96 protein-coding genes, 11 pseudogenes and 1 riboswitch are annotated in these 115,343 nt (G+C 70.4%); of the genes and pseudogenes, 61 read left to right on the top strand and 46 right to left on the bottom strand.

The genetic code is table 11. The annotated features are described in order from the left end of the window. Positions 1-137: 137 nt before the first annotated feature. Positions 138-1,013: an aminoglycoside phosphotransferase family protein gene (locus tag AXW62_RS00500; RefSeq protein ID WP_060942742.1), complete on the bottom strand. Its 876-nt coding sequence runs from the start codon at positions 1,011-1,013 to the stop codon at positions 138-140. A gap of 355 nt (positions 1,014-1,368) precedes the next feature. On the opposite strand from AXW62_RS00500, the gene AXW62_RS00495 reads away from it, so the two are divergent. Further along, positions 1,369-2,676, top strand: coding sequence for an alpha/beta hydrolase family protein (locus tag AXW62_RS00495; RefSeq protein WP_063817497.1), 1,308 nt, complete (start codon positions 1,369-1,371; stop codon positions 2,674-2,676). 228 nt (positions 2,677-2,904) lie between these two features. Here AXW62_RS00495 and AXW62_RS00490 read toward each other — a convergent pair whose 3' ends face one another. Beyond that, on the bottom strand, positions 2,905-3,708 hold the full coding sequence (locus AXW62_RS00490; protein ID WP_060942685.1) for a GntR family transcriptional regulator: 804 nt from the start codon (positions 3,706-3,708) through the stop codon (positions 2,905-2,907). Between the two features lie 121 nt (positions 3,709-3,829). Here AXW62_RS00490 and AXW62_RS00485 point away from each other — a divergent pair, with 121 nt between their 5' ends. From AXW62_RS00485 to AXW62_RS00460, 6 genes and pseudogenes are all read left to right on the top strand, one after another. Then, entirely contained in the window at positions 3,830-5,125 is a 1,296-nt protein-coding gene (locus AXW62_RS00485; RefSeq protein WP_060942684.1) for a D-tagatose-bisphosphate aldolase, class II, non-catalytic subunit, read from the top strand. Further along, positions 5,122-6,282: an SIS domain-containing protein gene (locus AXW62_RS00480; RefSeq protein ID WP_060942683.1), complete on the top strand. Its 1,161-nt coding sequence runs from the start codon at positions 5,122-5,124 to the stop codon at positions 6,280-6,282. Before AXW62_RS00485 ends, AXW62_RS00480 begins: the two co-directional genes overlap by 4 nt. Positions 6,283-6,331: 49 nt before the next feature. Further along, positions 6,332-7,324: a BadF/BadG/BcrA/BcrD ATPase family protein gene (locus AXW62_RS00475; protein WP_060942682.1), complete on the top strand. Its 993-nt coding sequence runs from the start codon at positions 6,332-6,334 to the stop codon at positions 7,322-7,324. Then, a complete protein-coding gene (locus tag AXW62_RS00470; protein ID WP_060942681.1) occupies positions 7,321-8,265 on the top strand; it encodes a DMT family transporter in 945 nt (314 codons plus the stop codon). Before AXW62_RS00475 ends, AXW62_RS00470 begins: the two co-directional genes overlap by 4 nt. A 101-nt stretch (positions 8,266-8,366) precedes the next feature. After that, positions 8,367-9,215 (top strand): class II fructose-bisphosphate aldolase, encoded by an 849-nt coding sequence (locus tag AXW62_RS00465; RefSeq protein WP_060942680.1) that lies wholly within the window; start codon positions 8,367-8,369, stop codon positions 9,213-9,215. 111 nt (positions 9,216-9,326) lie between these two features. Beyond that, positions 9,327-9,713, top strand: a pseudogene (locus tag AXW62_RS00460) (LysE family translocator); the annotation flags it as partial. 259 nt (positions 9,714-9,972) lie between these two features. On the opposite strand, the gene AXW62_RS00455 reads toward AXW62_RS00460, so the two are convergent. The 9 genes from AXW62_RS00455 to AXW62_RS00415 are packed head-to-tail and all read right to left on the bottom strand — an operon-like array spanning position 9,973 to position 20,391. Next, the gene (locus AXW62_RS00455) at positions 9,973-10,854 is read right to left on the bottom strand and encodes an aldehyde dehydrogenase family protein (protein WP_060942679.1); all 882 of its coding nucleotides are present in this window, start codon (positions 10,852-10,854) and stop codon (positions 9,973-9,975) included. Further along, a complete protein-coding gene (locus AXW62_RS00450) occupies positions 10,847-12,286 on the bottom strand; it encodes an aldehyde dehydrogenase family protein (protein ID WP_030830375.1) in 1,440 nt (479 codons plus the stop codon). Before AXW62_RS00450 ends, AXW62_RS00455 begins: the two co-directional genes overlap by 8 nt. A 6-nt stretch (positions 12,287-12,292) precedes the next feature. Next, positions 12,293-13,258, bottom strand: coding sequence for a deoxyribose-phosphate aldolase (gene deoC / locus AXW62_RS00445; RefSeq protein ID WP_060942678.1), 966 nt, complete (start codon positions 13,256-13,258; stop codon positions 12,293-12,295). Continuing rightward, a complete protein-coding gene (locus tag AXW62_RS00440) occupies positions 13,251-14,258 on the bottom strand; it encodes an ABC transporter permease (RefSeq protein WP_060942677.1) in 1,008 nt (335 codons plus the stop codon). The genes deoC and AXW62_RS00440 overlap by 8 nt, the downstream gene beginning before the upstream one ends. Continuing rightward, on the bottom strand, positions 14,255-15,793 hold the full coding sequence (locus AXW62_RS00435; protein ID WP_060942676.1) for a sugar ABC transporter ATP-binding protein: 1,539 nt from the start codon (positions 15,791-15,793) through the stop codon (positions 14,255-14,257). Before AXW62_RS00435 ends, AXW62_RS00440 begins: the two co-directional genes overlap by 4 nt. Next, positions 15,790-16,773, bottom strand: a complete 984-nt coding sequence (locus AXW62_RS00430) for a sugar-binding transcriptional regulator (protein WP_060942675.1) — start codon at positions 16,771-16,773, stop codon at positions 15,790-15,792. Before AXW62_RS00430 ends, AXW62_RS00435 begins: the two co-directional genes overlap by 4 nt. Further along, positions 16,770-18,287, bottom strand: a complete 1,518-nt coding sequence (locus tag AXW62_RS00425) for an FGGY-family carbohydrate kinase (RefSeq protein ID WP_063817496.1) — start codon at positions 18,285-18,287, stop codon at positions 16,770-16,772. The genes AXW62_RS00430 and AXW62_RS00425 overlap by 4 nt, the downstream gene beginning before the upstream one ends. Beyond that, positions 18,284-19,399 (bottom strand): galactitol-1-phosphate 5-dehydrogenase, encoded by a 1,116-nt coding sequence (locus AXW62_RS00420; RefSeq protein WP_214516829.1) that lies wholly within the window; start codon positions 19,397-19,399, stop codon positions 18,284-18,286. Before AXW62_RS00420 ends, AXW62_RS00425 begins: the two co-directional genes overlap by 4 nt. Then, positions 19,396-20,391, bottom strand: coding sequence for a substrate-binding domain-containing protein (locus AXW62_RS00415; protein ID WP_060942674.1), 996 nt, complete (start codon positions 20,389-20,391; stop codon positions 19,396-19,398). The genes AXW62_RS00420 and AXW62_RS00415 overlap by 4 nt, the downstream gene beginning before the upstream one ends. 625 nt (positions 20,392-21,016) lie before the next feature. Between AXW62_RS00415 and AXW62_RS00410 the strand changes: the two genes are divergently transcribed. Beyond that, positions 21,017-21,583, top strand: a complete 567-nt coding sequence (locus AXW62_RS00410; protein ID WP_079115396.1) for a GNAT family N-acetyltransferase — start codon at positions 21,017-21,019, stop codon at positions 21,581-21,583. A 300-nt stretch (positions 21,584-21,883) separates the two neighbouring features. Here AXW62_RS00410 and AXW62_RS47365 read toward each other — a convergent pair. Next, positions 21,884-22,024 (bottom strand): annotated as a pseudogene (locus tag AXW62_RS47365) (IS701 family transposase); the annotation flags it as partial. 349 nt (positions 22,025-22,373) lie between these two features. Here AXW62_RS47365 and AXW62_RS00405 point away from each other — a divergent pair. After that, entirely contained in the window at positions 22,374-25,289 is a 2,916-nt protein-coding gene (locus tag AXW62_RS00405; protein ID WP_214516828.1) for a Tn3 family transposase, read from the top strand. A 218-nt stretch (positions 25,290-25,507) separates the two neighbouring features. On the opposite strand, the gene AXW62_RS00400 is transcribed toward AXW62_RS00405, so the two are convergent. Continuing rightward, complete coding sequence (locus AXW62_RS00400; RefSeq protein ID WP_060942672.1) at positions 25,508-26,395, bottom strand: helix-turn-helix transcriptional regulator; 888 nt, start codon at positions 26,393-26,395, stop codon at positions 25,508-25,510. Between the two features lie 212 nt (positions 26,396-26,607). Here AXW62_RS00400 and AXW62_RS00395 point away from each other — a divergent pair, with 212 nt between their 5' ends. The 6 genes from AXW62_RS00395 to AXW62_RS00370 all read left to right on the top strand — a co-directional run bounded on the left by AXW62_RS00395 (position 26,608) and on the right by AXW62_RS00370 (position 32,012). Further along, positions 26,608-27,624: a zinc-dependent alcohol dehydrogenase family protein gene (locus AXW62_RS00395; protein ID WP_079115395.1), complete on the top strand. Its 1,017-nt coding sequence runs from the start codon at positions 26,608-26,610 to the stop codon at positions 27,622-27,624. 40 nt (positions 27,625-27,664) lie between these two features. Further along, on the top strand, positions 27,665-28,075 hold the full coding sequence (locus tag AXW62_RS00390; protein WP_060942670.1) for a (R)-mandelonitrile lyase: 411 nt from the start codon (positions 27,665-27,667) through the stop codon (positions 28,073-28,075). A 232-nt stretch (positions 28,076-28,307) separates the two neighbouring features. Continuing rightward, positions 28,308-28,655: a cyclophilin-like fold protein gene (locus AXW62_RS00385; RefSeq protein ID WP_060942669.1), complete on the top strand. Its 348-nt coding sequence runs from the start codon at positions 28,308-28,310 to the stop codon at positions 28,653-28,655. 81 nt (positions 28,656-28,736) lie between these two features. Further along, complete coding sequence (locus tag AXW62_RS00380) at positions 28,737-29,951, top strand: MFS transporter (protein ID WP_252368454.1); 1,215 nt, start codon at positions 28,737-28,739, stop codon at positions 29,949-29,951. 37 nt (positions 29,952-29,988) lie between these two features. Further along, on the top strand, positions 29,989-30,756 hold the full coding sequence (locus AXW62_RS00375) for a glucose 1-dehydrogenase (RefSeq protein WP_060942668.1): 768 nt from the start codon (positions 29,989-29,991) through the stop codon (positions 30,754-30,756). 290 nt (positions 30,757-31,046) lie between these two features. Next, entirely contained in the window at positions 31,047-32,012 is a 966-nt protein-coding gene (locus AXW62_RS00370; protein ID WP_060942667.1) for a recombinase family protein, read from the top strand. 425 nt (positions 32,013-32,437) lie between these two features. Here the strand turns inward: AXW62_RS00370 and AXW62_RS00365 are convergent, their stop codons facing one another. Next, complete coding sequence (locus AXW62_RS00365; protein WP_244502708.1) at positions 32,438-34,393, bottom strand: glycoside hydrolase family 5 protein; 1,956 nt, start codon at positions 34,391-34,393, stop codon at positions 32,438-32,440. Positions 34,394-35,243: 850 nt separating this feature from the next. On the opposite strand from AXW62_RS00365, the gene AXW62_RS00360 reads away from it, so the two are divergent. After that, positions 35,244-35,453, top strand: coding sequence for a hypothetical protein (locus AXW62_RS00360; RefSeq protein WP_060942666.1), 210 nt, complete (start codon positions 35,244-35,246; stop codon positions 35,451-35,453). 341 nt (positions 35,454-35,794) lie between these two features. Here AXW62_RS00360 and AXW62_RS45315 read toward each other — a convergent pair whose 3' ends face one another. From AXW62_RS45315 to AXW62_RS00350, 3 genes are all read right to left on the bottom strand, one after another. Next, positions 35,795-36,049 carry a hypothetical protein gene (locus AXW62_RS45315; protein ID WP_252368453.1) on the bottom strand — a complete coding sequence of 85 codons (255 nt, stop codon included), beginning with the start codon at positions 36,047-36,049 and terminating at the stop codon, positions 35,795-35,797. Positions 36,050-36,058: 9 nt separating this feature from the next. Beyond that, positions 36,059-36,781, bottom strand: coding sequence for a nitronate monooxygenase (locus tag AXW62_RS00355; RefSeq protein WP_252368452.1), 723 nt, complete (start codon positions 36,779-36,781; stop codon positions 36,059-36,061). Between the two features lie 153 nt (positions 36,782-36,934). Continuing rightward, positions 36,935-37,777 (bottom strand): LysR family transcriptional regulator, encoded by an 843-nt coding sequence (locus AXW62_RS00350; protein WP_060942665.1) that lies wholly within the window; start codon positions 37,775-37,777, stop codon positions 36,935-36,937. 133 nt (positions 37,778-37,910) lie between these two features. Between AXW62_RS00350 and AXW62_RS00345 the strand changes: the two genes are divergently transcribed. Together AXW62_RS00345 and AXW62_RS00340 are read left to right on the top strand one after the other, a co-directional pair. After that, the gene (locus tag AXW62_RS00345) at positions 37,911-39,098 is read left to right on the top strand and encodes a YbfB/YjiJ family MFS transporter (RefSeq protein WP_060942664.1); all 1,188 of its coding nucleotides are present in this window, start codon (positions 37,911-37,913) and stop codon (positions 39,096-39,098) included. A gap of 28 nt (positions 39,099-39,126) precedes the next feature. Continuing rightward, positions 39,127-40,155, top strand: a complete 1,029-nt coding sequence (locus tag AXW62_RS00340; protein ID WP_060942663.1) for a nitronate monooxygenase — start codon at positions 39,127-39,129, stop codon at positions 40,153-40,155. A 311-nt stretch (positions 40,156-40,466) separates the two neighbouring features. Here the strand turns inward: AXW62_RS00340 and metE are convergent. After that, positions 40,467-42,496: pseudogene (gene metE / locus AXW62_RS00335) on the bottom strand (5-methyltetrahydropteroyltriglutamate--homocysteine S-methyltransferase). Between the two features lie 166 nt (positions 42,497-42,662). Next, a riboswitch (cobalamin riboswitch) is annotated at positions 42,663-42,882 on the bottom strand. A gap of 428 nt (positions 42,883-43,310) precedes the next feature. Here metE and AXW62_RS40140 point away from each other — a divergent pair. After that, a pseudogene (locus AXW62_RS40140) lies at positions 43,311-43,445 on the top strand (IS110 family transposase); the annotation flags it as partial. Between the two features lie 62 nt (positions 43,446-43,507). On the opposite strand, the gene AXW62_RS00325 reads toward AXW62_RS40140, so the two are convergent. Continuing rightward, positions 43,508-44,047: a GNAT family N-acetyltransferase gene (locus AXW62_RS00325; RefSeq protein ID WP_060942737.1), complete on the bottom strand. Its 540-nt coding sequence runs from the start codon at positions 44,045-44,047 to the stop codon at positions 43,508-43,510. A 495-nt stretch (positions 44,048-44,542) separates the two neighbouring features. Here AXW62_RS00325 and AXW62_RS00320 point away from each other — a divergent pair, with 495 nt between their 5' ends. From AXW62_RS00320 to AXW62_RS45305, 6 genes are all read left to right on the top strand, one after another. Beyond that, entirely contained in the window at positions 44,543-47,569 is a 3,027-nt protein-coding gene (locus AXW62_RS00320; protein ID WP_060942661.1) for a Tn3 family transposase, read from the top strand. A gap of 224 nt (positions 47,570-47,793) precedes the next feature. Continuing rightward, a complete protein-coding gene (locus AXW62_RS00315; protein ID WP_060942660.1) occupies positions 47,794-48,153 on the top strand; it encodes a DUF6204 family protein in 360 nt (119 codons plus the stop codon). A 237-nt stretch (positions 48,154-48,390) separates the two neighbouring features. Beyond that, positions 48,391-48,846 carry a MarR family winged helix-turn-helix transcriptional regulator gene (locus AXW62_RS00310; RefSeq protein ID WP_060942659.1) on the top strand — a complete coding sequence of 152 codons (456 nt, stop codon included), beginning with the start codon at positions 48,391-48,393 and terminating at the stop codon, positions 48,844-48,846. A 49-nt stretch (positions 48,847-48,895) separates the two neighbouring features. After that, positions 48,896-49,906 carry an ABC transporter ATP-binding protein gene (locus AXW62_RS00305; RefSeq protein WP_060942658.1) on the top strand — a complete coding sequence of 337 codons (1,011 nt, stop codon included), beginning with the start codon at positions 48,896-48,898 and terminating at the stop codon, positions 49,904-49,906. Then, the gene (locus AXW62_RS00300) at positions 49,903-50,742 is read left to right on the top strand and encodes an ABC transporter permease (protein WP_060942657.1); all 840 of its coding nucleotides are present in this window, start codon (positions 49,903-49,905) and stop codon (positions 50,740-50,742) included. Before AXW62_RS00305 ends, AXW62_RS00300 begins: the two co-directional genes overlap by 4 nt. A 140-nt stretch (positions 50,743-50,882) precedes the next feature. Further along, a complete protein-coding gene (locus tag AXW62_RS45305; protein ID WP_252368451.1) occupies positions 50,883-51,950 on the top strand; it encodes a tyrosine-type recombinase/integrase in 1,068 nt (355 codons plus the stop codon). A gap of 75 nt (positions 51,951-52,025) precedes the next feature. Here AXW62_RS45305 and AXW62_RS44775 read toward each other — a convergent pair whose 3' ends face one another. The 4 genes from AXW62_RS44775 to AXW62_RS00280 all read right to left on the bottom strand — a co-directional run bounded on the left by AXW62_RS44775 (position 52,026) and on the right by AXW62_RS00280 (position 55,381). Further along, positions 52,026-52,364: a hypothetical protein gene (locus tag AXW62_RS44775; protein WP_174556333.1), complete on the bottom strand. Its 339-nt coding sequence runs from the start codon at positions 52,362-52,364 to the stop codon at positions 52,026-52,028. Between the two features lie 121 nt (positions 52,365-52,485). Continuing rightward, a complete protein-coding gene (locus AXW62_RS00290) occupies positions 52,486-53,382 on the bottom strand; it encodes an aminoglycoside phosphotransferase family protein (RefSeq protein ID WP_060942656.1) in 897 nt (298 codons plus the stop codon). A gap of 443 nt (positions 53,383-53,825) precedes the next feature. Further along, a complete protein-coding gene (locus tag AXW62_RS00285; RefSeq protein WP_060942655.1) occupies positions 53,826-54,809 on the bottom strand; it encodes a hypothetical protein in 984 nt (327 codons plus the stop codon). Between the two features lie 89 nt (positions 54,810-54,898). Next, positions 54,899-55,381 carry a MarR family winged helix-turn-helix transcriptional regulator gene (locus AXW62_RS00280; RefSeq protein WP_060942654.1) on the bottom strand — a complete coding sequence of 161 codons (483 nt, stop codon included), beginning with the start codon at positions 55,379-55,381 and terminating at the stop codon, positions 54,899-54,901. 106 nt (positions 55,382-55,487) lie between these two features. Here AXW62_RS00280 and AXW62_RS00275 point away from each other — a divergent pair, with 106 nt between their 5' ends. Beyond that, on the top strand, positions 55,488-55,844 hold the full coding sequence (locus AXW62_RS00275; RefSeq protein ID WP_060942653.1) for an antibiotic biosynthesis monooxygenase family protein: 357 nt from the start codon (positions 55,488-55,490) through the stop codon (positions 55,842-55,844). 34 nt (positions 55,845-55,878) lie between these two features. Further along, positions 55,879-56,242: pseudogene (locus tag AXW62_RS45300) on the top strand (Cmx/CmrA family chloramphenicol efflux MFS transporter); the annotation flags it as partial. A 2-nt stretch (positions 56,243-56,244) separates the two neighbouring features. On the opposite strand, the gene AXW62_RS00270 reads toward AXW62_RS45300, so the two are convergent. Further along, entirely contained in the window at positions 56,245-57,555 is a 1,311-nt protein-coding gene (locus tag AXW62_RS00270; protein WP_079115394.1) for a type III PLP-dependent enzyme domain-containing protein, read from the bottom strand. Positions 57,556-57,716: 161 nt separating this feature from the next. After that, on the bottom strand, positions 57,717-58,460 hold the full coding sequence (locus tag AXW62_RS00265) for a gamma-glutamyl-gamma-aminobutyrate hydrolase family protein (protein WP_079115393.1): 744 nt from the start codon (positions 58,458-58,460) through the stop codon (positions 57,717-57,719). Between the two features lie 593 nt (positions 58,461-59,053). Here AXW62_RS00265 and AXW62_RS00260 point away from each other — a divergent pair. The 7 genes and pseudogenes from AXW62_RS00260 (at position 59,054) to ctaF (ending at position 67,567) form a co-directional block, all read left to right on the top strand. Further along, the gene (locus tag AXW62_RS00260; RefSeq protein ID WP_060942651.1) at positions 59,054-60,688 is read left to right on the top strand and encodes a PucR family transcriptional regulator; all 1,635 of its coding nucleotides are present in this window, start codon (positions 59,054-59,056) and stop codon (positions 60,686-60,688) included. Between the two features lie 142 nt (positions 60,689-60,830). Further along, on the top strand, positions 60,831-62,438 hold the full coding sequence (locus AXW62_RS00255; protein ID WP_306305036.1) for an N-acyl-D-amino-acid deacylase family protein: 1,608 nt from the start codon (positions 60,831-60,833) through the stop codon (positions 62,436-62,438). Positions 62,439-62,664: 226 nt separating this feature from the next. Continuing rightward, positions 62,665-63,936: an MFS transporter gene (locus tag AXW62_RS00250; RefSeq protein ID WP_060942649.1), complete on the top strand. Its 1,272-nt coding sequence runs from the start codon at positions 62,665-62,667 to the stop codon at positions 63,934-63,936. Positions 63,937-64,023: 87 nt separating this feature from the next. Beyond that, positions 64,024-64,224, top strand: a pseudogene (locus AXW62_RS47360) (transposase); the annotation flags it as partial. A 507-nt stretch (positions 64,225-64,731) separates the two neighbouring features. Beyond that, the gene (locus tag AXW62_RS00245) at positions 64,732-65,031 is read left to right on the top strand and encodes a hypothetical protein (protein WP_370682883.1); all 300 of its coding nucleotides are present in this window, start codon (positions 64,732-64,734) and stop codon (positions 65,029-65,031) included. 428 nt (positions 65,032-65,459) lie between these two features. Further along, positions 65,460-67,178 (top strand): aa3-type cytochrome oxidase subunit I, encoded by a 1,719-nt coding sequence (ctaD, locus tag AXW62_RS00240; RefSeq protein WP_060942647.1) that lies wholly within the window; start codon positions 65,460-65,462, stop codon positions 67,176-67,178. Next, positions 67,175-67,567, top strand: a complete 393-nt coding sequence (gene ctaF, locus AXW62_RS00235; protein ID WP_060942646.1) for an aa3-type cytochrome oxidase subunit IV — start codon at positions 67,175-67,177, stop codon at positions 67,565-67,567. The genes ctaD and ctaF overlap by 4 nt, the downstream gene beginning before the upstream one ends. A gap of 110 nt (positions 67,568-67,677) precedes the next feature. Here ctaF and qcrB read toward each other — a convergent pair whose 3' ends face one another. After that, positions 67,678-69,318, bottom strand: a complete 1,641-nt coding sequence (gene qcrB, locus AXW62_RS00230) for a cytochrome bc1 complex cytochrome b subunit (protein ID WP_174556332.1) — start codon at positions 69,316-69,318, stop codon at positions 67,678-67,680. 227 nt (positions 69,319-69,545) lie between these two features. Between qcrB and AXW62_RS00225 the strand changes: the two genes are divergently transcribed. Then, the gene (locus AXW62_RS00225) at positions 69,546-70,106 is read left to right on the top strand and encodes a hemerythrin domain-containing protein (protein ID WP_060942645.1); all 561 of its coding nucleotides are present in this window, start codon (positions 69,546-69,548) and stop codon (positions 70,104-70,106) included. A 655-nt stretch (positions 70,107-70,761) separates the two neighbouring features. Here the strand turns inward: AXW62_RS00225 and AXW62_RS00220 are convergent. Then, entirely contained in the window at positions 70,762-71,682 is a 921-nt protein-coding gene (locus tag AXW62_RS00220) for an NADP-dependent oxidoreductase (protein ID WP_060942644.1), read from the bottom strand. Between the two features lie 83 nt (positions 71,683-71,765). Here AXW62_RS00220 and AXW62_RS00215 point away from each other — a divergent pair, with 83 nt between their 5' ends. Together AXW62_RS00215 and AXW62_RS46985 are read left to right on the top strand one after the other, a co-directional pair. Then, positions 71,766-72,335 (top strand): TetR/AcrR family transcriptional regulator, encoded by a 570-nt coding sequence (locus AXW62_RS00215; RefSeq protein ID WP_060942643.1) that lies wholly within the window; start codon positions 71,766-71,768, stop codon positions 72,333-72,335. A 24-nt stretch (positions 72,336-72,359) separates the two neighbouring features. After that, a complete protein-coding gene (locus AXW62_RS46985; RefSeq protein ID WP_360051388.1) occupies positions 72,360-72,647 on the top strand; it encodes a transposase in 288 nt (95 codons plus the stop codon). Positions 72,648-73,359: 712 nt separating this feature from the next. Here the strand turns inward: AXW62_RS46985 and AXW62_RS46550 are convergent. Continuing rightward, entirely contained in the window at positions 73,360-73,488 is a 129-nt protein-coding gene (locus AXW62_RS46550; protein ID WP_280142923.1) for a hypothetical protein, read from the bottom strand. Positions 73,489-73,514: 26 nt separating this feature from the next. On the opposite strand from AXW62_RS46550, the gene AXW62_RS00205 reads away from it, so the two are divergent. Beyond that, positions 73,515-74,432 (top strand): alpha/beta hydrolase, encoded by a 918-nt coding sequence (locus tag AXW62_RS00205; protein ID WP_060942641.1) that lies wholly within the window; start codon positions 73,515-73,517, stop codon positions 74,430-74,432. A gap of 214 nt (positions 74,433-74,646) precedes the next feature. On the opposite strand, the pseudogene AXW62_RS00200 reads toward AXW62_RS00205, so the two are convergent. Continuing rightward, a pseudogene (locus AXW62_RS00200) lies at positions 74,647-75,021 on the bottom strand (RNA polymerase sigma factor); the annotation flags it as partial. Between the two features lie 152 nt (positions 75,022-75,173). On the opposite strand from AXW62_RS00200, the gene AXW62_RS00195 reads away from it, so the two are divergent. From AXW62_RS00195 to AXW62_RS00175, 5 genes are all read left to right on the top strand, one after another. Next, positions 75,174-76,445, top strand: a complete 1,272-nt coding sequence (locus AXW62_RS00195; protein ID WP_060942640.1) for an alpha/beta hydrolase — start codon at positions 75,174-75,176, stop codon at positions 76,443-76,445. A 411-nt stretch (positions 76,446-76,856) separates the two neighbouring features. Beyond that, positions 76,857-77,240, top strand: a complete 384-nt coding sequence (locus AXW62_RS00190; RefSeq protein WP_060942639.1) for a hypothetical protein — start codon at positions 76,857-76,859, stop codon at positions 77,238-77,240. Positions 77,241-77,281: 41 nt separating this feature from the next. Then, positions 77,282-78,142 carry an LLM class flavin-dependent oxidoreductase gene (locus tag AXW62_RS00185; RefSeq protein ID WP_060942733.1) on the top strand — a complete coding sequence of 287 codons (861 nt, stop codon included), beginning with the start codon at positions 77,282-77,284 and terminating at the stop codon, positions 78,140-78,142. A gap of 15 nt (positions 78,143-78,157) precedes the next feature. After that, positions 78,158-79,126, top strand: a complete 969-nt coding sequence (locus tag AXW62_RS00180) for an alpha/beta hydrolase (RefSeq protein WP_060942638.1) — start codon at positions 78,158-78,160, stop codon at positions 79,124-79,126. Between the two features lie 213 nt (positions 79,127-79,339). Next, on the top strand, positions 79,340-80,236 hold the full coding sequence (locus tag AXW62_RS00175; RefSeq protein ID WP_060942637.1) for a cyclase family protein: 897 nt from the start codon (positions 79,340-79,342) through the stop codon (positions 80,234-80,236). Positions 80,237-80,256: 20 nt separating this feature from the next. On the opposite strand, the gene AXW62_RS43670 is transcribed toward AXW62_RS00175, so the two are convergent. Next, a complete protein-coding gene (locus tag AXW62_RS43670) occupies positions 80,257-80,409 on the bottom strand; it encodes a hypothetical protein (RefSeq protein WP_159060779.1) in 153 nt (50 codons plus the stop codon). Positions 80,410-80,820: 411 nt separating this feature from the next. Next, complete coding sequence (locus tag AXW62_RS00170) at positions 80,821-81,507, bottom strand: TetR/AcrR family transcriptional regulator (protein ID WP_060942636.1); 687 nt, start codon at positions 81,505-81,507, stop codon at positions 80,821-80,823. A gap of 124 nt (positions 81,508-81,631) precedes the next feature. Between AXW62_RS00170 and AXW62_RS42245 the strand changes: the two genes are divergently transcribed. From AXW62_RS42245 to AXW62_RS00145, 5 genes are all read left to right on the top strand, one after another. Further along, positions 81,632-82,123 carry an NAD(P)-binding protein gene (locus tag AXW62_RS42245; RefSeq protein ID WP_060942635.1) on the top strand — a complete coding sequence of 164 codons (492 nt, stop codon included), beginning with the start codon at positions 81,632-81,634 and terminating at the stop codon, positions 82,121-82,123. A gap of 329 nt (positions 82,124-82,452) precedes the next feature. Continuing rightward, complete coding sequence (locus AXW62_RS00160; protein WP_060942634.1) at positions 82,453-83,775, top strand: PucR family transcriptional regulator; 1,323 nt, start codon at positions 82,453-82,455, stop codon at positions 83,773-83,775. Positions 83,776-83,871: 96 nt separating this feature from the next. Next, on the top strand, positions 83,872-85,050 hold the full coding sequence (locus tag AXW62_RS00155) for an acyl-CoA dehydrogenase family protein (RefSeq protein ID WP_060942633.1): 1,179 nt from the start codon (positions 83,872-83,874) through the stop codon (positions 85,048-85,050). A 55-nt stretch (positions 85,051-85,105) separates the two neighbouring features. Further along, on the top strand, positions 85,106-85,597 hold the full coding sequence (locus AXW62_RS00150) for a flavin reductase (RefSeq protein WP_060942632.1): 492 nt from the start codon (positions 85,106-85,108) through the stop codon (positions 85,595-85,597). Between the two features lie 180 nt (positions 85,598-85,777). Beyond that, positions 85,778-86,089, top strand: coding sequence for a saccharopine dehydrogenase family protein (locus tag AXW62_RS00145; RefSeq protein ID WP_060942631.1), 312 nt, complete (start codon positions 85,778-85,780; stop codon positions 86,087-86,089). Between the two features lie 230 nt (positions 86,090-86,319). Here the strand turns inward: AXW62_RS00145 and AXW62_RS00140 are convergent, their stop codons facing one another. The 5 genes from AXW62_RS00140 to AXW62_RS00120 form a co-directional block, all read right to left on the bottom strand. Beyond that, on the bottom strand, positions 86,320-87,300 hold the full coding sequence (locus AXW62_RS00140) for an amidohydrolase family protein (protein ID WP_060942630.1): 981 nt from the start codon (positions 87,298-87,300) through the stop codon (positions 86,320-86,322). A 27-nt stretch (positions 87,301-87,327) separates the two neighbouring features. Beyond that, positions 87,328-88,431, bottom strand: a complete 1,104-nt coding sequence (locus AXW62_RS00135) for an amidohydrolase family protein (protein ID WP_060942629.1) — start codon at positions 88,429-88,431, stop codon at positions 87,328-87,330. Between the two features lie 376 nt (positions 88,432-88,807). After that, complete coding sequence (gene mhpA / locus AXW62_RS00130) at positions 88,808-90,436, bottom strand: bifunctional 3-(3-hydroxy-phenyl)propionate/3-hydroxycinnamic acid hydroxylase MhpA (RefSeq protein ID WP_060942628.1); 1,629 nt, start codon at positions 90,434-90,436, stop codon at positions 88,808-88,810. Positions 90,437-90,443: 7 nt separating this feature from the next. After that, positions 90,444-91,370 carry a VOC family protein gene (locus tag AXW62_RS00125; RefSeq protein ID WP_060942627.1) on the bottom strand — a complete coding sequence of 309 codons (927 nt, stop codon included), beginning with the start codon at positions 91,368-91,370 and terminating at the stop codon, positions 90,444-90,446. A gap of 41 nt (positions 91,371-91,411) precedes the next feature. After that, positions 91,412-92,254, bottom strand: coding sequence for a fumarylacetoacetate hydrolase family protein (locus AXW62_RS00120; protein WP_060942626.1), 843 nt, complete (start codon positions 92,252-92,254; stop codon positions 91,412-91,414). Between the two features lie 228 nt (positions 92,255-92,482). Between AXW62_RS00120 and AXW62_RS00115 the strand changes: the two genes are divergently transcribed. From AXW62_RS00115 to AXW62_RS00105, 3 genes are all read left to right on the top strand, one after another. After that, positions 92,483-93,310, top strand: coding sequence for a FadR/GntR family transcriptional regulator (locus AXW62_RS00115; protein ID WP_079115391.1), 828 nt, complete (start codon positions 92,483-92,485; stop codon positions 93,308-93,310). Positions 93,311-93,579: 269 nt separating this feature from the next. Next, positions 93,580-94,542: an Lrp/AsnC family transcriptional regulator gene (locus AXW62_RS46545; protein WP_079115390.1), complete on the top strand. Its 963-nt coding sequence runs from the start codon at positions 93,580-93,582 to the stop codon at positions 94,540-94,542. 122 nt (positions 94,543-94,664) lie between these two features. After that, the gene (locus AXW62_RS00105; RefSeq protein WP_060942625.1) at positions 94,665-95,762 is read left to right on the top strand and encodes an alkene reductase; all 1,098 of its coding nucleotides are present in this window, start codon (positions 94,665-94,667) and stop codon (positions 95,760-95,762) included. A 344-nt stretch (positions 95,763-96,106) separates the two neighbouring features. Here the strand turns inward: AXW62_RS00105 and AXW62_RS00100 are convergent, their stop codons facing one another. The 4 genes from AXW62_RS00100 to AXW62_RS00085 all read right to left on the bottom strand — a co-directional run bounded on the left by AXW62_RS00100 (position 96,107) and on the right by AXW62_RS00085 (position 101,485). Further along, complete coding sequence (locus AXW62_RS00100) at positions 96,107-98,179, bottom strand: HelD family protein (protein WP_370682884.1); 2,073 nt, start codon at positions 98,177-98,179, stop codon at positions 96,107-96,109. A gap of 130 nt (positions 98,180-98,309) precedes the next feature. After that, positions 98,310-98,768 (bottom strand): hypothetical protein, encoded by a 459-nt coding sequence (locus AXW62_RS00095; RefSeq protein WP_060942624.1) that lies wholly within the window; start codon positions 98,766-98,768, stop codon positions 98,310-98,312. A gap of 464 nt (positions 98,769-99,232) precedes the next feature. Then, positions 99,233-99,772, bottom strand: coding sequence for a hypothetical protein (locus AXW62_RS00090; protein WP_174556331.1), 540 nt, complete (start codon positions 99,770-99,772; stop codon positions 99,233-99,235). Between the two features lie 45 nt (positions 99,773-99,817). Continuing rightward, a complete protein-coding gene (locus tag AXW62_RS00085) occupies positions 99,818-101,485 on the bottom strand; it encodes an AbeC-like domain-containing protein (protein WP_107406187.1) in 1,668 nt (555 codons plus the stop codon). 147 nt (positions 101,486-101,632) lie between these two features. On the opposite strand from AXW62_RS00085, the gene AXW62_RS42240 reads away from it, so the two are divergent. Then, positions 101,633-102,214: a resolvase gene (locus tag AXW62_RS42240; RefSeq protein WP_252368450.1), complete on the top strand. Its 582-nt coding sequence runs from the start codon at positions 101,633-101,635 to the stop codon at positions 102,212-102,214. 23 nt (positions 102,215-102,237) lie between these two features. On the opposite strand, the pseudogene AXW62_RS47355 reads toward AXW62_RS42240, so the two are convergent. Next, positions 102,238-102,458, bottom strand: a pseudogene (locus tag AXW62_RS47355) (winged helix-turn-helix domain-containing protein); the annotation flags it as partial. A gap of 65 nt (positions 102,459-102,523) precedes the next feature. Between AXW62_RS47355 and AXW62_RS00075 the strand changes: the two are divergent. Together AXW62_RS00075 and AXW62_RS00070 are read left to right on the top strand one after the other, a co-directional pair. Then, complete coding sequence (locus AXW62_RS00075) at positions 102,524-103,219, top strand: flavin reductase family protein (protein ID WP_060942623.1); 696 nt, start codon at positions 102,524-102,526, stop codon at positions 103,217-103,219. A 46-nt stretch (positions 103,220-103,265) separates the two neighbouring features. Beyond that, positions 103,266-104,300: pseudogene (locus AXW62_RS00070) on the top strand (amidase); the annotation flags it as partial. A gap of 460 nt (positions 104,301-104,760) precedes the next feature. Here the strand turns inward: AXW62_RS00070 and AXW62_RS43665 are convergent. Further along, positions 104,761-105,015, bottom strand: coding sequence for a hypothetical protein (locus AXW62_RS43665; protein ID WP_159060778.1), 255 nt, complete (start codon positions 105,013-105,015; stop codon positions 104,761-104,763). A 212-nt stretch (positions 105,016-105,227) separates the two neighbouring features. Between AXW62_RS43665 and AXW62_RS00060 the strand changes: the two genes are divergently transcribed. Both AXW62_RS00060 and AXW62_RS00050 read left to right on the top strand, forming a co-directional pair. Then, positions 105,228-106,148, top strand: a complete 921-nt coding sequence (locus AXW62_RS00060; RefSeq protein WP_060942620.1) for an NADP-dependent oxidoreductase — start codon at positions 105,228-105,230, stop codon at positions 106,146-106,148. 520 nt (positions 106,149-106,668) lie between these two features. Continuing rightward, positions 106,669-107,160 carry a hypothetical protein gene (locus AXW62_RS00050; RefSeq protein WP_244502705.1) on the top strand — a complete coding sequence of 164 codons (492 nt, stop codon included), beginning with the start codon at positions 106,669-106,671 and terminating at the stop codon, positions 107,158-107,160. 103 nt (positions 107,161-107,263) lie between these two features. On the opposite strand, the gene AXW62_RS00045 is transcribed toward AXW62_RS00050, so the two are convergent. Together AXW62_RS00045 and AXW62_RS00040 are read right to left on the bottom strand one after the other, a co-directional pair. After that, on the bottom strand, positions 107,264-107,449 hold the full coding sequence (locus AXW62_RS00045) for a hypothetical protein (protein WP_060942617.1): 186 nt from the start codon (positions 107,447-107,449) through the stop codon (positions 107,264-107,266). A 185-nt stretch (positions 107,450-107,634) separates the two neighbouring features. Beyond that, positions 107,635-108,723: an alcohol dehydrogenase catalytic domain-containing protein gene (locus AXW62_RS00040; protein ID WP_174556330.1), complete on the bottom strand. Its 1,089-nt coding sequence runs from the start codon at positions 108,721-108,723 to the stop codon at positions 107,635-107,637. A 101-nt stretch (positions 108,724-108,824) separates the two neighbouring features. Here AXW62_RS00040 and AXW62_RS00035 point away from each other — a divergent pair, with 101 nt between their 5' ends. Next, a complete protein-coding gene (locus tag AXW62_RS00035; protein WP_060942616.1) occupies positions 108,825-109,718 on the top strand; it encodes a LysR family transcriptional regulator in 894 nt (297 codons plus the stop codon). Between the two features lie 369 nt (positions 109,719-110,087). Beyond that, positions 110,088-110,852, top strand: coding sequence for a GNAT family N-acetyltransferase (locus AXW62_RS00030; RefSeq protein ID WP_102884852.1), 765 nt, complete (start codon positions 110,088-110,090; stop codon positions 110,850-110,852). 151 nt (positions 110,853-111,003) lie between these two features. Here the strand turns inward: AXW62_RS00030 and AXW62_RS00025 are convergent. Both AXW62_RS00025 and AXW62_RS00020 read right to left on the bottom strand, forming a co-directional pair. Beyond that, a pseudogene (locus AXW62_RS00025) lies at positions 111,004-111,234 on the bottom strand (transposase family protein); the annotation flags it as partial. A gap of 183 nt (positions 111,235-111,417) precedes the next feature. Beyond that, positions 111,418-111,861, bottom strand: a complete 444-nt coding sequence (locus AXW62_RS00020) for an Lrp/AsnC family transcriptional regulator (protein ID WP_060942614.1) — start codon at positions 111,859-111,861, stop codon at positions 111,418-111,420. A 6-nt stretch (positions 111,862-111,867) separates the two neighbouring features. Between AXW62_RS00020 and AXW62_RS00015 the strand changes: the two are divergent. The 3 genes and pseudogenes from AXW62_RS00015 to tpg form a co-directional block, all read left to right on the top strand. Continuing rightward, positions 111,868-112,053 (top strand): annotated as a pseudogene (locus AXW62_RS00015) (rhodanese-like domain-containing protein); the annotation flags it as partial. A gap of 482 nt (positions 112,054-112,535) precedes the next feature. Continuing rightward, positions 112,536-114,770 carry a telomere-associated protein Tap gene (gene tap, locus AXW62_RS00010; protein WP_442267811.1) on the top strand — a complete coding sequence of 745 codons (2,235 nt, stop codon included), beginning with the start codon at positions 112,536-112,538 and terminating at the stop codon, positions 114,768-114,770. Between the two features lie 12 nt (positions 114,771-114,782). Then, positions 114,783-115,340 (top strand): telomere-protecting terminal protein Tpg, encoded by a 558-nt coding sequence (tpg, locus tag AXW62_RS00005; RefSeq protein ID WP_060942612.1) that lies wholly within the window; start codon positions 114,783-114,785, stop codon positions 115,338-115,340. Positions 115,341-115,343 lie beyond the last annotated feature (3 nt).

Genomic DNA, 115,343 nt, shown 5'->3' with positions numbered 1-115,343 from the left:
GCATGCGGCATCCATCATTGCCGAGGCCCTGTCGCGACAACAACCGTGCCCGGCGGGCCGGTTCCCATCATGACCGGGTGGGTGTTCCGTCCCCAGCGGAGGGCGGGGCACGAGGCGATCGGGGATACCGGGTGTGTTCACCGGGTCAGCGTGAGCAGTTCATCGATCACCGGGTTCTCCCCACCGTCACCGAGGTGGGCGATGGCCGCGAACGGGGCGATCACCTGGCTCCAGGCGTGGAGCCGGTCGCCATTGAGCCCGCACGCCGCCGCCACGCGGGCGCAGCGGGTCTCGACGCCCTCAAGCCCGGCGCCGGCCAGGACGTAGTCCACAGCGTCGAAGCACGGATCGCCGACACAGGCTTTCGGATCGATGGCCATCAGGCCGCGTTCCGCGCCGCCGTCGAGCACGTTGCCCAGGTGCAGGTCACCGTGGAGCAACACGGTTGTCGCTTCCGTGTCCAGCAGCCGCTCGCACCGCTGGATGGCCCTGTCCCACGCGGTGACGTCCATCCGTGCGCTGATCGCAGGCTCGGACAGCCGTCTGCCGACCCGGGCGAAGGCCTCCTCGCACCGGCCGCGCAGCGTACGCGTCGGCAGCGGAGGCGGAGCGACCCGGTGCAAGGCGGCGAGCAGATCCGACCACTGTCCCGGGAGCGAAGCAGCAGCCATGGCCTCCGCCGGCGTTCCGGGCACGAGCTCCTCCAAGGCCATTGCGCCCGCCTCCTCGTCGACAGCCAGCACAGAGGGCACCCGGCCCGAGGCGGCGAACCACCCCAGCATTCCGGCCTGCTCGGCCAGAAGGGCCCGCTCCGGACTGATTTTCAGCACCGCGGGCCTGCCGTCGGGCCAACGGCACCGCAACGCGATGGACGAAGCACCGTCCGGGAGGGGCTCACCGAGCGAAAGTCCCCACTGGGACGTCAGCCGCGCGACGAGATCCGGCGTGTCAGCGCACCATGCGGCAACCTGGGGACCGAACCGACGTACCAACCGCGTAGTGGCGCTCTCCACATCCACCATCGGTCGTTTCACACGGGTCAGTCTGCCGCTCGCGCGGCCTGTGTCCACCGGTTTTCCACCGCTCGCCGTGCACGCGAGCCGACGCACTGTTTTCTGGTCTGGGAGTGCGACTGGCCGCTCCCCGGCCCAGCGGGTCCGTACGTGGCGGCCACGGGGCGTGGCTCGTGGCGTGGTCAGGTGATGGCCGGACACAGGCGAACCGCATCCGGCCGCCGACTCCATGCCTGGCGTAGGCCCGTTGGGCGCCGGACACCATCCGGCCAGCCCTATGGATCCGGGCCCGGTGCGGATCCAGAATCGAGCCATGCGTTCCCTCAATGCTTCCGCTTCTTCAGGCCCTTCGGCCATGTCCGTGACGCGTCGGCGACTGCTGGCCCGCGCGGGCGGTCTCGTCGCATGGGGCGCTGCCTCGGCCCTGGGGCCGGCCGCTCGCGCGTCCGCCGCGCCGGCGGACCCCGCCGGGCCCGTACGGCTCGAACTACCCCATCCCACCGGCCCGTGTCCGCTTGGTGTCACCGAATTGCATCTGGTGGACCGGACGCGCCGGGGTCCCTGGTGGGCGGGGGACGCGGCCGGAGAGTTCCGGGAGCTCATGGTGAGCGTCTGGTACCCGGCCGACCGCGCCGCGGCGGAGGACGGGCCCCGGGCGCTCTATATGCGTCCGGGCGCGGCCGCGGTCTTCGGGGCGGGTGCGGCGAAGATCCTCGAGGTGGACCAGGGCGCCATCGACTGGGCCGGGTTCGGTACCCACGCCCGCGTCGCAGTGGCCGCGGCATCCGGAGCCGGGCGGCGGCCCGTGGTGCTGTACTCGCCGGGCATGTACAACGAGCGCACGCTGGACACCACCGCCGTGGAGGAGCTGGCCGGCCACGGCTATGTGGTGGTCACTGTCGACGCCGTCCACGAGGCGCACGCGGTCGAGTTCCCGGACGGCCGTGTCGTCGAGCCCGCGCCCGGGCTCGGCGCCATCGAGGCGGCCGCCGACCGGTCCAGGGCGGCGCTGGAGGTCAGGGTCGCCGATATCCTGTTCGTCCTCGACCAGCTCGCCGTGCTCGCCCGTGGCGGCAACCCCGACGCCGGGAAGCGGCCGCTGCCGCGGGGTCTCGGAGAGGCTCTGGACCTCGCGCGTACCGGCATGTTCGGGCATTCGCTCGGCGGGATGACGACCGCCGAGGCGATGCGCGTGGACCGCCGTATCCGCGCCGGGGTGAACCTCGACGGGCCGCTCGGCTACGACTGGGCCGACCCCGAACTGCTGCTGCCGGTTGCCCGCACGGGGCTGGACCGGCCGTTCCTGCAGATGGGGGCGTGGCTCGCGGTCCCGTCCGGCAGGCTGCCGCACACCCATGAGCACTCCCCGTCGTGGCAGGCGATGTGGCGTAACTCCACCGGCTGGAAGCGCGATCTGTGGACGGAGGCGGCCGAGCACCAATCGTTCACCGACTACCAGACGGTCCTCCCGGGCCTCGCCGAGCGGCTCACCCTGCCCGAGGGGCTGCCGTCCCGGATGACCGGCACCGTCGATCCGGCCCGGTTCACCGTGAGCCGGCGGGCCTACCTCACCGCCTTCTTCGACCAGCATCTGCGCGGCCGTCACCAGCCGCTGCTGGACGGCCCCTCGCCGCTCCACCCGGACGTGCGGTTCATCGGCTGAAGCGCCGAGAGCTACCGGGGGCCGGCGAGACCGACGCAACGGGGGCGTCGCGGCCCCCGTTGCGTCGGGGAGGGGACCCGCGGCGCGTCGCCCGCCTTCCCGGCTGGGGGCGCGAGTGGCCCGCCGTGCGGGTGCCGGTACCCCTGCCCGGGTGCTCCTTCGCCGGGCGCGGGGCCGGGATGCGGTCCGAGCGCGGTGCGCACGGGAGGCTCGGTGAGCGTCGCCGGCTCAGGACGTGATGGAGGCCCGGAAGTGGTAGCGGTCGCCGCGGTAGACGGCCAGCGTCAGTTCGAGCGGGCGGCCGTCCTGGTTGTAGGCGAGCTGATAGGCGACGAGTACCGGGGTGGCGTCGGTGATCTCCAGGAGATCACGTTCGGTGGCGTCCGGCTGCCTGGCCTCCACCGAGTAGTCCGCCACCCGGGGAAGTTGCGCCGGTTCGGCGCCGCGCAACGTGGCGAAGAGCGATGCCCTGGTGAAGTCGGTCTCCGCCAGGGCGGGGCACAGTGCCAGCGGTAGTCGATTGTGTTCCAGTACGACCACCTGGTCGTCGAGGAAGCGCAGCCGCCGGATCTCGAACAGGGCGGCCCCGGGGCCGACGCGCAGCGTCTCGGCTTCGGCGACGGTAGCGGGCCGGACCGTGGAGCGCAGCACGCGGCTATGGGTGGCCAGTCCGTGCTTGGCCGCGTAGTCGGCGAAGCCTTCGACGGTACGTGCGCCCGTACCGGGCACATCCGGGGCGTCGGTGCCTGCCTGAACCGGGAAGGCGGTGGACTGTGCCACGAACCAGCCGCGGGCCGCCGCCGACTCGACCATGCCCCGGGCCGCCAGGTCCCTGAGCGCCGAGCGCATGGTGACGCGCGACACTCCGTACCGCGCGGCCAGGGTCCGCTCCGATGGCAGCCGGTCTCCGGCCCTGGCGCCGTCAGCCGAGACATCGGCCCACAGGCGCGCCGCGACCAGGGCGTACAGCGGCAGGGCGTCGTCGGTCAGCAGGGACTGGGGGAGGTGGCGGGACACGTCCGGGGTAGGCATACCAGAACCATACCGGATGATGACTATTGACGACCATCGATAAGACCAGTTAACGTCCCAGTCGAGCTCCGGCTGTCACGGCACAAAGGGCTCCAAATGCACCTTCAGTAAGGGGTTGGCGATGCAGAGCCCATTGGACGAGGTGGTCCGGAGCCAGAAGGCCGGACAGCCGCAGGGCATCACCTCGGTGTGTTCGGCCCATCCGCTGGTCATCGAGGCGGCCGTACTACAGGCACGCGAGACCGGCGGTCATGTACTGGTGGAGGCGACCTCCAACCAGGTGGACCAGTACGGTGGTTACACGGGCATGCGGCCCGCGGACTTCCGTGACCTCGTGCACGGCATCGCGGCCGAATCTGGTCTGCCACTGGACCGCGTGGTACTCGGCGGCGACCATCTCGGCCCGAACCGGTGGCGGGCCCTTCCGCCGGACGAGGCGATGGAGCGGGCCGGCGCTCTCGTCGCCGCCTACGCGGCGGCCGGATTCACCAAGATCCACCTGGACTGCAGCTTCCCCTGCGCCGGCGACCCCGTACCGCTGACGGACGAGGTGGTCGCCGACCGCGCCGCGCGGCTGATCCGGGTGGCCGAGGACACGGTGGGGCCCGAGCGGGCCGACCGGATCCGGTACGTGATCGGCACCGAGGTCCCCACGCCCGGCGGCGCGCACGAGACGCTCGGTACCCTCCTGCCGACCACGCCCGAGGCGGCACGCACGACTCTGGAACAGCACCGGAAGGCGTTCGCGCAGCACGGTGTCGACGGTGTCTGGCCGCGCGTCATGGCACTGGTGGTCCAGCCGGCCGTGGAGTTCGACCACCTGCGGGTCGTCGACTACCGGCGGGAGCTGACCGAGGAACTGCGCGGGGTCCTCGACGACGAGCCCGCCATGGTCTTCGAGGCGCACTCGACCGACTACCAGACCGCCGAGGCGCTCGCCGCGCTGGTCGAGGACCACTGGGCGGTCCTCAAGGTCGGCCCGGGCCTGACCTTCGCCCTGCGGGAGGCGCTGTTCGCGCTCGCCGCGATCGAGGACGAACTGGTGCCGGCCGCCGAGCGGTCGCGACTGCCCGAGGTCGTCGAACAGCGGATGCTCGCCGAGCCGGCCATGTGGGAGGACTACTATCCCGGCAGCGCCGCCGAGCAGCGCCTCGCCCGCCGCTACAGCTACAGCGACCGGCTGCGTTACTACTGGCCCGACCCCGAGATCGAAGCGGCGCAGGCCCGGCTGCTGCGCAACCTCACGGCCCTGGACATCCCGCTGCCGCTGCTCAGCGCCCACCTCCCGCACCAGTACGCCCGCGTCCGCCGCGGGGAGCTCGCCGCCCGGCCGCGCGACCTGGCCGTGGACCACGTCCGCGACGTTCTGCGCGACTACGACCGCGCCTCCCACCCGAACCAGAAGGAGCACGTGTGACCACCCCCTCCGGCACGCTGCCCGTCGATGACGGGGCCGCCGACACCGTCCGCGAGATCGCTCAGCAGCCCGGCCTGTGGCGAGAGGTCGACCGGATCGTCGCGGCCTCCCGGGAATCGCTGGACGTCTTCCTGCGCCCGCTCACGGCCCGTGGCGACCTGCGCGTGGTGCTCACCGGCGCCGGCACCTCCGCGTTCGCCGGCCAGGTGCTCCAGCCGGCCCTGGCCCGGCGCCTGGGACGGCGCGTCGACGCCGTCCCCACCACGGATATCGTCGCCGACCCTCGCGGTTGCCTCGCCGAGGACCTGCCCACGCTGCTGGTCTCCTTCGCGAGGTCGGGTGACAGCCCGGAGAGCGTGGCCGCCACCGTCCTGGCCGACCAGGTGCTCTCCGAGGTGCACCATCTGGTGATCACCTGCAACGCGCAGGGCAAGCTGGCACGGGAACACGCGGACCGGCCCGGGTCCCACGTGCTGCTGATGCCGGCCGCGGCCAACGACCGGGGCTTCGCCATGACGTCGAGCTTCACCTGCATGACGCTCGCGGCGCTGCTCGCCCTGGGCGGCGACGCCTACCACGGTGTCGCCGGGCGCCTGGCGCGAGCGGTCGAGTCGATCACTGAGGACGGCGGGCTCGACCGCGGCGTGAGCGCCCTCGTGGACCGCGCCCCCGAGCGCATCGTCTTCCTCGGCAGCGGGCCGCTGAAGGGCCTCGCCGAGGAGTCGGCGCTGAAGGTGCTCGAGCTCACGGGCGGAACGCTCATGGCCGTCGCGGAATCCTCGCTGGGATTCCGGCACGGTCCCAAGGCGGTGCTCAACGACCGTTCGGTGGCGGTCGTCTACGTCTCGAACGACCCGTACACCCGCCAGTACGACCAGGACATCGTCGCCGAGCTGCGCGGGGACCTCGCTCCCGGCAGTGTCGTGACGGTCGCCGCGGGTTCCGGCGCGGAAGCGGAGGGGAGCGCCGACGCCTGGCCGCTGCCGGGCCTCGGTGACGTCGAGGACGTCGCCCTGGCGCTGCCCGCCGTGGTGTACGCCCAGGTCATCGCCCTGCGTGCGGCCCTGGCCCGGGGTATGCGGCCCGACAACCCGTTCCCCTCGGGTGAGGTCAACCGCGTGGTGCAGGGCGTGATCCTGCACTCCTTGCAGAACTGACCAGGCGGATCAACGGCGCGGACCAAGGGCGCCGGACGGAGGTACAACGATGTTCCTAGGTGTCGACGGCGGGGGAACCAAGACCGCGTTCTGTCTGGTCGACCGGTCCGGTCAGGTGGTGGCGCGGGCGCAGGCGGCAAGCTCGTACTACTTCTCACACGGCATTGACCTTGTCGAGCGTGTCCTGAAGGAGGGCGTGGACGCGGTCTGTACGGCGGCCGGGCTGACCCCGGCCGATGTCGAGTACGCCTTCTTCGGCCTGCCGGGTTACGGGGAAGCGGCCGGTGACCTGCCCGTTCTGAACGCGACACCGCGAGCGGTGCTGGGGCACGACCGCTACGCGTGCGACAACGACATGGTCTGCGGCTGGGCCGGTTCGCTGGGCGCGCTCGACGGCATCAACGTCATCAGCGGCACCGGCTCGATGACCTACGGCGAGCGGCTGGGCAACGGCGTGCGCGTCGGCGGCTGGGGCGAGATATTCGGCGACGAGGGATCGGCGTACTGGATCGCGATCCGCGGCCTCAACGCCTTCTCGCGGATGAGCGACGGGCGACTTCCCGAGGGCCCCCTGAGCGAGGTTCTCCGGCGCCGCCTGGATCTCGCGTCCGACCTCGACGTGATCGACGTTGTCCACAACCGGTGGCAGGGAGACCGGGGACGGATCGCCGCACTCGGCCGCTCGGTGGCCGAGGCGGCCGGTCTGGGCGACGAAGCCGCCGCGGCGATCCTCACCGAGGCCGGCCGCGAACTCGCCCAGCTGGTCGAGGTCACCCGCGAGCGGCTGGAGTTCGGCCCCGACGAGACCGTACCGGTCTCCTACTCCGGCGGCACCTTCGGGGCCGGCACGGTCCTGGAGGCGTTCACCACCGGTCTGAAGGATCGTTTCGCCAACTATGAGCTGCGAGACCCCCTGTACGAGCCGGTGGTAGGCGCCGCTCTGTACGCGGCGAAACTCGCCGGAACCCCGCTCGACCGGCCCGCGCTCGACGCACTGCGTACGGCCTCCGAGTCCCTTGCGCCCGGAGAGGACGGCCGATGATCAAGAGAAGCTGGATGCTGTACGCGACCCTGCTGGTCGTGTTCTGGGGCGTGTGGGGCGCCTTCTCCAGCCAGCCGAACACCAGGTACGGCTACCCCAACGAGATGATCTACATCATCTGGGCCTTCACGATGCTCATCCCCGCGTACTTCGCGTTGCGCGGCAACCGGTTCGACCGCCGGCCGGTCGCCGCGGTGTACGGACTGATCGCGGGACTGACCGGCGCCGGCGGACAACTGCTGCTGTTCCGGGCACTCGCCGACGGCCCGGCCTACCTGATCTTCCCCGTGGTCTCGCTCTCCCCGGTGATCACCGTGCTCATGGCGATGGTGATGCTGCGTGAGCGGATCGCCCGGCTCGCCGTCGTGGGCGTGGTCGCGGCGCTGGTAGCGATCGTGCTGCTCAGCATCCCCGGTGGCGGGGGCGACTCGAACTCGCACGGCCCATGGCTGCTGATGGCGATCGGGATCTGCGTCGCCTGGGGTGTGCAGGCGTTCTGCATGCGCAAGGCGGCACTCGTCGGGGTCAACGACGCGACGACCTTCGGGTGGATGACCATCAGCGGGCTGCTGCTGGTTCCGGTGGCGTTCGCGACGATGGGCGGTCTCCCTTCCGGTGCTCCCTGGCAGGCGCCGGCGCTCACCGCCGTGACCCAGGTCCTCAACGCGATCGGCGCGCTGTTCCTGGTCATGGCGTTCAGCCGGGGCAAGGCCACCGTGGTCGCCCCTCTCACCAACGCGCTGGCCCCGGTTCTGACCATCGTGCTGTCCCTGGCGGTCTATCAGACGCTGCCCAGCGTATGGGGCTCCATCGGCATCGTGCTCGCCCTCGGAGGCTCGACCCTGATGGTCTACAGCGACGAGAAGAGCGGCGGGAGTTCCGCGGCCCCGGACGCGGTGGAAGGCACCGCGGACGTGGGTCCTGTCACGCGGACTTCCTGACCGCCCGCGTCCCCGCCTCCGCCGGTACGGAGGCGACATCCCATCCGTACCGGTCGCTCCACGCAGCCGGACCGACCATGAAAGCGAGGGGAACAAGCCCCATGTCCCTGGTACCCACCTGCGAGCTCGTCTCCAAGGCCGCCGCCGCCGGCCGGGCCGTCGCCGCGTTCAATGTGATCACGCTGGAGCACGCCGAGGCGGTCACCGCCGGCGCGGAAGCGGCGGGCACCCCGGTGATCCTGCAGATCAGTGAGAACGCCGTGCGGTTCCACGGCGGGCGGGTCGAGCCGATCGCGCGGGCAGCGGCCGAGGTGGGCCGTGGCTGTGGCGTCGACGTCGCACTGCATCTGGATCATGTGACGGACATGCGGCTGCTGCGTACAGCGGCCGACGCGGGGTTCTCCTCCGCGATGTTCGACGCCGGGGCACAGCCGTACGCCGAGAACCTCGCCGCCACCCGCGCCGCGGCGCAGTGGGCCCACGGCGCGGGCCTGTGGCTGGAGGCCGAACTCGGCTATGTGGGCGGCAAACCCGACGCCCCCGCGAGCGCCCACGCGGCCGGGGTGCGCACCGACCCGGAGGAGGCCGCGCGCTACGTCGCGGACACCGGCGTGGACGCCCTGGCCGTCGCCGTCGGCAGCAGTCACGCGATGACCGAGCGCTCGGCGTCCCTGGACCACGCGCTGATCGAGCGACTGCGGGAGGCCGTGCCCGTACCCCTGGTACTGCACGGTTCGTCGGGCGTCGGCGACGAGGAACTGCGGCGAGCCGTCCGGGCCGGCATCGTCAAGATCAACATAGGCACCGCCCTCAACGTCGCCTTCACGGGCACGGTCCGCGAGGCGCTGGCGGAGCGGCCCGACCTGACCGACCCCCGCCCCTACCTCGCCCGCGGCCGGGAGGCGATCACGGAGGCGGTACGGCTCCTGCTGGCGGTGGTGAGCGGCTGAGCGGAGCCCTCGACGGCGGTCCACCAGACGGCGGGGCCGAGCCGAGGAGTCGGCGGCCGCGCTGGCCGGACCGGGCGGGCCCATGGCCCGCCCGGTCTCCAGGGCCGCCGGGCGGGGCTGGTCTCGCTGGCCGGGGTCTGTCTCGGCTTCCTGGTGTACCTCTTCGCGGTGTCCGCCGGTATCGCCACCGTCTTCGCGCTGGTGCCGGAGATCTACTTGGCGATCAAGCTGGCCGGCGCGGGCTACCTGCTCTGGCCGGCGTGGAAGGCTGTCCGGCCGGGCGGCCGGTCCGTTCTCGAGCCCCAGGAGTTGGCGCCGGACGGGGACCGCAAGCTCTTCATGATGGGCTTGCTCACCTGCCTGCTCAATCCCGAGGTGGCCATCCTCTGCATCTCGCTGCTGCCGCAGTTCGTCGACCCGGAGCGCGGCCATATCGGCCTGCAGGGGCTGCTGTTGGGGCTGACGCCGCGACCGTGGGGCCGTGGCCGGAGGGGCTGACCGTTCAGGACGGTGCCCGTCAGGCAGGACGTGTCACGGAGCCGGAACACGGGAACGCGGCCGGCGCCATCCACACCGTGTCCACAGGGATCTCTCCCGGGCCCCTTCGGCTGCGTCGACATCCGCACCCGTCCCATACGACAACGTCGGCCTTCACGACCACAACCGGGTCGTGAAGGCCGACGTCACGCGCGGCCCCGAATTGACCAACAGCGTCCGATGCAGGGGTCGGGCCGGGGGCGCCACCGGGCGGGAAGGGTCAGATTCCCACCGGATGCCACACGGTCTTCGTCTCCAGGAACGGGGTGATCCTGGACAGTCCCGGTGCGGCCGCCCAGTCGGGGGACGGCCGCGGTCTCAGGACGCGTGTGAGAGTGGTGGCCGCCGCTTCCTCCAGTTCGGCCGCCCGCTCGCCGGCTCCCGTCAGGTCCAGCGCGTTGACATCCGCGTGGGACGCCAGGGGCGGGGCCAGTTCCGCGAGGCGGCCGGTGAGGATGTTGACCACACCGCCGGGCAGGTCCGAGGTGGCCAGGGCCTCTGCCAGGATGACGGCGGGCAGGGGATGCGGCTCGCTCGCCACCACCACCGCCGTGTTGCCCGTCGCGATCACCGGCGCGATCACCGAGACCAGGCCCAGCAGCGGGGACTCCGGTGGCGCGAGGACCGCCACCACCCCCGTGGGTTCGGGTACGGAGCGGTTGTCGTACGGCCCGGAGACGGGGTTGGTGCCGCCCAGCACCTGGGCGACCTTGTCGGTCCAGCCCGCGTAGTACACCCAGCGGTCCACGGCCGCCGAGACCACCTCCTCGGCCCGCGCCGTGTCCAGGCCCTCGGCGTCGATGGTCTCCTGGACGAACTGGGCGCGCCGCCCCTCCATCATCTCGGCCACGCGGTAGAGGATCTGTCCGCGGTTGTAGGCGGTACGGGCGGCCCACGGGCCGAACGCGCGGCGGGCCGCGACCACCGCGTCCCGGGCGTCCTTGCGCGAGGCCAGCGCGGCGTGGGCCAGCGGCTCGCCCTCTGCTGAGGTCACCGGATAGCTCCTCCCGGACTCGGATCGCGGAAATCCCCCGCCCAGGTACAGTTTGTAGGTCTTGCGCACCGGCACTCGGGCCGCGGCGGGCAGCGGGAACTCAGACATCGAGGTACGCCTCCAGTCCGTGCCGTCCGCCCTCGCGCCCGTACCCCGATTCGCGGTAGCCCCCGAACGGGCTGGTGGGGTCGAACTTGTTGAAGGTGTTCGACCACACCACACCGGCGCGCAGCCGGCCGGCGGTCCACAGCATGCGGCTTCCCTTCTCGGTCCACACTCCGGCCGACAGGCCGTAGGGGGTGTTGTTGGCCTTTTCGACCGCCTCGTCCGGGGTGCGGAAGGTGAGGACGGACAGCACCGGTCCGAAGATCTCCTCCCGGGCGATGCGGTGGGCCTGGCTGACCCCGGTGAAGATGGTCGGCGCGAACCAGTACCCGCGTGCGGGCAGTTCGCAGTCGGGTGCCCAGTCCTGGCTGCCCTCGTCCCGGCCGGTTTGGGCGAGGGCGCGGATACGGGCGAGCTGTTCGGCGGAGTTGATGGCGCCGATGTCGGTGTTCTTGTCGAGCGGGTCGCCGAGCCTGAGCCGGGAGACGCGCTCCTTGAGTCGGTGCAGCACCTCCTCGGCGATGGACTCCTGGACCAGCAGCCGGGATCCGGCGCAGCACACATGGCCCTGGTTGAAGAAGATGCCGTTCACGATGCCTTCGACGGCCTGGTCCAGGGGCGCGTCGTGGTAGACGATGTTGGCGCCCTTGCCGCCGAGTTCCAGGGTGAGCTTCTTGCGGGTGCCCGCCACCGTGCGAGCGATCTCCCGGCCGACCTCGGTGGAGCCGGTGAAGGCCACCTTGTCGGTGCCGGGGTGGGCGATCAGGGCGCGTCCGGTGTCCGCGGCGCCGGTGACGATGTTGACCACGCCCGGGGGCAGCTCGGCCTGCCGGCAGATCTCGGCGAACAGCAGGGCGGTGAGCGGGGTGGTCTCGGCCGGTTTGAGCACCACCGTATTGCCCGTGGCGAGGGCCGGGGCGATCTTCCAGGCGAGCATCAGCAGGGGGAAGTTCCAGGGGATGACCTGGGCCGCGACCCCCAGTGGCCGGGGGGCGGCGCCGAAGCCGGCGTGGGCGAGCTTGTCGGCCCAGCCGGCGTAGTAGAAGAAGTGCGCGGCGGCCAGCGGGATGTCCACGTCCCGCGACTCCTTGATGGGCTTGCCGTTGTCCAGGGACTCCAGGACGGCCAGTTCGCGGGCGCGTTCCTGGATGATGCGGCTGATCCGGAAGAGGTACTTGCCGCGCTCGGCGGGGGGCATCGGGGACCATACGTGCTCGAAGGCCCGCCGGGCGGCGGCCACGGCGCGGTCCACATCCCCCTCGTCGGCGACGGACACCTCCGCCAGCGGCTCCTCGTCGGCCGGGTTGACCGTGGTGATCAGTCGCTCGGTGGGGGGTGTGAACGTGCCGTCGATGAACAGTCCGTACGCGGGCCGCAGCGAGACGACGGCCCGGGACTCGGGTGCGGGGGCGTACGCGAAGGTGGTGTCGGCCATGCGTGTTCAGTCCAGGGTGTAGTGGTCGGGGCCCGGGTAGGTGCCGGTGGCCAGCCTGGTCCGCTGCATGAGCAGGTCGTTGAGCAGGCTGGAGGCACCGAGCCGGAACCAGGACGGGTCGAGCCAGTCGGGGCCGGTGGTCTCGTTGACCAGTACCAGGTGGCGCAGCGCGTCCTTGGTGGTGCGGATGCCGCCGGCGGGTTTGACGCCGACCTGACGGCCGGTGGCGGCGCGGAAGTCGCGGACCGCCTCCAGCATGACGAGGGTGACCGGCAGGGTGGCGGCGGGTGACACCTTGCCCGTGGAGGTCTTGATGAAGTCGGCTCCGGCGAGCATGGCGAGCCAGGAGGCGCGCCGCACGTTGTCGTAGGTGGCCAGTTCGCCGGTCTCCAGGATGACCTTCAGATGGGCCGGTTCGCCGCCGGGCCGGGCGCACGCCTCGCGGACCGCGGCGATCTCCTCGTGGACCTTGCGGTAGTCACCGGCCAGGAAGGCGCCCCGGTCGATCACCATGTCGATCTCGTCGGCGCCGTCGGCGACGGCCTGGCGGGTGTCGGCGAGCTTGGCCTCCAGGGGCGCCCGCCCGGCGGGGAAGGCGGTGGCCACCGATGCCACGGCCACCGGGCTGCCGCGCAGGGCGTCGACGGCCACGGGCACCAGATCGGGGTAGACGCAGACGGCGGCCACCTGCGGGACGGCACGGTCGTCCGGGTCGGGCCGGCGGGCCTTGGCGGACAGGGCGCGTACCTTCCCGGGGGTGTCGGCCCCCTCCAGGGTGGTCAGGTCGACCATCCGGATGGCCAGGTCGATGGCGTGTGCCTTGGCGGTGGTCTTGAGGGAGCGGGTGGCCAGGGCGGCGGCGCGGGCACGGGCGCCCACCTCGTCGACGCCCGGGAGGCCGTGCAGAAAGGCGCGCAGCGAGGCGTTGTCGGTGGAACGGGGCAGTCCGGGGGCGGGAGCGGTGTCAGGCACGGACGCCTCGCTTCTCCATCAGCATGTTGAGGATCAGGGCGACGATCAGGATCAGACCGGTGACGACCATCTGGAAGAACGAGCCCAGACCCATCAGGTTGCACAGGTTGCGCAGCACCGACAGCAGCAGGACCGCGACGAACGTTCCCATCACTCCGCCGCGGCCGCCGAAGAGATGGGTGCCGCCGAGCACCACCGCGGCGATGGCGTCCAGTTCGAGTCCGTTGAAGGCGGTGGGCTGGCCGATGGTGAGCCGTGAGGTCAGCAGCACGCCGGCCAGTGCGGAGAGGGCTCCGGAGATGGCGAAGACGGCGGTGATGACTCCCCGGACCGGCAGTCCCGACAGCCGCGCGGCCTCCTTGTTGCTGCCGACGGCGTAGATGTACTCGCCGAAGGTGGTGCCGCGCAGGACGAGCCCGGCGGCGATGGTGACGGCCACGAAGATCAGGCCGACGATCGGTATGTAGCCGATGAAGCCCCCGCCGAGCAGCTGGAAGGAGTGGGGCAGGTCGGCGCTGGTCGGCTCGCCGTCGGTGAGCAGGTAGGTCAGCCCGCGGATGGCGGTGAGCCCGGCCAGGGTGGTCATGAAGGCGGGCAGGGACAGATAGGCGGAGAGCCCGCCCATGACGGTCCCGAACAGGGCGCCCGCGGCGACGCTGGCGACGATGGCCAGGACGACGTTGACATCGTCGCCGATCAGCAGCGCGACCGTCATCCCGCCGAAGGCGGCGACACTGCCCACCGACAGGTCGATGCCCGCGGTGAGGATGACCAGGGTCATGCCGATGGCGACGATGCCGGTCAGCGCCGACTGCTGGAGGAGGTTGGACAGGTTGCGGGTGGTGAGGAAGTCGGGTGTCAGCAGGCTCGCCGCGGCGCACAGGGCGAGGAACACCAGCACCAGGTTGAATCTGACGATGAGTTCGGCGCCGCGGGGCCGGGCCCGTCGGGTGTCGGTGGCTGCCGCTTTCGGCTCGGCCACTGCGGGGGAGGTGGTCATGATGCGGCCTTCGTTGCGGGGGTTTCTCCGGTGATGACGGTGTGGGCGATGGTGGCCTCGTCGGTGGTCCTGGGGTCGTAGCAGGCCACGTTGCGGCCCTCGTGCAGCACCCAGACGCGGTCGGCGTTGGCGGTCAGCTCGTTCAGCTCACTGCTGGCGAGCAGCACCGCGACACCCTGGTCGGCGAGGTGGCGCACCTGGCGGTACAGATCGGCCTTGGCCCCCACGTCCAGACCTCGGGTGGGCTCGTCGAGCAGCAGCACCCGCAGGCCCCCCTTGGCGATCCACTTGGCGAGCACGACCTTCTGCTGGTTGCCGCCCGACAGCTTGCCCACCGGCTGGTCGGGCGAGGAGTACCGGACGCCCAGCCCGGTCAGCGCGGGCGCGGCCCTGCGGCGTCCGGTGGTGTGCGGGGCGAGCCAGGGCGGCCGGCCCAGCGCGGTGACGGCGGCGTTGCGCGCCACCGACAGACCGGTCATCAGCCCCTGTTCCTTGCGGTTCTCGGGCACCAGCGCGAATCCGGCGCGCACGGCGGCGGCGGGGCTCGACAGCCGTGTCTCGGCACCGTCGAGCCGTACCGAGACCGACGCCGCGGTGTCGCCGAACAGCGCCGACAGCAAGGTGGTGCGGCCCGCGCCGCCGAGCCCGGCCAGGCCCGCGACCTCGCCGGGCCGGACCGCGATGTCGCGGACGTCGATCAGTCCGGGCCGGTGCACCCGGCGGATCTCCAGCAGCGCGGGGCCCTCGGGCCGGGGCCGGCCGGTGGGGCGCACCAGCTCACGGGACTCGCCGATCATCGCGGCGACCAGGTCGCCGGGGGTGGTGCGGGCGAGGTCGTGGACCGAGACCGAGCGGCCGTCGCGCATCACGGTGGCACGGTCGCCGATCTCCATCACCTCGTCCATGCGGTGCGAGATGTAGATGACCGAGCGGCCCTCCGCGGTGAGGGAGCGGATCACGTCGAACACCTTGCGCAGATCGTTCTCGCCGAGGGTGGCGGAGGGTTCGTCCATGACGATGACCCGCGCCCGCGTGGTGAGCGCCTTGGCGATCGCGGTGAGTTGCTGGGCGGCGATGGGCAGTTCGCGGACGACCGCGTTGACCGGGAAGTCGCCGCCGACCCGGTCGATGGCCTCCCGCGCCAGTTGGGCCCGCCGTCCGCGGCGGATGATCGGGCCGGTGGCCGGGGCGCGGCCGAGCAGCAGGTTCTGGGCGACGGTCAGATCGGGCACCAGATCGAGTTCCTGGTAGATCACCGAGATGCCCGCGGCCATGCCGGCCTGGGGGCTGGTGAGCCGTACGAGCTCACCGTCGAGGCGGATCTCGCCCTCGTCCGGCTGGATGGAGCCGGCCAGGATCTTCATCAGGGTGCTCTTGCCCGCGCCGTTCTCGCCGAGCAGGCAGTGGGTCTCACCGGGCAGGACGGTCAGTTCGGCGTGGTCGTTGGCGAGGGTGCCGGGGAAGCGTTTGACGATTCCGCGCATGCTCAGGCGCGGGATCCGCTCCGGCGGTCCGCCGGTGCCGGGCGCGTTCATGGCCTCTCCTTCCGGGACAGCCGTTCGCAGGAAGCGGGGTTGAGCAGATGGGAGGCGGTGTGGTCGTCGGTGACCAGGGTGTTGCACAGCCCGCTGGTGACCACGGCCGCGCACACGGTGTGCTTGGCGGTTCCGGAGGCCACCGCGACCGACACCGGGCTGCGGCGCAGGGCCTCCAGGGACAGACCGAGAGTGCGGTCGTCCAGCGCCTGGTCGATGAGCTCCCCCCGGGAGCCGATGAAGCGTCCCGCCACATCGCCCACCGCGCCGGCCCCGGCCAGCCGTTCCACGTCCTCGGCGGTGAGGTAGCCCGAGCCGACCAGGACCGAGTCGGCGCCGATCGCACCGGGGCTGAACAGCACCGTGTCCGCCTCGGCGGCCTGGGTGAGGACGTCGGCGACCGCGCTGTCCCGTTCCAGCACCCGGCGGGTGGCCTCCTGCTCCACGATGGCCGGGGCCGGCAGCACCGTGAGGGTGCCCTCGCCGAGGTGGGCGATCCGGCTGGCCATGTCCTGGGCGGAGCTGGGCCGGCGGGAGCGGCTGAGTCCGCCGTTGATCTGCACCACGTGGACGCCGTGGGTCCAGCCCGGGTGGAGGCCGCGGGCGAGCAGATCCATGGTGCGGCCCCAGGAGACGCCGAGCAGCCGGGGGGACGGGCGCAGCCGGGCGAGATAGTCGGCCCCGGCCTCGGCGACCCGCGCCCGCAGCCCCTCCTCGTCCTCGGTGTGGCCGCGGGCGACCACCACGGCGTCCCGCAGCCCGAAGGCGTCCCGCAGCCGCTCCTCCAGGCCCCGCATCCGCGATTTGGGATGGACCACCTGGATCCGTACGATCCCGGCCTGCCGTGCCTCGGCCAGCAGCCGGCCGACCTTCCAGCGGGTGAAGTGCAGGGCCTCGCCGATCTGTTCCTGGGTGAGGTCCTGCTCGTAGTACATGGAGGCGACCTGGTACAGCAGTGCCTCGTCCTCGGTGCCGCTCATACCGGGACCTCCGGTCCCCGGGGGGTGGTCAGCCGGTGGGCGATTCCGCGGGTGGCGGCGGTGGCCGCGCGGTAGTCGGCATAGCCCCGCTGGTAGACCTCGTGGTGGGTGCCGTCGGGCTCCACGGTCCGGGTGGGGAGGGCGAAACCGGCCGCGGCCTCGGCGAGCGAACCGGTCTGCCCGGTGCCGGCCGCCGCGATGACCGCGCACGCGCGCAGCGTGAGGTTGTCGCCCTCGACCAGCCGCAGCGGACGGCCGAGCACATCGGCCGTGGTGCGCAGCCACAGCGGGTTGTGGCGGATGCCGCCGGAGACGTACACCTCGTCCACCGGCACCCCGCCCTCGACGAAGGACTCCAGGACCTGGCGGGTGCCGTACGCCACGCCCTCCACGGCCGCCCGGTAGATCTCCACCGGGCGGCTGGCGAGGGTCAGGCCGAGCACGGCGCCGCGCAGCTTCGGGTCGCGCAGCGGGGTGCGGTTGCCCATGAAGTAGTCCAGGACCAGCAGGCCGTGCTCGCCGGGCGGCAGGGCCGCGGCCTCGGCGATCAGCCGGGGCAACTCGGCGCGGGTGCGTCCCAGCAGTGCCTCCCCCGCCCAGGTGAGGACGGAGCCGGAGCTGACCTGGCCGCCTTCGATCAGCCACCGTCCGGCGTTGAGGGCGTCGGGGTAGGGGCCCCAGACGGTCGGCGGGAAGACCGGGGTGCCGATCTCGGTGACGAAGGCGGTGGAGGTGCCCGAGACCATGGAGACCCGTCCGGTGCGCGCCCCGCCGATGGCGAGCAGCGACAGATGGGCGTCGATGCCGCCCGCGCAGACCATCGCCTGCCCGCGGATGCCGAGTTCCTCGCGGGCGGCGGCGCCGGCCGGGGCCACCGGGTCGCCGACCGGCACGATCCGCCCGGGCAGCTTGTCGCGCAGATCCGGGACGCCGAACGTCGCGTACAGGTCGTCCGGGAGCCCGGTGCCGAGCGGGTCGTGGTTCCACTTGCAGACGGCGTTCATCCGCGACCCGGCCCACTCCCCGGTCAGCCGCCAGACCAGATAGTCGACCGCCTCGGTGATGCGGTGCGCCGCGCGATAGGTCTCCGGTTCGTTCCGGGCGAGCCACATGGCCTTCGGCACCAGCCATTCGACGGCGTCCGCGCCGCCCGCGTAGGCCAGTACGCGATGGTCGGCGGCCGCTGTGAGCTCGGACTCCGCACTGGCCCTGGCATCCATCCACAGCAGGGCCGGACGCAGCGGGCGGCCCGCGGCGTCGAGGACGGCGACGGTGGAGGCGGTGGTGGCCACGGCGAGCCCGGCCACGGGGGGTGAGCCCGCCTCGGCGAGTGCCGCCCTGACCGCGAAGACCACGGCGCGCCACCAGTCCTCGGGGTCCTGCTCGGCCCAGCCGGGGCGCGGGAAGACGGTGGGATAGCCGCTCTCGCCACGGCCCAGCGTGGCGCCGTCCGCCGCGTAGACGCAGGCGCGGGCGCTCTCCGTGCCGAGGTCGATGGCCAGCAGCGCGGTCATGGACGGTCTCCGTTCGGCAGGAAGAGCACCTTGGAGCTGAAGATGGACCGTTCCCCCAGCTTGCGTATGGTGTCGCCGAGGTCGTCCAGGCCCAGCTCATGGGTGATCATGAACTTCCAGCGCAGCCGGCCGTCCGCCATGGCCCGCGCGGCGAGCCGCCACTCGTCTCCCGGGAAGGGGGCGGAGAAGGAGTTCCACGCGCCGTGCAAGGTGATCTCGCGGCGCAGGAAGGCGCTGAAGGTGGACTTGGGGAGCACCACCGGATCGTGCGGGATGCCGATGAAGACGGCCTGGCCGTGCCGGGCGGCCAGGGACACCGCCTGGTCGGCGGTGGCGGGGACGCCGGCGGACTCGACGATGACGTCGAAGCCTGGCCCGGCCAGCTCCCGGGCCTGCTCGGGTGTGGTGGCGGTCCGGGTGGCACCGGCCTCCAGCGCCATGGCCGCCTTCTCCTCGCTCACATCGATCGAGAGCACCTCGCTGGCGCCCTGGAGCAGCGCCCACTGGATGGCGAACAGTCCGATCGGGCCGGCGCCGACCACGGCCACCCGGTGGCCCGCGCGCAGCTTGGTGCGCCAGATGGCGTGCAGGGCGATGGCGGCGGGGTCGAGCATCGCGGCGGCCCGCGGGTCGAGGTCGGCGGGCAGCACCAGCAGATTGTCCTCGGGCACGGACACGTACTCGGCGTAGGCCCCGGGCCGGCGGCTGCCGAAATAGTCGTAGTCCTCGCAGAGGCTGTAGTGCCCCCGGGCGCAGGGGCCGCACCGGCGGCAGGGAATCAGCGGCGGTACGGCCACCAGGTCGCCGGCCCGGACCGTGCCGGCGGCGGCGAGTTCGGAGCCGAGCGCCACCACATGGCCGGAGAACTCATGGCCGCAGATCAGCGGCAGGTTGTAGGCCACCTCGGGGCGGAGCATCCGGGAGATGTCCGAACCGCAGACGCCGCAGGCGGCCACGCGCACCAGCGCCTCGCGGGGGCCGGGCTCCGGTACCGGCAGGCGCTCCACCCGGATGTCGCCCGGGGCGTGCAGCACGGCGGCTCGCATGGTCTCCGGCATGATGGTGTCGTTTCCTTCCTTGTGGTGGGTGTCCGGCCGGGACGCGCGGGTCACCGCGCACTCCCGGAGGCGAAGGTCGTGCCGCCGACGTATGTGTGGGCGTTGTCGCGGTCGATCAGCGCGGTACCGGCGTCGATGGACGCGGCGACCTTCTTGCCGTCGGCGACGTCCTCGGCGGTCTTGACCGCGGTCCGGCCCAGGGAGATCGGGTCGTTGAGGGCGGTGGCGCGGTAGGGGCCGTGCTGGTCGATGGCCTTCACCGCCTCCATCAGGCCGTCGACCCCGGCGACCTTCACATCGGAGCGGCCGTTCTCCTTGAGCACCTGGAGGGCCCCGAGGGCCATGTCGTCGTTGTGCGCGTAGACGGCCTTGACGTCGGGGTTGGTCTGCAGCAGGTCCTGCATGGCGGTGACGGCCTTGGAGCGGATGTAGTCGCAGTACGGGCCGCTGACGATGCGGATCTTCTTGTTGGCCGCCACGGCCTTGTGGAACCCGGCGCTGCGGTCGCGCGCCACGGCGCCGCCCGCGTCCCCCTTGATCTCGATGATCTTGCCGCCCTTGGGGCCCAGCTCCTTGACGATCCGCTCGCCGACGAGCTGCCCCATCGCGGTGTTGTCCCGGCCCACATGCGCGGTGGCCCCGGAGGGCACCGGACGGTCGACGGTGACGACGGGCACCCCGGCGGACTTCGCGGCGGCCAGCCCCGCCTTGACCCCCTTGGGGTCGACGGGGTTGACCATCAGTACGTCGACACCGCGGGTGATGAGGTCCTGGATGTCGTTGTTCTGCTTGGTCACATCGCCGCCCGCGTCGGCGAAGTAGAGCTTCGCCCCGGCCTTCTCGGCGGCCTTCCGCGCGCCCTGGCGGAGCTGGACGTAGAACGGCGACTGCTGGGTGGCCTGGCTGAAGCCGATGGTCAGCGCTCCGGATCTGTTGTGTGTACCGGAGTTTCCGGAGCCACCGGGACTGGTCGACACCGAACAGGCGGCGAGCGCCAGGAGAGAAGATATACCGAAAAAGATCTTGAGAAGGCGATTGATGCGCATATGGGCCTCCAGATGTGGTCCTGGCGAGGGACAGTAGATCTGGAATTAACCTCACAGCAACGGGCGCGCATTTTTTTGCTCGTATGAGCACGAGCCGGAACGGAGTGCCTCTCTTCGGTCACTCAGCGCGATGAAGTCGCGGCCACGTCGCCGCGGGGCCGACAGAGTGTGACCAGGCGCCGTGACGACCGGGCGACGACAGGCGGGCGACCGCGCCCGTACGGCGCCGCATGAGCGGCGCACCCGGCGCCGGGCCGCACCATCCGGCCCGTGCCGGACCCGAAGCGATCGCGGGCAGTCCGTACCTGCGGACGCGTGGTCGTCGGCGACGAGCGCAGGGGCGAGGCGGTGGTGTTCGACCACGATTGCCCGGCGGTCCTCCGTTCGGTATCAGCAGGAGGGCGGCCTCGACGGCGCGGTGACCGCCAACGCCCGCCGACCGGGCATCGCCGTCCCCCGCCAACTCGCAAGGGCTGCCCGGTGATCCCCGGCCCGCACCGCGCCCAAGGCGGCGCCTCTCAGCCCGGCGCCACCGAGTCCGGCCGGTTCGCCCCCATGCGCGGGAAGCTCGTCCCCCTCCCGGCGGCACTGCGTGCTGACTTGCCCGGGAAATTCGGTTGCTGGCATGGAGGGAGGGACGTACGGTCCGATCGAATTCGAAGGCAGGGAATGGAACGGTGGCTCGTTGACGACTTCTGTGAGCAGCGCGTCGGAACTGACTTTTCGCCGGATTTCAGCGCTGAATGTATGCGAGGTGTGCGATCTCAGTGCGACGCTCTCCGAGGAGCAGCGTGGCATGGTGGCCGACAACGGCATGTCGATTGCCGAGGGGTTCTGCTCGTCGAATGCCTGGTTCCGGGCCATTTACGCCGATGAAGTGCCGGTCGGTTTTGTCATGGTGCACATTGGTTCCGACTGGGACGACGGGATCGAGTGTCCAGGTGCGTTCCTGTGGCGGCTGATGGTGGGCGGAGAGTTCCAGGGCATGGGCTTCGGCCGCCGGGCGGTGGAGCATGTCGTCGAAAACCTTCGGGCCCAAGGGATGACTGAGCTGTACACCAGTTACGGCGAGGGGCCGGGGAGCCCGAAGGATTTCTACCAGCGGCTGGGCTTTGTCCCCACGGGTGGCACCGTGGGCGAGGAGGACGAGGAGACCGAGGTCGTCCTGAAGTTCCGGACCTCTGAGCGTTGATCTCGGGTGGGTGGCCGCGCGGTCACGGCCCGCTGAGGCTGCCGGGAGGTACTGGGCGCCGTTGGCGCTCCAGCACCTCCCGTGTGTTCAATACCTCGCCGGCCGATCCAAAGGTGCGTTGTCCGCGTTTCGTTCTCGACCGCAGTCCCGCCTGCGACCGCACGCTTTCCCTCACCGGTCTTCGATCCGGGCGAACCTTGGCCGCCCGCAAAGCGCGTGTGACCGTGATCAGCGGCGTGGCCGCTGCGGTAGTCGGAGGCTTCTTCGCCCTTTCCGGCACCTGCGCCACTGCGGCCGCCGGTGCTGGAACCCGGCTGGGGAACAGTGACCGACGTACGCGGCCAACTGCCGGCCGTTCTTCCTGCCCGCCGGACCCAGCACACCGTGTACGTAGGCGCCCATGCGCCGCCGCAGATCAGCCCGGCCGAAGGGGCCGACCCGCGGCGCGTGGAATCCGGTCGCCGTGCGGAGGGGTCTTGGGAGGGGCGGGCGCGGGCGCGCGTTCGGCCGGGGATCGCCTCCGGGCCCCGGAAGGATGCGGGCGGTGTCAGCGGCAGGTCAGGCGGATCCTCGCCCAGGAATTGTTGGCATAGCCCTTGGGATTCCACAGGTCGGCGGGGGAAGCGGGCATGAGCGCTCCGGCCCTGTTCTCCCGAAGCTACGGCGAAGTGACAAGTAGCTCTCTGTAGCGGATCTGGGGTGTGCTTGTCAGCCTTTTTGATCTTCTGGGGTCATCGGGGACCGTGCTCGGCGAGGTTGGTCCGGTCGTGACGACCGGAAGGAGCCCAGGGTGCGGCAGGAGTGGGAGCCGGAGGACCTGATCGAGGTCTGGACGCTGCTGGAGGAGGACCAGTGGCGGCTGCGGAACAAGTCGGGGGCGAACCGGTTGGGGTTCGCGCTGTTGCTGAAGTTCTTCGAGGTGGAGGCCCGGTTCCCGGAGGACGCCGGGGAGATACCGGCGCCGGCTGTCTCGTACGTTGCCCAGCAGGTGAGGGTGCCTGCGGAGGAGTGGGCCGCCTACGACTGGTCGGGGCGGGCGATCAAGCGTCACCGGGTGGAGATCCGGGGTGCGTTCGGTTTCCGTGAGTGCACCGAGGAGGACCAGGCCCAGCTCGCCGAGTGGCTGGCGGTCGAGCTGTGCGGGGTGGAGTTGTCCCGGGACCGGCTGACGGAGGCGGTGGTGGCCCGCTGCCGCAAGGACCGGCTGGAGCCGCCGGCCCCGGGCCAGATCGCCCGGCTGGTGGGCAGGGCGGTCAACACCTTCGAGGAACGGTTCTGCGCGGCCACGGTGGGCCGGCTGTCGGCCGCGACCCGCTCGCGGCTGGACGACCTGATCGCCGAGGACGCCGGCACCGAGGAGAGCGCGGGCGGCGGGGGCACGTTCTTCACCGAGCTGAAGGCTGATCCCGGGGCGTTGGGGCTGGACAGCCTGCTGGCCGAGGTGAACAGGCTTCAGCGGGTGCGGGCGCTGGAGTTGCCGCCGGAGCTGTTCGCGGACGTGTCGGGGAAGCTGGTGGCGGCCTGGCGAGCGCGGGCTGCGAAGGAGTACCCCTCGGACCTGCGGGCGGCGGCCGGGCCGGTGCGGAACACGCTGCTGGCCGCGCTGTGCCACGTGCGGGAGACGGAGATCACCGACTCGCTGGTGGAGCTGTTCATCCAGCTCGTGCAGAAGATCAACACGCGGGCGGAGAAGAAGGTCGAGGGCGAGTTCAACAAGGAGCTCAAGCGGGTCCGGGGCAAGGAGGGCATCCTGCTGCGGCTGGCGGAGGCGGCGGTCGCGGAGCCGGGCGGCACGGTCCGCAAGGTGATCTATCCGGTGGCCGGGGAGTCCACGCTGAAGGCGCTGGCGGCGGAGGCCGCGGCGAACGAGGCGCGCTACCGGGCCCGGGTGCGCACGGTGCTGCGCTCGTCGTACTCCAACCACTGGCGGCGGATGCTCTCGCCGCTGCTGAACGCGCTGGACGTGAAGTGCAACAACACCGCCTACCGGCCGGTGATGGACGCCATCGACCTGCTCAAGCGGTACCTGGACCAGCCCATCGCCAAGGAGGGCGCGTTCTTCGACGAGGCGGAGAAGATCCCGCTCGCCGGCGTGGTGCGCGAGGAATGGCGCAAGGCGGTCGTGGACGAGCGCGACCGGGTCGAGCGCATCCCGTACGAGCTGTGCGTGCTCGTCTCGCTGCGGGACGCGCTGCGGCGCCGGGAGATCTGGGTGCCGGGCGCGAACCGGTGGCAGAACCCGGAAGACGACCTCCCGCCGGACTTCGAGGACAACCGCGACGTGCACTACGACGCGATCCGCCAGCCGCAGGCCCCGGAGAAGTTCATCGAGGCCCTGCAGAAGAAGCTCCGCGAGGCCCTGACCCGCTTCGACACCGCACTGGAGCTGGGCACCACGGGCGGGGTGGACATCGTCAAGCGGCACGGCGAGCCGTGGATCAAGGTCTCGCCGCTGGGCAAGCAGGAGGAACCGGAGAACCTCGTCGCACTGAAGGCGGAGATCGAACGCCGCTGGGGCACCATCGACCTGATCGACATCCTCAAGGAGGCCGAGTTCGCCACCGGCTTCACCTCCGAGTTCACCTCGGTGGCCACCAGGGAGGCGGTGCCGAAGGCGGTGCTGCGGCGCCGGCTGCTGCTGGTGCTGTTCGCGCTGGGCACGAACATGGGCATCAAGCGGGTCGCGGTCACCGGCAAGCACGGCGAGAGCGAGGCCGTCCTGCGTCGGGTGCGGCACCTGTTCGTCAACCGGACCAACCTGCGCGCGGCGCTGGTGCGACTGGTCAACGCCACCTTCGCCGCCCGCGACGCGGCGTGGTGGGGAGAGGGCACCGCCTGCGCGAGCGACAGCAAGAAGTTCGGCTCCTGGTCCAGCAACTTCATGACCGAGTGGCACCAGCGGTACCGCGGGCCCGGCGTGATGATCTACTGGCACGTCGAGAAGAAGTCGCTGTGCGTCTACAGCCAGCTCAAGTCCTGCTCGGCCTCCGAGGTCGCCGCGATGATCGAGGGCGTGCTGCGGCACTGCACGGACGTGGAGATCGACCGGCAGTACACCGACACGCACGGCGCCTCCATCGTCGGCTTCGCCTTCGCCCACATGCTCGGCTTCAACCTGCTGCCCCGGCTGAAGAACGTCGGCTCCGCACGGCTGTACCGGCCGGCGGCAGGGGAGGACGAGAAGTGGCCGAACCTGTCGCCGGTGCTGTCGACCAAGACGATCGACTGGAACCTGATCCGCCAGCAGTACGACCAGATCGTGAAGTACACCACCGCCCTGCGCCTGGGCACCGCCGAGGCCGAGCAGGTCCTGCGGCGCTTCACCCGCGGCGGCCCGAAGCACCCCACCTACCGGGCGATCGAGGAACTCGGGCGGGCGGTGCGCACGGCGTTCATCTGCGACTACCTCGCCGACGCCGAGCTGCGGCGCGAGATCAATGACGGTCTCCAGGTCGTGGAGAACTGGAACAGTGCCAACCACGACCTGTTCTACGGCAAGGACGGCGACCTGACCGGCTCCGACAAGGAGTCCCAGGAGGTCTCGATGCTCGCGCTGCACCTGCTCCAGTCGGCGCTGGTGCACGTCAACACCCTGCTCCTCCAGGAGATCCTGAGCGAGGAGAAGTGGCAGAAGCGCCTCACCGACGCCGACCGGCGGGCCCTGTCCCCGCTGTTCTGGACACACGTGTGTTCTGGACACACGTGAACCCCTACGGCCGGTTCGAGCTGGACATGAACTCTCATCTCGACCTTGCCGCCCCGGCCTCCATGGTGCCTGCCCCCCGCACGGCGCCGGGAGCCTCCACGGCCCAGCCTGCGGGCGGCAGAGCCGGCTGGGTCTGAAGTCCGCAGGGGCGGCAGCGGCGGCTGGCGCGGGCGGCCCGGGTTCTTCCTGTCGGCCGTGGGCAGTGCGTTTGGCATCGGTCAGTCGGCGGCTTGTCCCACAGCAGTGCCGGCCTCCTGAGTGGCTGCCCAGGAGGCGAGCAGTCGCAGGCCCTCATCGGAGGGTGAGCCGGGTTCGGCGGTGTAGATGGTGAGGGTGAGGCCGGGTTCGGCGGCCATCTCCAGTCCTTCGTAGGCGAGGGTGAGGTCGCCGACGGCCGGGTGGTGGAAGCGCTTGGTGCCGGTGCCGTGGTGGCGGACGTTGTGGGCGCCCCAGCGGGTGCGGAAGTCGTCGCTGCGGGTGGACAGCTCGCCGACGAGGTCGTGAAGGTCCTTGTCGTGGGGGTTGCGTCCGGCCTCGGTGCGCAGGATGGCGACGACGACGTCGGCGGCCTGGTCCCAGTCCGGGTAGAAGCGGCGCGAGGCGGGGTCGAGGAACTGGAAGCGGGCCAGGTTCGTCTGGTTCGCGGCCGTGGCGTAGACGTCGGCGTAGAACGCGCGGGCGAGCCGGTTGACGGCCAGCAGATCCATGCGGCCGTTGCGGACGAAGGCGGGCCCGGCGGTGACGGCGTCGAGGACCCATTGCAGGCTGCGGTGCGCTGTCCACGGACGGGCGGTGCGGCGGCGGGGCCGGGTGAGAGTGTCGGATCCGTCGGCAGCCTGCGCGAGGTTCAGCAGGTGGGCGCGCTCGGCGTCGTCGAGCTGGAGGGCGCGGGCGACGGCTTCGAGGACGGCCGGGGAGACGCCGGCAAGGTTGCCGCGCTCCAGCTTGGCGTAGTACTCCACGCTCACGTCAGCCAGGGCGGCGACCTCGCTGCGGCGCAGGCCCGGCACGCGCCGGCGGGTGCCGGAGGGCAGGCCGGCCTGTTCGGGGGTGATCTTCGCTCGCCGCGAGGTGAGGAACTCGCGGACCTCTGCTTGGTTGTCCACGCTTTCGACGGTACGTCCCGCCAGCGGCCACAGGGATGTACTGGCAGTACACCCCTTGATGGTGTCTCGCTACGGGTGCGGGAAGCGGGTTACCTGGATGACGTGGTGCTTTCCGCCCGGTCATCACGACGGGATCTTGCATCTGGCCCTGCACTCGGCGACGGCCCCGGCATCAGGGATCGCACGCCTCGGCAAGCAAAGGAACCTCTCCCATGCGCGGAGCAATGATCTACGCCCCCGGCGACGTCCGCTTTGAGACCGTAGAGGACGCGAAGATCCTCAAGTCGACCGATGCCGTCATCCGTACGGCCGTGACCTGCGTGTGCGGCTCGGACCTGTGGCCCTACCGCGGTGCCGAGCCGATCGGTGACCCGCACCCCATGGGCCACGAGTACGTCGGCTTCGTGGAGGAGGTCGGCTCCGCGGTCACCTCGGTGAAGCCGGGCCAGTTCGTCGTCGGCTCCTTCGCGACCTCCGACAACACCTGCGCGAACTGCAAGAACGGCTTCCAGTCGAGCTGCCTGCACCGCGAGTTCATGTCCACCTGCCAGGCCGAATACGTCCGCATCCCCAACGCCCAGGGAACCCTGGTCGCCACCGACGAGGTGCCGGACGAGGAGTTCTGGCCCGGTCTGCTGGCCGTGTCCGACGTCATGGGCACCGGCTGGTGGGCTGCCGACGCCGCCGAGGTGAAGCCCGGTGCGACCGCCGTGGTCGTCGGCGACGGGGCGGTCGGCTTGTGCGGTGTGATCGCGGCCAAGGAGATGGGCGCGGAGCGGATCATCGCCATGTCGCGGCACGAGACACGGCAGAAGCTCGCCCGGGAGTTCGGCGCTACCGACATCGTCACCGAGCGCGGTGAGGAGGGTGTCGCGAGGATCAAGGAGATGACCGACGGGATCGGCGCCGACTCCGTCCTGGAGTGCGTCGGCACCGCCGAGGCCATGAGCCAGGCCCTGCACTCGGCCCGGCCCGGTGGCAACGTCGGCTTCGTCGGTGTACCCCATGAGGTCGCGATCGACGGGCAGGAGCTGTTCTTCTCCCACGTCGGCCTGCGCGGCGGCCCCGCCCCCGTACGTCGCTACCTGCCCGACCTCATCGACCGGGTCCTGACCGGCGCGATCGACCCGGGCAAGGTGTTCGACCTCACCCTGCCCCTGGACCAGGTCGCCGCGGGCTACAAGGCGATGGACGAGCGCCGCGCCATCAAGACCCTCCTCAAGCCCTGACCCACGCCCCTTACCCCCGCCACCCGTACAAGGAGCTTTCGTGCAGATCACCCGTAGCTCGATCGACACCGTCAAGGGCCCGGCCGACTGGTTCACCGGTGACGTGTACATCGACGCCGTCGCCGCCGCGCCCGAGCCGTCCCGGGTCACCGCCGCCCTGGTGCACTTCATGCCCGGCGCCCGCACCCACTGGCACCGCCACCCGCTCGGGCAGACCGTCTTCGTCACCGAGGGCGTCGGTCTGTGCCAGCGCCGCGGCGGACCGGTGGAGGTCATCCGGCCCGGTGACCGCGTCCTGTTCGAGGCCGACGAGGAGCACTGGCACGGCGCCGCACCGAACCGGCTGATGGTCCACCTGGCCATCAACGAGGGCGACGCCGACCACGCCGTCGTGCAGTGGCTGACCCCCGTCACCGACGAGGAATACACCGCCGCCCCGGCGACCAGCTGAACCCGCGCCATGCCGCCACGTCCCGGACCCGGGTACACGCGGGCGGCTCGTTCGCCCCATCAAGGAAGGCAGGACCGTGCTTCGCGCCCTTCTGCGTATCTGCAGCTGCCTCCCCCTGCTTGTCCTGGCCGTGACGGCCTGCAGCGATCACCCGTCGTCGGCGCCTTCCCCCTCTTCGCGTCAGCCGGCGTCGACGCACGAGACCTCCGCACCATCCGACAGGGCCAACTCCATGCGCATTCGCCTGACCATCGACGGCCACGAAACTCACGCCACCTTGAACGACAGCCCCGCCGCCCGCGACCTGGCGAGCTTGCTCCCGCTCACCGTGAAGCTGGAGGACTTCCACGGCACCGAGCGCATCGGCTACCCGCCGCGCAAGCTCACCACCGACGGGGCGCCCCCACCCTCCGCGGCCAAGGCGGGAGACCTCGCCTACTACGCGCCCTGGGGGAACCTGGCCCTCTTCTACCACGACGGCCCCGCCCCTTCCTCGGACCTGCTGATTCTCGGCCACCTCGACATCCCCGCCGAACAGCTGGCCCGGGCCGAGCGGATCACCCTCGCGCCCGCCGCGTGAACCACACCCCCGAGTACGGAAAGAGGCTTTTCTCATGCCCCACCCCGCCGCTTCCGCGTCGGGCAAGCTGCCTTTCGTCGTGTGGTGCTCGCCGCCGGCACCTTCCTGATGGGCACCACCGAGTTCGTGATCGCCGGGATCCTCCCGGACATCGCCCCCGACCTCGGCACCAGCGTCTCCCACGCCGGACTGCTGATCACCGCCTTCGCCGTCGGCATGATCGTCGGCGGACCGGCCATGGCCCTGGCCACCTTGCGCATGCCCCAGCGCCTGACCCTCGTTCTCGCTCTGGCGGTCTTCGCGGCCGGTCACGTCGTCGCGGCCCTCACCAGTTCCTTCACCGTCGTCCTGGCCGCCCGGTTCGTCACCGCCCTGGCCACCGGCGCGTTCTGGGCCGTCGGCTTCGTCATCGCCACCACCGCCGCCGGGCCGGCGAACGCAACCCGGGCCGTGAGCGTGATGATGGGCGGTCTGACCCTCGCCAACGTCGTCGGCGTCCCCGTCGGCTCGCTGGCCGGGCACATCACCGGCTGGCGCGCCCTGTTCTGGGCGCTGGCCATCCTGGCCGCGCTCGGCGCCATGGTGATCGGCCGGTTCATCCCCCGCATGGAGCAGCACGCCCGGATTTCCGTGCGCCGCGAAATTCGTGCGCTGCGGCAGGGCCGGCTGTGGCTGGCGCTGGCCGCCGCCGTCCTGATCATGGGCGGCGTCCTCGCGACCTACACGTACATCACCCCCCTCCTGACCGAGCGGGCCGGCATCCCGGCCAGTGCCGTGCCGCTGGTCCTGGTCGCCTTCGGCGCCGGCGCGCTGGGCGGCACCGCGATCGGCGGCCGGTTCGGCGACCGCCGACCGATGGCCACGACGATTCCGGCCGCCGCGGCGACCGCGCTGGCCCTGCTCGCCCTCATCCCGCTCTCCACGACTCCGGCGTCCGCCGTCGCCCTGATCTTCCTCATGGCGCTGGCCGGGTTCACGATCAACCCTGTCGTCACCGCCCTCGCCGTCCGCTTCGCCGGCGACGCCCCCACCCTGACCTCGGCACTGACCACGTCCGCCTACAACACCGGCATCGCCGCCGGCTCCGCGCTCGCCGGCCAAGCCCTCGCCTCCTCCCTCGGCGTCACCGGACCTGCCCTCGTCGGCGCGCTCTTCGCGGCCCTGACCCTGCTGCCGCTGACCGCCCTGGCCCCCTCCGCCAAACGCGGCACGACCCGCGTCGTCGCCCGGGGGGCCGTCGACACAGGGGCCCCAGCACCGCAAGACAGGGCTGAAGCGACGTCACTGCACTCCTGAACCACCACCTCCCCGCACGACCCGCAAGGAGTAACTCATGAACCCCACCTACAACTTCACCGGCCAGGTCGCCTTCATCACCGGCGCCAGCTCCGGCATGGGCCTGGCCACCGCCCGTGCCTTCGCCGCCTCCGGCGCTGCGGTCGCCCTCGCCGACGTCGACGAGGCCGCGGTGACCGACGTGGCGAAGAACCTCACCAACGCAGGTCACAAGGCCCTCGCCCTGGTCTGCGATGTCTCCGACGAGGACCAGGTCGCCGCCGCCGTCGACCGCACGGTCGACACCTTCGGCCGCCTCGACATGGCCTACAACAACGCCGGCATCCAGATCCCGCCGACCGACGCCGCCGACGAACCCCTCGACCAGTTCGAGAAGGTCCACGCCATCAACCTGCGCGGCGTCTGGGCCGCGATGAAGCATGAACTGCGCCACATGCGCGCACAAGGCAGCGGAGCCATCGTCAACTGCTCCTCCCTCGGAGGCCTGGTCGGCATCCCCGGACGGGCCTCCTACCACTCCTCCAAGCACGGCGTGATCGGCCTGACCACCAGCGCCGCCCTCGAATACGCCCCGCGCGGCATCCGCATCAACGCCATCTGCCCCGGCACCATCGACACCCCCATGGTCCGCGACATGATCGCCAAGGGAGAACTCGACCGCGCCGAAGCCGAAGGCACCCAGCCCATCGGCCGTCTGGGCACCGCCGAGGAGATGGCCCAGGCCGTCCTGTGGCTGTGCAGCCCGGGCGCCAGCTTCGTCGTCGGCGTCGCCCTCCCCGTCGACGGCGGTTACACCGCCCAGTAACCCAACGCCATACCCGGCCGCAGCCACCCGAGGCGTTCCACCTCCGCACGGCGGGCTCCCAACCCCGGCGTCACCGAGCTCGAACCCGGCGGCGCCTCCCGCAACCAAACCCTCGGGCCGCAGGACGCGATCGCGGACCGCGGGCTCTCGCAAACGGTCCTTTGCGCGAGCAAGATCAATTATGAGTCGCCGAACCCCCGTCAATCCCGGATTGGTTCTCAGAACACGTTCTCACTCAAAAGCGGAACGGACCCCCTTCTGAGACTTGCATTGTGCGAGAATCCGGGCCCGTGACGGATCCTCAGCAGCCCTCCGCAACCGATCGGTCGGACGCCGACGAGGTCGAACAGCACGTCTGTCCGAAGTGCGACGCGCAGCCCGGCTCACCGTGCCGCTCGCGCGGCGGCGCGGTTGCCTCCGCCTACCACACCCGCCGCTTCACCATGGTGCCCCGGCTGAAGAAGGCGCTGCGGGTGCCGACCCCGGCCGACCGCGGCCCGGGCCGGCCGTGGCGGCCCGGCACCCCGCCGCCGGCGCCTATCGACCCGGACCTGCCGAGCGCGGACATCCGCATCGGGTACGCGAGGTGCTCGACCCTCGGGCAGGAACTCGACTCCCAGCTCGACGCGCTCAGCAAGCACGGCATCCCCAGGGACAAGATCTTCAGCGAGAAGATCAGCACCCGGGTCCGCGTACGGCCGAGGTTCGAGGAGGCGCTGCGGACCGCGCGGGAGGTCAAGGCGCACGCCCCGCACTGCCGGGTCATCTTCACCGTGTACGAGATGAAGCGTCTCGGCCGCGACGCCGCCGAACTCACCGCGCTCGCCGACCACCTCACCGCCCACGGCCTGGTCCTGGAGATGCTCGCCGGGCCCCTGCCCGGCATCTACGACCCGACTGGCCCGGGGAAGCTGCTGTTCGCGTTCTTCGCCGCGATGGCGGAGACCGAGCGGGAGAACATCCGCGAGTCCACGCTCGAAGGGCTCGACACCGCGGCCCGCAAGGGCAAGCACGGCGGCCGGCCCCCGGTCATCACCGACGACATGCTCCACACCGTGCTCCGTCGCCGCGCAGGCGGCGAGTCCGTCGAGCAGATCCAGCCCGACCTGGTCATCCCCACCGGCAAGCGCAAGGGACAGAACCCCTCTGTCGCCAGCATCGAAGCCGTCGAGGCCGCCCACGCCGACTTCGCCGCCCTCCACGCCGGCGAAGTCCCCGGACCCCGCTCCACTGTCCCCGACCGAGCGTCACTCTGATTACAGAGAGCTACTTGTCACTTCGCCGTAGCTTCGGGAGAACAGGGCCTATCCGGTGCGGACCACCAGCGGAGGCGGCCCTGACCCATGCTTCGGATCGCGACAACGGAGGTCCTGAGGGTTCCCGCTGGGACCTGCCGGCGCTGGACCGCGACCAGCGGCGGATCATGCACGATGGCCGCGACGACCCGGCGGTCCAGGAGCCCGACCCCACCCCGTACCCGAGGACATCCCGCTGATGCCGGCGTTCGGCCGCGACGGACGGCTCGGCCACCAGGAGGCGGGATTCGGGCCGCCGTACTCGGTGGCCACCAGCCAACGCCCGGCCATCGCACGGGCGTTGACGGTGGAGCCAAGGGTCCTGATCCTGGACGAGGCGGTCGGGTGGCGCTCTTCGGAGTACCGGAGTACGGGTGACGGTTGGTTCAGCCGAGCGGGCGGCACAGCAGGGCGTCGGGGACGCCGCCGTGGTTCCACTTCCAGGTGTACGCAGCGCCGGCGAGGTACTCGTCGTCGGCGCACTGGCCCTTGTAGTGGCCCGGCGCCCAGTCGCTGCCGGTCGAGCCCCCGGTGGCGGGGCGGTTGTCGCCGCGGTCGAACCAGACCGTGCGGCCGGTGGTGGGCAGGGAGCCGGCTGCGGGGGCGCACAGGAGGGCCGTCATGGCGTTGCTGTGCACGCTGTAGCCGACCGCGAAGGTGTCATCGGGGCACTGGAGCTTGGTGTAGCCGCTCGCCCAGTCGCCGCGGGTGACGTACCGCTCGTCGGTGACGACGGTCCAGGTGCCGTGCCCCTTCGTCGGCTGGCCGGCGTCGGTGCACAGTCCTCGGCTGTCGCCGCGGCCGAGGCCGACCAGCCGCTGGCTGTCCGGACAGTTGCCTTTGCGGTTGCCCGGTGACCAGTCCGGCTTCGCCGGCATGGTGGCGGAGACGTTGTAGTCGGCGTGGTCGAGGTCGAGCATGTTCCAGCGGGGGGTGGGTGCGACAGGTCCGGTCTTGCCCGGGGCGGTGACCAGCCTGTTCCAGTCGTCGGCGCGCCAGTCGCCGCCGTCCTGGATGCCGTGGCGGACGCCGCTCGCGCCGTACCCGAGCAGGGCCCAGTTGTCCATCTGATTGCCGTCGGCGTCGAGCCAGCCGACGAGGGGCCAGATCGCGAAGTCGGTGTCGTTGGCGACGAGGATGTCGGTGAAGCGGTGGAGCCAGGTCTGCTCCTTGGCGTCGGTCGAGCCGCGGCCGGCTGCGCCGAACTCGCTGATCCAGACCGGGGCGGTGAAGTGCTGTCCGTCCCTGGTGACGAAGAGGGCCTCGGAGCCGACCACCTGGGCGAGCTGCTCGGCGGTGAAGTCCTCGTAGCGGGGGTCGCCGGTGGCTCCGGGGCCGCTGGAGGCCCCGGTGTTGGCGGGACCGGTGTAGCCGTAGAAGTGCGCGGCGTACACGAGCTTGTCCGACCGGATCAGGGTGTGGGAGAGGGTGGCCACCGGCTTCAGGCCGGGCCGGCCGTGCGGCAGCCCGTCCAAGGGGATCCCGTACCAGTTGATGCCCTCCATGATGATGAGCATGTCGGGGGCGGCCTCGAGGATCCGGTTTCCGGCCTCTTCGTACGCGGCGTACAGGTCGTGCTCGTTGTACCAGCCCCAGTTGGGGTCGTCCCAGGTGTCGCGGCGGACCTCGTTGCGCAGGTCGGCACCCACGACCCGTTTGTTGGTCTTGTAGCGGTTCACCATGAGCAGCCAGTCGTCCACCCACTGCCGCGTGGTCTGGCCGCTGTTCCAGCGCTCGTTGCCGTCGAGGCCGCAGCAGAAGCGGGCGGTGGTGGTGTGGTTGTTGAGGATCACCGCGAAGCCGTCGGCTGTGAGCGCCGTGACGACCGCGTCGAGGACCTGCAGCGGGGTCTTCCCCTTCAGCCGCGGGTTCGCCTTGACGGCGGCGTCGGGGACCGGGGCGGTGTCGTGGATCAGCGCGTTGGAGTACGGCAGCCGGACGCTGTTGAGACCGAGGCTGTGGAAGTCGGCCAGGATCGTTGACATGGGTGCGCGGTCCAGGCCGAGGGGCATGCTGTACCCGGGTTCGGCGTGGGCGTGGTTGGCGGGATCGTTGATGTCTCCGCTGCCGGTCCAGGTTCCCTGGGCGCCCTCCCAGTTGCCCGACGTCAATTTGAAACGGTTGCCGTCGGCGTCCACGATCCAGCGGCCCCGGGTGCTGAGCGGCCCGGACCATGAGGCGGAGAGCTGCGCGCCGGTGAGGGGGGTGGGCGGTGCCACCGCCTCTGCCGCGGCGGGCCGGAGGGGTGGAGCGGTGGCGGCGGCGCTCGGGGCGCCGAGGAGCAGTGCGGACAACGTGGCCAGGGCCGCGGTCGCGCGTTGGAACAGCGTGTGAGGTAACACAGGAGGCTCCTTCCGGAAGGAGTGCGTGTACCTGCTCCGGGGTGCGGGGTGCGGGGTGCGGGGCGTCGTGGGGGTGGTGAATCAGCCCTTGAGGCCGCCGGTGGCGATCCCCTCGACGATGTAGCGCTGGGCGATGAGGAACATGACGACCGAGGGCGTGCTTCGGCAGGGCAGGTGCCCCACAAGGTGTCGACGCCTCCTATGGAACCGACGACGCACGTCGGCACGAAGGTGACCGGACGCACGTCGGCACGAAGGTGACCGAGCCGGGCGGCCGTCGAGGAGAGCCCCGCTCGCTGTGCCAGTGCCACTCTGCTGAGATCCCTCCGGGAGGAGCGGGGTGAGGATCGCGGTCTCGGTGGGCGTGCTGACCAGTGGCGGGGAATGATGTCGAAGCACCGGTGCAAGGTAGAGCAAATGAATAACTTCTTCCAGTGTTCGTGGGGGAGTTGAGGACGTCCCGTCTTTCGCGCAGGCCCACCTCCTTGCCTGTCCCGGGGCCTCGGATCGGGGCGTCGATCGTGCTCACCCCGCTGCCTGGACGCACCCCTGTTCCTCTCTGCACGTCAGGAGATCCGTCCGTGGTCGCCACGCTCCCGCTCGTCACCTCCGGTCCCGGTCCCGGCCTCGCGGCGAACGACCTGTCCGAAGAGATCGACTCGTGGCGGGAACGTCACCGCCGTAGTCGTCGTCTTCCTATCCGGTGGAACCGACGATCACCGCGATATTCCTCCGACCCCGCCAAGTACCACTCCGACACCGCTCTCGCCGACGAGCTTGCGACCCTCGCCCGGCCCGTCCGAGCCGGCGGATGTCCTGTCGCCCGAGCACTGACCGTGAGGACCCCGCCATGGCCCTACTCGTCCTGTCCCTCCTCCTCGTCGCCGTCATCGGCGGCTGCGGGTGCGTCTGGTGGACTTCCCGGGGTGGCGGCCCCCGCTGGGTGCAGGCACTGGCCCTGGTGACGCTGACGGTCGGGGAGTTCCTCCGCTTCAGCGCGGCGCGTACCAGGCGCCGTTCGGTTCAGGGCTCCTCCGACTCGGGAGACGCGGACTCCTGATTTTCCTGTACCCGCGGCGTGCCCGCTCCGGCGTGGCGGTCCTGGCCTGCGCCGCGAGCCATGGCCAGGGCCAGGGTCGCGCCCGCTGCGAGGGCCGCCACGTGCGGGAGAGCTGCCGCGGCGAGGTCTTCCGGTAGGGCCGGTAGGGGCACGTCGGCAGGGCGGGGGAGCATCAAGGAGAGGGTGAAGACCAGTTTCCAGCCGGGCCGAGGTGCCCGACGGGCGTGCCCGGTTCACACGCTCACGCTCAGGTGACGGGCCCGGAGTCCGGGCCGCTGGGGCCACAGCGTGGGGCCAGGAGTTCCGGCCATCGGCCGGACCTCGAGCGGGACAGCGCCGGCTCAGGCGCTGACCGCAGCGGTCCGCGGAACCCATACGCCGAGGCGGGCTGCGGCGTCCTGCGCCATCCGGCGCACCACTTCGCCGGCGGGCAGGATCTCCCGGATCAGCCCCACGCCCTCGCCGACGATCATGTTCGCGACGTCGTAGTCCTGCTGTGAGACGGCGTCCTTGAATGCGGCGGCGGCCTCGGCGAGATGGGTGGCGAGGTCCGCCTCCCGCCCGTGCCAGCGGTCGATGAACCGGTTGCGCAACACGCGACCGTTTTACTCGACGGGCCAGTCGTAACTGCGCACGATGTCGTAGACGCTGGTTCGGATGGTTTCGTCACCATCGGCGGCCACCGCCCGGGCGTGGGCGCGAGCCGAGACCACGGCCTCCTCCGTCGCCCAGAAGCGGGTGCCGACGAGGACACCGTCCGCGCCGAGGGCGAGCGCGCCGGCGAGCCCGCGACCGTCCGCCACCCCACCCGCGCCCAGCAGGAGCGTGTCCGGGGAGCGGGCGGCGATCAGGTCCGCGACATCGGGTATGAGGGTGAACGTCGACCGTGTCCCGACTCCGTGCCCGCCGGCCTCTCCACCCTGCGCGACGACGACGTCCGCTCCGGCGTCGAGGGCCTGGCGTGCCTGGTCGAGCGTGTGGACCTGACACAGCAGCGGTACAGTCGCGGCGCGGATCCGGCCGGCGAACGGGGCCGGGTCGCCGAAGGACAGCATGACCGCGGCGGGCCGGTGCTCCAGGGCGATGTCGAGCAGCTCGGGGCGCCGGGCCAGGCTCCAGGTGATGAAGCCGCACCCCACCCGGGTGCCGGCCGCGGCGGCGAACTCCCGCTTCAGCCACTCTCCGTCGCCGTAGCCACCGCCGATCAGGCCCAGTCCGCCCGCGGTGGTCACCGCGGTGGCGAGCCGGGCCCCGGAGACGAGGTCCATGGGGGCGAGCACGACGGGGTGCTCGATTCCGAAGGCGTGGGTAAGGCGCGTTGTCAGCAAGGCGAAGTCCCCTTCGTCCAGGCATCCGCCCCTCAGCGCGGGGGCGGTGCGGCGTTAAGGGGACAGTAGGTTCGACGGGGCTTCAGATCCAACGATTGCCGGCGATGGCAGCCATCACCGACAGAGAGATGCTCCTCACCCAGGGAGTTGTGATCATTGCGGTGCGGCGGCGTCCAGGAGGCGTCGGATCAGCGTCGGCTGAGCGTCGGGGAAGTGGACGAGGCTCACCGGACTCGGCGGTGCGCTGGTCAGCGGAACGAAGCGCACGGCGGGGTGCTGGGTGCGGCGCTGAGCGACCTCGGGGACGATGCCGATGCCGCGGTTGGCGGCCACCGTCTCCAGCCATTCGTCGTAGTTGGCCGTTTCGATGATCTGGGCCGGGCGCTCGTCCGCCGGCCACGACCAGGGGCCGGTCGTCCCGCTGACCGTGTTGACGACCAGGGTCCAGTGCTGGACGTCCCTCCAGTCCAGATGGCCGAAACGGGTCAGATCGGAGTGTTCGGAGCATACGGCGATGCGCGGCTCGTCGAACAGGTGCACCGTGCGCGCTCCTCGTGGCGCCTCGACGTCGCCACGTATCACCGCGATGTCGAGCGCTCGCCGGCATAGCGCCTGGAGGGGATCGTCGGTCCGGGTCAGGGCGACCGTCGCTCCGGTGGTCTCCTCGAACCGGCTGACGGTCTGCTGGGCCCAGGGGTCGGGCAGCAGCCAACTGAATCCGAGCCGCAGGGTGACGCGGTGGCTCACGACGGCGAGTGCCTGGTCGAGTGTCGCGAGCACCCGCTCGGCGTGTACGAGGAACTCCGCGCCGGTGCCGGTCAGCTCGACATGCCGGGAGGACCGGTCGAGCAGGCGGACACTCAGCTTGCCCTCCAGCTGCGCGATCGTACGACTCAGCGCCGGCTGCGTGATCAGCAGTTCCTCGGCGGCACGGGAGAACGAGCGATGGCGGGCCACGGACGCGAAGGCCCGCAGGTGCCGCAGTTCGACGTCCATACTCCTGGCGCCCCTTCCCGGCATCTATGCCTGCTGTGCATAGAGGCAGCTTAACCGGCATTTCACAGGCGTACACGCGCTGCCTAGCGTGAACGGCGGCCACAGGAAAGCCACCAGGAAGGTGTCCAGAACCGTGCAGTCATCAACCCCGCCCCGCCCCCGGACACGATCTCCTTGGACGATCGTCGCGCAGGCGGCGGCAGCCCTCGCCGTGGGACAGGGGATCGGCAGGTTCGTCTACACCCCCATCCTTCCCCTCATGCACACTCAGGCCGGACTCTCCTCGGCACAAGGGGCCAACCTGGCGACGGCGAACTTCATCGGCTACCTCGCAGGTGCCCTGGCCGGGATCGCCGTACCCGCCGTCATACGATCGGCCGCGGCTCTGCGTGGCTCCTTCGTCGTGCTGGTGGCGACGCTGGCGCTCATGCCGGTCACCCACGAGGGCACCGTCTGGTTCCTGCTGCGCCTTGTGGCCGGTGCCACCAGCGCGCTGACCTTCGTCATCGCCGTCAGCGCGATGCTCTCCGGCCTTCGCGCGCACGCCCACCACCTGGTCGGCTGGGCCTTCGGCGGGGTCGGTGCCGGAATCGCCCTGTCCGGCCTGCTGGTCGTCGCCGTGCAGGCCGCGTCCACCTGGCAGGCGGCCTGGTGGACCTGCGCCGCCCTCGCCGCCCTCCTCGCCGCGGTCGCCTGGCCCCTGGCCCCACAACCGGAACCCAGGGCTGCCGAGACGGCCGGGCAGACCGAACGGCCCCGTACCCACCGCTGGTTCCTCGCGCTGCTCGCCAGCTACACCTTCGAGGGCATCGGCTACATCATCGCCGGCACCTTCCTCGTCGCCGCGATCCAGCAGGGCGTCAAGGGCTGGCTCGGCTCCGGGGCCTGGATCGTGGTCGGCCTCGCCGCACTTCCCTCGTGCGCCCTGTGGACCCGGCTGGCCCGCCGCTGGTCCAGGCCGGCCCTGCTGCTCACCTCGCTGACCATCCAGGCCGTCGGCATCGCCCTGCCGGCCCTGCTCGGCGGTGCCGCGCCCGCTCTCGTGTCCGCCGTGCTGTTCGGCGCCACCTTCATGGGCGTCAGCACGATCGCCCTGTCCATCGGCGCCCACCTTCAGGTGCCGCGGGCCGTTGCCCTGCTGACGGCCGGATACAGCATCGGCCAGATCCTCGGCCCGCTGCTCGCCGCCCCACTGCTGACTCACGGCTACCACCAGGCGCTCCTGCTGGGCAGCGCGCTGGTCGTCGCCGCCGCGGTCGCGGCCGCCGCCGTCTGCGTCCGCTTCCCGCACCACCTCGGCCCCGTGAGCTCGGCGGCCTGACGCCCCCTACCCTTCTCAAGGAGGTGCCGTGAGCACACTGCTGTCCGGCCTCGGAGCAGACCTTCCCCTCATCGCCGCGCCGATGGCCGGCGGACCGAGCACCCCCGCGCTGGTGACCGCCGCCGCCCGGGCCGGCGGCCTGGGCTTCCTGGCCGGCGGGTACAAGACCGCACAGGCACTCGCCGGGCAGATCCACACCACCCGCGCGGAAGGCGTCGCATTCGGCGTCAACCTGTTCGTCCCGAACCCGGTCCGCATCTCCCGGGAGGCATACCGGCGGTACGCGCGGGAGATGCAGACGGAGGCCGACCGCTACCAGGTCCGGCTGCCCGAAGAGCCGATCGAGGACGACGACCACTGGACGGACAAGATCGACCTGCTCACCTCCTCTCCCGTCCCGTGGGTGTCCTTCACCTTCGGCATCCCGGACCGTGCGGTCGTCAGCGCCCTGCGCAGGGCCGGGAGCACCGTGCTGCAGAGCGTCACCTCGGCAGACGAGGCACGTCGAGCGGCGGACGCCGGTGTCGACGCGCTCATCGTGCAGGCACCGGCCGCCGGCGGGCACTCGGCCACCCTCACCCCCGCACGGCCGCTCGCACCGGTCCGGCTGCCCGACCTCATCACCGCGGTGCGCCGCGCCGTCGCCCTGCCCCTCATCGCCGCCGGGGGAATCACCACCGCCGCCGATGTGGCGGACGCGCTGGGCGCGGGCGCGGAAGCCGCCATGGCCGGCACCGTCCTGCTGCGCACCCACGAGAGCGGGGCGTCGGCACCGCACAAGGCGGCCCTGGTCGACCCGGCCTTCGACACCACCGTCGTCACCCGGGCCTTCACCGGGCGACCCGCCCGCGCCCTGCGTAACCAGTTCACCGACCGGTACGACCCGATCGCCCCGGCCGGTTACCCCGCTCTCCACCACCTCACAGGCCCCCTCCGCAGGGCCGCCACCGCGGCCGCCGACACTCGGCTGATCCACCTGTGGGCCGGAACCGGTCACCGGCAGTCGAGAGCGGAACCCGTGACTGACACCCTCGAGCGACTCGCCCGCGGGTTGTGAGGCGCCGGGCGCCGTGGCGCCGCCACCGTGACCAGGGCCGGCGCCGGTACGCCCAGCAACAGCGTCACCCCGATGCGGCGGCCGATGTCATCGCCCACCGGCACTCCGGTCGTCAGGGAGTGCCGGTGGCCGTCGGTGAGCAGATTGCCGAGCCAGTGCCCGAAGCGGGCCCGGGCCGGTTCGTCCCGCCCCAGCCGGCCGCCAGTTTTCGGTGAACGCGCAGGTCGTCGTGGACGCGGAGACACGGCTGGTGGTGGCCGCGGCTCGCCCGGTGGAGCGTGTGGCGCCCCGGCTCCGGCCGGTCGTCCGGGTCAGGACGCGGGCAGCTCACCGCGGACCATGCGGGCCGCGGCGACCAGGTTCGCCAATGAGGAGCGGGTCTCCGGCCAGCCGCGGGTCTTCAGACCGCAGTCGGGGTTGACCCACAGCCGCTCGGCGGGGATGGCCTTCAGCCCCGTCCGCAGCAGTTCGGCCGCCTCCTCCGCGCTGGGCACGCGCGGGGAGTGGATGTCGTACACCCCGGGCCCGGCCTCGCGCGGATAGCCGTGGGCGGCGAGTTCGCGGGCCACCTGCATACGGGAGCGGGCGGCCTCCAGGCTGATCACATCGGCGTCGAGGTCGTCGATGGCCTGGACGATGTCGCCGAACTCGGCGTAGCACATATGGGTGTGGATCGCGCGTAGGCCGTCCAGCGCACCGTCATCGGCTCGGGGCGCGCGATGTCACCGGCCAGGATCGGCGGGCGGGCGTAACGGGTGCCGTAGGACTGGACCCAGCCGTGCTGGGTGGCCAGATAGCCGGTGAGCCGCTCGGCGAAGTACTGGACCATGTCGTTGCGCTCGGCCTCGCCGTGCACCAGCACATCCAGGCCGGTCTTCTCCTGGAAGGAGATCACCTCCTGGATCTCGGCCCTGATGCGCTCCTCGTACCCGGCCGTGTCGATCCGGCCCCCGCGCAGGTCGGCGCGGGCGGTGCGCAGTTCGGCGGTCTGCGGGAAGGAGCCGATGGTGGTGGTCGGCAGCAGGGGCAGGCGGAGGTGGGCGCGCTGGACCGCGGTGCGCTCGGAGTACGGCTGGGAGCGGCGGGCGTCGGCCTCGGTGACCGCGGCGGCGCGGGCGCGGACGGCCGGGTCGCGGGTGATGGGGGAGCCCGCGCGGGAGGCGAGGTCGGCCCGGTTCGCGGCCAGCTCGGCGATGATCGCGCCGGTGCCGTGGGCCAGGCCCTTGGCGAGGGTGGCGATCTCCGCGGTCTTCTGGCGGGCGAAGGCCAGCCAGCGCAGGATCTGCGGTTCGATGTCCCGCTCGGCCGTCGTGTCGAGGGGGACGTGCAGCAGCGAGCAGGAGGCGGCCACATCGACCCGGTGGGCCAGGCCCAGCAGGGTGCCGAGCGTGGCCAGGGACTTCTCCAGGTCGTTGACCCAGATGTTGCGGCCGTTGACCACCCCGGCGACCAGCCGCTTGCGGGGCAGCCCGCCGACGGCGGCCAGGTCCTCGAGGTTGCCGACCGCCGCCTCGGTGAAGTCCAGGGCGAGTCCCTCCACGGGGGCCTTGGCCAGCACCGGCAGCGCCTCACCGAGGCGGTCGAAGTACGAGGCGACCAGCAGTTTCGGGCGGTCGGTCAGGGCGCCCAGCTCGCGGTAGGCGCGGCCGGCCGCGTTCAGCTCGGCGGCGGTGCGGTCCTGGACCAGCGCCGGCTCGTCGAGCTGCACCCACTCGGCGCCGGCCGCCCGCAGACCGGCCAGGACCTCGGCGTACACCGGAAGCAGCCGGTCCAGGAGGGTGAGCGGCTCGAAGTCGGCGGGCACGCCGGGCGCGGGCTTGGCGAGCAGGAGGTAGGTGACGGGGCCGACGAGAACCGGGCGCGCGGTCAGCCCGAGGGCGGTGGCCTCCTCGAACTCGGCGACCTGCTTGGCGGAGTCGGCCGCGAACACCGTGTCCGGATCCAGCTCCGGGACCAGATAGTGGTAGTTGGTGTCGAACCACTTGGTCATCTCCAGCGGCGCCACGTCCTGTGTGCCCCGCGCCATGGAGAAGTAGCCGTCCAGAGCATCGGCCGCGAAGGTGTCGCGGTGCCGCTCGGGGATCGCGCCGACCATGACGCTGGTGTCGAGGACGTGGTCGTAGTACGAGAAGTCCCCCGTCGGCACCTCGTGGATACCGGCGTCGGCAAGCTGCTGCCAGGTGTTCCGGCGGAGTTCGGCGGCGCCGGCGCGGAGGGCGTCGGCGGTGACGCGGCCCTTCCAGTAGCCCTCGATCGCCTTCTTCAGTTCCCGGTTCGGGCCCTGGCGGGGGTAGCCGTACACGGTGGCCCGTGCTGCCGCGGTTGCGGACTTCGCTGTCACGGAGATCTCCTTCGCGAGATGAATCCCTGAGATCCCGGCGACGGGAAGAGAGCGCGAAGGGTGACGGAACCGGGCGGAAACGACACCGCGCGGCACAGCACGGTGGTTCACCTGGTGTGTTCGCCGACCCGCCCTCGAGGTCACCGGGATGTCCGCGCACGGGTGGTCCGTACGCGGGCAGATGGCAGGTCTTCGGACTCACAGGCGCGTCCTCCTCCGGAGGACACCTACTGGCCGTCGCTTCCCAGGCCCTCTCACCGGGCCCAGTGCATATGACGGCGGTCGTTCCCGCTCACCGCTGCGGGGCAGTCCCGGATTCCCACCGGGTTCCCTCTTACGACGCTCCCGTCTGGCGGACGGGGCGAACCAGCTGCAACGAGCAGTCTAGGGGCTGTCGCTCCAGGAGACATGAGGGCGTCCGACATCCGGAAGAGCGATCCACGTCACGAGTCCGGACGGTGCGGGTCGGGGAGCGCCGCGCACACGCTCCCCGCTACCTCTCCGTCTCGCCCGCCGTACGGGACCTCACTCCGGCGGCGGAGCGGGCCCCTCAGCTCGCGTCGGGCCTGGCCAGCAGCGCTATGTGGAACCCCCGACCGTGGCGCCTCTCCGACGCCCTGGCCATCGGCTCTCCCGACCCGCTGGTCATCACCGGTGGGCACGCCTTCCAGGCCCACGGCCTGGTCGGCTGGCCCGGCCAGGACCTCGATGTCGCCACGGAGGACCCCGCACCCGTGGCGGAGATCACCCGCACTCTGACCGCCGGGCTGGCCGAACGCGGCCGGCAGGTGAACGAGGCGGGTGTGGCCTCGCTCACGGAGACTGGCACCACGCCGCCCAGCGCCACCTGCTCAACCGCTTCCTCGGCCAGCTCCGTCACTGCCTTCAGAACCGGCAGCCATTCGACGAGCGACTCGCCTTCGCATCACCCCTCCGAGCGCCTGCATGACCCGCAAACCCGCCCGGCTTCGTCAACAGCGCTCCGACAGCTCCGAGCTGTCGAGCGTGGGCTCAACCGGAAGGCGGTACCGGGGACCGCAGGCCGAGCCACTGATCGGCGTCCCAGGCCCGGAACCGCTCCACCTCGGCGAAGCCCAGCTTCGCCGCGAGGCGCATCGAGCCGACATTGGCGGTCTGGGTGGCGAGCACCACGGGCTCACCGGGAAGGACGCCTTCGAACCAGTCCAGTGCCGCCGCGCACGCCTCGGCGGCATAACCATACCCCCACGCCCGTGGCAGGAACAGGTAGCCGAGATCGACTTTCCCCACGGCAGCCGGACGGTGGTGCTCCGTCGCTCTCCTGAGCAGGATCTGGCCGATCATCGCCCCGTCCAGATCAACGACGAAACTCCCGGGCCACCGCTCGGGCACCTCGGGCATCTCGCGCTCAAGCTCGTCACGCGGGCGGGGGCCGCCGAGGTAGGTGTGCACCTCTGGCGACGCCAGCAGCTCGATGAACGCCGCACGGTCCCGGGCCTGGGGCTCACGCAGCACGAGCCTCTCGGTCCTGATCGGTGCAGGCGGCCACGCAACGGGTCCGAGATCGTTCATGTCGGCCAGCCAATCAACAGACTCAGCAGCGATCAAGACTCGTGGGCTCTCTTGACTTATCAGCCCCCTTGAGATGTCCAACGGGCGGCCGGTGCAGACACCGGCCCTCCTCCACCGCCGCAGCAATCTCATCCAGCCAGTCCACCAGCGGCCAACCACCCCGCCCCAACGGATAGAGATCGTCTCCACCGTGCCCTCGACGCTCTTCGGCGTCGCCGTCGTGGTGCCGGCCAGGACCGCGCGGGCGGGGTTCTCCGCGTCGATGGGGTCGGACTTGCCGCGATCCGAAAGCTGCTGATCAGCGCGCTGGCCGCAACGGGCTTGAGCAACGCCGACGGCGAAGCACTCACTGTCTCGCCCCACGGCTTGGGGTGCCGGTAAGAACGCTGTCACCAGCCGCAAACGGCGGTGATCTTGCGTGGGTGCCACCCGTGTGGGTGAGTCCGGGGTCGTATAGCTGCGCGGGGTGAGGCCCCGAGAGGACGATCGACAACCGTGGCGCGTACCCCTTTGGACCTGGACGACCTGGTCGAGCACTGGACTCTGTTGAAGGATGAGCAGGGGCTCGTGTCCGGCAAGCGCGGTGCGACGAGACTGGGCTTTGCCGTGCTGCTGAAGTTCTACACGCAGTACGGCCGGTTTCCCCGGGGCCGGTTCGAGTTGTCGGGCGAGGCGGTGGAGTTCGTCGCCCGGCAGGTACAGGTACCCGCCTCTGAGCTGGACGCGTACGAGTGGAGCGGCCGGACGGTCGAGTACCACCGCGCGCAGATCCGCGGGCACCTGGGCTTCCGGGAATGCAGCGTCGCGGACGCGGACAAGCTGACGGGCTGGCTCGCCGAGCACGTCGCGTGCAAGGAGCGGCGGCCGGAGCAGGTACGGGTGGAACTGCTGGCCCGCTGCCGCACGGAGAGCATCGAGCCGCCGACTCCGGGGCGGTGCGACCGGATCGTGGGCGCCGCGCTGCGAGTGGCCGAGGAGACGCTGACGGCAAGGATCTCGGCGCGACTCACGGTCGAGAGCACGGAGCGGATCATCGCCCTGGTCGTCGGTGCCGACCAGGAGGACGACGCCGCACCCGGTGAGGGCGAGGACGGCCCGCCGGTCCTGGGGAAGATCAAGGAGGCTCCGGGCAATGTGAGCCTGGAGACGATGCTCACCGAGATCGACAAGCTGCTCGCGGTGAGGGCGGTCGGGCTGCCGGCGGACCTGTTCGCCGACGTCGCGCCGAAGGTGGTGGCCGGGTGGCGGGCGAGGGCCGCGGTGGAATCGCCCTCACACCTGCGCACGCACCCGCTGCCGCTGCGGGTGACGCTGCTGGCCGCGCTGCTGCACGAGCGGGAGCGGGAGATCACGGACACGCTGGTGGAGCTGCTGATCTCCACGGTGCACCGGATCGGGGCGCGGGCGGAGAAGAAGGTCACCGAGCAGCTGGTCAACGCGTTCAAGAAGGTGTCGGGCAAGGAGAACATCCTCTTCAAGCTCGCCGAGGCGTCGATCGGCGAGCCGGAGGGCACGGTCCGCGAGGTCGTCTACCCGGCCGTGTCCGGCGGTGAACAGACGCTGCGGGAGCTGGTGCACGAGTTCAAGACCCGTGGCCCGGTCTACCGGCGCACGGTGCAGACGACGTTGAAGGCGTCGTACACCAACCACTACCGGCGCGGGCTGATCAAGCTGCTGGACGTGCTGGAGTTCCGCTCGTCCAACCACACCCACCGGCCGGTGATCGAGGCGCTGGCGCTGGTGGCCCGGTACGCGGCGGCGGGCAACACCACGTACTACCCGCTGGCTGAGACCGTGTCGGTGCACAAGGCGATGGGCGGGGACTGGGCCGAGGTCGTCCACCGCACCGACAAGCGCGGCCGGCGCCGGGTGGTGCGCATGGTCTACGAGGTCGTCGCCTTCCAGGCCCTGCGCGACCAGCTCAAGTGCAAGGAGATCTGGGTGGTCGGCGCCGACAAGTGGCGCAACCCCGACGAGGACCTGCCCCAGGACTTCGCCGAGCGGCGCGAGGAGAACTACCGCGAGCTGCGCAAACCGCTGGACCCTGTCGTCTTCGTCGACGAGCTGCGCGAGCAGATGACCACCGAACTGGGCCTGCTGAACGACCGGATGCCGCGCTTGAGCTGGCTGGACATCGCCGAGCGGAAATCCGGGGCGATCCGGCTGACCCCGGCCGAGGCCCAGCCCGAGCCGAAGAACCTGCGCAGGATCAAGGCCGAGGTACAGCGCAGGTGGGGCGTTGTGCCGCTCATCGACATGCTGAAAGAGGCCGTCCTGCGCACGGGCTGCCTGGACGCGGTCACCTCGGTCTCCGGCGGCGGCTCCCTCTCGGCGGAGGTCCTGGCCGAGCGCCTGCTCCTGGTGATCTACGCCTACGGTACGAACACCGGGATCAAGGCCGTTGCCTCCGGCGGCCACGGCCACACCGAGGACGAACTGCGCTACGTGCGCCGCCGGTATCTCACCCCGGAGACGGCCCGGCAGATCGCCATCGAGATAGCGGACGCCACCTTCGCCGCCCGCAGTACCGACTTGTGGGGCCAGGGCTCGACCGCGGTCGCCTCCGACTCCACGCATGTGCGGGCCTACGACCAGAACCTGTTCACCGAGTGGCACTCGCGCTACGGCGGCCGTGGGGTGCTCATCTACTGGCACGTGGAGAAAAAGTCCCTGGCCATCCACTCCCAGCTCATCAACTGCACCGCCTCCGAGGTCGCCGCGATGGTCGAGGGCGCCATGCGGCACGGCACCACCATGGAGGTGGAGGCCAACTACACAGACAGCCATGGCCAGTCGGAAATCGGCTTCGGCATCACCCGGCTGCTGAACTTCGACCTGCTGCCGCGCATCAAGCGGATCAACAAGGTCAAGCTGTACCGGCCGGCGGCCGGTGACCCGGACGCTTATCCCCGGCTGACCCCGGCGCTGACCCGTCCGATCCGCTGGGAGCTCATCGCCCAGCAGTACGACCAGATGATCAAGTACGCGACCGCGATCCGGACCCGTACCGCGTCCACCGAGGCGATCCTGCGCCGCTTCACCCGCAACGCCTCCCACCCCACCTACGCGGCCATTCTGGAGGTCGGCCGTGCTCAGAAGACCATCTTCGTTGCCCGCTACCTGCGGCTGCGCGACCTTCAGCGGGAGATCGAGGAGGGCCTGAACGTCATGGAGTCCTCCAACGGCGCCAACTCCGTGATCGCCTACGGCAAGGGCGGAGAGATCGCCTCGAATCGGCGCGACGAGCAGGAGATGTTCGTCCTGTGCCTGCGCATCCTCCAGTCAGCCCTGGTCTACGTGAACACCCTGATGCTCCAGGACGTCCTCGGCGAACCGGAGTGGGCGGCCCTCCTCACCCCCGCCGACCGACGCGGCCTGACCCCACTGTTCTGGTCCCACGTCCGGCCGTACGGTGAGGTGAACCTCGACATGGACACCCGCCTCAACCTCGCCGTGTCGACGCTTCCGCACCCTCGGGCCGCAGACGGTCGGGCCGCGCGATCCACCGCGGAGAACGCATGAACCTGCGCCGGTGCAGCACGGCGGGCGGACCGCGCCGACATCACGCAGGCGTGACACCGGCACACGGCTGCCAGGTCCCGCGCGTCTGGACCCACCGCTCCCCGCCTGGTGGCGTCGCCCACGGCTCCGGACCCCTTTTCCGTCCACGTGATCGAGAGCCGTGCCACGTCGTTTCCGCCGGAATCACGGTGGAGTCCGCCGATCTTGCTGGTTAGTGTCGTGGGATGAGTACTCGCACTTTCCGTATCACGGTCCGCGGCGTCTTCGACGGACTCAGCGCCGATCAACGAACCGAACTCCTGGACCGCGCCGCAGAGCACGACGTCCTGCGCGCGGCCTTCACACCCGAGGGCCACCTCAGTTACGACCTGACAGCGCGATCCGCCTTCACCTTCCGATTCCTGGATTCCGGGGAGGAAGAGGAGGACATCCTGGAGGCATCCGAACGTGCTGAAGAGGCGGCGAAGGTGTGGCTGACCGAGCGCGGCTACGGCTACAAGAACCTGCGCTCTCAGGCCGAGGACCTCTCCCAGGCACCGCTGGGCAAACGGCAGCGCCGCGCTGCAGCCCAGAAGAACCTCTGATCCTTCAGCCGCGCCTCCATCGCCGTGGCGTCGAGCGTTTCTCGCCACGCCAACCCGGCGCACACAGGCGCTCGCCCCGCTGAGCATTGCAGCGGGCAGACGGCGCTCAGCTCCACGCTCCCGCTCGCGGGATCCCGGTGTCCCAGGCTCGTGCCCAAGGGCTCCGTACAGCCATCAACTAAACCAATCCTTGACTACTCAAGCATCTGCTAAGCTTGAGCAGTCAAGGAGGTGGCAATGAGTGATGCGCTGGACGCGTCCCTGCGTCTCGTGAGGGCCCAGACGGCCCTGGTGAAGCGGTTCGACGCGAGCTTGGGAGGACTTCACGGTGTGAGCCTGGCCGACTTCACGATGCTGCTGCGTCTGGGGCAGGCGCCCGGCGGCCGGATGCGCAGGGTGGACCTGGCCGAGGCGCTGGGGCTGACGGCCTCCGGGGTGACCCGGGGGCTGGCGCCGCTGGAGCGGATCGGGCTGGTGACGCGCGAGACGGACGCCCGGGACGGCCGGGTGGCCTACGCGGCACTGACCGACACCGGCCGCGCACGCCTGACAGACATACTCGCCACAGCCGAGCAGATCGCCGCCGAGATCTTCGCCGCGCCCCCGTGGAGCAAGGAGGACGTCGGTCAGTTCTCGGCCCTGCTGACCCGCCTCGGCGGCACCGGCCTCCCCGGGCACACCCCCGCCCCATAACCCCGCACGTCTTCCGACGGATGCCTCATCCGCACCCTGGAGCACCCACATGAATCCAACCCCTACCCCCGCGCCGCCGGTCACCCCGGCCGCTGCCACGGCCCACGCCCCGACAGCTATCCGCACGGAGGGACTGCGCAAGGTCTATCGGCGCGCGCAGGACGGCCTTGTCGCCGTAGACGGCCTGGACCTGACGGTCCACCAGGGCGAGTTTTTCGGCCTGCTCGGCACCAACGGCGCCGGCAAGTCCACCACCATCGGCATGCTCACCACCCTGGTCGTGCCGAGCGCCGGAAGGGCATGGGTCGCCGGGCGCGAGGTGCGTGCCGACCCGGTCGGCGTGAAGTCCCGCATCGGTGTGGTCTCCCAGGGCAACACCCTGGACCGCGCGCTCAGCGTGGCGGACAACCTCGCCTTCCGCGGCCGCTACTTCGGTATGCCCGCTGCCGCTGCCCGCCACCGCGCGCTGGAACTGCTGGAGCAGTTCGGCCTCGCCGACAAGGCCGGCGCCAAAGCCCACCAACTCTCCGGCGGCCAGGCCCGACGCGTCATGATCGGCCGGGCCCTGATGCATCTGCCGGAGGTGCTCTTCCTCGACGAGCCCACCGCCGGCGTCGACCCGCAGGCACGCGAAGACCTCTGGCAGATCATCGCCGGCCTGCACGAGACAGGCCAGACCGTGGTGCTGACCACCCACTATCTCGACGAGGCCGAGGCCCTGTGCCAGCGCCTGGCCGTCATCGACCACGGGCACCTGCTCGCCTGCGACACCCCCGAGGCCATCAAGGCCACCAGTGGAGCGCAGACGGTCATCACCGTCCACTACGACGCCGACGCCACCCCGGCCACCGACGCCCTCCAAGGCATCCCCGGCGGCCCCCACGACCTGGCCGTCGACGGCCCGACAGTACGGGTACGCACCACGCATCCCGACGGCATCCTGGGCCACCTGCTGCGAGCCGGCAGCGCGGCCGGCCTCACCGTCCGCGACGCCACCACCACACCCCCCAGCCTGCAGACCGCCTTCCTCACCCTGACCGGACGTGACTACACGCCATGACCACCGCGAACCCCATCACCACAACCCCCCGCCCGCTGTCGTCCCGCCGGGCCGCCTGGCACGCCTACCTCGCGCTGACCACGCGCGACCTCCACGTCCTGGGCCGCAACCTGCCCGCACTCCTCGTCCAGGTCGGCCTCCAGCCGCTGCTGTTCACCTTCGCCTTCGCCTACGTGATGCCCAGCATCGGCAGCGGACTCGGCGGCGCCACCTCGTTCTCCACGATCCTTCTGCCCGGCCTGATCGCCAGCACCCTCACCCTGCAGAGCATCATGTCCGTCACCGGGCCTCTGGCTGCCGAGCTCGGCCCCGGCCGCGAGATCACCGACCGCGCCCTGGCACCCCTGCCCGTCTGGGCCCTCGGCCTGCAGAAGATCACCTCATCCGCGGTCTTCGGCCTCGTCTCGACCCTTGTCGTCGTCCCGATCGTCTGGCTCGTCCACGCCCCCGGCAACGCGCCCAGAGCCCACATCGACAACTGGCCCCTGCTGTTGACCACCCTGATTCTCAGCGCGCTGCTCGCCTCCACACTCGGACTGCTGCTCGGAACCGCGATCGACGCCGCCGCCTTCGGGGCGCTGCTCGGCCTGCTCCTGGCCGCCGCCACCATGCTGGGCTGCGTCTACTACCCGTGGACCGCTCTGCACACGATCCGCTGGGTCCAGGTCCTGACCCTCGCCAACCCGCTCGTCTACATGAGCGAGGGTCTACGCGCCAACCTCACACCCTCCACCGGCCACATGCCCACCTGGGCCTACCTCACCGCCCTCACCCTCGGCACCGCCGCTCTGGGCCACCTCGCCCTGCGCCGCTTCGCCCGGCGGGTGCAGACCTGACGCCGCGCCCGCCGCAGTAAATGCCGGATTTACTGCGGCAGGCCCTCTACCGTGATCATTGCGACCTGCGGCGGGATCTCCGGCCGCCGCAGGCGAGGTGTACGCATTTACTGCGGCAGTGCCGGAAGGCCGGGACGGGCATGGCGATCGAACCGGTGACCGAGCCCGGGAGCGGGGGCACGCTCCGGCTACCGCGCGCCCGGGTCGTACCGCTGTCCGCCCCGCCCTCGTCGTACACCGCAGCGGTCGAGCGATACCTCACCGGCGCGGGCATCGCGAAGTCCTCCGCGCGGATCTACCAGATCTCACTCACCACTTGGGGGTGGATGCTCGCCGGCGAACCCGCGCCGACCGGACCCGCCCGCCGCGGCGCGAAGCCGCCCGTCTTCCCCGTCACCGCGATCGACGACCCGGCACTGCCGGAAGTGCTGGCCGAACTGGCGGCAGCGCGGGCCGACGAGATGGACGCCGACACCGTCAACCGCGAACTGTCCATCGCGCGCAAGGCGATCGGCCGGTGGCAGCGCCAGGGCTGGATCGGCGGCGACCCGACGATCGGCATCGAGCGGCGGCCGGCACCACCCGACCGCACCAAGGCCCTGGCCGAGAACCAGATCGCCGCCCTGTGGCGCCTGGACGTCGCCCTGCGGGAGAAGACGTTCTGGAGGATGCTCTACGAGTCCGCGGCGCGGGCCGACGAGGTGCTGTGCCTGAACGTGGAAGACCTGTACCCACAGGACAAGCGCGGGAAAATCACCGCCAAGGGCGGGGCCACGGAGTGGATTCACTGGCAGTCCGGCACCGCCCAGCTCCTGCCCCGCCTCATCGCCCGCCGTACCCGCGGCCCGCTGTTCCTCACCGACCGCAAGGCCCCGGCCGGGACACCGACGCTCGACGTGTGCCCGGAGACTGGCCGCGCCCGGCTTTCCTACCGCCGGGCCGAGGAGATCTTCGAGGAGAACACCCGGCTGCTGGCCAGCCCGCTCGCCTCACCCGAAGACATCGAGGACCTGGACGGCTGGACCCTCCACCGGCTCCGCCACAGCGCCCTCACACACGACGCCGAGGACGGCACGTCCACGCCGATGTTGCTGGCCCGCTCCCGCCACGCCTCCGTCCGCTCCCTGGAGCGGTACGCACGTCCCGGCGTCGACGCCGTCGCCCGTCACGTCGCCGAGCGCGACCCCGCTGCACGTCGCCGCACGTGACACTCCTCGTTTGCGGCTGGTGACAGCGTTCTTACCAGCACCCCGGCTTCCGAAGGATCCTCGTCACCGACGCCATCATGAACGGCCTGCCCCCTGCACATCGCCCAGGTGATCCGCGGGCACAAGAGCATCGACACCACGATCGGATACAAAGCGGTCCGTCCCGCCGCGGAAGGTGTCCATCGGCACCTGCGCACGCGCTTTTGGGCCCCGTGCATTCATGAACACGCTTGCGTCAGATGCTCGCTCCCGCGACCTGACCCGGCCCAACGGGCGCGACTTGCCGAGATCCGCGACAACTTGATCGCCCGAATCGCCGAAGCCGAGACGGAAGGCTGGCTCGGCGCGGTCGAAGGTCTCCAGGCCGGCCTGGCCGGCGCCGAGGAGAAGCTCCGCCGGCTCGTTCGGGGCCACGGGCAGACATACGGCCGTGGACCCAGGCATCCCCGCCACGCGTGGTGATCGATGGACCCACGGAGGTGCACTGTCGCATGGTCCTCAACCGAGATCGAGAACACGTGCGAAGAAGCGCGCGTCAAACGCCCTTCAGCACACGATCAAGTGCCGCGCGGCCTACAGGCCCCCAGTTCGGCTTGCCGCCGGGAAGGCCCCGGTCTCCGTTCTGCCCCATGAGCATCAGGAAGAGGCTCTTCACAGCGGCCAGCCCGCGGGCGCGCCGGATCGCCGCCTCGTCCGCATGCGCGTACGTGTCGAAGAACCGTGAGGCCGTGCCCGCGGGGAGCAGCACCCATGCGGCGGCCAGGTCCCACGCCGGATCGCCGGCGGACAGGTCACCGAAGTCGACGATGCCCGAGAGCGTTCCGTCCGAGACGACGACGTTCGCGGGATGGAGGTCGCCGTGCACCCACACCGGCGGGCCCGCCCACTCGGGGGCCGCAACGGCGTCGTCCCAGACGGCCCGGATGTCGGCAGCGATGTCGTCGGGGGCAACGGCCTGGAAGAAGTTCTCGAAGCCGTCCGTGCAGTTCCTGGGATGGGCACCGCGGTCCGTGGCGATCGGCGCCTCCGCGGGCGCCTCCACATGGAGCGCCCGGAGGAAACCCGCCAGCGTGTCGGCCGCGTGCGCGCCGCGGCTGATCGAGCCGTGATCCAGCGGCTCGCCGGGAACCCACGTCATCACGGTCCAGTGCTTGGGGAAGCGCTCGGACGGTTCGCCGAACCGCACCGGAGTCGGCACCGGGAGCGGCAGGTGCGGAGCCAGCACGGGCAGCCACCGCCGCTCCTTGAGCTGGAACTCCGGGGTGGGGTCCATGCGCTGCATCCGCACTGCCAACTCGTTGCCGAGCCGCCACATCTGATTGCCCCAGCCGCCCGCCACCTCGCGGATCGCCAGCCCCGCGAGGTCTGGATGTTGCTCCTGCAGCAGGTCGCGGATCAGGTCTGCGGTGATCTCGATCTCGGTGTCGGTCATGCGACGTCACAGTACCGAAGCGGCAGGCGGAGCGGCTCTCGCTCTCCGGAACATCTCGCTGTGACTCCTCTGACCTCACCGATTCGGTCTTGGCCGGCCCGGCACGCGGCCGATCTCGGAGTCGACCCGGCGCGCATCGCCGTCATGGGCGACGGCGGCCGGCCGGCGGGCCGGCCGCCGCGACAGCCCTGCTCGCCCGCGACAGGCGGTTGGGGTGCGGGCGCCCGCGCCGGTGAGTACGGGGCCCACGCGAGTGTCGCGAGAGCGTCGGTGCCCTTGCGGTCCCCGATCTGCGCGGCCTGGTGGACGCGGGCGTGGGAGACGCGGCGAGTCCGTGTTGGCGCATCCCGCGCCGGGTGATCGCCGAGAGCCTCCTCGCTCGGGTGCTCCCCATCGCCACTCTGTCGGTCCGGCGCCAGGTACCGCATCCCGTGCTGCGTGCCTCAGCCGGAGAAGCTGAACGCAGTGCCCACTCCCTGCTTGTCCGCCCAGGCGCGGATCCACGCCAGGATCGGGACATCCCATGGGTAGGGCGCGGCCAGTTCGAACACGATGGTGTCCGTGCGGGAGGCGCGGGCGGGTACCTCGCCTGTGATCACGTCTGCCAGTTCCAGTGCGTCGGCGGGCGCAGGCGGAGGAGGGTCACCGATGAACCCGCTGGCGAAGCCGAAGGCAACCAGTTCCGGGCGCCGCGCCGTTGGCACTGCCAAGCGGGCGCCGCGTTCGAGTAGATTGCCGCCGGCGCCGGTCATACTGACCAGCAGCGCACCCGGACGCACGGACCCGGGATCGGGCACCGCCGGCTCGCCGTGGGAGTAGCGGCCCGCCGCGGTGATGACGTCGGCTCCGGCGACCGCCTCGTCAAGGGTGGCCGCCACCGACACGCGGACCTCGCCGCCCAGTCGAGCGCGCAGATCCGCACCGAAGGCCGTCCGGCTCTCCTGCGACGGGCTCCATACTTTCAGGTGCTCCAGGCCGGGCATCACGCGCCGGATGGTGCGCGCGTGGCTTCGGGCCTGCGGCCCGCTGCCCAGCACCGTCAGCGTGGTGGCGTCGGGCGGAGCGAGATGGCGCACACCGACAGCGGCCGGGACCGAGGTGCGCAGCACGTTGAAGTCGTCCAGCGCGATCATGCTGTCGACAGCGCCGGTGGTGCCGTCCAGCTGGATCCCGAGCCAGGCGTCGGGGCGTTCGCCCTTCACTCTGTTCGGAAAGACCCGCAGGGATGCGGGGCCGCTCGCCAGCGAGACGAGCTGTGCTGCCAGCTCGTCGCCATTGGCCAGGTCCAGCCCGGTGAAGACGGTCTGCGCTCGATCGCCGGAATGGCACTGGACGGTCGATGCCTCGACCGCGTCGATGGCGCTGTCGAGTGCGTCATCATCGGCGGCGAGGGGGCTCAGATCTGAGCGGCTCAGCAACAGCGGCACGGCAGTACCTTTCTCGACCGGAACAACACCGGGTAATCCTGCAACGTGAGACGTATGTTGCGCAATGCAGGACGCGAGCAGGGCTGTGCTCAGTGACGCGTCCCGGGGGAAGGTGAGGTGCCCGGTTCACGCGCCGTGCGCGCCTCCATCAGCAGACCGGTGCACGTGCGCAGCCACGCCGAGATGACGGGTGCGTCGGCCCCCGCCGCATCTCGCAAGAGGTTCTCGAACTCCTCCACCGTCGCCGACGCCTGGGTGAGCCGGTTGCGGCCGCTGTCGGTCAGCGTCGTGCCCCGGGTCCGCAACTGAGGTGTGCGATCCGCGCGCTCGACATAACCGGCCCTGGCGAGAGCATCGAGGATCTTGAGCATGGTGGGCGCGGCGACCGCCGAGCGGCGGGCGAGTTCGGAGTTGGAGATGCCCGGATGGTCCTCCAGGAGGGCGAGCACCAGGTACTGGGGCGTTGTCAGCCCGGCCTGGGCGAGGGCCGCGTCCATCCGGGACCTCAGGGTCTGCTGCAACGTCTTGAGCGCGAAGCCCAGGGATTCTTCCGGGTCTGCATGGGAGGCCATACCCGTGAGCCTACCCGTTTTGATTCGTCCCCTAACTGAAGTTAGGGTACTAATAGCATGCCGACGCATGCATCTCACACCCAGGACGAATCGCCAGGAGAACGCCATGACCAGCCCTGCGACAAACATCTCCGTGACCATGGGTACGCCTCAGATCACGCTGGTGAACGTGTTCACCGTCGCTCCCGAACGCCAGAACGACCTGGTGGAGGCCCTCGACGAGGCCACTCGATCGATCTTCACGAAGATTCCCGGCTTCATCTCGGCCAACCTGCACGTCAGCCTCGATGGCACACGCGTCGTCAACTACGCCCAGTGGGCCGACGAAGCGAGCTACTCCGCGGCTCTCCAGCGTCCGGAGGTCCGCAGGCACGTGGAGCACTCCGCGGGCATCGCGCAGACCTATGACCCGACCCTGGCGCAGGTCTGGTCCGTGCACCACCCCGACACAGCCGGTTCCTGAGCACCTGACGGCGCCCGGGACACAGCTGTTCACCCTCACAAGGCCGCGGTTACTCCTGATACTGCTGCTCGGTGCGCTGGTGAACGCGGCGACGTTCGCGAGCTTCACCTTTCTCGTCCCGTGGTGACCGACACCGCCGGGCTGGACAAGTGGTGACCTCTGTCGTTCCGGTGCTTTTCGGTGCCGGTTCTCTCGTCGGCGTCACCGTCGCCGGCCGGCTGTCCGGCCAGTGCCCCGGTCCGGCCATCGCCGTCGGTGGTCCCCTGCTGCTCATCGGCTGGCCGGCCCTGGTGGACGAACCGGTGGCCCTGCCCATCTTCGTGTTCGTTCCGGGCGCCCTGTGGTTCGCGCCGGGCAGTGCGCTGATCGCGCGGGTCCTCTACGAGGCTCAGCGAGCCCTTTACAACTGGTGCGCACCGGTTCGGTCAAGAAGCTCCTGGATGCTCTCTGCGCGTCGGACGAGATCGAACTTCACGTCGCCGTCTGGATTGGTGCGCACGGCGTACACAGCCGGGTCGGGAAGGCTGTTGTAATGGAAAGGAGTGGAAAAGTAGTAGGCGCCTGTGTCAAGGAGCGTCACAATGTCTCCGGGCTCGAGAACGGGAAGCGACCGGGCCTGGGCCACGACATCGCCCGCGAAACAGCACGGTCCTGCGATGTCCTGGGGTGCTGTCGCTCCCTCTTTGAGATGCCCGGACGGGTTGTGTGCGGTGATCCGGATCGGCCAGGAGTCAGGCATGAAGACGGTCCTGGCGGCGACCTGGGCTCCGGCGTGAGTGATGACGATGCGACGCCCGCCCGAGGTCTTGGTGTATTCGACGTACGCAGCGGTGAATCCGTTCTTGGCGAGCAGGGACCGCCCGAATTCGGTGACGATCTGGTATGCCCCGCTGAACAGTGCCGGGGCGTAGGCACGCAGGTATTCCACGTACTCGTCAAAGGTAGGAGCGGTGTCGTCGCCGGTGAAGTTGACGGGCAGTCCGCCGCCTATGTCGATGCCGACGACTTGACGCCGCCCCAGGGATGCGTTGATCTCCTCGGCCAGGGCCACCGTTTTGGCGATACCCTCGGCCATCAGCTCCAGTGGGCATCCTTGTGATCCTACGTGGGCGTGAAGCCATGTGAGCCATGGGCGGTCCTGGAATTCCTGTATGAGCCGTCGCCTGTTTCCGTCGTCTTCCAGGGCGATTCCGAACTTGGAGGTCAGGGTGGCGGTGCTCATCGCGGCGATGTCTCCGCTACCGACCTGCGGATTGATCCGTACGCCGATGCGTGAGTCGCTGGCCCGGCCGGCAAGGATGCTGTCCATGCGCTCGAGCTCCTGGAAGTTGTCCGCGTTGACAGCGACGCCCAATTCGAGAGCTTGGGCGAGTTCGGCGCGCGTCTTTGACGGGGAGTCATAGACGATCCGTTCCGGGGCGAAGCCGGCGGCAAGCGCCTGGGCGAGCTCACCTGGGCTCGCCACTTCGCAGCCCATGCCGTTGCGGGAGAACGCTTCCAGTACGGGGACGAGGCAGTTCGCCTTCGCGGCGACGGTGTGCATGACGTTCAGGGAGGCCGGGAAGGCGCGGTGGAGGTCGGTGATGCTGGCGAGGACGCCGTCCAGGTCGATGAAGCCGGCGAGCACGGCGTGGTCGGGCTCGAGGAGTCCTTGCTGTACTGCGCTTCGCAGAATGAGTTCGCGCCGCTTCGCCGGCTGTGTTCTGGTCATGGTGAGTTCCTAGGGTGATCAGTGGGGGAGAGGTGGGTGTGGCTGGAGGCAGTCCTTGATCCCAACCGGGTGCGTGGCACGGTTCCGATTGCGTCGGATCGGCAACCCGCTCCCTCTCATTGGAGAGTGGCCAAGGCCGCGGAAAGCGCGGACTACGGACGTCAGGCCGTTCCGCGGCGTTTGCTCGCGAACTCGGAGCAGGCTGAGACGAAGTCGTCGAAAAGGCTGCTGTGCGCCTCGTGATTGAGGAGTTCTTCCGGGTGATACTGCACGCCGATCATCCATCGTGCTGGGTCCAGGGCCTCGACGGCTTCGGCGAGGCCGTCTTCCGATTGGGCCACTACTCGGAGTGCCGGTGCCGGCCTGGAAATCGCCTGATGGTGGAGGCTGTTCACGCGCAGCAGTTGCGTGCCCGACAGTTTGGCCAGGCGCGAGTCGTCTGCCAGGCGCACCTCGTGCACCTCCATGGACAACGGCAGGTCGGGGCGGTAGTGATTGATCGTCCCTGGTTCCAGGTGCTGTATCAGGCTGCCGCCCAGGGCGACATTGAGAATCTGGCTTCCCCGGCAGACTCCGAGGATGGGCATACCCATGCTCACGGCACAGGTGATCGCATTCAGTTCCAGAGCGTCGAGCTCTTCGTCGATGGTGGTCTTCGGGTGCACCTCTTCACCGAATGATCGCGGATGCGGATCGACTCCGCCGGGGAGAAAAAGACCGTCGACCTGCTCCAGCACCTGGCGGGTACACGGGCCGTCGAGGCCCGGCGGGACGGCGATCGGTGTCGCACCCGCTCTCGCCAGTGCCCGCACATAGCTTCTGGGCAGTCGCAGGGTGGCCGGCTGTTCGGGCAGGTCGTGTCCCAAGGTGACGGCGATCAGTGGGCGAAGGGCAGCAGAAGACATGGTGGCCTTTCATTCGTATGTCAAGGGGTTACGCGGAGTCGCGCATGCCTGAACGGCCTCGAGAGCCTGGGGTGGGGTTGGCCGCTGCCGACGAGGCCGTGCGTCCCGAGGATCTCAGTGGGGTCCCGCCGTGGCCCGTTGGGTGCTGTTGCCCCAGGACGTGGAGCTGCCGGCTCCCGATGAGGAGAGGCATCCCAGGCAGGGGCCCTGGCGGCAGCGGGGGATCGGCGAGTGCGGAGCCCGGGTTTTGTCCATTCGATGGACGGTGCGGAGGGGCTTCGACGTCCGGCACGTGGCACGGGCGTCGAGCGGACGCGGCACAGCGCCTGACGACGCCGAGGAACTGGGGGATCGCGCCCGTTGGCCTATCGCCGGCGCACCGTCCCGGGACCCCGGCTCCGGCTCGGTTGGGTGCATACACGACAGCGGTGACGTGTCGCCTGCGGCTTTTCGTCGCCGGTCTGTTCCGGCATGTCCACGTTCACGACCATGCTCTGTAGCCTGCCGGACCAAGTCGTCCGATCTTTTGTCGGGCAGATCAAAGTTCGCCTCGGCCATTGGGCCCTGGGGACAACGTGCAGTACTTTGCGGACATGGAGAACCACCTGACCCTGGAGCGCTTGATAGCGGACGTCGGTCAGCCGCTGCTGCGCCTTGCCGTCGATCGCGATGCAGCGGCAGAGCCTCTGACCGGGGTGCTGATCCACGATCCGTCCGACACGGTGGGGTTGGAGGCGGGCTGTCTGGTGCTCTGTGTGGGGCTGGCCTCGGGAAGTGAGCTTGTCAGCCTCGGACGGGAAGCCCGGCGTGCCGGTGTGTGCGGGCTGGCGGTGAAGTCGCCCCTGCCACCTGAGGCGGTCGACTGCCCCGTGCCGGTCGTGGAGGTGAACCGGGACGCCTCCTGGATGCACGTCGCAACGATCACCCGCCAGCGCATCCAGGACTACGCGCGGGCACAGTGGGAACCCGCCGGGGCCACCAGCGATCTCTTCGCCATAGCCAACACCATGAGCATGGTGATCCACGCCCCGGTCACCATCGAGGACGCTACCTCTGCCGTCCTTGCCTGGTCAGCGGGGCAGGAGAAGGCCGACGAGTCCCGGGTGGAAACCATCCTGGGCCGTGCAGTGCGACCGTGGCGGGTGCGCAAGCTGGCCGACAGCGGCGTCTTCCAGCGGCTCAATGCCTCCACTGCGCCGGTGTATGTCGAACCGTATGAGCCGACCATGCTGCCGCGGGTCGCTGTCGCGGTGCGCGCGGGTTCCGAGGTGCTGGGCTATGTCTGGGCGGTGACCCATGGGCCCCTGCCCACGGAGCACGCCCGCTGGCTGGAGCTGTTCACACCGGTTGTCGCCCTGCACCTGGCCAACATGCGCGCGGACAGCTCCCCCTGGGCCCGCCAGCAGCGCCGCGAACTCGCCGCCGCGATGCTCGCGGGCGGCGCGGCCGGGGCCGGCGCGGCACGCGAGGCAGGGCTGGAGAAGGGTCCGTTCTGCGTGCTCGCTGTGGGTCTGCGGCCGCGGAAGACCGCCTCGCCCACAGCGGGTGAGACCGCCTCCCCCGAGGAGGCCGCCGCTGCCGCGAACCTGCGCAGACTCGAGGAGGTGCTGACCCTCTATCTCTCCGCCGTGCATCCCTCGGCCCTGGCAGTACGGGGCGACAGGGCTGTGTACGTGCTGGCCGCCTGGCCCAGGCTCGGCGCGGAAGAAGCCCTGGCGGCGGCCCGTTCCCTGGCGGAGAACTTCCTCGCACGCTCCCCTGCCGGACCCGGTCCGGGCTACCTGGCGGCCGTCGCCTGGCCCGCTGCCGCACCAGGGGACATCCCTGTCGCACGGCTTCAGGCTGATGCGGTGCTGCGAGCGCTGGGCCAGGCGGAGCCCCCGCGCTCCGTGGCCACCGTGGAGGACATGGCGCTGCCGGTGATGCTCCAGCACCTCGGCGACATCGCACAGTCACTTGATCTCCCGCGGGTTACTGGTCCGCTGCGCCGCCTTGCCGCCCATGACGGCCCCGACGGCGTCCTCACCAGGACTCTCTCCACCTTTCTGGCCGCGGGATCGGTGGCCGACGACGCGGCCCTGCAGCTGCGCGTGCACGTCAACACACTGCGCTACCGGCTGCGGCGGATCCGTGAGGTGTCGGGGTTGGATTTTGAGGACGCGGACCAGATGCTCCTGGCTCACCTGCAGCTGCGGCTGAACGAGGCAGTCGCACAGCCTTTGGTGTGAGCGACAATCACAACGCGTCCTTTTTGTTGCACGGCAAAAGACACCTTGCCCGGGGGCCCTCAGACTTGGCCACACCTCGCGTGACCTGCGAATGACACGTCGCTGTCAGCGGCTGTTCACGTAACTTCCGTCCACGCGCACCATGGAGGTGCCCACCATGCAGGCCAGAGACGTGCTGATCAGGGGAGGGGTTGTCGCCGATGGAACGGGCGCTGAGCCGGTCCCCGCAGACGTGCTGATACGCAGTGGCCGGATCACGGCTGTCGACGCTCCCGGGAGGATCTCCGTTGATCACGTTCCCGTACTGGATGCGTCCGGGCTCGTGGTGGCACCTGGCTTCATCGACGTCCACTCTCACGCAGACAACGCCCCTTTGCTCGCCGAGGACGACACCAGCAAGATCCTTCAAGGCATCACCACAGAGGTGACCGGCAACTGCGGCTTCTCACTGGCCCCCGTCCGACCCGCTTCCGCTCAGGATTTTGCGTCGTTCACCCGGCGCATCTACCCACGGATGGACTTCACCTGGTCTGACTGGGACGAGTTCACCGCCGTCACGGACGCCCGTGGTTACGTCACCAACGTGGCCCCGCTCGTCGGCCACGGCACCCTGCGCATCGCCGTCCTCGGCACGGCCGCCATCACTCCGGATGCCGCGCAGATGCGGACGCTGTGCCGGGAACTGGAGCGGGCGCTCGAAGGCGGAGCCTTCGGGATGTCCACGGGACTGATCTATCCCCCGGCTGTCTTCAGCGAGAGCGACGAGCTGGTGCAACTGGCCCGGTGTCTTGGTCCCGACCGCCCCTACGCCACCCATATGCGCGGTGAGGGTTCCCTTCTGTTCTCCTCGATCGACGAGACGCTCGGCATCGGTGAACAGAGCGGCTGCCGCGTGCACATCTCGCATCTGAAGGCCATGGGCCGCCGGCAGTGGGGCCGCATGTCCGAGGCGCTCGGGCGTATCCACCACGCCGCCGACCGGGGAGTACGGGTGACCAAGGACATCTACCCCTACGCGGCGAGTTCGACGATGCTCACCGCGCTGCTGCCACCGCCTTTCCTCGCCGACGGCAACGAAGGTGTCCTGGCCCGGCTCGAATCCGCCTCGGAGCGCGAGCGGCTGGCCGCACTCATGACGTCAGGGATGCCCGGCTGGGAGAGCAACGCGGAGGCGGTCGGCTGGGACGGGATCATGATTGCCCACTCTCGGAGTCATCGGTACGACGGCCACACCCTCGGGGAGATCGCCCGCGCCGAGGGGTGCAGCCCGCTCGATACCTACGTGCGTATTCTGCGGGAGGAACGCCTTCAGGCCACCATGGTGCTGTTCGCCATGGACGAGGACGACGTTCGTACGGCCTTCGCGGACCACGACACGATGGTGGGCACCGATGGCCTGCCGCCCGGCACGGGGGGCAAGCCGCACCCGCGGATGTTCGGAACCTTCCCACGGATCCTTGGCGAGTACGTGCGCAAGCACCATGTGCTTCCACTCGGCGAGGCGGTCCGCCGGATGACCTCGCTGCCCTGCAAAGTGTTCGGCATCCCCGAACGCGGGCTGATTCGTGCCGGCTACGTCGCCGACCTTGTCGCCTTCGACGCCGACTCCGTCAACCATGACACCAACTACCGCGACCCGGTGCGCCCCCCGTGCGGCATCTCCTGGGTCATGCAGCAGGGACACGTGACCGTGGCGGACAATTCCTACCTCGGTCCGCGGCGTGGACGCCGCCTCACCCCCGCAGCCTGACCCGGACAGCGCTTCCTGGGTCGGGCCAGCCACCGCTCCAACCGAAACACACCAGAAGCCTGCATCACGGCCCCGGCGCCGACGTGCGGTCGGCACACGGCACGCGTACCACTCCGACACCGCCACTCCCGGGAGCCAGGACGCCTGTTTCCGCGCCGGCCCAAGCCCTCGGAAGCGCCAGTGAGCCGCTTCGATCAAGTCCCCGCAGCCCTATGGAGAAACGGCCATGTCCGCATCCCCCGCAGTCGCCGCCAGACCATCCCTGAACGCCAAGCGCGTCACCACCGTCTCTGTCACGATCCTGTTCGTCGCCTGGATCGTCAATTACGTCGACAGGCTCGCGATCACTACCGCTCTCCCCAGCCTGGCCAAAGAGTTCGATCTTGACCACACGCAGCAGGGCCTGATCCTGACGGTCTTCTTCGCCATATATGCCCTCTTCCAGCTGCCCGGCGGGTTCCTGGCAGACCGGATCGGGGCAAAGAGAACCATGATCGCCGCGATGGTCTCCTGGTCCCTCTTCACCGGATTGACCGGGCTGGTGTCCTCTTTCGGCATGCTTCTGATAGTCCGGGCACTGTTCGGCGTCACTGAGGGGTTGTACCCCGGAGCCTCTATGAAGGCAGTCGCCGAACGCACACAGCCGCACAACCGGATGACCGCGAACGGAATCGTCACCAGTGCCAATACGCTTGGAGCCGCGCTCGCCCCGCTCATCGCCGCTCCAGTGATCACCGCCGTCGGCTGGAGGCACACCTTCCTCGCCGTGGCCGGAGCCGGGTTCCTCATGGCCGTGGTCATCTGGTGGGCACTGCCCGCCCCACTCCCCGAGCCGACCGTCGCGGAAGGCGACGGCGAGCGCGTCCTGACGACATCCGCCACCACAGACGTCAGCACGGCGCAGCTTCTGCGCAGCGGAGCGCTGTGGCGCTTCACCCTCCTGTTCGGCGGCTTCGACCTGGTGGTCTGGGGGCTGCTCTCCTGGGTGCCCAGCTACCTGCAGACGGAACGCGGAGTATCCATCACGGCTTCTGGAGCTCTCGCCTCGATTCCGAACTTCTGCGCAACCCTCAGCATGATCGCTGGAGGCGTCCTCTTCGACCGCTACTTCTACGGACGACACCGGCTGCTGATTATTCCGTCCTGCGCGATCGGCGGCGTGCTGCTGCTGTTCATGGCATACGCGACGTCCACGACCACGTTCATCACCTATCAGTCGCTCGCCATGCTCGTCCTCTTCCTGAGTTTCATGCCGATCTTCGGACTGCCGTTGCGGATGCTGCCCCGTAACGTCGTCGGCCGCGCCAGCGCACTCATCAACATGGGCGGCCAGCTCGCCGGTGCTGTCGCACCGTTCATCATGGGCCTGCTGGCGGACCACGTCTCCTTCGCCGCGGCCTTCGCCTTCCTCATCTTCGGCGCCGTCGTCGCCATCGCAGCCGTGCTCTGGGCACCCCAGCGGCCCGAAGAGCTGCGGACCGACTTCGCGCACGCCTGACCGACCGCCTCACCTCCCTGCACGGCAGCTCGTGCATCACCCCCCAGCGGTCTTGGGACGGTAAGACGTTCGGTGTAACTCCCGATCATGGAAGACGCATCGACGAGCAGGGAGAACGTGTCCGATTCCAAGGCCGTCGAGCCCGCGCAGGCTGCGTCGGCGAAAGCCGTGGACGATCAGTTAATCGACGAGCTGGTGGGCCCCGTCCAGGCCGAGGGTCTGCCGCTGACCGGCGAGGGCGGGCTGCCGCAGCAGCTGACCAAGCGGTTGCCGGAGTCCGCCCTGGAGCCTGACCACCGGCGAGGTCCGGGCCCGCCTGGCCGAGGTCTATGGCGGACGAGGCAGCGGCGCACGCGATCTTGCGGTGGGGGTCAGGCTCTTCAAATCTGGGCAGACCGAGTCGAATAAACAGGTCAAAAGGAGGAACTCGCGACGAAAGCCGCAAAACTCATGGAGAGGAGATTGGGGGTCATGTCGTATCCGCGAGAATCCGGTGCTGCGCGGCAGTCCTGAGCGTCCAGCCGCTGCCGGTGGAGTCGCCCGGAAGGGGAGGGACCCGGTGACCCTTGACGTCCGTGCTGTACCGATGCGGTCGGCCGCAGTCACCCTGGTAGATGCCCGCCCCCTGCACGACCTCCCCCGGACGATGGACCTTTCCGCTTTCATCGCTCACACGTCCTGTGTTATGGCACGGGCGCGCGACTCGCGACTCGGACGTAGGCCGGCCCCTGCGGTAGATCGTCAGGTATCCGGTCAGCGTCAATCCCGAACCAGTCACACAACTCCTTCGAGGAGATGACCCGGATGCTCTTCCTCGGACTGCTCCTCCTCGCCGCTGCGGGCGCCTTCACCGGTCTGTTGATCGCCGACAACCTCGGCGGCCCCGAGTACACCGTGTCCGTGCTCGGTCAGAACATCGCGACCATGAACTCGCTGGCCATTTTCTGCTCGGGTCTGGCTTTGGCGCTCCTGTTCTGCATGGGCCTGAGCGCGGCGGCAAGCGCAGCCACCCATCGCCGCCACCAGCGCCGTCGTCCGTACGCGACTCACCCCGGCAGCGCCAACCAGGCTGAGGGACCGGACACCCGGCCCTGAAACACGCTCCACGCCGGGCTGGGAACCTCGGTGACCAGGAGCAATCGAAGGGTGCTGGGTGTACCCGGATGTCGCCGCCGCGTCACGCGCCACCAGCGATCATCTCTGGCATGCTGAAGCATGTCCTCCACAGACAAGGAACACGTGCGGGTGCCCGGTGTTCCGCTGCCAACGCAATCGCATAGGTCTCCCCGAGCGCCGGCTCGCCGACCACACCCACCGTCCGTTGACGGTCGGCCCGCTCCTGCACAGTCCGCCGCCGTCGGAGCTGGTTCCACGCCAGGCCCGGTGCTGATCCTCGTCTGACCGGGAATGCCAGCGGGCGGGCACGAGGGAGGCGATGCGGATTCAGCACCGGACGGCAGGCGTCGCTGCGCTCACCCCGCTGCGGAGGTGGCTTCGATTGGTTCAGCGCGTGGAGGTCGCCCATGTCACAGACACGTCCGGGACCGGGCGAGTCGCAGGTCCCCACCCGTGAGCCTCGTGTTCTCGCAGGGCAGCTCATCAGGGACTACCTGACCACCACCGATCACAAGAAAATCGCCCACCTGTATTTGATCACTTCGTTCGGGTTCTTCTTGTTCGCCGGCATGCTGGCTATGGTCATGCGCGCCGAGCTGGCGCGTCCGGGACTACAGGTCGTCACCAATGAGCAGTACAACGAGCTGTTCACGATCCATGGCACGATCATGATGCTGCTGTTCGCGACCCCCACGTTTGCCGGTTTCGCCAACGCCGTCATGCCGCTACAGATCGGTGCCCCCGATGTCGCCTTCCCGCGCTTGAACGCACTGTCGTACTGGCTCTTCCTTTTCGGTGGGTTGATCGTCCTCTCCGGCTTCCTCGTCGATCAGGGACCGGCTCCGTTCGGCTGGTTCGCCTACTCACCGCTGAACAACGGGGTTCATTCCCCCGGGCACGGACGAGACCTGTGGGCCATCGGGCTGGCGGTCGCGGGAGTGAGTACCACGCTGGGCGCCGTCAATTTCATCGCCACGATCCTGTGTCTGCGTGTCCCGGGGATGACCATGTTCCGGATGCCGATTTTCACCTGGAACATCCTGTTCACTTCGATTCTCGTGCTGCTGGCATTTCCGGTCTTCACCGCGATCCTGCTGGCCCTGGTGGCCGATCGTGTCTATGGTGCTCACATTTTCGACTCCGCCACCGGCGGGGCGCTGCTGTGGCAGCATCTGTTCTGGTTTTTCGGCCATCCGGAGGTCTACATCGTGGCGCTGCCGTTCTTCGGCGTCGTCACGGAAATTATCCCGGTATTCAGCCGTAAACCGGTCTTCGGGTATGCCGGGATGGTGGGCGCGACCATCGCGATCACGATGCTCTCGGCCGCCGTATGGGCTCACCACATGTTCGCCACGGGCGCGGTACTGCTGCCGTTCTTCTCTCTGATGTCGTTCCTTATCGCCGTTCCGACGGGAGTGAAGTTCTTCAACTGGATTGGCACCATGTGGCAGGGAAGCGTCTCCTTCGAGACACCGATGCTGTGGTCGGCCGGGTTCCTGGTGACCTTCCTGCTCGGCGGGCTCAGCGGCGTCATCATCGCCTCACCCCCGCTGGACTTCCACCTGACCGACAGCTACTTCATCGTCGCCCACCTGCACTACGTGCTTTTCGGGACCATCGTCTTCGCCATGTTCGGCGGCTTCTACTTCTGGTGGCCCAAACTGACGGGCAAAATGCTCGACGAACGCCTGGGGAAGCTCCAGTTCTGGACATTGTTCATCGGATTCCAGGCCACCTTCCTCGTCCAGCACTGGCTCGGCGAGATCGGGATGCCCCGCCGTTACGCGGACTATCTGCCTTCCGACGGATTCACCGTCCTGAACACCATCGCGACGGCCGGCGCCTTCCTGATCGGCCTGTCCACCCTGCCCTTCCTCTACAACGTGTGGAAGACCGCACAGTACGCTCCCAAGACCGACGAGGACGATCCCTGGGGCTGGGGCCGCTCCCTCGAATGGGCGACCGCGTCTCCCCCTCCGCGGCACAACTTCACCGCGCTGCCCCGCGTACGGTCCGACTCACCCGCGTTCGATCTGCACCACCCCGAGGTGCGGGAGAAGGTGGCTCCGTCGGGTCACGGAAGGACCGAGCCGACCCCCGACACCCTGGGAGAACAGAGCGAATGAAATCCGAGGCGTACCTTTTCGCGGGCGTGGCGCTGTTCTTCCTCGTTTCCGATGCTGCCTACATCTGGTTCGCCCGCGAACCCGCCGGCATCGCCGCGCTGAGCGTGTCCTTCGGCATGTCGTCGGTGATCTCGTTCTTCTGTTTGGTCAACTACCGGCGCAAAGGTCTGCGCCCCGAGGACCGCGCGGATTCCGACATCCGTGAGCGCGGCGGCATCATCGACTTCTTCCCACCGCAGAGCGGCTACCCGGTGATCATCGCGCTGGGCGCCGCTGTGACCGCCGTCGGTATCGTGTACGGCGTATGGATCATCATCATCGGGTTCGGTCTTCTCTGGCCCAGTATTTTCGGCATGGTCTTCCAGTTCGGAAACCGGGAGAGCCAGTGAAGCAGTTCCGGGTCCCACCTGCGCTTTTGCGCCGTCCTCAGTAATTGCGGATGCCTGCGGCGCGATGGGCGTTCCGGGATCTACCCGCGGGCGCTTATCAGCCGGGCCGTTCACTCCTCGCTGTCGACGCCGCCCGCGACCGGATCCGCTGTGCGGCCCTCGATCTGCAGACGCTCCTCCGCTGTCGTGGGCATCTGGACCCTGTCGCGGTAGTACCACGAGCTCAGTGATGCCCTGAGGCGGTGACGCAGCGGCGCCTGACGCCCGGGGTCTGCGATCGGTCGGGGAAGTTCCCTGACCAACAGGCGGTAACGCCGCCTGCGGTCGAGACCGGCACGACGTTCCCCCATACCGCCCGCAAGGTCCTGGCGCACCATTCCCGTCTCCTCGCCTTCCCGGTACAGGTCCCGCTCGTGCAGTTGCAGCGCGAGACAAATACGCCGGGTGAGGAGGTAAGCGATGACAGGGCCGATGATGACTGCGATGCGCAGGGTCCAGGTGAGGGCGTTGACCGGAACCTTGAACACATAGGCCGTCACATCGTTGCCGCCCGCCATGAGCAGCAGGGCGTAGCAGACGATGCCCGCCACGCCGAGCCCCGTCCGCACCGGGCGGTCCCGGGGCCGGTCGCACAGATGGTGTTCCACCAGATCCCCGGTCACCCACCGCTCGAAGACCGGATACAGGTACAGCACGGCGAACAGCAGCGCGGGGAGGACGACGGTGGGCAGCAGGACGTTCCACATGAGGGTGTGGCCGGCGATGTTGGTCTCGATGCCCGGCATCAGCCGCAACGCTCCTTCCAGGAATCCGACGTACCAGTCGGGCTGGGCGTTGGTCGAGACCCGGTCGGGGACATACGGGCCGTAGTTCCACACGGGATTGATCTGTATGACCGCGGCCAGCAGCGCGGTGACGCCGAACACCATCAGGGACAGTCCGGTCGACCTGGCGGTGAACGCGGGATACATCGGCTGCCCCACCGCGTTCCGGTTGGTCTTCCCCGGTGCCGCCCATTGCGTGTGCTTCAGATACACCACCATGAGCAGGTGCACTGTGATCAGGCCGATCAGCAGGCCGGGCACGAACAGCACATGCACGATGTAGAGCCGCTGGCTGAGCATCGTGCCGGGGTAGGAGCCACCCCATGCGAAGAAGGCCAGATACGTGCCGACGACCGGGATCGACATCACGATGGTGTTGGCGGTGCGCAGGCCCGTGCCGGACAGCAAATCGTCCGGGAGCGAGTAACCGCAGAACCCCTCCAGGATGGCCAGCAAGAACAGCGTCACCCCAATGGCCCAGTTGAGCTCCCTGGGTCTGCGGAAGGCGCCGGTGAAGAAGACCCTCAGCATATGGACGCCGATAGCCGCGACAAAGACGAGGGCGGCCCAGTGGTGCATCTGACGGATCAGCAAACCACCGCGCACATCGAAGCTCAGCTGAAGCGTCGTATCGAATGCCTTCGAAACGAGTAGCCCCTGCAACGGTTTGTAGGAGCCGGTGTAGGTCACCTGGGCCAGGCTCGGATCGAAGTAAAGTGTCAGGTAACTGCCGGTGAGCACCAGAAGGACGAAACTGTAGAGAGCGATCTCGCCGAGCAGAAACGACCAGTGGTCGGGGAAAGCCTTGCGCAACAACTGCCCGGCCAGCTCCGAGACCGGCGCACGCCGGTCCATCACCAGGTATGCCTGGAACGCCGCCTGTCGCGCCTTCGCCTCCGCTCTCGCCTTATGCCGCCGCATCAGCACGCCGCACCACACTCCTCCACGTCCTGCTCCACACCGCCGTACCGCGCAGCTCGGTCGGCCGCGCGGCACGCCGACGAGATTTCGGGTGCCGCGTGATGCAATCTTGATCGTGATCCCGAGGCGCGTTGCGCAGGCATACCGAGGGCACACGGTTTCGTGCGGCGATCGGGTGCCTCCGCCCCCGGCAGACGACGCCGAGCGGGGCCGGACACCACCAGGGAGTAGGAGTGGACAGCGGAAGCGGCATTATCGAGGTACTGACGGCAAACCACCGAAAGTTCCAGCGTCTTTTCGACCGTATCCGCTCCTCGGCGCCCGGCAGCGACGAACGGAAGTCTCACGTTGAGCAGCTCAGCATCAGCCTGGTCCGCCATTCAGTGGCGGAGAGGGCGTATTTGTATCCAGCGGTGCGCCGATACCTGCCGGACGGCGGCACCTGGGCGGACCGCTTACTCAGCGAGCAGCGGAGTATCGAGAAACTCCTGAACTCCCTGGAAGTTCAGGAGGTGAAAAGTGAGGAGTTCGGAGACCTCCTGCTGTCCGTGGTCGCCCGTGTGACGGAACACGTCATCGAGGAGGAAGAGCTCCTCTTCCCGCGCCTGCAAGCCGTGTGTCCCGCCGATGTCCTGCGGGAGCTCGGAAGAAAGGCCCGCGAGACGGAGGCTTCGGCACCCACCCGTCCCCGGCCGGGAGCACCCGGATCGGCCGTCATGACCAAGGCCACCGCACAGGTGTGGGGACGGTGGGACCGCCTCCGTGATCTTGTGAAACGCCGCGGCCGGGAGTGAATGTGTCTGCCCACGTCCGGATGATCAGCCTTCGCCGGCCAGGGATGGGTTGTGGCTGGCCGGCCACAGAAGACGTGACGTATCGGCCGCACCGCCGACTACGCCAGGTGCTCACCAAGGCCGGGAAGATCGGGCGGACATCATGGCGAAGAAGCTGCCCAAGCGGGCCTGGCAGCAACGCTCCGCCGACAACGAAGCCAGAGGACTGCGGTTCTACGACTGGGCCATGACCGATCTCATCGGCTCCGGCCCAGGTCGTCACCAGCTGCTGCTCCGCCGCAACCGCCGCACCGGCGAACTGGCCTTCTGCTGCCGCTACTCGGGTCGCAGGCGACCGCGAGGACGTAGCCGGTCCGCCGGGCCTTCAGAGCGGCACGCAGACCGGCATCCGTCCGCGCGGGTCCTTACCCGGCGGATGCGGCGATGCCGTCGAGGGCGGCATGGGTCCCCGGTCGAGGCGGACATCACCCGCCGCGATGTTCTCCTTCATATGGGCGGGGTTGGCGGTGCCCGCAATGAGCAGCGTGTGCGCCGCAGGTAGGCGCGGAAACCTCGGGAGCTGTAAGCCTTGTGTTCCGCACCGGGCCCGGCCGGGCCTGTGACGCGGCCGGCCAGGCCCGGTGCGGGGGACGAGCTGAGTCCCCCTGGTGCCAATTCAGAGTGTGATCACGATCTTGCCGTGGACATGCCTGTCGGCCTGCATCGTCACGGCTTCGCGAATCTGCTCGACCGGGAAGGTCGCCGCGATCGGCACCGTGATCTCGCCGGAATGGATCGCGTCGGCGATCCGTTCCAGGGAGCCCGGACCCGCATCGAGGGCGCCCATCTTGCGCACACCGGGCGGCGGGGCGGGGCCGTCGGCTACGACGGAGATCCGCTCGGGTGCCACGCCGAGCTTGAGCGCGGTCTCGGCCGCCTCCCTTCCGAACAGGTCGGCTGCGGCGGTGATCCCCTCGGGCACCAGGGCCCGCACCCGGTCCGCCAGACCAGGGCCGTACGCCACGGGTTCGGCGCCGAGCCCGCGCAGGAATCCGAACGTGCCCTCGGAGGAGGTGCCGAGCACCCGGGCACCCGCGAGCTTCGCCAGCTGCACGGCGAAGATGCCCACGCCACCCGCCGCCCCACCGATCAGGACGGTGTCCCCGGGGCGGAGTCCGATCGCGGCGAGCGCGGCGGAGGCCGTCAGACCGGACACCGGAAGCACGCCCGCCACCTCGTCGCTGATGCCCTCCGGGGTGGGCCATAGTGTTGCCGTGGGGGTCTTGACCAGCACGAAATCGGCGACGGACCGCCCAATCGCAGCCCCGTACACCCGGTCGCCGGTCGCGAATCCCGTGGCTTCGGCGCCCACCTCGTCCACCACTCCAGCGAAGTCGCTGCCGAACCCGGCGGGCAAGGTGATGCCGAACCGCGCCGCCATATCGGGCTGTGTGGTGATTTGCCAGTCCATTGGATTCAGCCCGGCGGCCGTGACCCGGACGCGGACCTCGTCCGGTGCGGCGTGCGGCTCGGGTATCTCCTGCACTTCGAGTACTTCGGGACCGCCGAATCGCTGATAACGGACAGCTTTACTCATCGGTGACCTCTCCTGGCCAGTGATGGGACTTGGTCTCATCGACCCTACACCAGTGATGGGACCAAGTCCCGTACACTGCTCCCATGGCTCGCTGGCAACCTGACGCACCAGGACGACTCGCCGCTGCCGCCCTCGACCTCTTCGAGGAGCGCGGTTACGAGAGCACGACCGTGATCGAGATCGCGGAGCGTGCGGGGCTCACCAAGAGCACGTTCTTCCGGTACTTCCCGGACAAGCGTGAGGTGCTCTTCGGCGGGGGCACGGTGGCCGGTCTGCTCGTCGAGGGGATCGCCTCGGCGCCGCCGACGGCCGGGCCGCTCGACGCGGTGGCCCACGGCCTCGACGCGCTCGGCCGGACGTTCTTCACCGCCGACCGCCGCGAGTTCAGCGGCCGGCGCCAGGCCGTGCTGAACGCCCACACGGAACTGCGTGAACGCGAAGCCCTGAAAAGGATCGACCTCACCGCCTCGATGATCGAGGCCCTCGAACGCCGCGGAGTCCCGAGCCTGACCGCTCGCGTGGCCGCGAAACTGGGTGCGCTCGTCTGGGAGATCGCCTACGATCAGTGGGTCGACACCAACAACCGCGAGGGCTTCGGCCCGCTGGCACGGCAAGCGCTCGCCGACGTACGCGCGGCCGGAGTCGTGCGCTAGGGTCTGGCCTCACAGATCCTCCTGGTGGTGGTATCTGGTGTGGTGGTACGTCGTCATGAACTCCCTGGCTTGGAACGGGAGTTGCTCGCTCCGCTGATGCCCCGGGCCGTAACGGGGCGGCCTCGTGTGGAGGACCGGCAGGTCGTCAACGGGATGGTCGGCGAGATCCGTACCGGGATCTCCTGGCGTGACCTGCCGGAACGCCACGGGCCGTGGAAGACCGCGTACACCCCGCTTCGGCCGCTATGCGCTCGACAAAGTCCTCACCCGGGCTCTGCGGCAGATCCAGGCCCGTGCGGATGCCGCCGGTGACAGGGCGGGCACGGTCGCGGCGAACCTGCACCGGTTCCCCACGGTGTTCGCCGCACTCCAGCGGTCGTCGCCACGGTCCGTCAGCTTGCCGAGGGTGCCCGCCGAGTGAGGGGAACCGGCTGCCCTCGCGCCGGACCTCGGCCGCGCCCGCTCCGGTGAGGTGCGGGCACCACGAGTCCGCCCGAGTCGGCGGCGCGTTCGAGCAGGGCGAGGCCAGTCGCGGTGGCCTGGCGCGGGCCTCGCGGAAGCAACCGCTGCAGCCCGGTGCGATGCCGTACCGGGCTGTGTACCACATCACCTGCGAACACGGCGTGATCAGAGCCCGAGGACGGATGGCCGACGTAGAAGCTGTGGCTCGGCACGGGATCCAGGCTGAGGTTGCCGTCGATCCGGTGGCGCTTTCCCACAGCACGACACGGCCGAGGACGGGCGCGATGCCGTCGGCGCAGATGAGCAGCCTGCCCTGCCCGCGGCGTCGCTCGCGGTCGTCGCAGCGCGCGGGACGTCGGCGGGAAACACCCACAGGCCGCCCTCAGTTACCGCCGCGACAGGCCGGACGCGGTGGCCTCTGGCCTCCGCGCGCACCACAGCGTCTCGTGGCGCTGCCCGATGCACGTACCGACGCACCGCGCATTGCGGAGACGCGCGACGGCACCTGCAACCTCGCCAGGGGACGCGCGTCTGTCATGACGTAGGGATGTGCGGTGCTCGCTCACTGCGGGGCAGCGCATGCGAACAGCTCGAAGGTGGCGGCCCCGGGCGCGCCGTACCCGCCCTCGGGGCGGGACCACGCGTCGTACCCGGCGCCACCCTCCGTGCCGTCCCAGGGCACTTCGAGCACCCGGGAGAGAAGAGCAAGGACGAACAGTGAGAAGAGATCCCCGCGCGATCCTGGTCGCGCTGCTGTGCTTTGGTGCGCTGGCGGCGTGCTCCTCCGGGCCGGATACGGCCCGTGCGCCGAGGTCCGCCCACACGTCGGCGGCGGCCGAGCCGTCGACCGGCGGACACTCGGCGCAGGACCGGGCCACACCGCACACCGCCCGGCCCACCCCCCGACCACCCGTCTCCTACACCCCCGGCTGGCCCCACGAAACGGTCCGCAACAGCACGGGCCACCTCGTCAACGCCTGCGTACCCAGGGCCCTGCGGGACAAGGCCACCACACTCACCACAAGCGACGGCGTGCACGTGTCCGCCCTCGAACTCGGTGACGGTCCCGATGGGGTGCTGCTCGGCCACGAGCAGGGCTACAGCATCTGCTCGTTCCTCGACATCGGAAAGGAACTCGCGTCCCGCGGCTACCACGTGATGATCCCGGAATACCGCAACCACGGCGCCTCGGAAGAGGTGCCCGACAACGAGCACATCGCTCGGGACGCCCGTGCCGCACTCGCCGAACTCAAGCGCCTGGGCGCCCAGCGTGTCTTCCTCGGAGGAGCGTCGTGCGGCGGGACCACCGCGGCGATCGCCGGCGCCGAGGGCCGCTTGCCGGTGGTGGGGCTGCTCATCATGTCCTCCCCTGCCCGTTGCGGCGGCGATGGCGTGGCCGCGGTGAGGACGATCGACGCTCCTTCCTTGTTCGTCGTCTCGCCCGGCGACATGAACGGCGCCGTGGAGAAGCAGGTCCGTGAGCTGTACGCGGCCTCCGCCTCGAAGGACAAGAAGCTCGTCATCGATCGGAGTGGATTCCACGGGACCGACATGATCCGCAGGAGTCCCCAGGGCGCCGCACTGCACGACCGGGTGATCCGCTTCATCGAGTCCGCCTTCGCCCGCCCGCGGTGACGGGAGCCCCGTCCGTAACGGCGTGACAGGCCCGGTGCTATCCACCCGGCAGGGCCTCCGCGAGGAGCCACCTCGGGGCGACCCCCGTGGGCCCGGGACCAGAACGCCCGGCCGGGCAGCCGGAGGGCGGCGGTGCGGGAGCGGGTGCCACGGTCCCCGCATTCGGTGACGCCGTCGGGCCGGAGCCACCGGCCGGGGAGACCGAAGGACCGGACTGCCGTCGGGTGAGCGACCGCAGCGCCGCCCGGTGTTCCTCCTTCGGCAGCACGTCCTCGTCGGCCGGCGCAACGTCGACGGGCCGCTCCGGCACGTAACGTGTGCGCGGGCGGTCCCGCACGTGGGCGCGGGCGGTCCGGCGCCTGCGCAGGACCGAGCGCGCGCCGTTCACCACGCTGGTCCGCAGATACGCCTCGGGGTCGGCCAGGCCGGCGAGTGTGCCGCCATGACGGCGGAACAGGGCCGTGAACGCATCCTGGACGACGTCCTCCGCGGTGGGAAGGTCGTCCACGAGGGTTGCGGGTGCCGGGAAGAATGTGGCGTCGCTCACGCGGCACACCGGCACACCGGCACACCCCACGGTGTGCCGCATGCGGACGGGAAGGCGAGAACCCGTACACGCCGGAACCCCCGGGCCGCGCAACCCAGGACCTCGCCGGGCGTCTGTCGGAGTGAAGCCATCATCCGGCCTGGCGACTGCCTGCCGGAGTCACGCTCACTGCTCACTATTCACGGAGACCGTCCTTGACACACAACGACACATCCACGGCTTCTCGCCGCCTGTTTCGCGCCCGCACACTCGCCGTGTCCACGGCCGCCCTCTTCCTGTCGCAGGCCCTGGTGGCAAGCCCCGCGTCCGCCGCGGCCTCCGACGCTCTGCCCCATGGGCCGGGGGGCGTCACCACCGTCACCTACAACCTGGGTGACCAGGCCTATCGGCTGCCGGGAACCGGGGAACCGGTCGAGATCGCCGCGACCGTGCACTACCCGAAGGATCTCGGCACCACGCCGCGGCCCCTCATCGTCCAGCTGCACGGCTGGCACGAGACCTGCGCGGACCGGGCGGCAGCGGCTTCCCGTGACGCCGCCGAACAGGCCGGGGACTGGGACGCGTACGCGGCCGCCGGCCAGAAACTGTTCAGTTGGCCCTGCGCCCCCGGCACACCTCCCATCGCCAACGAACGCGGCTACGACTACCTCGGCGAGGAACTGGCCGGCCACGGCTTCATCGTGGTGTCCATCCGCGCCAACGGCATCAACGCCTCATCGGTGTGGGGCGACGAGAACGCCTCCGCGCGGGCCGACCTGATCAACAAGCACCTCGCCCTGTGGCAGCAGCTCAACGCCTCGGGCCGTGGCGGTCTCGTCGGTGCGTTCCGTGACCCGGTCACGGGCAAGCCGCAACGCGTCGACTTCAGGCATCGCGTCGACCTGAACAAGGTCGGCACCATGGGCCACTCGCGCGGCGGCGCGGGCGTGACCTGGCAGGCGGCCGATCGCCACAAGGCCCAGTGGCCCGCCGGCGTCAAGGTCAGGGCGGTCATGGCGCTGGCCCCCGCCTACAACGTCATGACCGAGGACATGACCGCGTACGGCATCACGGAGACGCCCGTGGCCGTGATGCGCGGGACCTGCGACGGTCAAGTCGGTCTTGAGGCCTTCTCCTTCGCCGCCGACGCGACGGCCAAGAGCTCCGCCGGGTTCTACCGGTTCGAGGTACACGGCGCGAATCACAACTACTTCAACACACAGTGGTCCCCGGACAGCGGACAGGTCGCCGCCGCCGACGACGCCGGCCACGACGGCGACCACCCCGGCCAGTGCACCACCCCCGGTGACTCCGCCTACGAGACCCAGCTGACCGAAACCGGCCAACGCCAGGTCGCCGCGGCCTACATCGACGCCTTCTTCCGGCGCCACCTCACCGGGGACAAGCGGTTCGACGCGATGCTGACCGGCAAGCAGCACCCCCTGGCGGACATCGCCTCCGTCGACGTGACGGCCGACCGTCGCTGACTTCGCGGTCTCCCCTCCTTCCCGCGGGTTCGTCCCGGGGGAGGAGGGACACCCGCCACCGGTCACGGGTACGGGTGTCACCGGACACGGGTACGGGTGCGATCCGGGGGTGCGGGTGAGTTGGCTGGTGTCGCCGTTCCGCGGTGAACCGCACTGGGAGGATGCGCTCCAGCACCTGCCGCCCTCCGTCGCCTCGAGGGCGCGGTGCGCACGTCTCGCGAGGGGCACATCGACCATGTGGCGGGCGTGGAAGTGCGGGGGAAGGTTCCGGCTCCGAATCGTGGGCATCTCCCGCTTGCAAAGCGGAGCGCTGCTCCGTATTGTGATCCGGAGCGGCGCTCCGGATTTCGATTCTGCCGGACACCGCGCAGCAGGAGCCCGCTGGGCTCGTTCGAGAAAGGCATTCACCTCGTGAGCGACAACACGTCCGCCGACGGCGGCAACGACTTCACCGCCCCGGTCATCTCCGTCGGCCCGATCGCTCTGGCCGCCCCGGACCGCGGCCGGGACCGGCGGGTACGGGTCACGGCGTCCACGATCACCGACGGCTACCGCCTCAGCCCGGGCGCCACCGATCCGCGGGCCCCGTTCGGGGCGGAACACGGAGTCGGCGGCATCCAGGGAGCCAACGACACGCGCACCATCGACGGGAGCCCCGAGCGTGTCGCGCTCGTCCAGCAGGCCACTTTGGCGTATCCGCCTACCGCGCTGGGTCTCGACCATGACGCGTGGCCTACCGCCCGTCGGGCGCCGGCCGCGGCCGACGCCCCGCTGGGAAGCGTCGGCTCGAAGTGATCAACCCCCTCGTGCCGGCCCGCAAGCCCAGTTTCGGAATCATGACCGCCCCGGCGCAGGTCGCCTATGACGACGTCCTGCGGGTCTGGGACGAAGCGGACGGCATCACACAGATCGAGCACGCCTGGCTGTTCGACCACCTCATGCCGCTCGGCGGCGACCCGAACGGGCCCACCTTCGAGGGCTGGACCCTGCTGTCCGCTCTCGCGGCCCGAACCGAGCGGTTGCGGCTCGGGGTGATGGTCACGAGCAACAGGTTCCGGCCACCGGCCATGCTGGCCAAGATCGCCGCCACGGTCGATGCCGTCTCCGGCGGCCGACTCGAGTTCGGCATCGGCGCGGGCTCTCGCCCCGACGTGCCGCTGGCCCGGCGTGAGTACGCAGCGCACGGCCTCCCCTTCCACGACGCCGCCCACGCGGTCGGAAGCCTCGCCGAGGCGTGCACGATCATCCGCAGACTATGGACCGAAACCGCACCGTTCGACTTCCAGGGCGACTACCACCGGCTGACGGGCGCGTTCTGCGGTCCCAAACCCGTCCAGCGCCCCCATCCGCCGATCCTGGTCGGCGGCCAGGCCACGCCGACGCTGCGCGTGGTCGCCAAGCACGCGGACCGGTGGAACATGCCCGGCGGCGGCATCGACAAGGCCATCGAGCGCAGCGCCACCCTGGACCGGCTGTGCGACGAGATCGGCCGGAACCCGGCCGAGATCACTCGATCCATCGTCCTGCCCGTCTCATACGACCGGCCCGACGGCACCCGCCGCACCATCCGCGCAGCGCTCGACGGCGGGTTCAATCACATCGTGCTCGGACTGGGCGCGCCCTACCCGACCGGCGTCGCACGCTGGGTCGCCGACACCGTCATCGCCCCCCTCTCCGGCACGATCACCGCCCCCTGAGCCGAGGAATCACAGATGCCCAGGACACACCCACCGCTCGACCCGGAGCTCGCCGCAGCGCTGACGGTCGTACACCGACATCTGTCACCCACCATCACCGCCGAGGACATCGAGGAACTGCGGGTGAACCCCCTGTTCGCCGTCCCGGACGAGGATCTGACGCGCGACGGGACCATCCACCTGCGGAACAGGTCCGTACCCGGTCCGGCGGGCGCTTCCGAGGTTTCGCTGCTCGTCCTCAGGCCGGTGGGCCTGGCAGCAGGAGCGCCCATCTTCTACTACATGCACGGCGGCGGCATGATCATCGGCAACAACCGCACCGGAGTCGGCGCCGTGCTGGACTGGGCCGTCGACATCGGCGCCATCGTGGTGTCGGTGGAGTACCGCCTGGCACCTGAGCACCCCGACCCGGCGCCGATCGAGGACTGCTACGCGGGTCTGCTGGGCACCCACCGCCTCGCCACGGAGATAGGTGGTGACCCGAACCGCATCGTCGTCACCGGAGCGAGCGCCGGCGGCGGGCTCGCGGCCGGCGTGGCGCTTCTCGCACGCGACCGCGGCGGCCCTCAGCCGCTGGGCCAGTTGCTCATGTGCCCGATGCTCGACGACCGCTTCATCACCCGCAGCAGCCGAGAACTCGACGGTGCGGGCATCTGGGACACCACCAGCAACATGACCGGATGGAACGCGCTGCTCGGCGAACGCAGAGGCGGCAGCGACGTCAGCATCTACACGGCGCCCGCGAGAGCGACCGACCTGACCGGCTTGCCCACCTCCTTCGTCGACGTCGGCTCTGTCGAGACCTTCCGCGACGAGGACATCCATTACGCCGCTCGGCTGCTGCAGGCCGGCGTCCAGACCGAACTGCACGTCTGGCCGGGCGGTTTCCACGGCTTCGACGGCATCGCGCCACAAGCCGCGCTGTCGCGGACCGCATCGGCGACCCGAACCGCCTGGGTCCGGCGACTCTTGACCGCGGGCTGACAAGCAGAGCGGAGCCGACGTGATCTGCACGCGAGGGAACTCGCGGGCCGAACCCGCGGCCGACTCGTCGAGACGAGCCCAGGACTGCCTGCCTGGAGCGGGAAGACCGACCACCGTCCTCGGTGGGCCGACTGATGTCCCGACCTTCACGACGTCGGCCGAGCCGCACTGAGCCAGCACCTCTACCAAACCAACCATGAACTGCGAGGAAAGATGGACACGGACGAAGTTTCCTGGCCGCGAGGGAAAGGGCCGCTGACCAACCGGGGCCGCTGGGGCGCTGACGACGACCGAGGCACCCTGAATTTCATTACGCCCGCAGCGCGCGTCCGTGGCGTGGCCCAAGCCATGACGGGTCGTGTTGTCTCCCTGGCTCACTCGATCACGCCGGTACCCATGGCCGCGCCGGTCGCTTTCGCCGAGCACAGCATGCCGTCCGCCGTACTGCAAACCATGACGTTTTCCGGTTCGCCCACCCCGGCGTTGACCGATGTGCTGCTGATCAACGTCCACCACGCGCGTTCGACGCACATCGACGCCTTGGCGCACATACCGGTCGACAACACCGTCTACCCCGGTGTCTCACTCGCCGAAGCGACCGCCGGAGCGACGGTCAGCCGGAGTTCGTCGTCGGCGTTCGTCGACGGGATCGTTACCCGGGGGGTGTTTCTCGACCTGGCGCCGGGAGAGCGGCTCGCCGAGAACCATGTCGTGACGGCGGACGACCTGGCGGCGGCCGAGGAGCGTCAGGGAGTGCGAGTCGAGTCCGGTGACGCGCTGGTCGTGCGCGGGGGGTGGGTCGCCGCCGACGATCCTTTCGACCCCCTGCCCACCACCTCGCTGAGTGCCGTCGAGTGGATGGCGGAGCGTGAAGTGTGCCTGTACGCCGGCGATATCGGCGACAAGCTCCCCGGACCGTCGGGCGGATCGCCTGTGCTGCACAACATTGCCCTCGCCCAGCTGGGGATGCCGTTGATCGACTGCGCCAATGTGGCTGAGCTGGCGCGGGTGTGCGCCGAAATCGATCGATACAGCTTCCTGTTCGCGCTCGGGACGATTCCCGTGCACGGCGCCACCGGACTCCCGGTCAATCCCCTCGCCGTCTTTTAGGTCTGCTGCGAAAGTGCTGCTCACAGCCGGCCTTTGAGGAGTGCGAGCAGCACGGCCGCTCCGTAGCGGACCGCGAGCTCGTCGTACCCCGGGCTACAGACCTGTGGCGTCTCGCCCGATCCGTCTCCGCACTCCACCGCATGGCGTTGCCTGGAGTCAGCCTTGTCGAACATCGGTGGGCGCCCCACGTGGGAACCGAGCTTTCTGCGCTCGCGGACCTGGCCGGGGGCGCCCGCCGCTTACGCACCGGTCTGCTCGCGCTGGGCGAGCCGTTGTGCGCCGCCGTCGAGGGCCGGCCGGGCGCGGTTCCGGCCGACCTGGCAGCCCCGCCGGGACATGGGGCCTGGCCGTGTTGTGCGAGCGCCTGTGGCCGGACGGCGCCGGCGCGGACCCCTGGAGGGCAGTACGGCAGATGCCCGCGGGGCCCGAACCGGCCGCGCTGGCGGCCGCTACGGGATCGGACCGCACACACCCGAGCTCGAACGGGATGGCCTCTGCATCCGTGACGTCACACCCCTTGTCGCCGCAGATGGTGCAACCGTTGGCCGGCCGGGATGCTGAAGCGTTGGCCCTGGGCCCGGCCGTCAGGACGAGTGGTGCCGCGCCATGGTCTGGTCGAACTCGTCCAGGTCCAGTGCACGATGGGGCAGAGGAGTCGGGGCGGCCCGCTCGGCGCGTAGGCCGTCCAGGATGAGGGTTGAATAGCGCTGCCACAGCTCCGGCGCGACCTCCCGGCTGTGCTCGGTGACGACTCCGAGCATGAGCTGGATGAGGGGGAAGTCCGTCGCTTCGACGTCGTCGCGGAGCCGGCCGTCCTCCTGGGCGCGTACGAGCAGGGCGCCGACCGCGGGTGTGAGGCGTTCCCGTAGGGCCGCCATGCGGGTCCTGCCGTGCGTACCGTGCAGCAGAACTTCGCGGAGCCCGCGGTCCTCGGCGAAGTGGCGGGCGCTGGCCTGGAAGAACTCTGCGAGCCCGTCCCAGGGGTCCGCGTGGTCGAGGGCGTGTTCCGCGCGTGCGATCAGGGCCTGTGCCTGGTCCTCGAAGACCGCCTCGACGAGTGCCTCGCGGTTGGCGAAGCGGCGGTAGGCGGTGCCGACCCCGACGCCCGCGTGGTGGGCGATGTCGTCGAGGGTGACCCCCAGCCCTCTGCGGGCGAAGAGCTCCCGGGCGGCGGCGATGAGGCGTTGCCGGTTGCGTTCCGCGTCGGCTCGCAGGGGGCGGGTCCCGGGGGCGCTTTCGGCGGGCGGGGTGGGGGCGGTCCGACGGCGCATGGCTCCACTGTACCCACTGACTGGAGGTTGCTCCTCCGGATAGTGCTACGGTGAGGACGGAAGTGGAGATGGCATCTCCGCTTGGTCTTCGTCTCGGTGCACGCACTCGGAGAGTGAGAACGACATGGACACCCGAAGCCCACGCGCCCTGATCGTGGGTACAGGTATCGCCGGTCTGGCCGCGGCCGTGCGTCTGCGCGAGACCGGCTGGGAGCCACTGCTGGTCGAGCGCGCCGCCCGGCGCCGCCCCGCCGGATACTTCGTCGGACTGTTCGAGACCGGCCGTGCCACCGCGGAGCGCATGGGCGTGCTCGACGCCATCGGCAACCGGTTCAACCCCACCAGCGTGACCTACGACATCGACCGGACCGGCCGCCGTCGCCCCAGCCCGGGATACGGCGACCTGCCCGGCCGGCCCCGCCTGCTCCTGCCTCCCGGGACCTGCCGGGCAGCCGGGTCGATGAGGTGCACCCGTCCGCGGAAGGCCGAGTTCTCGACAGCGTCGATGGAGACGGTGAAGAGATGCGGTCCGGCACCCGTGACGATCACGTCATCGATCACCGGAAAACAGCCCGCTGATGCAAATGAACGTTGTTCATTAATGCCGTTACAATGAGCCGCATGTCCTCCTCGTCAACCCGGTCCCGCGGCCGGCCACCGCAGGGTTGCCGAGGCCGCCGCCATGGCCGGGGGCAGGGCCGGAAGCGGGGTGTGGAGCGGAGCGGTCGGCCGCCCGCGCCCGCGCTCCGCGCGCCGCCCTGCTCGCCCGCCGCGACGGACTTCGGCCGCCTCTTCGAGTACCGACTCGGCCTGCTCATCGGCGGACTGAGGGCACGGCACTGACGGCACGCCGCAAAAACACACAAGAGCAAATTTTCTCCTGCACCAACGAGGGGACACGGAACAGCAGATGAGTCACAGTCGGCCCATGCGCCGGAGCGCCTGGTGAGCGCGGACGGGCTCAGGGCCCGGGAGCGGGGATGGCTGGCACGGCTCCGGCCCGAGGACGAGGCGGTCATCGGCTCCGCCGTGTCCGATCCCATGCTGGTCGCCGAGGTGGTCGCCCGGGTCGGCCGCGACGCGGCGGGGTGGGCCATCGAGGCCGGTCAGGCCATGGCGGCCAGACGGAACGTCCACGGTCTCTCCGATGTCCGGTACGTCCACTTCCGGCCGCGCCGTTCCTACGAGGCTCTGGCTCTGTCCGCCGTCGTCTCCCTGTCGGGGGACCACACTCCGCCCGCTGCTCTGCGCAGCGAGGTCTCCGCCCTGGTCAGGGAAGCCGTACCGAGGGGTGTGTCGGTGGACGTGGGGCTCCAGGGCGTCCAACTGTTCCACTCGGACTTCCTCGGCAGACTCTTCGACTGGTGCGGTGCCCATCTGCCCGCGGAGAGTCAGGCGGAGGTCATGCGGCAGATGTCCGCGGACCTGTTCGAGGGGATGGCCGCGCTGAGCGCTCTGATGGCACAGGAGTTCGCCGTCACCCGTGACCGCTGGCTCGCCGGTGCGGCGGCGGCCCGGCAGGAGATGGTACGGGACATCCTCGCGGGCCGGGAGACCAGCCGTGACGCGGCCATGAGCCGACTCTCCTACGATCTGACCGTGCACCATCTGGCGCTCATCGCCTGGTCCGACACCGAAGTGGACGGCGGCGCCGATGAACTCGCCGACGCCGCGACGCGGCTGCTGACGGCTGCCGGATGCTCCTCGGTCCTGCTGGTACCCACCGGCACGGCCAAGTTGTGGGCGTGGGGAGGCAGGGTCAGCGGTCCGCCCACGCCCGGCCCGGACCGGCAGTCCGCGTCGCAGAACCAAGGGCTCCCGCCACATCTGCGCGTGGCGCTGGGGCGCCCCGGACACGCCCTCGCCGGCTTCCGCCGCTCCCACGAGCAGGCGCTGGCGGCCGAACGGGCCGGCCGGGTGGGACGGTCTCCGGGGCCCGTGTACGACTACGAGCGGCTGGAGCTGCCGATCCTCCTGAACGCCGACCCGATCGCGGCGGCGGAGTTCGTGACCCGGGTGCTGGGGCCGCTTGCGGCCGACGACCCGGCGATGGCGGAGCTGCGGAGCACGCTGAGCGCCTACCTCGACGACGACCGAGCCGTCTCGGCTGTCGCCGAACGGCTGCACATCGCCAAGAACACCGTGCTGTACCGGGTGAAGAAGGCCGAGCAACTGCGCGGGCGTCCGGTGAAGGAGGACCGGCTGGCGGTGCACGCGGCCCTCAACTTCGTCGAGGTCTTCGGGCCGCCGTCGCAAAGAGCGGACTGAACTCTGGTCGCCGTCACAAGAGACGCGTCGCGTCGCTCGGCTTGACTCGGTCGCATCGGGGCGTGAGCCCGGACCGAGACATCCAAGGAAGCGATCATGACGATGACGGCCGTCGGACACGACGAAACCAGCGCGGTGCCCGCACGCGAGGAGCTCGTGGCGCGCGCCGCCGCACTTGTGCCGCTGCTCAGGCAGCACGCCGCCGAGACCGAGGAGCGGCGGCGGCTGAGCGACGTGAGCCTCGCGCTGATCACCGAGGCCGGGTTCGCGCGACTGTGCGTACCCGTCGAGTACGGTGGCTACGGCCAGGGCATCGGGACGCTGACCGAGGTGACGGCCGAACTGGGACGCGGCTGTGCCTCCACCGCCTGGGTGGTGGGAGTGAGTGGGCAGATCGCCGTTACTCCGAAGAGCCCCGCCCTCAATTCCGTCCTGTACGGCGAGGGTCCGGACTCCTGGCTGTGCGGTTCGCTCAATCCGACTGCCGGCCGGGTGGAACCTGTCGACGGAGGAGTCCGGCTGACCGGGCGGTGGGGGTACGCCTCGGGCTGCACCCATGCGCGGTGGGCGATGGTCCTGGCCACCGGCACCGTCGAGGAAGGCGGCCCGACCGTGCACGGCCTCGCCGTCCCGATGAGTGACCTGACCATCGACGAGGACTGGTGGGTCGCCGGTATGCGCGGCAGCGGCAGCCACACGATCGTCGCTTCGGACGTCTTCGTACCGGCCGAACGGGTCCTCACCCCCAAGGGCCCCCGGACCGCGGAGCAGGTGATCCTGAGCGGGATCGGCGGATCGGCCATGATGGCGGGCCCGCTGCTCGGCGCCACGCACGGGGCGCTGGACATCGTGCACCAGACGTTGGCGGCGAAGAAGAAAATCGTCTACAGCCGGTACCCCTCCGCTCCGGAGGCGGTGGTGACCCAGCTCTGGCTGGCCGAGGCAACGCAGCATCTGGACACCGCCCGGCTGCACACCCGCCGCGCGACCGACGCGATCGACGGGGCGGTCGCGTCCGGCAGCGCCATGAGTCTGGTGGAGCGGGCCCGCGCGCGCATGGACGTCTCCACCGCGGTGGAGAACTGCCGGCAGGCGATGTCACGGCTGCTCGACATCCACGGCGCGAGCGGGTTCGCCGAGGCCAACCCGCTGCAGCGCGCCTGGCGTGACCTGGAGGCGGCCGGCCGCCATGGCTTCCTCAACACGCAGTTGGCCCGCGAGGCCTACGGGCGGGCACTGACCGGTGACGACGAGCCCATCGCCACGAACATCTGACGCCGAACGCCGCATGAGCACGAACCCGAACGAGTGGGACAGGGGCGGAAACAACATGACCATCACAGCGACTCGCGCCGAATTCCGGGACGCCATGGCACACCTGGCGGCGGCTGTCAGCATTCTCACCACCGACGGCCCCGGCGGCCGGTGCGGAATCACACTGAGTGCCGTCTGCTCGGTCACGGACTCCCCGCCGACCGTCCTGGCGTGCGTCAACCGGAGCAGCGCCATGCACGACGTCTTCGTCAGCAATGGCCGGGTCGCGCTGAACGTCCTCGGCGGGGACCAGGCGGAACTGGCGCGGCACTTCTCCGGAGCAACGAACGTGGCGATGGACGAGCGCTTCGCCTGGAACATCTGGGCGCCGGCCTACCCGGTGCCGGTGCTGCGCGACGCGCCGGTGACCATGACCGGCACTCTGTCCGGGCGCACGCCGATGGGTTCGCACAGCGTTCTCTTCATCCGTGTGGAAGAGATCCACGTGCGGGGTGACGCCGACGGACTCGTCTACCACAACCGCGATTTTCACCGGCTGGGTTCGTGACGGGCCACCGCCGCCACCCCGCCCGGCCGCTGCAGGCGGCCAGGGGAGGGCGGCGGCGGTGACATCGGCTTCGACGAGGCGGCCCGGGGCGAAGAGCGCCGGGGCGGGCACGAGCGTGCCGGCGCCCAACTTTGCGCACCGCCATGTCCCCGTGGCCGCTGTCGGGGCGAGGACCCGGACATGACCAGCCGCATCATCCTCCTCGGCGCCACCGGCTGCACCGGCTCCCTCAACCTCGACGCCATGCTGCTGTGCCGCGGTCTCGGACCGGTCCTGGCCGGACGCAACCCCGCCGCCATGGCCGCCCTCACCGCGCGGCACGGCGGACTCGCGCCCGCGACCGCCGACGCAGGCGATCCCATGAGCGTACGCACACTGCTGCGCCCCGGCGATGTCCTCGTCACCACGGTCGGCCCCTTCAAACGCTACGGACATCCCGTGGCACAGGCGGCCGCCGGACAGCGGCGCGCACTCCATCGACTCCACCGGTGAGGTCGGCTTCGTCCGCGCCCTGCGCGACCGCGTCCATGACCGTGGCCGCGGGACGGGATCGGTGCTGCTGCCCGCTGTCGGCTACGACTACGTCCCCGGCGCCCTCGCTCGGCACCCTGGCGGGGCGGCAGGGCGGCGACGCCGTGCGCGCGACCGATTCGGATCTTTCGCCGCGCAGCTTTCCGGGAGGCGGGAGGAGCCGCCGCAGAACCTCAGGGAGTACGACCCCGTCATGCCCCCAGACGGGGGAAGAGCCGTCGGGCATTGCAGGTGGTCAGGGCCCGCCAGGTGCTGCCTGCCGGCTGCGGTGCTTCGTCGAGGGATGCGACCTGGGCGGCAGTGCCGGCGGCCGGGGTGAAGCAGTAGTCGCTGCCGTAGAGGATCCGATCGGTGCCGAAGGCGGCGCTCAGAGCGGGGAGTTGGTGGGGGAACGGGGTTCCGGCAATGTCGAACCAGAGGCAGCTCACCTGCTGGGGTACCGGCTCGGTCTCGGTGTCGGCAGATGTCGTCTGGGTGTCGGTGGCGAACACGTTGCGGAAAAGTTCCATCCGCTGGGTGAGCAGGGGCAGGGCGCCGGCTCCGTGCGTGAAGATCCACTCGATGTCGGGGTACTGCTCCAGGCGGTGGTTGAACACGAGGTCGCTGACGGTGCGGGTGGAGTCGAAGATGAATTCCAGCATGGGCCGCGGGCGCCCGAGGGATACGGCTTCGAAGTGGGGCGGGGAGGTGGGATGGACGAAGACGGGTGTACGGCGACGGTGGAGTTCGGCGAGCAGGGGCTCGAAGCGGGCGTCACCGAGGTAGACCCCGTGTGCGTTGGTTTTCAGAGTGACGCCGTCGCTGCCGAGCTGGTCCATGGCGTAGGCGAGTTCGTCAAGGGCGGCATCGACATCTGGCAGGGGAAGCGAGGCGAAGTGCCCGAAGCGGGCCGGGTGCCGGCGTTTGAGGTCGGCACCCGTCTCGTTCACATGCCGGCTGAGGGTGCGGGCTGCCCGGTCGTCACCGAAGTGGGTGCCGGGAGAGGAAATGGACAGCAGTGAGGTGGCGATGCCCCACTCGTCCATGAGTTCCAGGTGGCGCTCGGGATGCCAGGTGGGCCAGGCGGCCATGCCGTCGGGGCGGGTGTGCCCGGCGTCCTGCGCGGCCTCCACGTAGCGCGGGGTGAGGAAGTGGGCGTGCACGTCGATCAAAGGGGTGCGGCTGGTGTTCATCACAGTCGGCCTTCTCGTGGTGCGGGCTCAGGCGGGTCGGTGTTCGGCGCCACCGCACCAGATGCGGTGGATGGCACGAGTTGCGTGGATGTCCGTGAGGGGATCGCCGTCGACGAGCACGAGATCGGCGCGCCCTCCCGCGGCGATGGCGCCTCGGTCGGTCAGGCCGAAGACGCGGGCAGGCACGGTGGTGGCCGATCGCAGGGCCTCGGCGGGGGTGAGTCCCGCGTCGACGAGAAGTTCCAGTTCGTGGTGCAGGCTCGTGCCGTGTGGAACGTGGTGGGGGACGCCGGGCTGGGTGTTGGCGTCGGTTCCGGCGAGGATGGGGATGCCGGCCCGGTGCAGGGCGGCGAGGTTGCGGCGGGCGGTCCGGTAGGCGTGGGGGACGCCGCGTGCTGCGGCGGTGCCCTCCATCATGGTCAGCGTGGGGATGACCGCCTTTTTCCCCTCGGCCATGCGGGCGATGTCGGCCTGGTCCAGTGGTCGGTCGAGGGGGATGTGGGTGACGAGGTCGACGTCGGCGTTCAGGGCCATCGTGCAGGCGCCGGAGGTGACGGCGTGGGCCACGGTGCGTTTGCCGTGGGTGCGGGCTGCGGCGACGAGCGCGTTCATCGTTTCCTGGTCAGGACCGCCGTCTCCGGGGGCTTCCGCCACGATCTTGATGTAGTCGGATCCGGCGGACACCTGTGCCGCGACGAACTCACCGGCCTGCTGTGGGGTGCGCACGATGGCGTCGTTGGCCATGCCCGGAATGCGGGCGTGGGGGCCGCCCGGCCCGATGGCGGGGGTCCCGGCGCCGCGGATGTCGGTGACGCCAGGGGTGCCCCGCAGAGAGGTGAGGAACTGGGGTGGCCAGGTGGCCATGTCGAGCGCGGTGGTGACGCCGTGGGAGCACAGCTGTTCCAGCGTGCCGGGGCCGTGCAGATGGACGTGGGCGTCGATGAGGCCGGGCAGCAGGACCATGCCGTGACCGTCGATCACCTGCGCGCCGTGGGTGGAGGTGTCGGCGCTGATGGCCGCACCGTCGATCACGACGGTGCGTGGTTCGGTGAGCCGGTCGCCGTCGCATACCCGGACGTGGGTGAGCGCCGTGCGGGATGCGGTGGGAGCGGGGGGTGGCTGGTCGGTCAACGCTGCTCTCCCGGTGCGTGCTCGTGCCCGGGTGGACGGGGCGGGTCCTCACGTGACCCGTCGTGCGCAGGTGATCGCGCCCGGCCGTCGGTCGTGGCTGACGTTCCAGCCGTATGGCGCCGGGTCTGTCCGGGGGCAGGATCCGTCCCGGCCGCGAGGCAGGGCAACCTCGGACAGGGTACGGCCGGGGCGGTGCTCGGGGGCGGCGGGTGTGACTGCCGGTCCGCCGTGTCCGGTGGCTGTCCGGGACCACCGCACCGGCGGAAGTGGTTGCACCCCCTGTGCCGCGGCCCCGGGGATGTGTACCGGTCGGCGGTGGCGGCCGGATCCGCTCGGTGCGCACGCCGGGGGCCGTGGCGGCCACACGGTCGCCTGGCTACTGTTCGGCGGCGGTCAGCAGCGGCTGCGGCACGCCGGCTGCCCGGGCTGCGGGCCGCCGCAGGTGCTCGCGCAGCTGCCTGACCAGGTCGTGCAGCCCGGCCCCGTCGCCCGCGGCACCGAACAGGTAGAAGTCAGGCCGTACGATGGCGGCGGCGTGGCCGTGTTCGCGCAGGTGGGGGAGGTAGCCGTCGGGGGCGTCGAGGTAGCCCTCGGGCGGTGCGCTGTTCTCGAACAGGGCGACGATGTGGGCGCCTATGTCGGTGAGGAAGGCGCGGTCGGTGTCGTCGAGGGCGGCCAGCGGGGCGTCGCCGTCGGTCAGGACGGTGAAGCCGCCGCCGGTGAGGTCGTCCAGCAGGGCGGTGCGGCCCTGGTGGGTGAGTTCGTACTGCGGGGCGAGATGCCCGGCGCCGGGCGCCCGGTTGCCGTCCGGGGTCCGCTGGAGCACACCGTCGCCGAGGACCGGCGGTGGTGTGGGCGGCAGGGCGTGCTGCGGGTCGGCGCCGGCGGCGATCATGCGGGCGTCGCGGGCCGCGGCGTCGTCAGGGTCGAGGACGCAGATGACCTGGCCGAGGGCCATCGACATGCCGATGGCGTGCTGGACGTGCTCGCTGCGCTCGGAGGTGTAGGTGTTGAGCAGGCCGGCGTCGGCCCGGCCGGTCAGGACGAGGCCGAGCTTCCACGCGAGGTTGACGGCGTCGCGCATGCCGGAGCACATGCCCTGGCCGGCGAAGGGCGGCATCTGGTGGGCGGCGTCCCCGGCGAGGATCAGCCGGCCCTCGCGCCAGCGGTTCACCCAGCGGGCCTGGAAGGTGTAGACGGTGTGCCGCTCGATCGTGGTGTTCTCCGGGGTGCGGCCCCAGGGTTCCAGCAGCCGCCAGGCGGCCTTGAGGGTGTTGAGTTCCTCGATGCTCTCATGCGGCAGGCGAAGGAACTCCCAGCGGCGCCGCCCGGGGCCGCCGGAGACGATGGTGGTGGGGCGCCGCGGGTCGCACAGCTGCCAGTTCATCGGCGACCACGTCCTCTGCTCGTGCGGAAGGGTGTCGACGATCAGCCAGTCGTAGAAGAAGCCGAGGTCGGTGACGGTGGTGGCCATCGCTGAGCGGACGAAGCTGTTGGCGCCGTCGGCGCCGATGACGTAGCGGGCGCGGATCGTGCCCGGCCCGTCGGGTCCGTTCGTGGTCAGCCGGACGTGATCCTCGTCGTGAACGAGGCCGACGGCTTCGCAGCCGCGGCGAACCGTGACCGTGGGCAGGTGCTCGGCGGCCTCGGCGAGGACGGCCTCCAGCTGGGGCTGGCAGAAGAAGCTCGCGGTCGGCCAGCCGGACGGGCCCAGGCCCGACCAGTCGATGCGGACGAGCGCCTCGCCGGCGTGGTTGCGCCATTCGTAGTGGTCGGGCACGGGGTCGGTGACCGCGCGGACCTGCTCACCGACCCCGGCGGCCTGGAAGATCCGGCCGATCTCGTGGTCGAAGTGCACCGCCCGGGGCAGGTCGTAGGGGCTGGGCCAGCGCTCGACGGCGATGACGTCGTGCCCCTGCCGGCCCAGCAGCAGGGCCAGCATCTGGCCGACGGGACCGAAGCCCACGATGGCGACGTCGTGCGTCGGCGTGGAGGTGCCTGTCATGGTGGCTCTACCTCGTCGGGCTGTGGGTGCCGGTCATCAGGGCGGCGAGATCGTCGGGGGCGAGGAAGGACGGCGGGGGCGGCGGCCCCCAGGTGAACAGGCCCTTGGCGCCTTCCAGGGCCTCCGGCGACCAGAGCTGGTCGTCGACGATGCAGTCCATGTCGGAGTAGTACTCGCTGAAGTTGCCGGCCGGGTCCTTGAGGTACCAGAAGAAGTTGGAGCCGGCGTGGTGGCGGCCCAGGCCCCAGACGTGCCGCTCGGGGTGGTCCTCCAGCATCGCGGTGGCGCCGCGGCCGACCTCGTCGATGTCGTCGACCTGCCAGGAGGAGTGGTGCAGGAAGGTGACGGGCGCGGCCAGGACCAGAATGTTGTGGTGGTCGGTGGAACAGCGCAGGAACGCCCCGTGGTCCTTGATGTAGTCGGACGCCTTGAAGCCGAGCCCGTCGCGGAAGAACGCGGTGGTGGTGTCGAAGTCGGTGGTGCCCACGACGGCGTGGCCGAGCTTGCGCGGCCGTACCCGGCCGGTGCGCAGGATGCCGGGGGCGCGGGCGCCGGTGCGCTCGGGCCGGCCGGGGCCGTTGTAGGCGGTGGCCGGCACCGGGTCCTGGGCGAGGCGGGGGAGGACCTCGAGGACAGCGCGTACGGCGGTGGCCTGGTCGTAGGCGGACAGGGTCTCGCCCTCCGTGACGCTCTCGATGCCGAGCCGCTTCAGCCGGGAGGCGGCCGCTGCGAGGTCGTCGGGCGTGTCCGCGCCGACGCGGACCTCCACCAGGCGGCGGGCCGGCGCGTGGACGATACGCAGCTGCCGTCCGCCGTCCTGGGTGGTGAACCAGCCGTCGCCGTCCGGGACGAGACCGAAGTCCGTGTAGTAGGCCGCCGTTTCGGCGACATGGGGGACCCCCATGGTGATGGAGGTCAGACGGTGCAGTGCCATGGGGGACTCCTTGACTCCTTTGTCCGAAGGGTCCGGCCGGGTCAGACGACGAAGGTCTGGCGCAGTTCGCCGATGCCCTCGATGGTGCTGACGAGTTCGTCACCGGCCGCCAGCCAGCGCTGCGGGTCGCGACCGAGGCCCACGCCGGCGGGGGTGCCGGTGAAGATGACGTCCCCGGGCAGCAGCGGCAGCACCGCGGACAGCTTGGCGATCAGGGCGGGCACGGAGAAAATCAGGTCGCGGGTGCGGCCCTTCTGGACCTCCTCGCCGTTGATCGCACAGCGCAGTTCGAGGTCGCCGGGGTCCTCGAACTCGTCCGGCGTGACCAGCCACGGCCCGATGGGGGCGAACCCGGGGTAGGACTTGCCGAGGCTGAACTGGGGCGCGGGACCCGCCAGCTGGGACACCCGCTCGGAGATGTCCTGGCCGACGGTCAGCCCGGCGACGTGGCTCCAGGCGTCCCCCTCGGCCACGTTCTCGGCGCGGTGGCCGATGACGGCGACCAGCTCGACCTCCCAGTCGGTGTTGCCGCCCTCGGGCAGCTTCACCTCGGTGACCGGGCCGCTGATGCTGGTGACGAACTTGGTGAACACGGGCGGCAGTCCCTCGGGCACCTCGAACCCGGACTCCGATGCGTGATCGCGGTAGTTGAGGCCGATCGCCAGCGTCTGCCGGGGAGCCGGGACCGGCGAGCCCAGCTCGGCCGGGTCGAACGCCACGCCCTCGGGCAGGTCTGCGGCGGCGGCCCAGGACCGGAACACCTCCCAGCGCTCGTAGACGGCCTGGGGGTCGGCGGAGAAGCTGCCGGCACTGGCCTTCTCGACGTCGACGGCCTTGCCATCGATGATCAGGGCCAGTCGGCCGGAGAGGTTGGCGATACGCACGATGTGTCTCCCGAGAGGGGTGGGAACGGGGCCGCCCGGAACCGCGTGGGTCGCGGCCGCTCGACCGCTGGGGCGATGCGGGACCCGCCGCCGGCGACGACGGGGTCCTTGCTCATCCGCCAGCAATTCAGCATGATGATTAGGCTTGATGGTGCGCCGACGTGTCCCGGGCGTCAAGAGGCCGAAGCCAAAAAAGACTATGATGAATATGAGTCTTGAGGAGTTGTTGTGACCGTCACGCCCGAAGGAACCGCGTCCGCGGGAGCTACCGCCTCTGGCGGGGTCCGTCCTGATCAGCGGCGTGGCGGTGCCGCGTCGCCGTCCGCCGGCGTCTCCCCCGGCGGACGCGGCCCCGAGGGGGGCGGGCGCGGGACGGCCTCAGGGCGGGCCGAGGGGGCGGCGCAGCGGGTCACGGAGCTGATCGAGAGCCTGCCGCCCGGCTCCCGCCTGGGCACCAAGGAGGAGATGCGCACCCTGTGCGGGGTCTCGGTCGGCACGTTCAACGAGGCACTGCGGCTGCTGCAGTCCCGCGGACTGGTCACCGTCAAGCCGGGCCCCGGCGGCGGCCTCTTCAGCGCCGAACAGTCCCCGATGGTCCGCCTCGGTAACTCCGTCCTGGCCCTGGACACGCAGCAGAACGACGTCGCCGACGCCGTACGCATCCGCGACGCCCTCGACCCGCTGCTCATCGAGGACGCGCTCTGGCACGCCTCACCGGCCGACATCGCCACCCTGCGCGACCACATCACCGCCATGGAACGGGCCGTCGACGACACCGACCCCGTCGCCTTCGTCCACGCCAACTGGCGCCTGCACGCCGCCATCGCGGCGATCAGCCCGAACAGCCTGCTCAGCTCGCTCTACACCAGCCTTCTGGACCTCATCGAAGGCCACACGCTCTCGGTGCTGCCCAACGGTGAGCAGCCGCTCACCGAATACATCGCCCAGCGCCACGAACTGCACCGCGCACTCGTCGACGCCCTCGACCGCCGCGATCGCGACGAGGCGCTCCGGCTGATTCACGAGCACAACACGAGCCCCGCCACGCCGTACTGACCCGCCGCTTCATCCCGTCACGCAGGCCCGTACTCCCCGCACCGCCCAGCGGACGGGCCAAACACGTCGTTGCCGCGGACCCGGCCGGGCCGACGACACCCGATCCCGGACCGCCGGCCACGCCTGTCCGCACGTATCGTCAGACGGGGGAGCGGTGTTGAGACGGGAGCATTGACCCGGATACGTAGGTGGCGGAGCCCATCGGGCGTGGCCGGTACGGGGAGCACACCGGGGCGCGCCGGATGAGTGGGATCGGTAGGACGGGACACATGTTGGACGCGGTCGAACGTGGGCTGCTGCAGGCGCTCCAGATCGATGGGCGGGTCGCGTTCTCGCTGGTCGGTGCGGTGCTGGGGGTTTCGGACCAGACGGTGGCGCGCCGGTACGCGCGGCTGCGGAACGAGGCGGGCGTTCGGGTGATCGGTGCGGTGTGGCCGGAGGCGGTGGGGCGGCAGCTGTGGCTGGTGCGGGTGCGGTGCGTACCGGAGGCGGTGGCGGGGCTCGCGCGAGCGCTGGCGAAGCAGGCGGAGACGTCGTGGGTGCAGATCGCCTCGGGCGGCGCGGAGGTCCTGTGCATGGTGCAGGCGGTGACGGACACGCCGGCCGCGGAGTCGACCGTGCTGTCCCGCCTGCCCCGCACGCCCCGGGTCACCGGGGTGAGTGCGCACCGCGTGCTGCACCCGTTCTTCGGTGGAAGTGAGAGTCCGCTGACGAAGAACGGGCCGCTCACAGCGGAGCAGTGCGCGCGGCTGTCGCCGCCGGCGGCGGAACGCGTGACCGGGCCGGTGGAACTGTCGGCGGAGGACAACGCGTTGCTGGAGGCGCTCGCGCTGGACGGGCGGGCCGGGTTCCGGTCGCTGGCCGCGGCGACGGGCTGGTCGCAGACGACCGTGCGGCGGCGGCTGGCGGAGCTGCGCTCGGGCGGGGTGGTGTACTTCGACGTCGATGTCGACCCGGCGTTGCTGGGGGCGTGGACGTCGGCGGGGCTGTGGCTGACGGTCGCGCCGGGTGAGCTGGCGGCAGCGGGTGAGGCGCTGGCGGAGCATCCGCAGGTGAGCTTCGCGGCTGCCACCACCGGTGTGTCCAACCTGTACGCGAGCGTGCAGTGCGCCACGGGCACGGCGCTGTACGAGTACCTGACGGGCCCGGTGGCGGCATTGCCCGGGCTGCTGTCGGTGGAGACCGCGCCGAGTATGCGGGTGGTCAAGGGGGCGTCTCCGATCGTCGGATAGCGCCGCGTACGAGGCCCTTGGCGTCGGATAGCGCCCACGGGGACGGTGTTCCTGCCGCGGGGCTCAGCGCGAGGGGATGGTGGCGGGGCACGAAAACACACCGCTGCGAGAGGGAACTCCCGATGCCCAACGCATTCGACCCGATCACCATCGGACCGCTCACCCTGCCCAACCGCGTCGCCATGGCCCCGCTGGCCCGCCGCCGCGCCTACGGCGACGGCCTGTCGGCGACCCCGCTCATGGCCGAGTACTACCGGCAGCGCGCGACCGCCGGGCTGATCGTCTCCGAAGCCGCCCAGCCCAGTCGTGTCGGCCAGGGCTACACCGACACCCCCGGCCTGCACGACGCGGCGCAGGTCGCGTCCTGGCGCCCGGTCACCGACGCCGTGCACGAGGCGGGCGGCCGGATCTACTCACAGCTCATGCACGCCGGCCGTAACAGCCACCCCGAACTCCTCGGCGGCGGGCTGCACCCGCTCGCGCCGTCCGCGTGTGCCGCCGAAGGCGTCGTGCGCGTCCACGGCGGCGAACCGGCCGTGCGCAAGCCGTACCCGATACCGCAGGCCCTGACCAGGCAGGGCATCGCGGATACCATCGCCGACTTCGCCGATGCGGCCGCGAACGCGATCGACGCCGGGTTCGACGGTGTCGAACTGCATGGAGCCTACGGTTACCTCATTCAGCAGTTCCTCTCCGGCAACGCCAACCGCCGCACCGACCGCTACGGCGGCAGCGTCGCCGGGCGCGTCAGGTTCCCGCTCGACCTCGTCGACGCCGTCGCCGCGCGCATCGGACCCGAGCGGCTCGCACTGCGGATCTCCCCTGGCTGCACCGCCTTCGGCCTCGACGAGCCGGACCTGCACGAGCTCTATCTGACCCTGCTCGACGGTCTGCCACGCGACCTGGCCTACCTGCACGTATTCGAGTTTCCGGGCCACCGCGACCTCACGGTGAAACTGCGGGAGCACTGGGCGGGAGTGTTTATGCTCAATCCGCACGAGACCCACCACGACTGGCCCGCCGGCCCTGGGCAACTGCGCCTGGTCGACGACGGGCTGGCGGACATCCTCTCGTTCGGGACGCTGTTCATCTCCAACCCCGACCTCGTGCACCGCCTCCGCCTCGGCGCGCCGCTCGCCGAGGCCGACAAGACCACGTTCTACCGCGGCGACCACCGCGGCTACACCGACTACCCCTGCCTGGGGGAAGTCCTCGCGTGACCGCTGTCCTGCGCAGCGCGACCGCCGTGGTCACCGGTGCCGGCAGTGGCGTCAGCCCCGCAGACGCCGCAGGCTCACCCTGGCCGACCGGCCGGCCGCACGCGGGGGTCGGGCCCCGCTGTCCCAGCTCTCCGCTCGCTCGGTGACCGCGGCGTGAGGGCGGTCGCCGATCCGGTCCGACCGGGGCCGCCCTCAGTCGTGCCGCCGCGCCCCGCAGCAAAGACCAGGCCGCGCGATGCCGGGCGCGGCCAGGAGCGGTGAGGCGGCGAGCAGCCCCGTGCGCGCGGGTCGGTGCCTGCACCGCGCCGGGTGCGCCCGCGGCGACGGACGCGGGTGCCGAGTCGTCAGGCGGGCCGGACGGTGATGGTGCACAGGCGCTTGGTGGCCCGGGTCAGGGCTACGTACAAGTCCCGTTCCCCACCGGGGCGGTTCGTGATGATTTCCTCCGGGTTCATGACGACGATTCCGTCGAATTCCAGGCCGCGTGCTTCGGACGCCGGCACGATGCGTGCGTGGTGAGCGGCGCCCTGAGCCGTCAGCTCGCTCACCCTGGTGTCCGCGCAGATCACCCCCAGCAGCTCGCCCGGGTGCGCGGTGCGCTGGGCGCGGAGTTCCTGAACGACGGCGGCGACCAACCCGTCCGGAGGTGTGGTCACGGTGCGAGGGCTCTCACCGCTTCGCAGTGACCGTGTGGGCTTCTGGTCCGGAGCGATCCGCGTGAGCAGGTCCCGGACACTTCCCAGGATCTGCTGCGTTGTGCGGTAGCTGACGGTCAGCTCGTGCAGTGTGAACCGTGGCCCGACGTGGGGGCTCAGTGCTTCCTTCCAGTCGCGTGCGGTCGCGACCGGGCCTGCCTGGGCGAAGTCACCCACCAGCGTCATCGACCGCGACGGGCAGCGGCGGACGATCATCCGCCACTGCATGGCGGTCAGTTCCTGCGCCTCGTCGACGACGACGTGCCCGTACGTCCGCTCGGGGGGACCGTCGACCAGGCTCGCCGCCTCGTCCAGCAACGGCACATCGGCATCGGTCCACGGGTCGTCCGGACCGCGCAGCAGAAGGGACCGCTCCTGCGCGGTCAGACGGAGCAGGCGCTCGGCGAGCGCGTCGGCGTTCGTCAGGAGCGCCTTCACGAGGTCACCGGGTACCAGCCGCGGCCACAACACCTCGACCGCTCGGTCGACGCCGGTGTCGTCGAGGAGATCGGCTCGGATGGCGTCCAGGTCCAGCTCGTGGACCGGACCTGAGCCGGCCGCACCTTCGGCACGGCGCTGGGCGGCTCCCGTGAACCGGTCGAGGTCGATGCCCGTCATCCTTTCGGTATCGGCGTCGATCTGCTCCAGGAGGTCCCCCATGTCGCGTTGCATCGCGTCGGTGACGGCGTCGACCAAGAGCTCTTTGAACACCTGGCGCGCGGGGTTGTGCCCCGTCGTGGCCGTCACGGCGGCGTCGCGTGCCGTGGCGACTTCCTCGCCGGAGAGGTGAACCCGTTCCTGTCCGACCCGCACGGTGAAGTCACCGGCGGGGGCTTGGTGGGCGCACAGCAGGCCGGCCAAGGCGTCGGCGAGGTCGGAGCTGCCCTTGAGCCGCGCCGTATCGAACGGGTCCACCGTGTCCGTGGGCACTCCGGCCAGTTCCTGGCAGGTCGCCAGGACGACGTCGTTCTCTCCGAGCGAGGGAAGGACCTGGGAGATGTAGTCGAGGAACCGGGCGTTCGGGCCCACCACCAGGACACCCTCCTGCGCGGCGCGCGGGAACGCGTACAGCACATAGGCCGCACGGTGCAGGGCGACCACTGTCTTGCCGGTGCCGGGCCCGCCCTGCACCACGGTCACCCCGCGGTGGGCGGAGCGGACGATCTCGTCCTGCTCGGCCTGCAGCGTCGCGACGGCCGCCTGCATCCTGCCGGTACGCCGTGCCGACAGGGCCTCGGTCAACGGGCCGTCCCCCACGACGTCCTCGTCGGTCGGGGCGGTCCCGTCCAGCAGTTCGTCGCTCACCGAGATGACCGTGCGCTCCTCGAGGCGCAGGTGCCGGCGCCGCCGCAGGTCCATCGGGTGGACCGGTGTCGCCTCGTAGAAGGGCCGCGCCGCGTTCGCGCGCCAGTCCACGAGCAGCGGCAGGTCATCCTCCTCCCTGTGCAATCCGATCCGCCCGATGCGCAGGGCCGTGCCGTCCGTCCGGTCGATGCGCCCGAAGACCAGCCCCTTTTCGGCGCCCTCCAGCCGGCCGATTTCCTTGGCCAGACGCTCGGCGGCGATTTCTCTCTCGTAGGCCTCATTGGCGTTGTCCGCCGGGGCCTTCAGCACACTCGCCCGGTGCACGCGCGCTTCGGAAAGCCGCTCGGTGAGCAACGCATACAAGGAGGACACATAATCCTGCTCCGATTCAACCGCACGCACAGCGGGATCGTTCATTTTCGACAACAGGGGGCTCCTTCGATTCGAGCCACACCATACGGTCAAAAGTTCCCTAAAGGTAAGCCTTGACTTACCTGTCGAAACTATGTCCCACGACTGAATCCATGACGGCTGACCGTATTCCGTATCATGCGTTCCGCCGTTCCGTATATCGCTCATTGCGCTCCCGATGCCCGCCTGCCGTATGGGCGAGCCCGCCCTTGGATGCCGGTGATGTTTTGCCGCGCTCGGGAAAAGGGAGCAGAGAGATCCGGCGAGGCGACCGGCGCTGGTCCGCGGTCCCGCCTGCAAGCGGCCTGCCGTCCACGGCGATCCAGCAGAACCCGTCCTCGCGCTGCTCGAGCAGCTTCCACATCCGGCGGCGGACCGCGGCGCGGGCCCGGGCGATCCGGCGCCGTTGCCGTGCGCCCATCTCGTCCAGCACCCGCCACACGGTCGCGAGGGAGGCGACCTGGCCGAGGACCGCACGCTGGTGCTCCAGCAGCGCGATGTCGCCGATCGCCTCGGCACCCAGGACGATCGCGCAGGCCAGGTCCACCAGCACCCGCCCGCGCGGGTGCACCGGAGGGGACCCGGGCAGGCGCATCGCAAGCGCCTGATCAGGGACTGGACACCGCAGATAATTGAAGGTCGGGGCACCGTTTCCGCATCCGAGTGACGCTCAGTACCTACCCTCAGCGACACCGTGAAAGCCGAGCCCGGGGCACCTCAGCCCCGGGCTGTCCGACCAGGTCGTTTCGTTCCGGGTGGGGGCTGGCTGTCGGTCGGATCCGGGAGCTGTGGCAGTCCGTACCGGATCGGTGGGACGGCTGACGTGCGACCTGAATGACATGACGGAACTTCCGGATCAAGCTGGCCGTGGCGGCCCGCTTCCCGGCCGCGACTGTCAGGAGAAGTCGGCCAGCTGTGCGCCCCCGATCGTGACTACGGCCAGCACCGCTAGTACGACGGCCGTGATGCGCAATCTCCGCTCCAGGGCCCTGGCGCGCCTTTGGCGGAGATGCAGATCCACTGAGGGGTCCCACCGCTGTTTCTCCGCATCCCAACTGCTCATGCCGGCATGCCGGTGATCGTCTGGGCGGTCACCCCGGCCGCGGTCTGCCCACTCACGGACCCGGCAGCCTGGGCCGCGAGCGAAGCGAGCCTTCGCGGCCGTCCCTGCTCCACCCTCTTGGTGGCCTGGATCTCCTCTTCGGCCAGGGCAGCTTCCGTGCGCAGTTCACCTGGCTCACCGCGCAACAGCACGAGCGCCTCGATCAGTTCAGGCGTGGCCTCGAAGAACCGCTCCGACCGGTGGGTGGCCCGGGCTTCAGGGCCTGAAGCCGCCGCACCCCCGGTCATCCGTCCGATGACGATGCCGCCCGGGAGCGGTGTCACGACGGGGGAGGGCAGTGCACTCGCGTCGGCGGGCCGACCGATCCGTCTGCCGGATTCCTCGGCCTCCGCCCGCGGCCCTGCGGCAACGACTCCTCCGTTGAGCTCACCGATGACGAGGCCGCCCGGCGACTCCGCACCCGACGGGCACTCGTCGGCGCCCGCGTCGCGGTGGGCGCCCGCCGCACCGTCACGTCCGTCCGTATGCTCGCTCACGCTGCCTCCCTGTTCTGTGTGCCTGCCACATGCCTCGTCGCCTCTTCAGAACCGCTGCCGTCCAAGGACACGGCCCCTCGCCTGGCGCGGTCCACCCGCGGTTCGTGCTTGGGCGCCCCGCCCCGCCGCCACCGCGCCCCCGCTCATCGCCCCGATGAGGATCCCCCCGTTGCTCACCTGGATGACTTGCTGCTCCAGTTGCCCGGTGTCGTAGCCCTTTTCCCGCAGCGCTTGGACCGCCCCGGTGCCGATGCGCTCCACGAGCGCGTTGAGATAGCGGTTGACATCCGTCTCCCGGATCGGTGACTTCTGGTACGCGGACGCGAGTTCGCGTACGGAGCCCGAGGCCCCCTTGGACGGGGTGTCCCAGCCGTTCTGGCGCTCGAACCGTCGCTTCACCGAGATCGTCGCGTCACCCGCTGAGCCCGCGGCGGAGAAGATAGCGGCGACTGCGGCGGCCGGAGCGGCCAGCAGGGCTCGTACCACCGAGGTCGCCGGAAGGTCGGGGCCCCGTTCGGCGATCGCGTCGACGAGCTCGAACTCCGGCTGCAACGGGTCCATGACGTAGAGGCAGACCTCCAGCGTCAGTGACTTGCCCTGGGTGTAGACCCGCACCAGAGCAGTGACCACCACCTGCTGTTCCCACCCGCTGATCCGGGCCCACAAGTAGTGCCGCCGGGCCTCGCCGCCTTCTTCGACCGCCTCGCGGAGGTGCCCTTCCGCAGCCGCCTGCCCATGGTCGACCGAGTCCCTCGGCGGCCCCGCCGGCAGGTAGACCAGTTCGTCGATCTGCACCTCCTTGAGACGGTCCACCTTCGATCGGGGACCGGTGTCCTCGCGGAATCCCTCCAGCTCGTCCCGAAGGCGGCCCAGCACGTCGGCGGTGGTGAGCGGCTCGGAATCGGCGTCCGGCTCGCGCTTCAGGTCCATCACGACGGGCGTGGGGTCCAGCACCGCCCGGCCCAGCCCGGCGAACCCCCCGACCGTGTCGTACAGGACGATCTTCGAGTCCTGTTCCCTCTTGATGACCTCCCCGACAGCCCGGAGCCACGCGGGCCCCGTCAGCCTCTCCGGGGACCGTTGCTCGAAGGCATTGGGGCGGAACTGATCACGCATGGTCCGCTCGACGGTGCGGCGGTGTACCCACACGGGGACGGCCAGCAACAACGGGAATACCACCGCCACCCAGTGGGCGGGGTTTCTCAACACGGCGACGAACGCTGTCGCCCAGTAGGAGGCCAGCGCGCCAGCGCCGACCACGGCGAACAAGAACCCACCTCGCCGTCTGGGCGCTGGGCCACTCGGCTCGTACGCGTTCCTGCCGCAGCCCGGGACACTCCCTGTCAACCACAGCAGCAAGCACACGAAGGCGTAGTTGAACACCCAGAAAACATGGTCGATTTCACATACGGGGTGATCCGCCATTGCTTCGATCAAATCGTAGGGAAGGTCGAAGACGAATGCGAAGATGCTCGGGAAGTCCCAGCTCGAATCCCCGCCTTCTCTGCCTGTCCCGTTCTTCGCATTGCAGATGAAAGGCGCATGCGGGAGGAGTAGATCTGCCAGTGCGAAGAGCGCCCACACCACGGCGGCCCAGATGCCCGTTGTCCGCTCGAGCCTGCCGGCCCGCCTGGCGTTGGCCAGCACCGCGAAGACATCGACACCGGCCGCTGGCGCAAGCGCCCTTTCATCGTGCCTGACGAGCAGGTTCACGACACGACGCCGGAAGCGAGCGGAGAGATAGGACCCTGCGCAGAGCAGACGGGTGGTCTCGGTATCGGGGCATGAGCCGGGAGATCGCGGCGGTCCGTCAGGAGGGGGCGGGCAGGAGGATAATTGAGAAGGAACTGTCAAAGTGTCGTGACCTCCTTCTATCAGGACGAGCGCCATTTTAGCCGCGATTCGTTGCAGACCGTCGCCGCCGGCGGCCTCCAGCGCAAGCTGACCGCCCACGGACCGCGGGCCGCCGCGGCCGAGGGCAGCAAGGGCGGACGCTGCCCGGCCGTCACGGCCGCGAAGGCCGCCGCCGTGCGCGCCGGGTACCTGGGCGGCCAGTCCATCGCCGGCCTGGCCCGCGACCACCACGTCAGTCGCGGCGCCATCCGCACCGCCGTCGCCGGCCTCATGCCGAAGCACACCGACGATCGCCAGGACACCCCAGCACCGCAGACCGCGGTCACCCTCGGCATGCCGGGCAAGGTCGCCGACTTCCAGCGCGCGGCCGAACTGGAGCCCTCCGAGCGGGCCGCGCTCGACCAGGGCGTGACCGTACGGCGCGGCCAGGGCTGCACACCCCGTGTCTCCGCGGTGCCCTCGGTCCGCCGCCAACTCCTCGGCCGCTGCTGGCCGTTCGACGCTTCCTCGGCAATCTGGGCCCAGCGCATGGCCCGCCGCGAGTCGAGAACCGCGTCAGCACCCTCGGGACCGGGGGGACGAGCATGAGGCGCGGCCGACCGGCCAGACGCACGTAGCTGCCGTTCCTTGGCCAGCAGGTTTCCGCGGACGAGCGTGTGCAAGTGCTCAGTCGCGGTCGAGGGCGCCCCCCACATGACGCGCCAATTCCGTCGCTGTCCAAGCCCGGCCGTCGAGGAGGGCCGGACAGAAGCCCGCCCGGCGTACCATCGGCCAGAAGCTTCACCACGGCAGCCAGGTCAGGACCGGCTGCATGTGGGCGCTGCATGTCCATGCCGTCCGTTGTCCCCTGCGATACTTCGGCCCCGGCCGAAATAACCGGACCCTAGGCTTCTCACCATGAACACGGCACCTCCCAGAACCCTGCCCGCACAGACAGTCGCCACCCACCTGGAGATCGAACCGAGCATTCTGTACTTCGGGACGCCAGTGGTGCTCCTGTCGACAGAGAATCAGGACGGCTCGTTCAACCTCGCCCCGATATCATCCGCATGGGCTCTCGGGAAGACGGTGGTGATCGGGCTGGGCCGTGAGGGGCAGACCGCGTACAACCTTGGCAGCCGCCCCGACCTGGTCATCAGCCTGCCGGCCCCCGCCCAGTGGCCGGCCGTGGAGCGGCTGGCGCCACTGACCGGCCGGGATCCAGTGCCCTCCAGCAAGCCCAATGGCTGCCGCTTCGAGCCGGACAAGTTCGCCGCCGCGGGCATGACCAGCGAGCCCTCCCACCTGGTCAGGCCGCCTCGCGCCGCCGGATGCCCGATCCAGTTGGAGGCCCGTGCCGAGCGGGTGCAGCAGGACGTCTCCGGGGAGTTCGTCATCGTCGAGGCCGTCGTGTGCAAGGTGCACGCCGACTCCCGCATCGTCGTTCCGGGCACCGACCACATCGACCCCGCCGCCTGGAGCCCCCTCATTTACAACTTCCGCCACTACTTCGGACTCGGCCCGGAACTCGGCCACTCCTACCGCACCCAGACACCCCGCAACTTCGAGGGGCCGGCCGCAGAGCCTGCACTCGCCGACATAGCGCCCAACTGAGACGAGGCGGCCTGGCCGAAGTCGGCGGCAGCAGGGGAAGACCAACCTCCCGGAGTTCTCGTACTCGACCGAGTCCGACAACCTCCTCACGGGCAGGGCGAACAACCCCTGGAACCTCGACCGCACGTCCGGCGGTTCCAGTGGCGGGGAATCGGCGGCGATCGCGGCCGGGATGTCGCCGCTCGGGCTCGGAAGCGACCTGGCCATCTCGGTGCGCGGGCCGGCCGCTCACACCGGCATCGTCGCCCTCGAGGCAACGCACACGCGCATCCCGATGACCGGGGTCTGGCCGCGGGTGCCGCGCCGTGACTGGCACGTCGGCCCGATGGCCCGCACCATCCGCGACCTCGCACTGGCGTACTCGGTGCTGTCCGGCCCGGACGGTGTCGACGGCTTCGCCACCGTTCCGCCCGAGTTCGACGCAGGCCTGGGCGCGTCGCCGGACCGGCCCGTCCGCGTCGGCTGGCTGACTGGCTCGGGACTCGGCCCGCTCGACTCGGAGGTCGCTGCCACCGTGCAGAAGGCCGCCGAAGCGCTGGAGGGCGCCGGGGTTCAGGCCGAGGCTGTGAGCATCCCGGCGCTCGAGCGGGACAACCCTCTCGACCTCTTCTACCGGCAGCACGTCATGGAGGTGCAGCCGGCCTTCCAGGATGTCACCGCCGGTCACGAGGACCAGATGGCCAAGGTCTCCAAGTCCATGCTCGCCAGCCCCGGCACATCCGTAGAGGACTACCTCCTGGCCGAGCAGGGCATCGAACGTCTCCGGGACGCATGCACCGAGTACTTCCAGCAGTACGACGTCCTCCTGCTCCCGGTCCTGCCCATCCCTGCCCACGAACACGGACTCACCCAGTTCACCATCAACGGTCAGACGGTGGACGCCGCCCACATACAGACGGCGACCATCCCGTTCAACCTGACCGGACTCCCGGCCCTGTCCATGCGGTTCGGCACGAGCAGCGACGGCATGCCGATCGGTGTGCAGCTGGCAGCCAACTGGCACTGTGAGTCGACGATCCTGCACATCGTGTCGCTGCTGGAGTCGCTCAGCCCCGTCCGTGACCAGCACCCCACCATCTGACAGTCGCGAAAGGCCACACCCCAGGCGTTTCGAGGAGCGCGACAGCCATCGTGCCCCTCGAAGCGCCCGTATCGGCACCACGGGCGGCTTCGCTCCGCATGGGCCGGCCTCGACCACGTCGGCCACAGCCTGCCGCACGTAGGCCAGGCCGCGCCCGGCGGTACTGCTCGACCTCGCTGCCGGAGCCCAAGGCCAGCTTCTCCGACCAGTACACCGGCTCGATTCGCGGACTGTCCGGGCTGGGGCGGAAGAAGTCGAGCATGTCGTCGACGCGGGTGAACGACCAGCAGCCCAGCCCGCCGCGCAGCACCAGCATCTCGGGCCAGGTGACGACCTCGTCCACTCCCAGGACGCCTTCGGGAACCGGAACGACAGGTGACGGTGGAAGGCGGAACGCGAGCGCGTCCGAGCGGTCTTCCGCGCCGCCTACGAGGCCGGGGACCTGGCCGGCCTGGTCAGGCTACTGCACCCGGACGCCGTCCACGTCACTGACGGGGGCGGCAAGGTCTCCGCGGCGCGCAAACTCATCCACGGCGGCGAGCGCGTCGCCGAGGTCATGGTGCGTGCGGGGCGCCGGCGGCACCCGGACCGCATCGACTTCGCCGAGGTCGGCGGCGAGCTCGCCCTGGTGTTCTACCGCGAAGGCCGGGTCTGCTCCGTCGACACGGTCCAGATCACAGACGGTCTGATCACCGCTTACCGCCGGGTCATCCATCCCGACAAACTCGTGCGCGTGCGAACTGTCACACCGGAGGGGCTGCCTCGTCTCCCTGATGAGAACGCACGACGGGCTGACGAAGAAGTGCGAGAGCAGGTGAGATCGATCGTGCGAAGTGGCATACATCCACCTGCCTGTGTCTTTCACGACGACGAGCTCTGTGCGTGAACGGCTGCGCGCTTGAGTCACCCCTCCCAGTAAGGACCTGTATGCAAGCCATCACTGTGCGAGACCGTGACGCAGGTTTCGCCGGGATGTCCCTGACGGACGTGCCCTACCCCCACGCGGCCGAGAACGACGTCATCGTGCGGGTGCACGCGGCGGGCTTCACCCCCGGAGAGCTGGACTGGCCGGGCACGTGGACCGATCGTGCCGGCCGCGACCGGACGCCGAGCGTGCCCGGGCACGAGCTGTCCGGTGTCGTCGCAGAGCTGGGGTACGGCACCACCGGCCTGCGGGTCGGCCAGCGGGTGTTCGGCCTCGCCGACTGGACGCGCAACGGCTCGCTCGCCGAGTACGCCGCGGTGGAGGCCCGCAACCTCGCGCCGCTGCCCGCGGACATCGACCACACCCTGGCCGCCGCCCTGCCGATCTCCGGGCTGACCGCCTGGCAGGGCCTGTTCGACCACGGCCGCCTTACCACCGGCCAGACCGTCCTGATCCACGGTGCCGCGGGCGGCGTCGGGTCGATCGCGGTACAGCTCGCCCGCGAGGCCGGCGCCCGGGTCATCGGCACCGGCCGGTCCGCCGACCGGGACAGGGCTCTCGCCCTGGGCGTCGACACCTTCCTGGACCTGCAGACCGAGGAGCTGGAGGACGCCGGCGAGGCCGACGTCGTGTTCGATGTGATCGGCGGCGACATCCTCGACCGCTCGGCCGCCCTGGTCCGGGCCGGCGGCACGCTCGTCACCATCACCATGCCGCCCCAGGTCCAGCCCAAAGACGGGCGGGCAGTCTTCTTCGTCGTCGAACCCGACCGCGCTCGGCTCACCGATCTCGCCGCGCGGCTGAGGGACGGCCGGCTCAAGCCGGTCGTCGGTGCTGTGCGGCCGCTTGCCGAAGCACCTGCCGCGTTCGCCCCCGGCAAGCACACCCCGGGCAAGACGATCATCCGCGTTACGCAGGACTGAACAGGAGACCGATCGTGATCGGAATGCGGATCGCCGGTGGCCTGCTGGCCGTCACCACGCTGACCGCGGCCACGGCCTGCTCGTCCGCCGGCCACCAAGCCGCGCCCGAAGGGCGCGGCGCAGGCCACACGAACGCATCGAAGAACCATGACCGACTTCCAGCGCGTCAACATCGGCAAGCGCCACCCGGCCGTCTGCAAGGCCCTCATCGCCCTGTCGTCGCAAACCGCGGTGCGACCCCGGTCCTGCGCAACCCACGCGCGCTGTCCCGGGCACCGGCGCATGGCGTCCGTCCGCATCGCACCGTTCCGGGTGACCAGCATGACGCGGCCTACGCACCTGGTCCGTCCGGCCGCCCCGCCGAGCGTGCCCTCCGGTTGAGCGACGTCCGCGGTGGAAAAGAAACTGGCACAGGACCGGTAGGGGGCAGGGGAGGCGGGCGATGGTCTGGGGCACGCTCAGCTCAGAGGCACACGTGGAGGCTCTGCACAGGGCCGAAAGGGCGGCCACGGAACGCGGATTGGGGGAGAGGACGCACGCGGTACACATCGGCAGCCGCCTCACCGGGCTCGGCTGTGTGTCGATGTTTCCCGCCCTGGGCTGCCTGATCGCCGGCCTCGGCCTGCTCGGCGCCACGCACGGCGCCGGCCTGACAGCCCTGGCCGGGGTCCTGCTCGCCCTGGTCGTCGCCATCCCGACAGCCGCACTGTGGACCGAGGGGCGGTTAACCCACCGCGACCTGCGCCTGTACGTCTTCGACCGGGGCGTCGTCGTCACCCGGGGTCGGACCGAAACCCATGCTATGACCTGGCCAGAGGTGCGTGTCACCGAGCGGACGGAGACCTCCAGCTACGGCCAGAACAGCCACGGCGCCACCGTCCACTGGCTGTACCTGCATCGCCCAGACGGCCTCCCGCTGACCCGGATCAACACCAACAACCCCGCCGGTGTCGCCATCGCCCGCAAGGCGGCCGAGTACCGAAAGCGGGAGGCGGTGGCCGACGATGGCTAACCGCTCCGCTACGAGACCCGGTCGGGCGGGGGAAGTATCCGGAGCGGCGTGCTCCGAGTCGCCTGCCCGGCGCGGGGCCGAAGCGGGTGACGGCTGAGGAACGCTATTGCTTCAACGCCGGGATGCTGGTGAGGGTTCCGCCGATCTTCGCCTTCGTGATCGGGGCGGTCGGGTGGTCGGCGAAGTACTGCTGCACTTCGTCGGACGAGGCGGTGCCGCCCAGGTCGGTGATCCGTCGCAGTACCGCGCGGGCCCCGGGTATCAGGGAGGCGATGGACGGGTTGCCCACCCGTCCGCCGACTCGTTCTGTCGGCAGACGTTCGTTTCTCGGCGCTCAGGCGGAATGCGTGCCGCGGCGGTGGGTGGTGGGTTCGGAGGGGGTTCGTTCGCTCTGGTGGGGCCGGGGGTCGGTTTGAGCGGTGCGTGGAAGTGGCGGGTGGTGCGGGTAGTGGGGGAGGTGGTCAGGGGGGCTGGTCAGCCGGCTGATGGGGTGAGGCTGGTGCGGTCGAACGGGCCACCGTGCGCGGCGGCGTATGTGATGGCGTCGTTGACGTTGGCGAGGGGGAACGACCGGACCCGTTCGGGGGCGAGGTCCAAGGCGCCGGAGGCAAGGAGCCGGATGATGCCGACGTTGGCTGTGCGCGGGTACATCCACTGCCCGCGCACGGTGATGGAGTTGCGCATGATCCATGGGTACGGGAGTGCGAGGTCGTCGCCGCCGAGCATGCCGACGCCGCCCATGAGGACGACCCGGCCGTACTCGCGCACGGTCATGGCCGCTGCGCGCGAGGCCGAGCTGGGTGCGCTCGGCGGGAGCATGTCGATCACCATGTCAATCGGGCCGTCGGCCGCCACGGACATCGCCGCGCGGTCGGTGGACTCGTCCCCGGTCAGCGGGATGGGACGCAGACGCGGACCGAACCGGTCGGCGAGGAGGTCGAGCGCAGCCTTGTTGCGGCCGGGGGCGACCACGCGGCCCGCGCCCATCGCGAGTGCGACCGCGACCGCGCTGCTGCCGAGGTTGCCGGTGGCCCCGCTGACGAGCAGCGTTTCGCCGGCCGCGAGCCCGCCTGCCAGCAGCCCGCCGTAGGAGATGGTGTGCACGGTGAGCGCGGCCCAGCGGGCCGGATCCTCCCCGGCCGCGGCGGGCAGCGGGAAGACGTTCTCCGTCGGGACCCGCATGAGCTCGGCGAACGCGCCGTCGTGCAGGTACTCGGCGAGCCGCGCGCCGCCCTCGCCGCGCGAGCTCCAGCCCTGGAGGGTGATGTCGGGTGTCAGCGCATCGTCCCGCGAGCGCACCGTCGCATCGCACCACACCAGGTCGCCGACCCGCAGCCGGGTGGCGTCAGGGCCGACGTGGACGATCCGCCCCACCGCGCCGACACCGGGCACGACAGGAGGGATGAGGGGGTATTTCCGCTTGCCGCTGAAGACTTCGGCCGCGTAGGGCGCCACGCCGGCGGCGAGGACCTCGACCACCACCTCACCGCCCCCGGCCTCGGGGTCCGGCACCTCCCGCACCGCGAGTGGGGCGCCGAACCGCGTCAGAACTGCTGCTCGCACGTGATGACCTCCGTGTTCGTCCGTGCTCGTGAGATCAACCCTAGGAGCGGGGCGGGTATGCGGGAAGCGATGATCTCGCATATGTGGTATGCGTAGGGCGCATGGACATCTCCAGCACGGGACTGCGGGTCCTGCGGCAGATCGCCGAGTCCGGCAGCTTCACCGCGGCGGCCGCCCGGCTCGGCTACACACAGTCGGCCGTCTCACGCCAGGCCGCCGCCCTGGAACACAGCGCCGGCACCACCCTGTTCGAGCGCCGCCCGGACGGGGTACGGCTCACTCCCGCCGGCTTGACCCTGCTGCGGCACGCCCACACGATCCTCGCCTCGCTCGCGGCGGCCGAGCGGGAACTCACCGGCACCGTCCCGCGGACCGAGGTGGTGCGGCTCGGGGCAGTCCAGAGCGCGGGCTCGGTGACGCTGCCCGCCGCACTCGCACACCTCGCGGCGGCCGACCCGCAGATCACGGTCACCACCCGCGAGGGCACCACGCCCGCCCTGATCCGGGCGTTGCGCGCGGGCTCGCTCGACCTCGCCGTGCTGACGTCCCGCCCACCCCACCGGCCCTTCGACAGCGAGGTGCCGCGCCTGCACCTCGAGACCGTCGCGGACATCGACTTGGTCGTGGCCGCGTCGTCGACCGGAGACTTCGCCGGACGCACCACGGTGCACCTCGACGAACTGGCCGACGCCGCGTGGATCGCCACCCCGTCGTCGAACGCCGAACCACTGCTCGGCGTCTGGCCCGGCCTGCCCGGACGGCCGCGCGTCGTCCACTCCGCGCGTGACTGGCTGACGAAGCTCCAGCTGGTCGCCGGCGGCTTCGGCGTGACCACGGTGCCGTCCCGGCTCTCAACCGTGCTGCCGGCCGGGGTGAGCCTGCTGCGCGTCGATGGCGCACCCCCCGAGATCCGCCGGGTGCTCGTGGCACGCCTCTCCGGCCACCCCACCCCGGCGATCACCGCCGTCACCCAGGCGATCACGTCGACCGCCTGAACCGCCGCCCAGGCGGCCTGTCAGAGCCGATCCGACGGGTAGCGACGAACTGGCTGGTGGGCGGCCGGAACGGGACGACGCTGTCCGCCGTACCTGCTCCCGGAACGGGTCGTGCGGCCACGGTGGCGTCCTGGGGGAGGGCTGCGTCCGAGGCACCTCAGCCACGAGGCCGGCGCACTGACCGTGCAACCCGCCACACCGCGCCGTCGCTGCCGACATGATCACCGCTGATCCAGCGGAAAGCTCTTGGACGGCCCGTTCACCGGCACCGGAAAAGCACCTGCGAGCACCCCAGCCGACATGCTGGGATGCATCATCATGAAGCCAATGGACATCCAGTCGATCAATGCATCCGACCTTCCGCTCGCGATGGAGCGGAATCTCGCCGAGCACGCCTGCCACCTGCACCGAACCCTGAAAGGCGCGTCCGTCACCGAGACCGGCGACCTACTGATCGCCGACAGCGGTCTCGCCGATGACACCTTCAACATCGTCGCGGCGGCCCGCTTCACCCCGGGCACCGCCCCGACCCGCGCCGCGGAGACGGCCCGGACCTTGGCCGCCACCGGCCGCCCCTTCTCCTGGTGGGTGGGCCCCGCCTCCACGCCGGACAATCTCGCCGAGCATCTTCAGGCCGCCGGCCTGGAGGCGTCGGAAACCGAGGCGGGCATGTGGAAGGACCTGCGCGGCTCCCTCCCCGAGGCGCACGTCGACGGCCTGGAGATCCGCCCGGCCAGCACCCCGGAACAGCTCGCCGACTACGCCACGGTCCTCGCTGCGAACTGGAACCCGCCCGCGGCCACGGTGCGCCAATTCTTCGCCGAGGCCGCTGATGCGGCTCTTACCGCGGACAGCCCCGCCCGCTACCTGATCGGCTATGTCGACGGCCGCCCCGTCTGCTCGGCCGAGGTCTTCCTGCACGCGGGCGTCGCCGGCATCTACAACATCGCCACACTCGCCGCCGACCGCCGCCGCGGCTATGGCGGCGCCATCACCGCGGCCACCCTGCACACGGCCCGCGACGCGGGCTACGAGACCGCGGTGCTGCAGGCATCCGCCGACGGAGAACCCGTCTACCGCCGCCTCGGTTTCACCGCCTGCGGCCACTTCACCGAGTACGCCCTCACCTCCTGAACCGTCGCGGCAACCACTCTGCTCCTCACCAACGCCTGGTAGTCCATCGGCAACGCTTCACGCCCGGGGCATCGCCCCGATGGGCCTCCAGCTTCGACCTCATGCCTGACCAGCGAAAACCGCGCATGGGGATCGGAGAGAGAACGCCCTCTCAGCCCACAAGGGCCAGGTTGTGCAGCCGCGCGATGCCGAGCATCGCGTGGTGCACGCCGTCGCCCTCGATGCGGCAGTCGCGCAGGATCTTCCACCCCTTCATGCGGGCGAAGGCGTGCTCGACACGGGCCCTGACCTGTTCGTGGGAGCGGTTGTGCTCTTGCTGCCAGCCCGGCAGTTCGGCTCGGCCTTTCGCGCGGCGGCGGGGAATCATCAGGCGTTCTGTCGGGGGAAGGTCGAGTGTCCTTCGTCGCGGATTGGGCGGCTTCGGTGCGGCGGGCGCCGTCCCGGGGTGGTCGGCGCCGAAGGTGTCGGGAAGGCCGGTTCTGGCGGCGGGCCGGGGAGTGGTCGCTGAACCGTGGAGCGGTTGCCTGCGCGAGTGTTTCCGGCTGCTCCGGCGGATCGTCCGGTTTCAGTGGCCGACAGTGCGCCGGGGCAGTGGGGAGGAGTACACGACGCTGGTCGTGACGGAGCCCAGCGCGCCGATTCGGCCGGAGACCTCTTCCAGGTGGCGCATGGAACGTGCCGCGACCTTGATGATGAAGCAGTCGTCCCCGGTCACGTGGTGGGCTTCCAGGATCTCCGGCATCGCCTCGACCAGGTCGTGGAAGGGCTTGTAGTTGCTGTTCGGGTAGCGCAGCCGCACGAACGCCATGATGGTCAGCCCGACTTTCTCCGGGTCCACGACCGCCGCGTAGCCGCTGATGATGCCCGCCTCCTCCAGCCGGCGCACGCGCTCGGTGACCGGCGCCGACATGGAGACGGAGCGCGCGAGGTCGGCGAAGCTGGCCCGGCCCTCGCGCTGGAGGACGTCGAGAATGCGCCAGTCGATGGCGTCAGGGGAAAACTCGGCCATCGACGGCCCGGCTGCAACGGTGCCACCCGTGCCGCCCTCGCCCTCGCCGAACTCGGCTACCAGGTCAAGGAAATGCTCGGCGGGTTCGAGTACTGGGTGCGCGAGGGCTTTGCGTACGAGACCCGGCAGGGCCCGGAGCGCCGCGCCGCCGACCCCCTGACCGCCCCGGTCGCGGGCGCCTGCGGCTGCTGACCCCCGTTCCCGGACGGCTGCTGACTCCGCCGCTCCCGGCGTCGCGCGCCCGCCGCGAGAATGCCACGTCGGCCGTGCGGCTGTGCTGTCGGCACGGCTGCCGGACACCGCCGATGGCTCAGGCCCCGCCCTCCAACAGGCCCCGCCCTCCAAGGGGAAGGTCCGGCGGCTGAGCCGCATGTCGGCGGGTTGGGCCGGGCGGGCCCCGCTTCCGGCGCTGCGGCGCACGGTGCCGCCGTCGAGCGGTGCCCGCCCCCACTCCTCCTCACGGCAGGGCTCTGCCGACGGCAGTCGCGCCCGCCAACCAACCTCAGGTGGGGAACACCCGGCCTTCGCTGCGACGGAACACGAATCGTCACGGCCTCTGTAGCGGCGGGGCGCCCTGCCTCCGTTCACATAAGCGTTTCACATGAGCGTTTGGCAAGCGATTCACGAGCGATCAGCGCGCGATGTGCGGTAGGGTGTGGTGGGGAGGTGAGGTCTTGTCCGACGAGGAAGAGTTGTTCAGTGCCGTTGACGCGCTGCTGGAGCAGGCTGTGCGGGATCCGTTGCCGGAACCTGCGGAGCGTAAGCGTCTGCGCGAAGCGGCCGGGCTGACGCAGGACCAGGTTGCGGGGGCGCTGCAGACCCGGCGCGAGGCGGTGGGGAACTGGGAAGCCGGCCGTACGGAGCCGCGGCCACCGAAGCGTGCCGCATACGCACGGCTCCTCGAGGGCCTCGCTGCCCGCTTCCCCGCCCCCGGGGCGGCCGGCAACACCTCGACCGCGAGCGCCGGCCCCACCGCCACGCCCGCCCGAGAAGCGGCTTCGCAGACCAGCGCCCCGCACACCGCGCCCGCCCCGCACACCGCGCCCGCCCCGCACACCGCGCCCGCTCCGGCCGCCGCGCCCCGCCCGGCGGCCACCTCCAGGCCGGCGTCGACGTCCCGGCGCCCGGGGGCGAAGACCGCGACCCCGGGGAAGACCACCGCGGCGGTGGCTGTCGATCCGCGGTTCGCTCACGGTCCGCTCGCCGTCATCGATGTCGGCGCCGACCGCAAAGTCGTGGCGTACTGCACCGGCGGCCTGGTCCTGGACGTGCCCGCCAAGTCCATCCCGGCCCTGGTGGACTGGACGCTCCAGGAGGCCAAGCTCGGGCAGCCGAAGCTGTCCGGGCCGGGCAAGGACGCCGACCCGCTGCTCGTACTCACCGAGTCCGCCCTCGAGCGCTACGGCCTCCCGACGACGCTCACGGAGGAGGAGCGGCTCGCCGGGCGCCTGCCGGAGGGCCACAAGGTCATCAAGCAGCTGGCCCGCGCGGAGTGGAAGCTGACCAAGCGCGGGTTCGGCCCGTGGGCGCGGATCTACCGCCCGGCGAAGGGCTCGGAACGTGCCTGCGTCCAGCTGTGCATCCCCTCCTGGCACGCGCTGGACTCCCGCCACTGGGGCACCGCCGCCCAGCTTCCACCCGCGGAACTCGCCCGGGTCCTGGGCGCGTACGCCTCCCGCGTGATGACGCCCTGCGGCTCCACGGCCGTGACCGGCCTGGAGCTGATGACCGCCCTGCACCCGCCGACCCGCGCCTCCGCACCGCACGCCGACGGCACGCGGCACTCCGAGCACAACCCCGGCAGCCTGGGGAAGGACCCGGTCGACCCGGCGCCGTGCGAGGCCCCCGACGGTCACCCGCTCCTGGCGGACCTGCCACGGTTCCACATCCGCGGCCCCGGCGAGAAGCTGCTGGAGGAGGCGTACGACTGGGCCCGGCCGATGACCGACGCCGAATGCACCCTGCGGCACCTGGTCGGCATCGACGTGAACATGGCCTTCGCCGCCGGCGCCAACGGCCTGATCGTCGGCCTCGGCGCGCCCACGCACGTCAAGGCGCCGGTGTTCGACCCGAAGCTGCCCGGCTCCTGGCTGGTCGACCTGTCCCACGTCGACCTGTCCCGGGTGAAGGTCGGCAAGGACATGTGGGCGGACCTGGACGCCGGTCTGCTGCCCAGCCCGTTCACGCCGAAGGGCGAGCGCCCCGACGGCCCGGCCTGGTACGCCACGCCCACCGTCGCCTACGCGGTCGAGCTGGGCTATGACGTCGCGCCGATCGAGGCGTACGTCCGCTACGACAACGGCCGCTACCTGGACGCCTGGTACCAGCGGCTGCGCGACGCCTACCTGGCCACGATGGCCGACCTCGGCGTCGACGCGGACCTGGCACCGGCGGACTTCCTGGCGGCGATGGACGGCTACCAGGAGCGCGACCCTCAGCTGGCGATCGTCGTCTCGGCGATCAAGGCGACGGTCAAGGGCGGCCTGGGCAAGCTGCGCGAACGCCCCCGGGGCGAAGGCTGGCGACCGGGCGAGCCGTGGCGGGCCCTTGCCCGGCCCACCTGGCGGCCGGACATCCGCGCGGCGGTCATCTCCCGCACCCGGATCAACCTGCACCGTAAGATCGTCAAGCATGCGGCGTTCACCGGCCAGTACCCGGTCGCGATCCTGTCCGACTGCGTCGTGTACGCGGCCAACGGCGAGTCGCCGCTGGACTTCCTGCCCTATCGGGACGGCAAGCCGCTGCCCGGCGGCTTCAAACTCGGCATCAACCCCGGCCTGGTCAAGCACGAGGGCACCCAGACGGTCCTGTGGGGCGAGGGTGTGCGGGAGCAGTTCGACGCCCCGGAGCTCAACCTCGCCCGGTACATCAAGGACGGCACCGTCACCGATGCCGACAACGGAGAGTAGGGGAGGGTGACGATGAGCCTGTTCGGGGACGGCCTGGACGCCGCGGTGCACAAGGCGTTCACCCGCCCGGCACCCAAGAGCGCGCCCGCGCAGATGCGCTACCTGGTCAAGCAGCTCAAGGGCACCAGGCCGGTGGCCCAGCTGCTGCGGGTATCCCAGCGCACCGTGGAGCGCTATGTGAAGGGCCAGATCAAAAAGCCCCGCCCCGACCTCGCCGCACGCCTGGAGCGCGAGGTGAAGAAGCGTTGGCAGCCGCAGATCCGCGCCAGGGCCCGGCAGAAGGCGGCGACGACGGGCGGCATCGTCATCGACACCCGCGCCCGCATGGGCTACACCGCACCGATCGGGTCGACGGACCAGGACCGCATCCGGCACCTGACCGTCGCCCTGCCACCCCACTATGCCGCCCGTCTTTTCGACGCCCAGGAAGCCGGAGCCGGCGACCAGCAGCTCAAGGAGATCGCCGCCGAAGCGCTCAAGGAGGTCTACTTCCAGGACAACGGCCGCCGCGCCGGCCAGCTGGAGGAGGTCCGCTTCACGGACATCGAGCACCTGCAATTCGACCTCTAGCAG

It is taken from the genome of Streptomyces hygroscopicus subsp. hygroscopicus (assembly GCF_001553455.1).
Classification (GTDB): Bacteria; Actinomycetota; Actinomycetes; order Streptomycetales; family Streptomycetaceae; genus Streptomyces; species Streptomyces hygroscopicus.
The sequence above is the reverse complement of the archived record's forward strand: the minus strand, read 5'-3'. Positions and strand labels throughout refer to the sequence as shown.

What these genes read in the sequence shown, in the direction of transcription:
- AXW62_RS00495 (WP_063817497.1), top strand. Translation starts at nt 1,369, where the DNA reads ATGTCCGTGACGCGTCGGCGACTGCTGGCCCGCGCGGGCGGTCTCGTC.
- AXW62_RS00490 (WP_060942685.1), bottom strand. Translation starts at nt 3,708, where the DNA reads ATGCCTACCCCGGACGTGTCCCGCCACCTCCCCCAGTCCCTGCTGACC.
- AXW62_RS00485 (WP_060942684.1), top strand. Translation starts at nt 3,830, where the DNA reads ATGCAGAGCCCATTGGACGAGGTGGTCCGGAGCCAGAAGGCCGGACAG.
- AXW62_RS00475 (WP_060942682.1), top strand. Translation starts at nt 6,332, where the DNA reads ATGTTCCTAGGTGTCGACGGCGGGGGAACCAAGACCGCGTTCTGTCTG.
- AXW62_RS00470 (WP_060942681.1), top strand. Translation starts at nt 7,321, where the DNA reads ATGATCAAGAGAAGCTGGATGCTGTACGCGACCCTGCTGGTCGTGTTC.
- AXW62_RS00465 (WP_060942680.1), top strand. Translation starts at nt 8,367, where the DNA reads ATGTCCCTGGTACCCACCTGCGAGCTCGTCTCCAAGGCCGCCGCCGCC.
- AXW62_RS00455 (WP_060942679.1), bottom strand. Translation starts at nt 10,854, where the DNA reads ATGTCTGAGTTCCCGCTGCCCGCCGCGGCCCGAGTGCCGGTGCGCAAG.
- AXW62_RS00450 (WP_030830375.1), bottom strand. Translation starts at nt 12,286, where the DNA reads ATGGCCGACACCACCTTCGCGTACGCCCCCGCACCCGAGTCCCGGGCC.
- AXW62_RS00440 (WP_060942677.1), bottom strand. Translation starts at nt 14,258, where the DNA reads ATGACCACCTCCCCCGCAGTGGCCGAGCCGAAAGCGGCAGCCACCGAC.
- AXW62_RS00435 (WP_060942676.1), bottom strand. Translation starts at nt 15,793, where the DNA reads ATGAACGCGCCCGGCACCGGCGGACCGCCGGAGCGGATCCCGCGCCTG.
- AXW62_RS00430 (WP_060942675.1), bottom strand. Translation starts at nt 16,773, where the DNA reads ATGAGCGGCACCGAGGACGAGGCACTGCTGTACCAGGTCGCCTCCATG.
- AXW62_RS00425 (WP_063817496.1), bottom strand. Translation starts at nt 18,287, where the DNA reads ATGACCGCGCTGCTGGCCATCGACCTCGGCACGGAGAGCGCCCGCGCC.
- AXW62_RS00415 (WP_060942674.1), bottom strand. Translation starts at nt 20,391, where the DNA reads ATGCGCATCAATCGCCTTCTCAAGATCTTTTTCGGTATATCTTCTCTC.
- AXW62_RS00410 (WP_079115396.1), top strand. Translation starts at nt 21,017, where the DNA reads ATGGAGGGAGGGACGTACGGTCCGATCGAATTCGAAGGCAGGGAATGG.
- AXW62_RS00395 (WP_079115395.1), top strand. Translation starts at nt 26,608, where the DNA reads ATGCGCGGAGCAATGATCTACGCCCCCGGCGACGTCCGCTTTGAGACC.
- AXW62_RS00385 (WP_060942669.1), top strand. Translation starts at nt 28,308, where the DNA reads ATGCGCATTCGCCTGACCATCGACGGCCACGAAACTCACGCCACCTTG.
- AXW62_RS00375 (WP_060942668.1), top strand. Translation starts at nt 29,989, where the DNA reads ATGAACCCCACCTACAACTTCACCGGCCAGGTCGCCTTCATCACCGGC.
- AXW62_RS00360 (WP_060942666.1), top strand. Translation starts at nt 35,244, where the DNA reads ATGGCCCTACTCGTCCTGTCCCTCCTCCTCGTCGCCGTCATCGGCGGC.
- AXW62_RS00350 (WP_060942665.1), bottom strand. Translation starts at nt 37,777, where the DNA reads ATGGACGTCGAACTGCGGCACCTGCGGGCCTTCGCGTCCGTGGCCCGC.
- AXW62_RS00325 (WP_060942737.1), bottom strand. Translation starts at nt 44,047, where the DNA reads ATGAACGATCTCGGACCCGTTGCGTGGCCGCCTGCACCGATCAGGACC.
- AXW62_RS00315 (WP_060942660.1), top strand. Translation starts at nt 47,794, where the DNA reads ATGAGTACTCGCACTTTCCGTATCACGGTCCGCGGCGTCTTCGACGGA.
- AXW62_RS00310 (WP_060942659.1), top strand. Translation starts at nt 48,391, where the DNA reads ATGAGTGATGCGCTGGACGCGTCCCTGCGTCTCGTGAGGGCCCAGACG.
- AXW62_RS00305 (WP_060942658.1), top strand. Translation starts at nt 48,896, where the DNA reads ATGAATCCAACCCCTACCCCCGCGCCGCCGGTCACCCCGGCCGCTGCC.
- AXW62_RS00300 (WP_060942657.1), top strand. Translation starts at nt 49,903, where the DNA reads ATGACCACCGCGAACCCCATCACCACAACCCCCCGCCCGCTGTCGTCC.
- AXW62_RS45305 (WP_252368451.1), top strand. Translation starts at nt 50,883, where the DNA reads ATGGCGATCGAACCGGTGACCGAGCCCGGGAGCGGGGGCACGCTCCGG.
- AXW62_RS00290 (WP_060942656.1), bottom strand. Translation starts at nt 53,382, where the DNA reads ATGACCGACACCGAGATCGAGATCACCGCAGACCTGATCCGCGACCTG.
- AXW62_RS00280 (WP_060942654.1), bottom strand. Translation starts at nt 55,381, where the DNA reads ATGGCCTCCCATGCAGACCCGGAAGAATCCCTGGGCTTCGCGCTCAAG.
- AXW62_RS00275 (WP_060942653.1), top strand. Translation starts at nt 55,488, where the DNA reads ATGACCAGCCCTGCGACAAACATCTCCGTGACCATGGGTACGCCTCAG.
- AXW62_RS00270 (WP_079115394.1), bottom strand. Translation starts at nt 57,555, where the DNA reads ATGACCAGAACACAGCCGGCGAAGCGGCGCGAACTCATTCTGCGAAGC.
- AXW62_RS00265 (WP_079115393.1), bottom strand. Translation starts at nt 58,460, where the DNA reads ATGTCTTCTGCTGCCCTTCGCCCACTGATCGCCGTCACCTTGGGACAC.
- AXW62_RS00260 (WP_060942651.1), top strand. Translation starts at nt 59,054, where the DNA reads ATGGAGAACCACCTGACCCTGGAGCGCTTGATAGCGGACGTCGGTCAG.
- AXW62_RS00255 (WP_306305036.1), top strand. Translation starts at nt 60,831, where the DNA reads ATGGAGGTGCCCACCATGCAGGCCAGAGACGTGCTGATCAGGGGAGGG.
- AXW62_RS00250 (WP_060942649.1), top strand. Translation starts at nt 62,665, where the DNA reads ATGTCCGCATCCCCCGCAGTCGCCGCCAGACCATCCCTGAACGCCAAG.
- AXW62_RS00245 (WP_370682883.1), top strand. Translation starts at nt 64,732, where the DNA reads ATGACCCGGATGCTCTTCCTCGGACTGCTCCTCCTCGCCGCTGCGGGC.
- ctaD (WP_060942647.1), top strand. Translation starts at nt 65,460, where the DNA reads ATGTCACAGACACGTCCGGGACCGGGCGAGTCGCAGGTCCCCACCCGT.
- ctaF (WP_060942646.1), top strand. Translation starts at nt 67,175, where the DNA reads ATGAAATCCGAGGCGTACCTTTTCGCGGGCGTGGCGCTGTTCTTCCTC.
- AXW62_RS00220 (WP_060942644.1), bottom strand. Translation starts at nt 71,682, where the DNA reads ATGAGTAAAGCTGTCCGTTATCAGCGATTCGGCGGTCCCGAAGTACTC.
- AXW62_RS00215 (WP_060942643.1), top strand. Translation starts at nt 71,766, where the DNA reads ATGGCTCGCTGGCAACCTGACGCACCAGGACGACTCGCCGCTGCCGCC.
- AXW62_RS00185 (WP_060942733.1), top strand. Translation starts at nt 77,282, where the DNA reads ATGACCGCCCCGGCGCAGGTCGCCTATGACGACGTCCTGCGGGTCTGG.
- AXW62_RS00180 (WP_060942638.1), top strand. Translation starts at nt 78,158, where the DNA reads ATGCCCAGGACACACCCACCGCTCGACCCGGAGCTCGCCGCAGCGCTG.
- AXW62_RS00175 (WP_060942637.1), top strand. Translation starts at nt 79,340, where the DNA reads ATGGACACGGACGAAGTTTCCTGGCCGCGAGGGAAAGGGCCGCTGACC.
- AXW62_RS43670 (WP_159060779.1), bottom strand. Translation starts at nt 80,409, where the DNA reads ATGTTCGACAAGGCTGACTCCAGGCAACGCCATGCGGTGGAGTGCGGA.
- AXW62_RS00170 (WP_060942636.1), bottom strand. Translation starts at nt 81,507, where the DNA reads ATGCGCCGTCGGACCGCCCCCACCCCGCCCGCCGAAAGCGCCCCCGGG.
- AXW62_RS42245 (WP_060942635.1), top strand. Translation starts at nt 81,632, where the DNA reads ATGGACACCCGAAGCCCACGCGCCCTGATCGTGGGTACAGGTATCGCC.
- AXW62_RS00155 (WP_060942633.1), top strand. Translation starts at nt 83,872, where the DNA reads ATGACGATGACGGCCGTCGGACACGACGAAACCAGCGCGGTGCCCGCA.
- AXW62_RS00150 (WP_060942632.1), top strand. Translation starts at nt 85,106, where the DNA reads ATGACCATCACAGCGACTCGCGCCGAATTCCGGGACGCCATGGCACAC.
- AXW62_RS00145 (WP_060942631.1), top strand. Translation starts at nt 85,778, where the DNA reads ATGACCAGCCGCATCATCCTCCTCGGCGCCACCGGCTGCACCGGCTCC.
- AXW62_RS00140 (WP_060942630.1), bottom strand. Translation starts at nt 87,300, where the DNA reads ATGAACACCAGCCGCACCCCTTTGATCGACGTGCACGCCCACTTCCTC.
- mhpA (WP_060942628.1), bottom strand. Translation starts at nt 90,436, where the DNA reads ATGACAGGCACCTCCACGCCGACGCACGACGTCGCCATCGTGGGCTTC.
- AXW62_RS00125 (WP_060942627.1), bottom strand. Translation starts at nt 91,370, where the DNA reads ATGGCACTGCACCGTCTGACCTCCATCACCATGGGGGTCCCCCATGTC.
- AXW62_RS46545 (WP_079115390.1), top strand. Translation starts at nt 93,580, where the DNA reads ATGTTGGACGCGGTCGAACGTGGGCTGCTGCAGGCGCTCCAGATCGAT.
- AXW62_RS00105 (WP_060942625.1), top strand. Translation starts at nt 94,665, where the DNA reads ATGCCCAACGCATTCGACCCGATCACCATCGGACCGCTCACCCTGCCC.
- AXW62_RS00100 (WP_370682884.1), bottom strand. Translation starts at nt 98,179, where the DNA reads ATGAACGATCCCGCTGTGCGTGCGGTTGAATCGGAGCAGGATTATGTG.
- AXW62_RS00095 (WP_060942624.1), bottom strand. Translation starts at nt 98,768, where the DNA reads ATGCGCCTGCCCGGGTCCCCTCCGGTGCACCCGCGCGGGCGGGTGCTG.
- AXW62_RS00075 (WP_060942623.1), top strand. Translation starts at nt 102,524, where the DNA reads ATGAACACGGCACCTCCCAGAACCCTGCCCGCACAGACAGTCGCCACC.
- AXW62_RS43665 (WP_159060778.1), bottom strand. Translation starts at nt 105,015, where the DNA reads ATGGATGACCCGGCGGTAAGCGGTGATCAGACCGTCTGTGATCTGGAC.
- AXW62_RS00060 (WP_060942620.1), top strand. Translation starts at nt 105,228, where the DNA reads ATGCAAGCCATCACTGTGCGAGACCGTGACGCAGGTTTCGCCGGGATG.
- AXW62_RS00035 (WP_060942616.1), top strand. Translation starts at nt 108,825, where the DNA reads ATGGACATCTCCAGCACGGGACTGCGGGTCCTGCGGCAGATCGCCGAG.
- AXW62_RS00030 (WP_102884852.1), top strand. Translation starts at nt 110,088, where the DNA reads ATGGAGCGGAATCTCGCCGAGCACGCCTGCCACCTGCACCGAACCCTG.
- AXW62_RS00020 (WP_060942614.1), bottom strand. Translation starts at nt 111,861, where the DNA reads ATGGCCGAGTTTTCCCCTGACGCCATCGACTGGCGCATTCTCGACGTC.
- tpg (WP_060942612.1), top strand. Translation starts at nt 114,783, where the DNA reads ATGAGCCTGTTCGGGGACGGCCTGGACGCCGCGGTGCACAAGGCGTTC.